The organism is Streptomyces sp. NPDC016640 (assembly GCF_043076215.1).
Lineage (GTDB): Bacteria > Actinomycetota > Actinomycetes > Streptomycetales > Streptomycetaceae > Streptomyces.
Genome location: NZ_JBIBRG010000020.1, coordinates 56,908 through 141,677, shown reverse-complemented (window position 1 = coordinate 141,677; position 84,770 = coordinate 56,908). Strand labels below are relative to the sequence as shown.

Below are 84,770 nucleotides of genomic sequence, written 5' to 3'. Positions count from 1 at the left end.
GGTACTGCAGGGGGGACCCTGTGGGAGAGTAGGACGCCGCCGAACAATCGTTGAGGAGACCCCCGTGCCATTCGGCACGGGGGTTTTCTGCGTTTAGGGTCGAGTCATGCGCTATGACCTCGTCATCTTCGACAACGACGGCGTTCTCGTCGACAGCGAGCCGATCTCCAACCGGCTCCTGGCCGCCTATCTCACCGAGCTCGGTCACCCGACGTCGTACGACGACTCCATCCGTGACTACATGGGGTCCGCCATGCACCGCGTGCACGATCTCGTGGCGGAACGGACCGGGCAGCGGCTGCCGGCGGACTTCGACGACGTGTTCCACGCGCGCGTCTTCGCCGCGTTCGAACGGGAGCTGAAGCCGGTCGTCGGCGCCATGGACGTACTGGAGGAACTGACCGCGGACGGGGTGCCTTACTGCGTGGCCTCGTCGGGGAGCCATGAGCGGATCCGGGTGGGGCATCGGACCACCGGGCTCGACCGGTGGTTCGACGACGAGCGGATCTTCAGCTCGCAGGACGTGGGCCGGGGGAAGCCGGCACCGGACCTTTTCCTGTACGCGGCCGAGCGGATGGGGGTGACGCCCGAGCGGTGCGTGGTCGTCGAGGACAGCCCGCTGGGCGTGCGGGCGGCGGTCGCGGCCGGGATGGACGTGTACGGGTTCACCGCGATGACCCCCGCCGAGAAGCTCGCCGGGGCCACACGACTCTTCGACGACATGCGGGAGTTGGCCACACTGATCGCCGAAGGCTGACACTGGTTCAGCTTCGGCCGGACCTGCCCACCGGTATCCCCGGGACCTGCCCTCCCCGCCATGACGGAGGTGCTGCGGCGTGGCGGAGGAGGCCGCGGGCGGGGCCGTCGCGCGTCTGGAGCCACCGCGGGGCGATGCCGGTGCCGATGGTGCTGATGCCGGTGACCCTGGTCTGCGCCGGGTCGTTCGGGCTCGGGCCGGACCGATACGGTGGCGGTCATGAGTGGCCGCACACAGCTGATGTGGGACGAGGCAGTAACGGGCTATGACTTCGGCCGGGACCATCCGATGGACCCGGTCCGGCTCGCGCTGACCCGGAGTCTGGTCGGTGCCCTGGGACTCGACCGCGAGGTGGAGGTGGTCGCCGCGAAGGCGGCCGGGGAGTCGACGCTGCGGCTCGTCCACCGGATGGACTACATCGAGGCGGTGCGGGCCGCGTCGGCGGACCCGGCGTCGGCGGACCAGGCGTACGGGCTGGGCACGGTGGACGATCCGGCGTTCGCCGGGATGCACGACGTGTCGGCGCTGATCGCGGGGCAGTCGGTGAGCGCGGCGGAGGCCGTGTGGCGCGGGGAGGCGTCGCACGCGGTGAACTTCGCGGGCGGGCTGCACCATGCGATGCCGGGCGCGGCTTCGGGGTTCTGCGTGTACAACGACGCCGCGCTGGCCATCGCGCGGCTGCTGGAGCTGGGCGCGGAACGGATCGCGTACCTCGATGTCGACGTGCATCACGGGGACGGGGTGCAGTCGGCGTTCTGGGAGGACCCGCGGGTGCTGACGGTGTCGCTGCACGAGCATCCGCGGACGCTGTTCCCGCAGACCGGGTGGCCGGAGGAGACGGGAGCGGCCGGTGCTGAGGGCAGCGCGGTCAATGTCGCCCTGCCGGCCGGGACCGGGGACGCCGGGTGGCTGCGGGCGTTCCACTCCGTCGTACCGGAGCTGATCGCGGACTTCCGGCCGCAGGTGCTGGTCACGCAGCACGGGGCCGATACGCACTTCGAGGACCCGCTGGCGCACCTGGCGGTGTCGCTGGACGCGCAGCGGGCGGTGCAGACGGCGTGCCACGAGCTGGCGCACGAGTACGCCGACGGGCGGTGGGTGGCGCTGGGCGGCGGTGGATACGCGGTGGTGGAGGTCGTGCCGCGGTCCTGGACGCATCTGGTGGGCATAGCGGCGGAGCGGCCGGTGGATCCCGCGACGGTGATTCCCGAGAGCTGGCGCCAGGAGGTGTACGCCCGGACCCGGCAGCCGGCGCCGCGGCGGATGACCGACGGGCGGTGGCCGGTCTCCTGGGCCGCGTGGGACGCGGGATACGACCCGGCGGACCGGCTGGACCAGGCGGTCCTCGCGGCACGGCGCGCGGTGTTCCCGCTGCGGGGGCTGCTTCCCTGAACACGACCGGGTCGCCGAGGTGGAACGGCCGGTGTCCCGCGGCACCGGAAGGTGGATGCCGGCAAGCCGCGGATGCACGTCGCCCCCCACCGCCCGGTGGCCGAGCCGGCCGCCGTGCATGAGGACGCCGGCGCCGGCGCCGGGCGGCTGCCCGGCAGGACGGTCGTGCCCGCTGCCTGATCCCACCCTCACCGCCCGCCGTGAGCCAAGGGTCCGTTACGCCGACCGTGCGGTGCCCGCCCCGTTCCGCCGGTACGGCGCCCCCGTATCCCGCAGCATCGCTTGCGTGCCGACCGCCTTCGACCTTCGCGCGCACCTCCTGGCCGCCCGGCTCGCCGGGATCGTGGGCACCACGCGCGAGGAGAGCCTGCGCAGCTACCGGCTGTTCGCCGCCCGGGATCCGCGCGTCCTGATCGGGCTGGATCCCGAACGGGTATGGGGAGAACGGGATCTGATCGCGTTGATGGCGGACCGATGCGGGGTTTCGGCCGACCCGGGGCACATCTCCGGCCATGATGTGATCGACCCCGAACGGACCCTGGCCGCCCTGGACGCCTTCGCGGAGCGGCTGGCGGCCGCCGCCCGGCGCGGGGTGCCGGTCCTTCTGGGCACCGGGCACCCGCACCGGCTGCTCGGCTTCTACGCCGCGCTGGCAGACGGCTTGTCGGCGGCGGGATGTGCTGTCCTCACCCCGGCGCAGGGTCGCTGTGTCGACATAACGACCCGGTTCGGTCTACGCACGTACAACCTCGACTACGTACGGGGAGTCGGGCTCGTCCGCGGCGCCGCCCCGGAACGCCCCGGTTGTGAGCCCGGCGCACACACGCACTCCCCGGTGCCGGTTCGGACCGCGCTCGCCGCGGCGGCCGACGCCGGCGGGCCGCTTCCCGGGCTGGTGATCGGGGACCACGGATGGGTCTGCGGTGCAGGTCAGCTGGGGTTCGAGGCGGTCGGCCCGGCCGATGTGAACGACCCCGCGCCGTTCGTCGGTCAGGCCGAGGGGGCCGTCTCCGCCGTCGTTCCACTTGATGACGGTGCGCGGTCCGATTACTACCTGCCGCTGGCCCGCTACGTACTCAATCGAGCGTGTCTGTCACAGTAGGCCGCCGATGGGTGCACCTCTTCCCCACTCGCATCACCCGCCCCTACATTGGGGAGTGAGCACGCAGCGACGAAGAGTCACCGGAAGGGGAAGCCGGTGGCCGTCGAGTGCGGAAGGTTCAGGTGTGTCATGGCTGTAGCTGGCGAGAGGCCTCTGAACGAGGTTCAGTTCCTTACCGTGGCGGAAGTCGCCTCGGTGATGCGAGTGTCGAAGATGACCGTGTACCGGCTGGTGCACAGTGGTCATCTGCCCGCGATCCGGGTGGGACGGTCGTTCCGCGTCCCGGAGCAAGCGGTTCACGAGTACCTCCGCGAGAGCTACGTGGGGGTGGAAACCGCCTGACGGCGCCCCGGGGAGACCCGTACCGGGCACTCACGGGCCTCCCCGGGCACCTCGATTACGACCTCAGCCCTCGGACGGGTAGGCTAGCCCCTCGTAGGTCGTGTGGGCCCATGGCGCCCAAACACCGAGTGATGAGAAGTGAGCGAGGGTAGTCGTGGGCTCTGTTATCAAGAAGCGGCGCAAGCGGATGGCCAAGAAGAAGCACCGCAAGCTGCTCAAGCGCACGCGCGTCCAGCGTCGCAACAAGAAGTAGGCGACAGCGCGAGAGCGTGTCCAGTGGCCCCCCACCGCACTCCGGTGGGGGGCCACTGCCGTGCGCCGAGCGGGTACCCGGGCCGTGGGGCACGGCGACCGGATGGCCGGGTCCGTTCGTTCGTCCGGGGTGGTTCGTCACGTCACGCATCGGGCGGAGGTCGCAGAGCGACGGCGAACCGATAGGTTGACCGTCGGGACGAGGGCGAGAAGGAAGGCGCTGATCTTGGGACAGGTCGTGCTCGTGACCGGGGTGGCCCGTCAGCTGGGAGGCCGTTTCGTCCGGCGGATCCAGCGTGATCCCGAAGTGGACCGGGTGATCGCCGTCGACGCCGTCCCGCCCGAGCACCACCTGGGCGGTGCCGACTTCGTCCAGGCGGACATCCGTCAGCCGACCATCGCGCGGGTGCTCGCCGAGACGGGCGCGGACACGGTCGTGCACCTCGATGTCACGGGTACGCCGCTCGGCAGCGGCAGCCGGGCCACGCTCAAGGAGACCAACGTCATCGGCACCATGCAACTGCTGGGTGCCTGTCAGAAGTCCCCGAGCGTCAGGCGGCTGGTCGTGAAGTCCAGTACCAACGTCTACGGGTCCGCGCCCCGCGACCCGGCGGTCTTCACCGAGACGACCACGCCGAAGTCCCTGCCCAGCGGTGGCTTCGCGAAGGACACGGTCGAGGTCGAGGGCTATGTGCGCGGCTTCGCGCGCCGCCGGCCGGATGTCGCCGTGTGCGTGCTGAGGTTCGCCAACATCCTGGGCCCGGCCGCGGACAGCCCGCTCGCGTCGTACTTCGCGCTGCCGGTGCTGCCGACCGTGTTCGGCTACGACCCGCGACTGCAGTTCGTGCACGAGGACGACGTGATCGAGGTGCTGCGGATCGGCTCGCACGACCCGAGGCGCTCCACGCTCAACAGCGGCACCTTCAACATCGCCGGTGACGGCGTCCTGCTGCTCTCGCAGTGCTCGCGGCGGCTCGGCCGGCCCACCGTACCGCTGCCGCTTCCCGCGGTCACCTGGGCGGGTTCGCTGGTGCGTACGCTGGGGATGACGGACTTCTCGCCCGAGCAGATCCGGCTGCTCACCCACGGGAGGGTGGTGGCGACGGACCAGATGCGGGAGACGCTGGGCTTCACCCCGAAGTACACGACTGCCGAAACGTTTGCGGAGTTCGTGCGCGGTCGCGGTCCCGGGCTGCTTCCGCCGGAGGCCGTCGAGAGGGCAGTCGACCGGATCGCCGCGCTGCCCCTGCCGGGCGGCGGTCACTCCCCGACGCAGAGCGCCAACTGAGGAGCGCAGCAACGATGGCGGACGCCAAGGTCATTCCGTTCGACGACGACCACCGCTCCCGTGGGGGTGGCGCGCAGCGCCCGTCGCGCCGCCGGGGTGCGGGGAGCCCGCGCCAGGGCAGCGCGCAGCCACCGGCGGCGGTGGGGGAGGTCCAGCCGCTGCCGGGCGTGGCGTCCGCGCGGGATGATGGGTCCGTGACCGGTGGGGACGGACGGACCGAGGAGAGCGCCGGTGGGGTCACCGGCGACGGCTCCGGTGACGGCGCGGGCGCTCTGGAGCGGCGGGTGGCGAGCGGGCTGGCCTTTCTGCGCCGCCGGCTCACCGGGGACTACGAGGTCGACGACTTCGGCTACGACGAGGAACTCACCGACCAGGTGCTGATGTCCCTGCTGCGCCCGGTGTACGAGAAGTACTTCCGGGTCGAGGTGAAGGGCATCGAGAACATCCCGTCGGAGGGCGGCGCGCTGATCGTCGCCAACCACTCCGGAACGGTGCCGGTGGACGGTCTGATGATGCAGGTCGCCGTCCACGACCACCACCCGGGCGGGCGTCATCTGCGGCTGCTCGCGGCGGATCTGGTGTTCGTGCTGCCGGTGGTCAACGAACTCGCCCGCAAGCTCGGTCACACCCTGGCCTGCGCGGAGGACGCCGAACGCCTCCTCGGGCAGGGCGAGCTGGTCGGGGTGATGCCGGAGGGGTTCAAGGGCATCGGGAAGCCCTTCGGCGAGCGCTACAAGCTCCAGCGTTTCGGGCGCGGCGGGTTCGTCTCCACCGCGCTGCGGCAGCGTGCCCCGATCATTCCGTGCTCGATCGTCGGGGCGGAGGAGATCTACCCGATGATCGGCAACGCCAGGACGCTGGCCCGGCTGCTGGGCTTTCCGTACTTCCCGCTGACGCCGACATTCCCGTGGCTGGGGCCGCTGGGGATGATTCCGCTGCCGACGAAGTGGACGATCCAGTTCGGTGAGCCGATTCCGACGGACGGTTATCCGCCGGAGGCGGCGGAGGACCCGATGCTGATGTTCAACCTGACCGACCAGGTCAGGGAACAGATCCAGCACACGCTGTACAAGCTGCTGGTGCAGCGGAGGTCGGTGTTCTTCTAGGACGACCTGTGGGGCGACCTTTGGGACGCCCTCGGAGCGACGTCGAGACGGCTCTGGGGCGACGTCGAGACGGCTCTGGGGCGCCCCCTCTCGTCGAGGGGGCGCCCCAGCGTCCTACTCCCCGTCCTCGCCGTCGATGCCCAGACCGGGGATCAGCCCGGGCAGGAGAGGCGGGAGGGTGACATCGGGGGCGGGCGGCCGGGGGAGGTCGCCGGTGGGCGGCGGCGAGGTGCTGGTGCCGTTCTCCTCGGGCGGGTCGAGCAGGCCGCCGGTGTCGCCGCCGAGCAGGCCGTCGTCCTGGCGGTCGGCGTCGGCGGAAGCGGAGGGGCCGGCACTGCCCGAGCCGCTGCCGCCGGAGGTGCCCGTGCCGGGGGACCGCGAGGTGCCGGTGGCGGAGGGGTCGTCGGGTGTCGAGGCGGGGCCGCGCTCCCGTGCCCCGTCACCGTCGTCCCGGGCCGGGGGCTGGGGGAGCAGGGACTGCAGCGGGGCGACGTCTTCGTCTATGGCGTCGAACACCGACGAGACCTGCTCACTGACGTCCCCCAGCTGCTCGGGCAGCCGGTCGCGCAGGGTGCCCCAGGTCGCCCGGTGCGCCTGGGAGAAGGAGGAGAGCGCCTGCATGGGGCTCAGGGAGTCCGGGTCGCGCTCGTACGCCTGGCGCAGCAGCCGGTGGCCCTCGGCGGCGTCGTGCCGCATGCCGGACAGGGCGCGGCGGATCTCGCCGAGGGACTCGTGGTCGAGCGGGCCGCTGCGTCCGCGCTCCATCAGCCGGCGGGCTTCGCCGAGGCGGGTGGAGGCGTGGTCGAGGTAGACCCGGCCCCGCTCGTCGCTGCCGTCGGCGAAGCCGAGGGTGACGTCCTCGATGCCGCGCTTGAGGCCGTAGAGGGAGTCGCCGGGCAGGGCGTCGGAGCTGGCGGCGGCCACTCCGCCGAGGGCGCCGGCGGCGACCCCGACGGTGAGTCCGCCGGCGGTGAGCCCCCTGGCCAGCCGCGACCGGGGCCGCAGCCTGCCCAGCGGGGTCGCCCGGTGTGTGCCTCGGGTCCGGCGCGAGCGCTGTTCGGGTACGGCCCGGTCCGTCGCCTCGCCCGCCGCGGTGCCCTCCTGGAGCATGGCCTCGAACGCGGCCACCAGTTGGGCCCGCTGAACGACCTTGACCTCGGGGTCCAGTTCCGGCTTGGGCAGCGCGCCGAGGCCGGAGGCCAGCGCGAGCAGCTGTGCCGGCTCGGTCCGCGTGGCGGCCGGTGCCGGGGCCGGTCTTTCGGACTGCTCGGCCGCCGTACCCCGGTCGGGCTGCTCTTCCAGAGCCTGGGCGAAGGCGTTCGCCCGCCGGTGCGCCGATACGTTCGCGATCACTGGCGGCACCTCCTCTCGTCATGACGGTCGACTCCCCAGGGGGTCCTGAGGGTTCCCGCCCTGACCAGGACCACACGATCGGGTGATCGAAGCCGGTCAGGGGGTGACCACAGGGAGCCTGTATCCCGCACAACGAGTGGCGCGGCACTTGGGTTACGGACGCCCCAGGACCGAATGCGGAAGCCAACCAGGTCTCACACAGCGTGAGTTGGAGGTCGCGGACCGGGGCCGGTCAGCGGGCGTCTTCCGGGAGGAGCCGGGCGAGGGTACGGACGGCCCGGTACTGGAGGGTCTTGATGGCGCCCTCGTTCTTGCCCATCACGCGGGCGGTCTCGGCGACGGACAGACCCTGGAGGAACCGAAGCGTGACGCACTCCTGCTGTTGGGGGTTGAGTCGTCGTACGGCATCGAGGAGGGCGGCGTTGGACAGGGACTCGAGAACGGAATCCTCGGGGGAGCGCTCGACCTCGTTGGCGTCGAGCATCTCCCCGGTGGTGACCTCGAGCCGGAAGCGGCTGGACTTGAAGTGGTCGGCGACGAGGTTGCGGGCGATGGTCACCAGCCAGGCGCCGAAGTCGCGCCCCTGCCAGGTGAAGGTGCCGATGCGGCGCAGGGCTCGCAGAAAGGTCTCGCTGGTCAGGTCCTCGGCGGTCGCCTTGCCGCCGACCCGGTAGTAGATGTACCGGTACACGGTGTCGCTGTACTGGTCGTAGAGCCGTCCGAAGGCCTCGGCCTCGCCGGCCTGGGCGCGCTCCACGAGGTCCATCATCCGGGCGCTGTCACTGTCGGCGGCGGGACGGCGGGCGGCGGTGGCGGAGGTACGTCCTCGTCGGCCGACCGCGGCGGTGCCGTCGGCGAGGGCGTAGCAGGGGTTGGCGGGGGCCTGGTACGAGCCGGCGAGGGCGGTGGCGAATGCCGGGACGGTGTGTGCGGCGGGGACGATGCCGCGCAACATGTCTCGGGCTGTCGCGACTGTCGCGCGCAGCGTAGCCAGGCCCGAGGCGTCAACCCCGACGTGTGGGTACACGGGTCTCCCAGAGGCAGAGCTTCCATCACGTGCAGTACGGGACCATTCACCCGACGTAGCGATGGGTGGGCACCGGATTGCGTCTGAGGAGAATAACGCTTCGTGCAGGCGCTGCTACACCCAGTTGCCCAATTCACCGGTTACGTCGCTTCCGTAACCGGTTGACGTGCGATCAAGTGCCAGATGGTGACCGGATGTTGATCGAAATGTTTCACGTTCGGGTCGGTGTGGGGCGAGTCGTGGCCGTGTGCAGCCAAGAGGACTGGACAGACGGGTTGCGGGGTACGGCCGCTGGATTGGCCGTGTTCGCGGGTGGGGCGCGCCGCCCGGTCGGTGTCGATCAGGCGCGGGGCCGTACGGGTGGGGCGGCCGCGGAGGTTGACCGGGTGTCCGGGGGGACGGTCAGCGGCGCCTGCGGTGGAGGGCGATGGCCGCCGCCGTACCGCCGGCCACCGCGCCGACGCCCGCCGCCGCCGGGATGCCGACCTTCGCCGCCTTGCGGCCGGTGCGGTAGTCGCGCAGGCGCCAGTCCATGCGGCGCGCGTGCTTGCGCAGCGCGGAGTCCGGGTTGATCGCGTACGGGTGGCCCACCAGGGACAGCATCGGGATGTCGTTGTGCGAGTCGCTGTAGGCGGCGCAGCGGCTCAGGTCCAGCTCCTCCGCCAGCGCCAGCGCGCGCACCGCCTCCGCCTTCGCCGGGCCGTGCAGCGGCTCGCCCACCAGTTTGCCCGTGTACACGCCGCCGACCGACTCGGCGACCGTCCCGAGCGCCCCGGTCAGCCCCAGCCGGCGGGCGATCACCTGCGCGATCTCCACCGGCGCCGCCGTGACCAGCCACACCCGCTGTCCCGCGTCCAGGTGCGCCTGCGCCAGCGACCTGGTCCCCGGCCAGATCCGCTCGGCCATGTACTCGTCGTAGATCTCCTCGCCGATGGACTGCAGCTCGGAGACGCGGTGACCCCGGACGATGGAGAGCGCCGAGTCGCGGGCCTCCTGCATGTGCTCGGGGTCCTCGACCCCGGCCAGCCGGAACCACGCCTGCTGCCACGCGAACCGGGCGAGGTCGCGGGTGTCGAAGAACTTGCGCTTGTACAGGCCCCGCCCGAAGTGGAACAGGGCCGCGCCCTGCATCACCGTGTTGTCCAGGTCGAAGAACGCGGCGGCCTGGTCGTCGCCGTGTACCGGGAACTCCGGTTCGCGTTCGGAAACGTCCTGGGTGGACTTGCGCGCTGCCTCCGCGGAGGCCTCGCCTGCCAACACACTCCGCGCCGTGGCAGGGCGCCTACGGGGAGTGAGCCATCCTAGAGCGGCCATGGCGTGAGCATAGCCAGTCCGCCCGGCTGTTCCGGGACGGAGAGGTTCGAGCCCCGTGAACTTCGCGGGTCCGCGCCGCCGGGGCGCGCGCGACAATGGCCCGCATGAGCCCTCTCTTCCACCGCAACCGCCCGGCCGCCCCGCGGGACCGGCTCGTCACCCTCGTGCGCAAGCCCGGCTGTCACCTGTGCGACGACGCACAGGTGGTGGTGGAGAAGGTGTGCGCGGAGCTCGGCGTCCCGTGGGAGCGGAAGGACATCACCCAGGACCGGGAGCTGTACGAGCGGTACTGGGAGCAGATCCCCGTGGTCCTCGTCGACGGCAGTCAGCACACCTTCTGGCGCGTGGACGAGGGCCGCCTCCGCAGGGCTCTCGGTGACTGACCGGTCAGTCCAAAGGTGTCCGGAAGTCGCTTAGGATCGATGGCAGGTCGGTCTCGGGGGCGGGATTCACGGAGGAGAGTGTGCGGTTTTGCCCCCAGAAGGCAAGGAACGGTGGTGGACATGCGACGGTTCTCCACCCGCGCGCCGGGGGCGCGTGACCCCGGTCACGTTGGCTGGACAAATCGGACACAATCTTTGTGCACGCGTTCACAAAGGCATAGCCTGCATTCGACGGGGCGGTCCGGGGACGTATGACCGCCTGAAGCCCCGCTCTACCCGCAGGAGCACCGTGGCAACTGGCCGAACTCACCGACCGGCGACCCGTAGCCGAGGAATTCCCGAGGCCACCGTCGCCCGGCTTCCGCTGTACCTCCGTGCCCTCACCGCGCTCTCGGAGCGCTCGGTGCCCACGGTCTCCTCCGAGGAGCTGGCCGCCGCCGCGGGGGTCAACTCCGCGAAGCTGCGCAAGGACTTCTCCTACCTCGGCTCCTACGGGACCAGGGGCGTCGGCTACGACGTCGAGTATCTCGTGTACCAGATCTCCCGCGAACTCGGCCTGACCCAGGACTGGCCGGTTGTGATCGTAGGAATCGGCAATCTCGGCGCCGCCCTCGCCAACTACGGCGGGTTCGCCTCCCGTGGTTTCCGGGTCGCCGCGCTGATCGACGCCGATCCCACGATGGCCGGAAAGCCCGTCGCCGGGATCCCGGTGCAGCACACCGACGAGCTGGAGTCGATCATCCGCGACAACGGCGTCTCGATCGGTGTGATCGCGACCCCCGCCGGTGCCGCCCAGCAGGTCTGCGACCGGCTCGTGGCCGCCGGGGTCACCTCCATCCTGAACTTCGCGCCCACCGTGCTGTCCGTGCCGGACGGCGTCGACGTGCGCAAGGTCGATCTCTCCATCGAGCTGCAGATCCTCGCCTTCCACGAGCAGCGCAAGGCCGGCGAGGAGGGCGCGGCGGGGGCCGCCGCCGTCCCGGCCGCGCCCCGCACCGATTCCGCCACCGACCAGGGGCCCGACGGGGACGTACCCGCCGTGATGCCGGCATGAGCCTCCTCGTCGTCGGACTGAGCCACCGCAGCGCGCCGGTCAGCGTGCTGGAGCGGGCCTCGCTGAGCGTGGACGCGCGGGTCAAGCTGCTGCAGGACGCGGTCGCCGCGGAACCGGCCGATGAGGCGGCGGTCCTCGCCACCTGCAACCGCATCGAGCTGTACGCCGACGTGGACAAGTTCCACGCCGGTGTCGCCGAGCTGTCCACGCTGCTCGCCCAGCACAGCGGGGTCGGCCTGGAGGAGCTCACTCCTTATCTCTACGTGCACTACGAGGACCGGGCCGTCCACCACCTGTTCTCGGTGGCCTGCGGACTGGACTCGATGGTCGTGGGCGAGGGCCAGATCCTCGGCCAGATCAAGGACTCCTTGGCCCGGGCGCAGGAGCTGCACACCGCCGGACGGCTGCTGAACGATCTGTTCCAGCAGGCGCTCAGGGTCGGCAAGCGCGCCCACTCCGAGACCGGCATCGACCGCGCCGGGCAGTCCCTGGTCACCTTCGGACTGGAGCAGCTGGCCCTGGGTACGCCGGTCGGGGCATGGGCCCGCGGCAAGAAGGTCCTGGTCATCGGTGCCGGGTCGATGTCCTCGCTGGCCGCGGCCACGCTCGCGCGGGCCGGTGTCGCCGAGGTCGTGATCGCCAACCGCACGCCCGACCGCGCCGAGCGTCTCGCGCAGATACTCACCGGGGGCGACGACACGCACGTGCCGGCCCGCGCGGTGCCGATGGGCTCGGTGCCCTTCGAACTGACACGTGCAGACGTCGTCGTCTCCTGCACCGGCGCGACGGGACTGGTCCTGACGGCCGACGCGATCGCCGCGGGCGTCGAGGGCCGGGTCGAGCGGCCCGCCGCCCCCGCCACGGAACCCCCCGCCACCACGGAGCCCGCCCGGGCCGCCGGCCCCGCGCCGGCCGTGGAGGCCGCCGCCCCCGCGGGCGGCGACGAGAACTGCCCGCTGGACCTGTCCGCCGTACAGCCCGGTTTCTCCGTGATGGGGGAGGCCGCCGTCGCCGGCATGGACGCGGCGACGCTGGAGCAGCACGCCGCGTGGGTCGCGAGCGCCACCGTCGACCGCCGGGAGACCGCACGCGGCGGTCCCGGGGCCGACGCCGAGCTGATCGGCGCGCTGGCCGCGACGGTGTCCGCCGTCGGCCGGATCCCCGAGCGGCGCCGTCCGCAGCCGGTGGCCGAGCCGCCGCGTCCCGAGCCCGTGCTCTTCCTGCTGGACCTCGCGATGCCGCGCGACGTCGACGCGGCCGCGCACCGCCTCGCCGGGGTGCGCCTGGTCGACATCGAATCGCTCGCGGAGGCGTCCGCGGACGCTCCGATGGCTGCCGATGTGGACCAGGTCAGGCGTATCGTCTCCGACGAGGTCGCCGCGTTCGGGGCGGCGCAGCGGGCGGCGCACATCACGCCGACCGTGGTCGCCCTGCGCACCATGGCGGCCGATGTGGTGGCCGGAGAGATCGCCCGCCTGGAGGGGCGGCTTCCCGGCCTGGACGACAAGCACCGCGCGGAGATCACCCAGACCGTGCGGCGGGTGGTCGACAAGCTGCTGCACGCGCCGACGGTACGGGTCAAGCAGCTCGCGGCCGAGCCCGGCGGCGCCGGGTACGCGGACGCGCTGCGCACCCTGTTCGACCTCGACCCCGAGACGGTGGCCTCCGTCTCCCGCGCCGAGGAAAGCACCGAGAAGAACGCAGAGAACCGAGGGCCGGCATGAGTGAGAAGGCACTGAGGCTGGGGACCAGGCGCAGCAAGCTCGCCATGGCCCAGTCCGGGCAGGTGGCGGATGCCGTGAGCCAGGTGACCGGACGGCCCGTGGAGCTCGTCGAGATCACCACGTACGGCGATGTCTCGCGCGAGCACCTGGCGCAGATCGGCGGCACGGGCGTGTTCGTGGCCGCGCTGCGGGAGGCGCTGGTGCGCGGCGAGGTGGACTTCGCGGTGCACTCGCTGAAGGACCTGCCGACCGCGCAGCCCGACGAACTGGTCCTGGCCGCGATCCCGGTGCGCGAGGACCCGCGGGACGTGATCGTGGCGCGGGACGCGCTGAAGTTCACCGACCTGCCGCGCGGCGCCCGCGTCGGCACCGGTTCGCCGCGCCGCATGGCGCAGCTGAACGCGTACGCGCGCGGCCACGGCCTGGACATCGAGACGGTCCCGATCCGGGGCAACGTCGACACCCGCATCGGGTACGTCGCGAAGGGCGAACTGGACGCGGTGGTGCTGGCCGCCGCCGGACTGAACCGGATCGGACGCAGCGACGAGGTGACCGACTTCCTGTCGGTCGACACGGTTCTGCCCGCCCCCGGCCAGGGGGCACTGGCGATCGAGTGCGCCGCGGACGACGCGGACCTGATCGCGGCGCTCGCCGAGCTCGACGACCCGTTCACCCGGGTCGCCGTGACGGCCGAGCGGTCACTGCTCGCCGCCCTGGAGGCCGGCTGCAGCGCTCCCGTGGGGGCACTGGCCGACCTTCCGCCAGTTCTCGACTTCGCTCGGCTCCGGGGAAATCCCCAGGCCGACGGGCAGATTGTCAAGGAAATGTGCCTGCGCGGCGTCGTCGGCACCATCGACGGCACCACAATGGTGCAGTTGTCCACCACCGGTCCCGTGCCCGAGACGCACGACGCGGCGATGGCACTCGGTCGCGAACTCGCCACCGAGATGCTCGCGCAGGGCGCGGCCGGTCTAATGGGGGAGCGAGCACAGTGAGCCCCACCACCCTTCCCGCCCCTCCGGAACACGGGCACGTCACCTTCCTCGGTGCCGGACCCGGGGATCCGGGACTGCTGACTCTGCGCGCCGTGGAGGCGCTGGCCAACGCGGACGTCCTCGTCGCCGAGCACGAGGTGCTCGACGTCGTACGGACGCACGCGAGGCAGGGCGTCGCCGAGGTGCACACGGACGCCGATCCGTCGGTTCCGGGCACGCCCCAGCTGACGGTCGTCGACGGCGCGTCGACAACCGTTGGTGTCCCCGCGATGAGGGATGCGACACATCTTGTCATGGAGGCCGCGCGGGGCGGCAGGCGGGTCGTGCGTGCGGTGTCCGGTGATCCCGGGCTCGACGCGTACGCCGCCGAGGAGATGCTGGCGTGCGCCTCGGCCGGGGTGCCGTTCGAGGTCGTCCCCGGTATCGCGGCCGCGGTCGGCGTACCCGCGTACGCCGGTGTGCCGTTGCGTGACGCCGAGGGCACGGACGTGCGGTTCGTCGACGCGCGCACGGCGTCCGACCGGTGCTGGACGGAGGTCGGGGCGTCGGACGCCACGGCGGTCGTCTCCACCACGCTGGACTCCGTGGCCGCCGCCGCGGGCGAACTGGTGTCCGCCGGACGCAAGCCCGACACCCCGCTGACGGTGACCGTCGCCGGTACGACGACCCGGCAGCGCACCTGGACGGCGACGCTCGGCACGATCGCGCAGACGCTGAAGCAGGCGAAGGTCCTGCCGTCCCCGGACGGCAGCCGGCCGGTGATAGCCGTGGTCGGTGAGCGTTCCGCCGCCGCCCAGCGCGACCGGCTGGCGTGGTTCGAGTCCAAGCCGCTGTTCGGCTGGAAGGTGCTCGTGCCGCGTACGAAGGAGCAGGCGGCGTCGCTCTCCGACCAGCTGCGGTCCTACGGGGCCGTGCCGCACGAGGTGCCGACGATCGCCGTCGAGCCGCCGCGCACGCCCCAGCAGATGGAGCGGGCGGTCAAGGGCCTGGTGACGGGCCGCTACGAGTGGATCGCGTTCACCTCGGTCAACGCGGTCAAGGCGGTCCGCGAGAAGTTCGAGGAGTACGGGCTCGACGCGCGTGCCTTCGCCGGCATCAAGGTCGCCGCGGTGGGCGAGCAGACGGCCAACGCGCTGATCGCCTTCGGTGTGAAGCCGGACCTGGTGCCGAGCGGCGAGCAGTCGGCCGCCGGTCTGCTGGAGGACTGGCCGCCGTACGACCCGGTCTTCGACCCGATCGACCGGGTGTTCCTGCCCCGCGCCGACATCGCCACGGAGACGCTGGTCGCCGGGCTCGTCGACCTGGGCTGGGAGGTCGACGACGTCACGGCCTACCGGACCGTGCGCGCGTCGCCGCCGCCGGCGGAGACCCGTGAGGCGATCAAGGGCGGTGGTTTCGACGCGGTGCTGTTCACGTCGTCGTCCACGGTGCGGAACCTGGTCGGCATCGCGGGCAAGCCGCACAACGTGACGGTGATCGCCTGTATCGGCCCGGCGACGGCGAAGACGGCCGAGGAGCACGGCCTGCGGGTCGACGTCATGGCTCCGGAGCCGTCGGTCCACAAGCTGGCGGAGGCCCTGGCCGACTTCGGTATGCGCCGCCGTATGGCCGCGCTGGACGCGGGCGATCCGGTGACCCGGCCGAGCGAGCGGCGGCCGGGGGCGCGGAGGCGTCGGTCGACGACCTGAGGTGAGGAGGGGCGCCCTTTCGGGGGCGCCCTTCTTCGTCCGGCCTCCGACGTCACCACCGCGGCGAAGAGAGTTGATCACAGTCGGCGTGGCCGGTGCCCCGGATCAGCGGCGACCTCCTGCCTGCCGGGCAGGGGCCGCGAGCGGCCGGCACACTGCTGCTCACCGCATGGCGCGGTCCGCTGCCGTAAATGCCGCCGGGGACGGTCGCGCCGCTCTGGAGAAGTCGCCGCGATCGCGGAGACCTTGCAGCAGGCCCGGGGAGAGGGCTCGTCGAAGGAGGTAGCGGCCCCGTCCTCCGACTGACAGCACCCGTGGCCCGCACCCGTGTATCCGGGCGCGGACCACGTGTGTTTGCTACGTCACTGCTCGGACGCGTACGGCAGGAAGGCGGTCCAGGTGGTGGGTGTGAGGGCAAGGCGGGGGCCGTCCGGGTTTTTGGAATCACGGACGAGGATGTGGTCAGGGGCGGTGGCCACCTCGATACAGGAGGGAGTGTCAGCGCCGCTGTAGCTGCTCTTCTTCCAGGCCACTTCGACGCAGGACGGGCCGTCATCCGTGCTGTAGCTGCTTTTTATCCACATGAGTGCTGTCCCGTTCTCAAAGGCAGGCTTGAAGCTCATGGCTCTCCCAGCATTTTTTCGATGAAGGCCAGGGACTCCTCGGGGGTGAGAGCCTGAGATCGGATGGTCCCGTAGCGGATCTCAAGGATCTGAACGAGTTTCGGGTCGACGATCGCACGGCTGGTGAGCTGAACTTCGTTGGATCCCACAGTGGTTCTATCCTTGAGTCGAAGGACTCGGAACGGGCCATCGACCCCGGCGTTCCCCTCACGCCCAAGAGGCATGACCTGGAGGTCAACGCTCCGCAACTTGCCCAACTGCAACAGTCGTTCGAGCTGCTCGCGCATCACCATTCTGCCCCCGTAGGGGCGTCGCAACGTCGACTCGCACTGAACGAAGCTGAAGACGGGCAGCGAGGTGTCGCCGCTGATGATCTCTTGGCGAGCTGTACGCGCAGCCATCTGCTGCTCCAGCTCCTCTTCTGTGAAGGGTGGTCGCCGAGAGCTGAACACAGCCCGCGCGTACGCCTCGGTCTGCAGCAAGCCGTCAATGACAGAGTTGCTGTACGAGCAGATCTCGACGGCTTCCGCCTCCAGCCGCTTCACGTCCCGTACCTTCTTCGGGTACCGGACCTCCGCCACGTCCTTCTTCATCGCGGCGATCTTTCCGCCCGCGCCCAGGACCTCGTCCGCCGCGTCCAAGTACTCCGGCCGGGGGATCCGCCGCCCCCGCTCCACGCAGGAGACCGTCTCCTCCCCGTACTTGATCGCCGCCCCGAACTCCGCCTGCGTGAGGCCGGCCGCCTCCCTCCACAGCTTCAACTGCCGTGTGACCGTCCGCATCACGGCCCCGGCCTCTTCGTCGTCCAGCCCTGCTTCCCACTCACCCATGTTCGCCGCCCTCCGTCGCGCGCCCTTCCCCGGACCAACTCCGGCCGCCCGCGCCCGGTCACCCCGGGCAGGGCGGACAGAAACCGGACAACTGGCGTACAGCCACAGGCCGTACGAGCTGCCCTAATTCACAGTGTGCACACGCATGAGCACGCTGGGTGGCGAGAATCTGGAACTCCGCATCGCGGACAGAGAAGGGACACCCCATGACGACACTCGCCCCCGAGACCCCCCGGGCGCTGCGTCTGGTCACCGACCGGCTGCCGGTCGGGCCGCCGCCGTACGCGACCGTGACGCTCGACCCCGTCACGCAGACCGCCCGCTACGCCGACACCGCCGGGCGGCCGGTCGAGATGGGCAAGCACGGGACGTCGAGGACGACCGGTACCGCCTCCGTGTCCGGGGGCGGTGACGGGAACGGTCCGCAGTCCCAGACACAGGACGACAGCACCACCGACTACGAGTCGGACTGACCGGATGGCTTCCACCGTCCTGGTCGTCACCGCGCTGGAGGACGTCACCGCGGACCGGGTCGTCGCCGCGTTGAACGAGCGCGAGGTGTCCGTCGTCCGTGTCGAACCCGCCGACATCGGGCCCGCCCTGACGTTCGGCTTCCGCGCCGACGCGGACCGTCCGGCGTGGAGCGGGCGGCTGCGTACGGCGAGCCGGGAGGTGGAGACGGAGGAGGTGGCGGCGGTGTACTGCCGCCGCCCCACTCCGTACGGCGCCCGGTTCGCGCACCTGCCCCGGCAGCAGCGGGACTTCGCCGCCACCGAGGCGCGGCACGGGCTCGGCGGCGTCCTGAACGCCCTGTCCGGCGCCCGGTACGTCAACCACCCGGCCGCGGTGGCCCGTGCGGAGTCCAAGCCCGCCCAGCTCCGGAGGTTCGCCCGGCTCGGGCTGAGGATTCCTCCGACGCTGATCACCAATGACCGCAAGGCCGCGGAGGAGTTCGCCGCCGCCCACGGCCCCGTCGTCTGCAAGACGTTCCGCGGCCTGCCCGCCGGTGACGACGGGCACGCCGGAGCGATCTGGACCCAGCGGGTCGACCCGGAGACCTTCGACGACACCCTCACCGTGACCGCCCACCTGTTCCAGGCCGAGATCCCCAAGACCGGTGACGTACGCGTCACCGTGGTCGGCCGTCGTGTCTTCGCCCAGCAGATCGCCGCACCCGACGGCGCGCTGGACTGGCGCCGGGGCGACTGGGGCGCCCTGCTCCACGCCCCGATCACCGTGCCGCCGCCCGTCGAGGCGGCGCTGTACGCCTACCTGGCCTCGTTCGGTCTGGTCTTCGGCTGCTTCGACTTCGCGCTCACCGGTGACGGGGACGACCCGGAACACTGGACGGCCATCGAGTGCAACCCGAACGGACAGTGGGGCCGGCTTCCCGACGCCGAGGACATCACCGAGGCGTTCGCCGACCTTCTCACCCTGGAAAGGAAGGGCCGTTCATGACGCTGCCCGTCGACCTCGAAACCGATGCCGCGCGGCTGCGCGCGGTCATGGCGGAGGACCTCGCCGTACGCGGGGCGCTGGACGATCCGGCCTGGCGGGTGGCGGTGGAGAAGGTGCCCCGGCACCGGTTCGTGCCCGGCTTCTACCTGCCCGGGGAGGAGTGCGACGGGCAGGGGCTGACCCGGTGGCAGCCGGTCACCGCCCGCCTCGACCACGGGCGCTGGCTGGCCGCCGCGTACTCCGACACCACGCTCATCACGCAGTTCGACGGTGACGAACCCGACTGGGAGCACCCGGCCGAGCGCCACGGAGGAGCCCCGACCTCGTCCTCCACGCTGCCGTCGCTCGTGGTGCGGATGTGGGCCGACGCCGACGTGCGGGAGGGGCAGACGGTGCTGGAGATCGGTACGGGGACGGGGTACTCCACCGCGCTCGCCTGCGAACGCCTTGGATCGGCCGGCGTCACGAGCGTCGAGGTGGACCCGCACCGGCTGGAGCGGGCCGCGAGCGCGCTGCACGGCTGCGGTCACACACCCGCTCTCGCGGTCGCGGACGGGCTGTACGGGTACTGGCCCGGGGCCCGTTCGACCGGATCGTCGCGGCCTGTTCCTTCCGGGCCGTGCCCCCGGCCCTGGTCGCCCAGACCCGGCCGGGCGGCAAGATCCTGCTGACGCTCTCGGGCTGGCTCTACGGGTACGCCCGCGTCCTGCTCACGGTCGCCGGGGACGGCACCGCCGAGGGGCGCTTGCTGGGCGGCACGGTCTCCTTCATGCCGGCGCGTACGCACGCGGCGCCGGCCTTCGGCAACCCCGGCCACTGGGCGGCCGGGCTGCCGGGAAGGCCGCGGGTCGCTCGGCACGGTCCCGAGCGGATCACCGCCGCGACCGAGGAGGCCTTCCCTCTGCGCTTCCTCGCGCAGAGCGCGGTGCCCGACGCGCAACTGACCACGGTCGGCGACGTCGTGCACCTGATCGACGTGGTCAGCGGGTCGGCCGCCGCGCTGACGCCGGCCGGTGGCGGTTGGCAGGTGCGGGAGGGAGGTCCGGTGCGGCTGTGGGAACGGGTCGAGTGCGTTCTCGACGCCTACGACGCGGCGGGACGGCCGGGGCCGGAGACCTTCACCCTGTGCGTCCACGACGGCGGACAGCACCTGCGGCACCCGCGAGTGCCCTGCCTTCCGCTGCCGTCGCCCTGAGGGTTCCGGGTCGTCACCGGCGCCCGCGCCTTCTCCCCGGGCAGCCCGGACGGAACCGGACACGCCGCGGACAGCCACCGGTCGCACGGGACATCCCGCTTCACAGCGGGCACTCGACCGAACACGCTGAGTGATGTGAATCAGGAAATCGCCGTACCGCGCACCCCGCTCCACCAGTTCACCGTGCCGCTGTCCGCCACCCGCCGGGGTGCCCGTCTGGCCCGGCTGCTCGCCACCGAGCAACTGCGCTCTTGGGAACTGCCGTTGGACCCGGCGCGGCTGATCGTCGCCGAACTCGCCGCGAACGCGGTGCTGCACGGCCGTGTCCCGGGCCGGGACTTCCGGCTGACCCTCGTGGTCACCGCGCACGGCGTGCTGCGTATCGAGGTGACCGATGCCAGGGGAGAGAGCGTTCCCGTGGCCGGGTGTGACGCACCGGAGCCCGGGGAGTCGGGTCACGGGTTGCTGCTCGTCGAGGAGTTGGCCGACCGCTGGGGTGTGGTGCGGGGGCCGGTGCCGTGCAAGACCGTGTGGGCGGAAGTGCGGTGCGAATGGCGTGACCAGGGGGAATGACGGCGCTCCGGGCTGTCGCGGCGGCCCTCCGGACGGCGGTGCACCGGAGCCGGGAAGACCGGGGCGCGGTGGCCCGGGCGCCGGGGCCGCAGGCGGTAAAGACCTAATAACTCCGGGGAAAAACCCAACCAACCAACCAAACCTCGCTTTCGTCACCCGGCCGGGTGAAATCGGCCGGAACGGCTGGCGCGTCGGTGATGGGGGCGGGCACTCTCAGGCTCGGAGCAACGAGACGACTCGGCTCTCCCGCAAGCCCGTACATGCATCGGCCCCCGCCGGGACTGGCATCCCACTGCGAGGGCCTGACCAACGAGGAAGCGAGACCTTCCCCATGGCTGAGAAGAAGACTAGCCCCGCCCCGCGCCCGATTCAGGGTGTTCGGCGATCCGCCACACCCTCCGGTGTCACACACGTACGCACGTACCAGTCCGGTCAGTACGTGGTGATCGGCAACCACCTCGCCCAGCACCGCGAGCTGTCGCTGACGGCGATCGGTCTGGCGGCCCACATCTTGTCGGTGCCCGAGGGAACCCCGGTCGACATCCGCAGCCTCGCGGAGCGCTTCCCCGAGGGGCGGGACCGGATCGCGTTCGCGCTGCGGGAGCTGGAGGCGCACGGCTACCTGGAGCGGGTGCGCGAGCACACGGAGACGGGCCGCCTGGTGACGCGTACGTACGCCCACCACACGCCGGCGTCCGTGCGCTTGGCGGACGCAGTTGTTCCGGTCGGGCCGGTCGGGCCTGCGGGGGCGGCCCGCGCGGGGGCGGACGAGGCGGCGGCAGCTCCGGAGGCAGGGGAACCGTCGCAGGAGGACGACCAACCCGGCCACGAGCCACACACCCCTGACCGGCCCGAACCGGTGTCCGAGCCTCGTGACGGCGCCCCTCGTGACGGGCTGCACGAGAAGGCGGTCACGCTGCTCGCCGGCCTGCGCCGCACGGACCCGCGCCTCACCCTCTCCCTCCGCGACGTGAACAGAATGGCCCCGAGTGTCATCGACTGGCTCACACGAGGCGCCACCCCCGCCGCCGTCCACCACACCCTGACCGCCGACCTGCCGGTGCTCATGAAACACCCGGCCGGCGTGATCGCCTACCGCCTCCGCGAACTGCTGCCCCCGCACCTCCCGCCCGCCCCCGTGCCGGCGGCGGACACCGGCGCGCCCACGGGTGGCACGCACCGCCCGCTCCCTTTCCAGGACTGCGACGGCTGCAACCGGGTGTTCCGCGCCCCGGCCCCCGGCCACTGCCGCGACTGCCGGTCCGGCTTCATGACACCGGGGGAGGGCGCATGCGCGGCCTGATTCCGTGCCCGCCCGCACCGCCCCACAAGGCAGCCGGGCGCTTCGGATGCTGTTCCTATACTTGCCGCATGGACCGGGAACTGGAGCGAGCCGCCCTCGTCGCACTGTTGCGGCGCGGCGATCGTCCCTGGTCAGAGCTCACCGATCAGATCGAAACGGTCGGCAGTGCCCACGAAATCCTGGAGAACGTGCTCGACGGTTCCGGGCAGGGCGCGCTCTTCGACACCGGGCCCTCAGCCGACCTGAACGGTGTCGCCGCCGAGATCGCCGGCTGGGAGCGTGAAGGGCTGCGGCTGGTCACGGTTCTTGATGAGGACTATCCGCTCCTGCTGAGGCTGGTCCACCAGCGCCCTCCGTTTCTTTTCCTGCGCGGGCGGCCCGTCGAGGACGACCTGAGGGTCGCTGTCGTGGGCACTCGTACTCCGACCCCCGAGGGCCTCGCCCATGCCCGCGCAATCTCGGGCGGACTCGCAGAACGCGGTGTCACCGTGGTCAGCGGTCTGGCCGCCGGTATCGACACCGCGGCCCACGCCACCGCCCTTGCCGTCGGCGGCCGTACCGTCGCCGTGGTCGGGACCGGGCTCCGCCGTGCCTACCCGGCCCAGAACGCGCGGCTTCAGGAGGAGATCGCCGAGCGCGGTCTGCTGATCTCGCAGTTCTGGCCGGACGCCCCGCCTTCGAAGACGTCCTTCCCGATGCGCAACGCGGTGATGAGCGGCTACAGCCTGGCCACCGTCGTGATCGAGGCGGCCTATCGCAGTGGTGCGCGGATGCAGGCCCGCCTCGCGCTGGAGCACGGCCGTCCGGTTTTCCTGATGCGCTCTCTCCTCACCCACGAGTGGGCCAGGGAGTACGCGTCCAGGCCGAACACCACCGTCATCGACGGGCCTGAGGACGTCTTCAGCCGACTCGATTCCCTCGTCCCCACCACGGGCGAACTGACCTGGGCGTAATCGGTCGACCCGGATGGCAACCGTCGTCGGGCTGTCCGCCCGCTACACCAACTTCCTCGTCCACCCGTTACCGCCCGGCCCGGAGGTGTGTCAGGTCTGCCGGGGCCCGGCCAAGGGCGGATATCCCACGTGCTGGCCCTGCCGTGAGGCCGGCAGACTTCTGGGAACGGGCGTGGCCGACGCAGTCGTACCGGTCAGCCTGGCCCTCAAGGGCGAGCAGTATGCCAACGAGCTCTGTTGGCAGCATGGTTGAGTACGGCTCAGGCCGAGCGGGTACGGGCGACCGGCGCCGGGGCGGAGTCCGCCACCGGGGACTCCCTGGGGACGCGAGCGGTCTCCCGTTCGGCGACCGTGCGGAAGTCGTGGGGCGGGCGGCCGGTGAGGCGGTGGACGGTGTCGGTGGTGCGGTCCTCGGCGCCGTTCGCGATGGCGTGGTCCATGTCGGCCAGGAGGGTGGCGAACTCCGGGGGAACGCCGGCCTGTCCGGTCAGGCGGTCGCGGACTTCGGCCACGGTCAGGCGCCGGTGGGTGACGGGGCGGCCGGTGACCTCGGTGAGGGCCGTGGCGATGTCGTCGTGGGTGAGGGCCTGGGGGCCGGTCAGGACGAGGTCGCGGTTCGGGGCGTGGTCGTCGGTCAGGGCGCGTACCGCGACGGCGGCGATGTCGTCGGCGTCGACGTAGGCGACGCGGCCCTCGCCGGTGGCGGTCGCGAAGGTGCCGGTCTCGCGGATCGTGGTGGCGTGGAGGTGGGCGCCGGTGAAGTTCTGCATGAACCAGGAGGGGCGCAGGACCGCCCACTCGTCGAAGACCGTGGGGAGCGCCCGGTGTACCGCGCCCACCGCCGGGCCGCCCTCGGGGACGGCAGAGGAGCTGAGCAGGACCGCGCGGCGCAGGCCGAGGGTGCGGGCGCGTTCGAGGAAGGGCAGCATGACCGCCGCCGGGTCCGGGTCACCGACGGGCGGGACGAGGTAGACGCGGTCGGTGCCGGTGAGGGCGTCGTCGTGGGTGGCGGGGTCGTACCAGTCGAAGCGGGCCGGTTCCGCGCCGGGGAGTGCGACGCCCCGGCGGGCGGCCGCGCGGACGCGGTGGCCGGCGGCGAGGAGCCGTGCGGCGGTGCGGCTGCCGGTGGTGCCGGTGGCGCCGATGACGAGGACGGTGCCGGTGGAGGTCATCGGGTGCTCCCGGTGAAGTCGACGCCGGGCTCCTGCACGGCGAGCGGGTTCCAGTAGTCGCGGTAGCCGGTGATGAGGCCGTCCCGGAAGGTCACGACGGCGATGTAGGTCATGTCGTAGGGGCGGCCGGTGCCCACGACACGGCCCACGGCGCGCATTTCGACGACCAGGGTCCCGGGGTCGGTGGTGCGGTGGACGCGCAGGTCGGGGATGTCCTGGAGGTCGATGTGGTCGGGGTAGTCGCGCATGTACGCGGCGACCGCAGCCTTGCCCTCCAGCCGCCGGGGCCAGCCCTCGGGGGCGAAGGGGAACTCCATGACGCCGTCCTCGGCCCACAGGTCGACCCACGCGGGGACGTCCTTGTCGAGCAGCAGGCGCAGGCCCTGGCGGTAGACCGCTTCCGGGGAGGCGTCGGGGGTGAGCGCGGGCATGGGTGTCTCCGTCCCGTAGAATGCGGACCGTTGGTCCGCTTTTCGTCTCCCCGAACAATACGGACCGGCGGTCCGCTTTGCAATCGCGGGAGGACGATCACGGAGGAAGGAGCGGGGATCGCATGACCGAGCGCAAGCCGCGCAAGGACGCGGCCCGCAACCGGGCGGCGCTGCTCGCCGCCGCCGACGAGCTCTTCGCCCGCTGCGAGAGCCCCGACGACATCACGATGTCCGATGTCGCGACGGCGGCCGGTGTCGGCAAGGGAACGCTGTTCCGCGCCTTCGGCGACCGCACGGCGCTGATCCGCGCGCTGTACGCGGCACGGCTGGAGCCCCTGGAGCGGGCCGTGGCGGAGGGACCGCCGCCGCTGGGTCCCGGCACGCCCGCGCCGGAGCGCGTGCCCGCACTGCTCGACGCCGTCCTGTGCTTCAAGCTCGACAACCGCCATCTCGCGCTGGCGCTGGAGGGGGCCGGGGCCGACAGCCCCTACCGGGCGGAGCACTACGGGCGATGGCACGCTCTGCTGCGGTCCGCGCTGGCGGACGTCCCGGATCTCGCCGACGGCGACTTCACCGCACACGCCCTGCTGGCCGCCGTACGGGCGGACCTGGTCGAGTACCTCGCGGGGGTGCGCGGGCTGGGCCGGGACGAACTGCGGTCACGGCTCGGGGAGTTCGTACGGCGGGTGCTGGCCGGCCCGTCGTGAGCCGGCGGCGTCAGCCGAGGCGGCGGAGCGGGGCGCCGGAGAGGTAGGCCTCGATGTCCTCGACCGCCTGGGCGTAGTACGTGCGGTAGTTGGCCTGCGAGACGTAGCCGAGGTGGGGGGTGGCCAGCAGGCGGGGGCCGGGCCGCGCGGGTCCCCTCTCCTCGGCACGGACCCCTCGCCGGGGGCGCGCCCGGGCGCGGGGCCACCGACTCCGCGTCGGCAAAGGCATGGGCGGGGCGGGCGTAGCGTAGGCGGTATGACGACGTACGGATCCTTCCCCGGCACGCGACCGCGGCGTCTGCGGACCACTCCCGCCATGCGTCGGATGGTCGCCGAGACCCGGCTGCACCCCGCCGACCTCATCCTCCCGGCCTTCGTGCGCGAGGGCGTGGGCGAACCGGTGCCGATCACGTCGATGCCGGGCGTCGTGCAGCACACCCGGGACAGCCTGAAGAAGGCGGCGGCCGACGCCGTCGCGGCCGGGATCTCCGGGATCATGCTGTTCGGCGTGCCGGAGGAGTCGAAGAAGGACGCCCTCGGCACGCCGGGGACCGACCCGGACGGCATCCTCCAGGTCGCCCTGCGCGACGTGCGGGCCGAGGTCGGGGACGACCTGCTCGTCATGTCCGACCTGTGCCTCGACGAGACGACGGACCACGGGCACTGCGGTGTACTGGACGAGCGGGGGCGGGTCGACAACGACGCGACGCTCGAGCGGTACGCCGAGATGGCGCAGGTGCAGGCCGACGCCGGGGCCCACGTGGTGGGCCCCAGCGGCATGATGGACGGGCAGATCGGCGTCGTCCGCGACGCCCTCGACCAGATCGGCCGCGAGGACGTGGCCGTCCTCGCCTACACCGTCAAGTACGCCTCCGCCTTCTACGGTCCCTTCCGGGAGGCCGTCGCCTCCTCGCTCCAGGGCGACCGCAGGACGTACCAGCAGGACCCGGCGAACGTCCGCGAGTCGATGCGGGAACTGGCGCTCGACCTCGAGGAGGGCGCCGACATGGTGATGGTGAAGCCGGCGGGCCCGTACCTGGACATCCTGGCGCGGGTCGCGGACGCGGTGGACGTGCCGGTGGCGGCGTACCAGATCTCCGGTGAGTACGCGATGATCGAGGCCGCCGCCGAGAAGGGCTGGATCGACCGGGACCGGGCGATCCTCGAGACGCTGACCGGCATCAAGCGGGCCGGCGCGCGCAACGTCCTCACCTACTGGGCCACCGAGGTGGCCCAGAAGCTCGGACGGTAGGTGCGCCCAGCGGTCCCGTGGGTCAGTAGGTCAGGGCGTCGTCCATCGACTGCTGCCAGTACGTGACCGCCAGGGTGCTGTCGTAGTACACGCCCTTCGCCGGCAGGGAGGGGGTCGCCGACGGGCCGCCGCTGCTGTTCGGGGTGGGGCCCTGGAAGCCGACGGTCAGCTTGTGGCCCGTGGTGCCGCCGTCGCCGCTGCCGTCGGCGGAGGCCAGCAGGACACCGGCGTACGCCGACTCGCCCGGGTCGATGCCGACCACGGACTGCGGCTTCGACGCCTCGACCGGCTGCGGCACCCACTGCATCTCGTCGAAGCGGAGCACCGGGTAGTAGGTGAGGTCACAGGGCTTCGAACCGGTGTTCTTGACCGTGATCAGCATGTGGTTGAGGGGGCGGGGGACCGGCTGGGCGGTGACGGTGGTGTGGGAGCCGTTGCAGGCGACGCGGGCCTCGGGACCGGCGTCGGAGCCGGAGCCCGATCCGGTCGATTCGGCACCGTCCTTGCCGGTGCCGCCGGCGCCCCCGCCGTTCCGGGAGTGCTCGTTCGAGGCGGTGTCGCTCTTCGCGGTGTCCGCGGTCCTGTCCGCGGTCTTGTCGGACGCCGCGTTCGCGGGCGCCGTCGCGGCCGGCTGCGGCGCGCCCTCGTCCTGCGTACCCGTACCGTCCTGACAGGCGGTGAGGGCCATGGCGGCGAGGGCGGCTCCGGTGGCGGCGAACAGGCGGATGCGGGACTTGCGCATGGTGAATTCCTCGTCACGAGAAGGGGTTCGGCGTGGCCGTCCGACCGGGGGCCGGAAGCGGCGTGCTTGGATGACCAGAGCTTGTGGCGTGATCCGTCCCGACCGCCACATCTGGCGGGACATCTGGGACAATGGAATGCTCACGCCGCTCTGACCAGGGGAAATGACCGTCCCCTGGAACGGTGGAATGGGACACGGGGTGGGAGGAACAGTGTCGGAAGACATGGCCGCGGGGGAGTTCGCCGCGCTGTTACGGGAGCTGAAGGAGCGCGCCGGGCTGAGCTACGGGGTGCTCGCCAAGCGGCTCCACATGAGTACGTCGACCCTGCACCGGTACTGCAACGGGGACGCGGTGCCGACGGACTACGCGCCGGTGGAACGGCTGGCCCGGCTGTGCAGGGCGAACTCCGAGGAACTGGTCGAGCTGCACCGGAAATGGGTGCTGGCGGACGCGACCCGGGGGCGGAAGGGCGCGCCCTCGGGGGGAGCGGCACCCGCCGGGGAGACGACGCCCGCGGGCGCACCGGCACCGGCCGGCGCAGCGGCGGAGGACGCGATGGTCCGGGACCGGGAACCGGACGGCCGTCCGGCGGCCGGGCAGCCGATGCCCGGGCAGCCCGAGGTCCCGGACGTCGAGGCGCCGGAGGCCGAGGCGCCGGAGGCCGAGGTCCCCGAGGCGGAGATCCCGGAGGCGGAGGCACCGGGAGCGGAGGTATCGGGAGCGGAGGTCCAGGAGGACGGGATCCGGGCGCTCACCGGCCCCGGCGAGGCCCGCACCCGCCCCCGCCGCCGCACCCGTGCCACCGTCCTCGCGGGGATCGCCGTGGCCGCCGTGCTCGGTGGGGTCACGCTCGCCCAGGGCCTGTCGGACGGCGGCGGTGGCGGCGGAGGCGGGGACGGCCGGAGGAGCCCGGTGGAAGCCGGGACCCTCGACGGCGGGGCGGACGGGAACAAGGACGCCACCGCGTCACCCTCCGTCTCCGCCTCCGCCTCCGCCTCCCCCTCCGCCTTCCCGTCCGCGTCCCCCTCCGCGAAGGACAAGGAGGCACCCCGCGCCTCGGCCCCCGCCACCACCGACCCCGCGGGTGACGGCGACGGGGGCGCCGTGCCGCTGACCGTGCAGACCAACCCGTACGAGTGGGAGGGTCCCTGCTCGCAGCGGTACCTGGTCAACAGGCCGGCGAGCGGGATGAGACCGCCGCCCGAGGAGTCGGACGCGACGGCGTGGGTCAGTTCGTTCGGGGCCGTCTCGTCGGAGAAGCAGTACGTGCGGCTCACCGTGCAGGGGACCGGGGACGAGACGGTGGTCGTGGAAGGGCTCACCGTGCGGGTGGCGGGCAAGCGGTCGCCGCTCGCCTGGAACGACTTCGTCATGGGCTACCCCGGCGTGGGCTGCGGCGGCAGCGTGCCCGCGCGTTCCTTCTCGGTCGCCCTCGACGCCGCGCGCCCGGTCGTGACCCCGGAGGCCGGGCAGCGGAACTTCCCGTTCTCGGTGAGCGAGTCGGACCCCGAGGTCTACTACGTCATGGCCGACGCCTCCGCCTACGACGTGCGCTGGTACCTGGAGCTGGAGTGGTCCAGCGGCTCCCGCAGCGGCACACTCACCGTGGACGACGAGGGCCGCCCCTTCCGCACCAGCGGCAACAACGGGCGCCCCGCCTACGAGTTCCCGCTGGGCGGCGACGGATGGGTCCCGGAGGGCACGACCGAGGCCGGGCAGAACCGGATGCCGGCGGGCGGCGGGGCCGACGGCACGGCACCTTCGGCTCCGGCCGCGGGCTAGGCCGAGGAGCCGTCGACACTCGCCCGGCCCTCGTGAGCTTCTGCGGTCCGGTCGGTTCACAGCCCTGCCCACGGCCTTGGCGGTATTCCGTTGGAAGGTGTCACCAATGCCACTGGGGGACGGACCGGCGGCTGGTTAGCGTCGGGAACGATTCCGGCACGGGCCGGATGCCGACCGTCCACGAAGGAACTCCTCCATGCACGCCCAGATCGTCCTGTTCGACGGCTTCGATCCGCTCGACGTCATCGCCCCCTACGAAGTGCTGTACGCCGGCGGCACCGCCTCCGGCGGCGCGGTGAGCGTGGAACTGGTCTCCGCGGAAGGACCGCGTGAGGTGGTCAGCGGCACCGGGGGCCTGGTACTGCGTGCCACGGCCGCCCTGGATCCCGCACGCGCGGGCCTGGTCCTGGTCCCCGGCGCCTCGGGCCGGGTGGGCGAGCCCGGCGAGGCCCCCGACCACGACGCGGGGGCCGGGCAGTGGCAGCAGGACGAATTCATCCCCGTACTGCTGGGCCGCACCCTGACGACCGGACTGCCCGCACTGCTGAAGGCGGCGAGGGACAACCCCGAGGTGACGCTCGGCGCGGTGTGCGGCGGCTCGCTCGTCCTGGCCATGGCCGGACTGCTGGAGGGCCGCTACGCCACCACCCACCACATGGGCCTGGACGTGCTCGACGCCACCGGCGTCCACGCGGTGAGCGCCCGCGTCGTCGACGACGGTGACCTCGTCACCGCGGCCGGCGTCACCTCCGGCCTCGACCTGGGCCTGTACCTGCTGGAGCGCATGGTGGGCCCCCGGATCGCCCACGCCGTCGAAGAACTCTTCGCCCATGAGCGCCGGGGCACCGTCTGGCGCCACGAAGGCCCCGTGCCCGTCGGCCTCTGACCACATGTGCCGCCCCGCACGTCGACCGCCCCGCACGTCAACCGCACCGCACGTCAACCGCACCGCACTCGTGAGGAAGAACACCACCATGGCCGCAGAAGGCGTCTGGGACCTGTCCATCTCCACCCCGATCGGCAGGATCGAAGCCGTGGTCGAACTCGCGCGGCGGGCCGGTGTCCTGACCGGGACAGCCCACGGGGCAGGAGAGAACGCCCCGCTCGCCGACATCACCCTCGACGGCGACCGGCTCACCTGGAAGCAGGCCATCACCAAGCCCCTGCGCCTGAACCTGGCCTTCGCGGTCACGGTCGACGGCGACACCCTGACCGGCACGTCCAAGGCCGGACGTCTCCCGGCCTCGAAGGTCACCGGACGACGCCGTACCGTCCCGGCGGCCGTGGACCACTGAGCACGACGAGGCTTCTGCCCTCCCTCATGTCCTAGCGGCGGTACTGGCCAAAGGACCGTTCACGGTCGCCCGAAGCCGTCCGGCACGACGGGGCGTACGTCCCCGGCGCCCCGTCCTCCGCCACCGTCCCGGACCGCGCCACCCCGCGCCTGTGCTTCGTGACCCGGACTCCGGACGAGATCAGGGAGGGCCCGCGCGGCCTCGGGGAGGCACTGCCCGGCGGAGGCCGGCCGCAGGGGCGCGAACGCCGGTGCCGCGTCAGTCAGGGCCCGCCCCGCCCACCCGGGCGTCGAAGCACTCCCGCTCGCCGGCCGCCGCCGCGGGCCGGAAGCAGGTCCGGACGGTGTCGCCGGGGCGGGCGGCGACCATCACGGTGTAGACGTAGGTGTCCGCGTCGACCTTGTCCACCGCGCGCGCCTCGTGCACCCGGCCGGCCGCCGTGACGTCCACCCGGTCGCCGATCCGTGCCCCCCACATCCGGGCCCAGCTCGCGCCGCACTCCTCGCTGTGGCGCAGCTCCACATGGGCGCCGGTGGCGGTGCGGTGCGTCGCGAGGGTGTCGGGGGCGACCCCGCAGACCATGCGTATCGGGTCACGGCCCTCGCACCCGGCCCCGTGGCAGCGGGGCAGCAGCACGTAGGGGGAGGAGGACGGGTGCCGCTCGCCCGCCCCGGCGTCGTGGTGCGGCAGCAGCAGGACCGTCAGCGCCGCACCTCCGGCGATCACGGCGTACACCGACGCCAGCACCAGCATGAGCCCGCCCCTGCTCAGCCGGTGTCTCCCCCGGCGTGGCCCGGACCCGGCGGGAACCGGCCCGGGAGCGGACGCGGGGGCCGGCGCGGATACGGGCGCCGGGACCGGTGCCGGTACCGACGTCGGCACCGGTGCCGGTATCGGGGCCGCGCCCCGGGCGGCTGCGGACGCCGGAGCGAGACCGCCCGCGAGGCCCCCCGCGCGTCCGCTCCACTCCGACTCCGCGATCTCCCACAGCGCCACCAGCCGGGCGTCCGGCTCGCCCGCCACCCGGCACAGCTCCCGGACCGCCTGCCGCGGCGGCATGGCCTTGCCGTTGAGATAGCGCTCCCAGGACGACTTGCTGTACGCCGTGCGCGCCGCGAGCGCCGCCAGGCTCAGCCCCGTACGGGCCCTCAGCTCTCGCAGCCCCGCCGTCAACCGCGTCTGCTCACCGTTCACTTCCGTTCCGCACCCCGCAACGCCTCCCAGGTGCGCGGGCCGATGACACCGTCCACGGCCAGCCCGTCCCGCGTCTGCAGACGCTTGACCGCGCGCCGGGTCAGTGGGCCGAAGATGCCGTCCACGTCGCCCGGCGGGACGCCCGCCCGGCGCAACAGGCACTGCGCCTCGATCACCCCCGGCCCCATGTGGCCGTACGACAGGACGGCGTCCCGGGTGCGGCTGTGGCCCGCGTACCAGCGGCCGTCGATCCGCTCCGGCCGGCAGGTGTAGAGCGCCGGCAGCGCGTACGCCGGGTCGGCGACCGTGTCGATCGCCGCCGCGCCGCCGCCACGGCCGCCCGCAGCGGCGCGGGCCTCGGCCAGCCGCACGGCCAGCAGCAGCGCCACGGACACGGACAGCACCAGGGCCACCGTGGTCGCCGCGACCGCGACACGCAGGGCACGCCCGTGCGGCCGCTGTTCCAGGGGCTCGCGGTCCGGTGCGGACCCCGCGGCCCGCGGTGCGCGGGGAACGGCTCCGCGTCCCTCCGCCCACCGGTCGGCGGCGATCTCGTGCAGCACCAGCAGCCGGGCCGGATCGTCACCCCCGATACGGGCCACCGCCTCGACGGCCTCCCGGGGCGGCAGCGATCTGCCGTTCAGGTAGCGTTGCCACGATCTCGCGCTGTACCCGGTCTTCACGGCCAGCTGCCGCGTGCTCAGCTCACCGCGGTCCTTCAGTTTGCGCAGGCGCACGATCAACTGGCGTACATGCGGATGCAGTTCCGTGGGCAACTCGTTCCAACGCGACACGTTCCCCCCACTCGCGTCAAGGACTGCCGGCCCGGTCCGGCCCCCCGTGTCCCGGTCTCATTCTGCATCAGCGCTCACGGCGCGCCGGGAACGGCGCCCTCGCTCCCCCGCGGAACCGGCCACATCCCCGCGCCCGCGTCCCGCCGCACCGACAGGGCGGCCCGCGTCCCAGCAGGTCAGCGTGTGGGACGTCCCGGGAAGGCGTCACTTCCGCGTCAACTGTGGCCGGGCGGCGCGCCGAACCCGCAGTCTCTTCGTGGAGCCGGCCGGTGCGGCCGGCTCCATCCACCGCACGCCAACGGAGGGGTACAGCATGCGAGTTCTCACGAAGACCGTCGTCAGTGTCACCGCCGCGATCGGGATGGCCGCCGGCGGCCTGGCGACCGCGGGCACGGCCATGGCGGCCCCCGCCTCGGCGCATCAGCAGGTGACGAGCGCCGAGTTCGCGCCGCTCGCGACGGAGAACCTGGGACTGACCCGGGCCGAGGCCAGGAACGTCCAGCGCTGGCTGGCCACGCACTGGGACTACAACGGCGAGATCGACGGGTACCTCGGCACCAACAGCTGGAAGGCGTTCCAGCGCTGCCTGGCCAGGTACTGGGGCTACAGCGACGCGATCGACGGCATCGTCGGCCCCAACACGATCAAGGCGCTGCAGCGACTGCTGAAGGCCAACGGCGACTACAACGGCGCGATCGACGGCATCGCGGGCAGCGGGACCAGGTCCGGGTTCAAGGCGTGGGCCAACAGCATCTGACGGCCGGCCCCCACGAAGCCACCGCGGCCCGTCCCCCCCGGACGAGGGGACGGGCCGCGTGCCGTATGCCGGTGAGTGTCAGAGCCGCTCGGGCGTGCGGATGCCCAGCAGGTCCATGCCCCGGTGCAGGGTGGCCGCCGTGACGTCGCACAGGAACAGGCGGTTCTCCACCTGCTCCGGCGACTCCGCCTTCAGCACCGGGCACTTGTCGTAGAACGACGTGTAGAGGGACGCCAGCTGGTACAGGTACGCGGCCAGCTTGTGCGGGGCGTACTCCGCGGCCGCCTCGAAGACCGTGCCCCCGAACGCGTCCAGGTGCAGGCCCAGCGCGCGTTCCGCCTCGTGCAGGTCCAGCTCCGGGTGGGCCGTGGGGCGGACCTCGCCGGCCTTGCGGAGGATGGACTGGATACGGGCGTAGGCGTACTGGAGGTACACGCTGGTGTCGCCGTTGAGCGAGACCATCTGGTCCAGGTCGAACTTGTAGTCGCGGTTCGGCGACGTCGACAGGTCCGCGTACTTCACGGCCCCGATGCCGACCTGCGCGGCCCGCTCCCGGATCTCGTCCTCGGTGAGGTCCTGCGCCTTCTCGCGTACGACCTCCGCGGCCCGCTGCACCGCCTCGTCCAGCAGGTCCTCCAGCCGCACGGTCTCGCCCGCACGCGTCTTGAAGGGCTTGCCGTCCGCGCCGAGCACCGTGCCGTAGCCCATGTTGTGCGCGGTGACGCCGTCGTTCAGCCAGCCGGCCCGGCGGGCCGTCTCGAAGACCATCCGGAAGTGGAGCGACTGGCGTACGTCGACGACGTACAGCAGCGTGGTCGCGTGCAGGTCGAGGACGCGGTTGCGGATCGCGGTCAGGTCGGAGGCCGCGTAGCCGAAGCCGCCGTCGGCCTTCTGCACGATCAGCGGGACCGGCTGGTCGTCCTTGCCGCGGATCTCGTCGAAGAACACCACGAGCGCGCCCTCGGAACGCACCGCGACGCCACTCTCCTCCAGGAGGCGGGCGGTCTCGGGCATGCCCTCGTTGTACGCGGACTCGCCGACGATCTCCTCGTCGCGGATGTCCATGTCGAGCTTCTCGAAGACGGAGTAGAAGTAGACCTTCGACTCGTCCACGAACTGCTGCCACAGTTCGAGCGTCTCCTTGTCACCGGACTGGAGGGCGACGACCCGCCTCCGGGCCCGCTCCTTGAACTCCTCGTCCGAGTCGAAGAGCGCACGCGACGCCTTGTACACGCGGTTCAGGTTGCTCATGGCCTGCTCGCCGTCGACGTCGGCCGCGGGGGCCAGCTCGCCGGGGTGCTCGAACAGGTACTGGATGAGCATGCCGAACTGGGTGCCCCAGTCGCCGATGTGGTGCCGGCCGATCGTCTTCTCGCCGGTGAAGTCGAGCATGCCGCGCAGGGCGTCGCCGATGACCGCCGACCGCAGGTGACCGACGTGCATCTCCTTCGCCACGTTCGGCTGGGCGTAGTCGACGACCGTGACGCCCGCGTCCTCCTTCAGCGGCACGCCGAGGCGCTCGCTGTCCGCGTGCCGCGCGGCGAGGTTCTCGGTGATCGCCCGGTCGGCGACGGTGATGTTGAGGAAGCCGGGGCCGGAGACCTCGACGTCCTTGATCACGGCACCGGTGACGATGTTGCCGACCACCTGCGTGGCCAGCTCCCGCGGGTTCGCCTTCGCCTTCTTGGCCAGCGCGAGGATGCCGTTGGCCTGGAAGTCCGCCCGGTCGCTTCGTCGCAGCAGCGGGTCCGCGCCGGCGGCCTCGGGGCGGGTGGCCGAGAGGGCGGACGCGAGGTGCTGGTTGACGAGATCGGTGAGCGATGTGACCGAGGCCATAGGAGGGGGTGCCCGTTCTCCTCGTGGGTTCAGATAGACACGGCCAGTATCCCATGGGGGGTGGAGCGGTTTTCTCGGCCGCGGGGCGGGCGGGGGCCGGTCGCGCCCGCGCGGCGGAGCCGTGTACCGGCACGGCCCGCGCCCCCGGGCGGGCTGGTGGAAAGGCGTTTTCGCCGTCACCGCCGTTGCTGGGAGAATGGAGCGGCCAGCCGTGCGACCGTACCGGCTGCCCCAGCAGAAAGAAGGACGTGCCGATCGTGGCCCAGAGCACCGAGACCACCGACTGGGTCTCCCGTTTCGCGGATGAGGTCATCGAGGAGTCGGAGCGCCGGGCCCCGGGCAAACCTGTGGTCGTCGCGTCCGGCCTCTCCCCCTCCGGCCCCATCCACCTCGGCAACCTCCGCGAGGTCATGACCCCGCACCTGGTCGCCGACGAGATCCGCCGCCGCGGCCACCAGGTCCGGCACCTGATCTCCTGGGACGACTACGACCGGTACCGCAAGGTCCCGGCCGGTGTCCCCGGCGTCGACGGGACGTGGTCCGAGCACATCGGCAAGCCGCTCACCTCGGTCCCCGCGCCCCAGGGCTCCGCACATCCGAACTGGGCCGAGCACTTCAAGGCCGCGATGATCGAGTCGCTGGCCGAGATGGGCGTCGAGTTCGACGGGATCAGCCAGACCGAGCAGTACACCTCCGGCGTCTACCGCGAGCAGATCCTGCACGCCATGCGGCACCGCGGCGACATCGACGCGATCCTCGCGCAGTACCGCACCAAGAAGGACCCGGCGAAGAAGCAGCAGCAGAAGCCGGTCGACGAGGCCGAGCTGGAGGCCGCCGAGGGCTCCGGCGCCGCCGCCGAGGACGACGGCAGCTCCGGCTCCGCCGGCTACTTCCCGTACAAGCCCTACTGCGGCAACTGCGAGAAGGACTTCACCACCGTCACCTCCTACGACGACGACTCCACCGAACTGACCTACGCCTGCACCGTGTGCGGCTTCTCCGAGACCGTCCGGCTCAGCGAGTTCAACCGCGGCAAGCTGGTCTGGAAGGTCGACTGGCCCATGCGCTGGGCCTACGAGGGCGTGATCTTCGAGCCCAGCGGCGTCGACCACTCCTCCCCGGGGTCGTCGTTCCAGGTCGGCGGCCAGATCGTCGGCATCTTCGGCGGCAGGCAGCCCATCGGGCCGATGTACGCCTTCGTCGGCATCAGCGGCATGGCGAAGATGTCGTCCTCCCGCGGCGGGGTACCGACCCCCGCCGACGCGCTGAAGATCATGGAGCCCCAGCTGCTGCGCTGGCTCTACGCCCGGCGCCGCCCCAACCAGTCCTTCAAGATCGCCTTCGACCAGGAGATCCAGCGCCTCTACGACGAGTGGGACCGGCTCGACGCCAAGGTCACCGACGGCTCCGCGCTGCCCGCCGACGCCGCCGCCCACTCCCGCGCGGTGCGCACCGCGAGCGGTGAACTGCCGAGGACGACCAGGCCGCTGCCCTACCGCACGCTGGCCTCGGTGGCGGACATCACCGCCGGGCACGAGGACCAGGCGCTGCGCATCCTCAGCGACCTCGACCCCGCGAACCCGCTGACGTCACTGCGGGAGGCCCGGCCGCGCTACGACAGGGCCGAGGCGTGGATCAACACCCACGTCCCCGCCGACCAGCGCACCGTCGTCCGCGCCGAACCCGACGCCGAACTGCTGAAGTCCCTCGACGAGCAGGCCCGGCAGTCCCTGCGGCTGCTGCTCGACGGCCTCGCCGGCAACTGGTCGCTCGACGGGCTCACCCACCTCGTCTACGGCGTGCCCAAGGTCCAGGCCGGCTTCTCCGCCGACGCCACGCCCAAGGAACTCCCGCCGGAGATCAAGACCGCCCAGCGGTCGTTCTTCGCCCTGCTCTACCACCTGCTGGTCGGGCGGGACACGGGTCCCCGGCTGCCCACCCTGCTGCTCGCGGTGGGGCAGGAGCGGGTGCGGACCCTGCTCGGGGAGTAACGGCCCCGTACGGGAAGGGGGGCGTCCGGTGACAGCACCGGACGCCCCCCTTCCGTCGTCGCGGTGGCTAGGCGATGTGGTCCTCCTCCAGTTCCGCGTTGAAGCGGTTGGTGAAGCGGCTGACCATGCGCCTGGCCTCCTCCGGCGGGAGGGTGCGGCTGAACTCGGCCTCGACGTTGTCGCCGAACTCCCGGGGCGTCGGATAGCTGCCGTTGATCGACTTCTTGAAGACCTGGTAGTACGCCTCCTCGTCCGGCTCGGCGACCGGGCTGCCGCCGCCCTCACCGAGCTCGCGGGTACGGCCGGGACTCACCGGGATGGGGAAGCTGCCGGTCTCCTCCGGAGACGGCTCCCGGACCGGAGGCTCCTCCTCGTACTGGTCCTGGTACTGCTCGGCCTGCTGCTGTTCCGCGTACCAGCGGGCGTACTCCTCGTCCGGGTCGTACGTGGGGTCGTAACCGCCGTGATACTCCACGGACTGGGGATCCCGGGCGTGCAGCCAGGGGTTCTGCTCCTGGGGGACGGCCTCCCGGTACTCGGGGCGCCGGTCGCCCTCCAGTTCCAGGCGCTGCTCGCCCGGGGGCGTCATCACCGCCCCGGGGGCACGGCCGTCCACGGCGGCGCCGGCGGGACCGCCCGCGACCGCGTCCACCGGGGCCGGAGGTATCAGGGCCGGTTCTATGCCCGCCGCCGCCAGACCCGCCGGGGCCGTCTCGGCGAGGGGAACGCCGTACTTGGCCAGGCGCAGGGGCATCAGGGCCTCCACCGGGGCCTTGCGGCGCCAGGAGCGGCCGAAGCGGGAACGCAGCCGGGCCTGGTAGACCAGACGCTCCTGCTCCAGCTTGATCACCTGCTCGTAGGAGCGCAGCTCCCACAGCTTCATCCGGCGCCACAGCAGGAACGTCGGCACCGGAGACAGCATCCAGCGGGTGAGGCGGACGCCCTCCATGTGCTTGTCGGCGGTGATGTCGGCGATCCGCCCGATCGCGTGCCGGGCCGCCTCCACCGAGACCACGAACAGCACCGGGATCACCCCGTGCATCCCCACACCGAGAGGATCCGGCCAGGCCGCCGCGCCGTTGAAGGCGATCGTCGCCGCCGTCAGCAGCCACGCCGTCTGCCGCAGCAGCGGGAACGGGATGCGGATCCACGTCAGCAGCAGATCCAGGGCCAGCAGGACGCAGATACCGGCGTCGATACCGATCGGGAAGACGTAACTGAATTTCCCGAACCCCTTCTGCAGGGCGAGTTCGCGGACCGCCGCGTACGAACCGGCGAAGCCGATCCCGGCGATGACGACCGCACCGGTGACGACCACGCCGATCAGAACCCGGTGCATTCGTGTCAGCTGCAGTGGCCCGGCCACCCGTACTCCCCTCCCAGTGCGTGTTGTTGCGCACCACAGGGTGGCACATGTGTGCGGGGAACGAGCGGCCGGTTCTGCTTCCGCGGATCCTCCGGACGGTCAGCCCTCGGCCGACACCTTCGAGGGGGACTTCGAGGACGGCTCCGAGGAAGACGCCGAGGACGACGAGGAGGCCGGCTCGGACGGCTCCCCCGACGCGGACGAGGACGGCGAACCGCTCGCCGCGCCCGAGCCGTTGGCCTTCGCCACCGAGGCCACCGCCTCCTGGGCCGCCTTCTGCGCGTCCTTCATCAGGCCGTCGGCGTCCGGCGTCTCGTCACCGGCCAGACCCGCGCCGTTGTAGTCGACGGTGACGACCACGTTCTCGACGCGTGCCACCACCGTCTGCTGCCTGAAGGTGCCCTCCTTCTTCTTCAGGTCGTACCGCACCGCCGTCGCCTCGTCACCGGTGCCGGCCAGCGGCTCCGCCTCGGCACCCTTGGCGCCCTCGGCCGACTGCGCGTCCCGCACCTGCTTGTCGTAGTACTCCTTGGCCAGTTCGTCGCCCGGACCACGCGTGGTGTCCGAGTCGAAGCGCAGCAGGGACACGTTCAGCCAGCGGAACTGGGAGCCCTCCACACCGTTGTTGTCCAGGCTGCTCCACGAGCAGCTGGCGCGGGTGGAGATATCGTCCGAGTTGCCCTCCTTGCCCGACTTCGCCTTCGGTGCCAGGTCGTCCAGGGTCTTCTCGGACAACACCTCGCACGCCTCCGGGAGCTGCTTGTACGCCGCCTCCCGCACGGTCGGGGACGGGCTCGCGGACTGCGACGCGGAGGCGCCGGAGCCCTTGCCCCCCTCCTCGCCCCCCTCGGAGCCGGAGTCCGAGGAGCAGCCGGCGGCGATCAGCATCACGGGGACGGCGGCCGCGCAGACCAGGACGCGGTGGAGGCGCTTCGCCGGCTTGTTACGCGGGTCTCGCTGTGCTCGTCGCTGCATGGTTCCTTCGCTCATGACGCTTGTGTTCCCTGTGGTCAAAACGGGGTCCGACGGGTCACGGTACGCGCTGCGGCACCCGTGTGGACTTCCTTCGCGTGTGGTGCGCAGGAGGGTGAAGGGGCCCTGAACGGCGCTCAGCCGCCCAGCGAACCGGCCAGCTCGGAAGCCAGTCTCCGGGCCCTGTCCTGCATTTCCTCGCTGTCCGGGACGACGCCGACGGTCACCGGCTGCTCCGCGTACTCGATGGTCACGATCACGTTGGACGTGCGGAACGCCACAGTCACCGTGCGCTGTTCGGCGGTCGAACCGGAGCTGTCCAGCTCGTCGTCGAGGAACGCCTCGTCCCCGACGCCCTCCAGGACGCGGGGCCGGAGGACCGGCGCGTCGGTGGAGGACGAGGAGGCCCCGGACGAGGGGGAGGAGCCGTCCGAGGGGGACGCCGAGGAGGAGGCGGCGGCGGAGGCGGACGAGGACGAGGAGGGCGGCGAACTGGGGTCCGCGGACGGGCCGGTGGTGGGGGGGCCGGACTCCGTGACCTCCGGCTCGGGAAGCTCGGCCGCCGCCTGCTTCGTCGCGAAGAGCCGCTCGGCCTGGGCGTCGTCGCTGACGGCGTTGTCGTAGGAGACGACCCGTTCGAAGTCGACCAGCAGGTGGTCGGTCGCCTCGGCCGACTCCACCTTCCAGCGGCAGCCCACCTTGCGGTCGGTGTCGTAGGTGAGGGTCGCCTCGCCCGCCCGGGCCGTCTCGCGCTGCGTCTCGTCGGCCATCTCGCCGAGGCCGGGCAGGAGTTCGGCGAGCGTCCGGCCGTCGACCGCGCCGCAGGGTTCGGGAAGCGTGGCGTACTTGCCCGGCTGGGCCGCCTGGGTCGCCGTACCGGCGCTGCCCGGGTTGGAGTCGTCGGACCGGCCGCCCTCGTCCGCGCTGCCGGTGCAGCCGGCCAGCACGGCCGCCAGGAGCGCGGCGACGCCGGGTACGTACGCCCTCCGCTGCACGGCCGGGCTCCTCTCGACGATGGGTGCGGGCCGGTGCCCACCGGGTCTCCCCGGTGCCCCCGCTGGTTAATCGCTTGCCGCGGGGGGACGCCCCCCGCAGACAATGTGTATCGCACGCACTGCCGTGGACGCCGGTCCGTCATCCCTTTTCACCGGCCTCGGCGCCGGTTTTGCGATTCAGGACTTCTGTTTGCCTTCCGGGGGAATGAGGACGTTATGTCGTACGTGGAACTGCCGGGTGCGAAAGTGCCGATCCGCATGTGGGCGGACCCGGCGACGGTGGAGGAAGGCGCGCTCCAGCAGCTGCGGAACGTCGCCACCCTGCCGTGGATCAAGGGCCTGGCCGTGATGCCGGACGTGCACTACGGCAAGGGCGCGACGGTCGGGTCGGTCATCGCGATGCGCGGTGCGGTGTGTCCCGCGGCGGTGGGGGTCGACATCGGCTGCGGGATGTCGGCGGTGAGGACGTCCCTGACGGCCAACGACCTCCCGGGGGACCTGTCCCGCCTGCGCTCGAAGATCGAGCAGGCGATCCCGGTCGGCCGGGGCATGCACGACGACCCGGTCGACCCGTCCCGCTTCCACGCCTTCGCGACCGGCGGCTGGGACGACTTCTGGGGCCGGTTCGGGGGAGTGGCGGATGCGGTCAAATTCCGTCAGGAACGCGCCACGAAGCAGATGGGAACGCTCGGATCCGGGAATCACTTCGTTGAAGTTTGCACGGATACAGTCGGTTCCGTCTGGCTGATGCTGCACTCCGGTTCCCGGAACATCGGCAAGGAACTGGCCGAGCACCACATCGGCATCGCCCAGAAGCTCCCGCACAACCAGAACCTGGTCGACCGCGACCTGGCCGTCTTCGTCGCGGACACCCCGCAGATGGCGGCGTACCGCAACGACCTGTTCTGGGCGCAGGAGTACGCGAAGTACAACCGCTCGATCATGATGGCTCTCCTGAAGGACGTGGTCCGCAAGGAGTTCAAGAAGGCCAGGCCGGCCTTCGAGCCGGAGATCAGCGCGCACCACAACTACGTGGCCGAGGAGCGCTACGACGGCATGGACCTGCTCGTGACCCGTAAGGGCGCGATCCGGGCGGGTTCCGGCGACTACGGGATCATCCCCGGGTCCATGGGCACGGGCTCGTACATCGTCAAGGGTCTCGGGAACGCCAAGTCCTTCAACTCGGCGTCGCACGGCGCGGGTCGGCGGATGAGCCGCAACGCGGCGAAGCGCCGGTTCTCGACGAAGGATCTGGAGGAGCAGACGCGGGGCGTGGAGTGCCGCAAGGACTCCGGTGTCGTGGACGAGATCCCGGGCGCGTACAAGCCGATCGAGCAGGTCATCGACCAGCAGCGGGACCTCGTGGAGGTCGTGGCGAAGCTGAAGCAGGTCGTCTGCGTGAAGGGTTGAGGCGATGAGGGAGGCGGGCCCCTGCCGGGGGTCCGCCTTCTTCTCGTGCGGGATCCGCTACTTCGCGCGGGTCAACGCGTGGATCATGGCGAAGGCCACGATGCGGATGCCGGAGAGGGAGCAGGCGAGGTGGCACCGGACGTGGCGTCCGCGTCTCCTCTCCTCTCCGGGGCCGGGCGGCGTTGCCCGGGGTCCGTCATCGCGGTTCCCGGTGGACCTTGGTGTTGGAGGCCTGGGCGCGGGGGCGGACGACCAGCAGGTCGATGTTGACGTGGGGCGGGCGGGTCACCGCCCAGGTGATGGTGTCGGCGACGTCGTCGGCGGTCAGGGGTTCGGCGACGCCTTCGTACACCTTGGCCGCCTTCTCCGCGTCGCCGCCGAAGCGGGTGAGGGCGAACCCCTCCGTCCTGACCATGCCGGGCGCGATCTCGATGACGCGCACCGGGCGGCCGACGATCTCCAGGCGGAGGGTCTCGGCGAGGACGTGGGCGCCGTGCTTGGCGGCGACGTAGCCCGCGCCGCCCTCGTAGGTGGCGTGGCCGGCGGTGGAGGAGACGACCACGACCGTTCCGTCGCCGCTCGCGTCGAGCTTGGGGAGCAGGGCCTGGGTGAGGTGGAGGGTGCCGATGACGTTCGTCTCGTACATCGTGCGCCAGTCGTCCGGGTCGCCGGTGGCGACCGGGTCGGCGCCGAGTGCGCCGCCGGCGTTGTTGACGAGGACGCCGACGGTCTTGAAGGCGGTGGCGAACTCGTCGACGGCGGCGCGGTCGGTGACGTCGAGCGGGTAGGCGGCGGCGGAGTGGCCGGCCGCGGTGAGCTCCTCGGCGAGCGCCTCGATGCGGTCCTTGCGGCGGGCGGTGAGGACGACGCGGTATCCGGCCCCGGCGAGCCGGCGGGCCGTGGCGGCACCGATCCCGCTGCTCGCACCCGTGACGACGGCGATACGGGACGCGGCGGACGGTGCGGCGGTGGCCATGGGCTGCTCCTGGGGGACGGCGGGACGGGTGGCGGCGCGGGTGGGCGGTGCGGCAGGGCTCCGTCGCGTCAGCATAGGCCGGACCGGCCGGGAGGCGGCGGGGGCGGGGTCCCGGTGGGAGAATGGGACGGGTGATCCTCCGAGGCGGGAGGCGGGGCATGGGACAGGCGCGTGAGGTCATGGACCGGCTTACCGAGGCGATCACCACGACCGCCGATCCGGCGGTGCTGGCGGAGCTGTTCGCGCAGGACGTCGTCGCCTACACGCCCGAGGCCGGGGAACTGCGCGGGCGGGACGAGATCGTCGAGTACTGGCGCCAGATCACCACGGCCGTGCCCGGCGCACGGTACGAGCAGGTGCACGCGTTCGAGGTCGGCACCACCGCGATCGACGAGGGGTACTACACCGGCAGGAACACCGGGCCGGTGCAGTCGCCGGACGGGCGGACCGTGCCGGCGACGGGGAAGGAGATCAGGATCCGCGGGGTGGATCTCGCCACCGTCGAGGACGGCAGGATCGTCAGTTACCGGCTCTACTTCGACCAGATGGCCTTCCTCGAGCAGCTCGGGCTGCTTCCGGAGGCGGCGGGCTGAGTCCGGGCGTACGCGGGGATCAGCCGTTGCGCGGGGCCCACATGATCACGGCCATGCCGGCGAGGCAGACCAGCGCGCCGGTGATGTCCCAGCGGTCCGGGCGGTAGCCGTCGGCGACCACGCCCCACAGGAGGGAGCCGGCGACGAAGACGCCGCCGTACGCGGCGAGGACGCGGCCGAAGTGGGCGTCGGGCTGGAAGGTGGCGACGAAGCCGTAGGCGCCGAGGGCGAGGACGCCGCCGGCCGCCCACATCCAGCCGCGGTGTTCGCGTACGCCCTGCCAGACCAGCCAGGCGCCGCCGATCTCCAGCAGGGCGGCGAGGACGAACAGGGCGGCGGAGCGGAGGATGAGCATGCGCGCAGCCTCGCACACGCGTCCGCCGGTTCCCCGCGCGTCACCTGGTGGGCGGGTTCGTGCGGTACGGGGGCGGGCGGCGTAGCCGTCGCGGCCGGGCGCCCCGGGGCGGGGGAATAGGAGGGGGCGGGAGGCCGTTCCAGGGGTATAGTTGAACCGTCAACAATCTGGAGGGTGAGCGGCCATGCAGTTCGGGATCTTCAGCGTCGGGGATGTCACGCCCGACCCGACCACGGGGCGTACGCCGACCGAGCGCGAGCGGATCAAGGCCATGGTCGCCATCGCGCTGAAGGCCGAGGAAGTGGGCCTGGACGTGTTCGCGACCGGGGAGCACCACAACCCGCCGTTCGTGCCGTCCTCGCCGACCACCATGCTCGGCTACATCGCGGCGCGCACCGAGCGGCTGGTCCTGTCCACCTCCACCACCCTGATCACCACCAACGACCCGGTGAAGATCGCCGAGGACTTCGCGATGCTCCAGCACCTGGCCGACGGCCGGGTGGACCTGATGATGGGCCGCGGCAACACCGGGCCGGTCTATCCCTGGTTCGGGCAGGACATCCGCCGGGGCATCGACCTCGCGATCGAGAACTACGCCCTGCTGCACCGGCTGTGGCGCGAGGACGTCGTCGACTGGGAGGGGACGTTCCGCACCCCGCTGCAGGGCTTCACCGCCACGCCCCGTCCGCTGGACGGCGTCCCGCCGTTCGTCTGGCACGGCTCCATCCGCTCGCCGGAGATCGCCGAGCAGGCCGCCTACTACGGTGACGGCTTCTTCCACAACAACATCTTCTGGCCCGCCGACCACACCAAGCGCATGGTCGAGCTGTACCGGACCCGCTACGCCCACTACGGGCACGGCACCCCCGAGCAGGCGGTCGTCGGACTCGGCGGGCAGGTGTTCATGCGGCGGAACTCGCAGGACGCGGTGCGCGAGTTCCGCCCGTACTTCGACGTCGCGCCGGTCTACGGGCACGGGCCCTCGCTGGAGGAGTTCACCGAGCAGACCCCGCTGACCGTGGGCTCCCCGCAGCAGGTCATCGAGAAGACGCTGTCCTTCCGCGAGTACGCCGGTGACTACCAGCGCCAGCTGTTCCTGATGGACCACGCCGGGCTGCCGCTGAAGACCGTGCTGGAACAACTGGACCTGCTCGGCGAGGAGGTCGTGCCGGTACTGCGCGAGGAGTTCGCCAGGAACCGCCCGGCGGGCGTGCCGGACGCGCCCGTCCACACCTCGCTGCTGGCCGCCGCCGCCAAGGAAGGAGCGCGGGCGTGAAACTCGTCGTCGTGTCCGCCGGACTGAGCGTGCCGTCGTCCACCCGGCTGCTCGGTGACCGCCTGGCCGCAGCCGCAGCCGCAGCCGCAGCCGCAGCCGCGGCCGCCCCGGCCGCGACCGCACCGGACCCCGCCCCCGCCGAGGTCCCGGTGATCGAACTGCGCGACCTCGCCGTGGAGATCGCGCACACCTTCACCCACGGCTTCCCGGGACGGGCGCTGGCCGGCGCGTTCGACGCGGTGGCGGGGGCCGACGGGCTGATCGTGGTCACACCGGTGTTCTCGGCGTCGTACAGCGGACTGTTCAAGTCGTTCTTCGACGCCCTGAGCGTCACCGACGAGGGCGCCCTCGCGGGCAAGCCGGTGCTGATCGCCGCGACCGGCGGCACCGCCCGGCACTCGCTCGTCCTGGACCACGCGCTGCGGCCGCTCTTCTCCCACCTCAAGGCCGTCGTCGTCCCCACCGGCGTCTACGCCGCCTCCGAGGACTGGGGCGCCGGAGGGCTGGACGGGCGGATCGGGCGCGCGGCCGGGGAACTGGCGGCGCTGACGGCGGGGCCGTCCACCGCCCGTCCGGCGCCCGGGCGGGACTCCTTCCGGGAGGTCGTCCCGTTCGAGGAGCGGCTCGCCGCACTGCGGCCCACCGGGTGAGAGCCCGGTGAGAAGCGGGGCCACCGGGGCCCGGGCCCCGGAGCGCCGCCCGCCGTCTTGGCACACTGGCCCCGTGCCCCACACCGTTCTGCTCGCCGAAGACGACCGAGCCATCCGCAACGCGCTGGAACGCGCCCTGACCCTGGAGGGCTACCGGGTCACGGCCGTCGCCGACGGCGCCGAGGCCCTCGCGCAGGTCCACCGCAGCCGCCCCGACGTGCTGGTGCTGGACGTGATGATGCCCGGCGTCGACGGGCTCCAGGTGTGCCGGGTGCTGCGCGCCGAGGGCGACCGCACCCCCGTGCTGATGCTGACGGCGCTGGTGGAGACCGCCGACCGGATCGCGGGCCTCGACGCGGGCGCCGACGACTACGTCGTCAAGCCGTTCGACGTCGAGGAGGTCTTCGCCCGGCTGCGGGCCCTGCTGCGCCGGGTCGCCCCGCCCGCGCCGGCGGCCCCCGGGCCCGCACCGGAGGCGGCGCCGCAGACGTCCGGACGGTTCGTCGAGGCGGCCGGCCTGCGCCTGGACCCGGGGGCCCGCCGCGCCTGGCGGGGCGGGCGGGAACTGGAGCTCACCCGCACCGAGTTCGAACTCCTGGAGCTGCTGCTCCGCAACGCGGGCGTCGTCCTGGAGCACGCCACCGTCTACGACCGCATCTGGGGCTACGACTTCGGCCCCGGCTCCAAGAACCTCGCCGTCTACGTCGGCTACCTGCGCCGCAAGCTGGACGAGCCCGGCGCACCGCAGCTGATCCACACCGTGCGCGGGGTGGGTTACGTGCTCCGGGAGGGCTGAGTGTCCCAAGGCGCCCACTCCGGCGGCCCGGGCCGCGCGCCCGGACGGCCGGTGCCGCGACGGCGGCTGCGGCTGCTGTCGCTGGGCACCACGTTCGCGGTGGCGTTCGCCGCCGTGACCGCCACCGTCACCGTCCTGGTCGGCATCCTGTCGTACAGCGCGGCGGCCCGGCTGGTGCGGGTGGACCAGCTGTCCGTGTTCCACGAGGTCGTACAGGACCTGCGGGACGAGGTGCGGGAGAACCGGATGGCGCCGGTCGACTTCTCCTCCGCCGCGCCCGGCCACGACCTGGTGCGGCCCGCGCGGACCGACGTGCAGGTGCTCGGGCCGGACGGCAGCGTCTTCGACCCCGGCGACCCCGGGCTGCCGGTGGTCGCCGCCGACCGCCGCGTCGCGGGCGCGGCCACGGCCGGACGCGCGGTGGAGCACGCGGACGTCGACGTCGGCGACGACGTCTACCGGGTGGCGACCGTCGCGCTGGGCGGCGGCCGGGGCGCGGTGCAGATCGCGCAGGAGTTCAGCGACACCGAGGACCTGCTGCGGGCGCTCCAGCGGCGCACGCTGATCCTGATGGCGGCGGTGGTGGTCGGGGCCGGGCTGTTCGGCTGGTGGGTGGCCCGGCGCATCACGCGCCGGCTGGTCGTCCTCACCAACGCCGCCGAGGACGTCGCCCGCACCCGCCGGCTCGGCATCCAGGTGCCCGTCGCCGGCTACGACGAGGTGGGGCGCCTCGGCCGCGCCTTCGACCGGATGCTGGGCCGGCTCGCCCAGTCCGAGGAGGACCAGCGCCGGCTGGTCCAGGACGCCGGGCACGAGCTGCGCACCCCGCTCACCTCGCTGCGCACCAACATCTCGCTGCTGCGCCGCATCGACGAACTCCCGCCCGGCACCCGGGAGGAGCTCGTCGCCGACCTCACCCAGGAGGCCGTCGAGCTGACCGACCTGGTCAACGAGCTGGTCGACCTCGCGGCCGGGCAGTCCGACACCGAGCCGCCGCGGCGGGTCGACCTCGCGGACATCGCCGAGGACGTGGCCGGACTGGCCCGGCGCCGCACCGGACGGCGGATACTGGTCCGCGCGAGCGGCGACACCACGACCCACGGGCGGCCGGGGATGCTCACCCGGGCGCTGTCCAACCTGGTCGAGAACGCCGTGAAGTTCGACCGGGACGGCCGCTCGCCCGTCGAGATCCACGTCGCGGGGCCGGCCCGCCCGGGCACGGTCCGGGTGGAGGTGCGCGACCGGGGGCCCGGGATCGCCGACGACGACCTGGTCCGCGTCTTCGACCGCTTCTACCGCGCCGCCGACGCCCGCTCCCTGCCCGGCTCGGGCCTCGGCCTGTCCATCGTCCGCGAGGTCGCCCTCGCCCACGGCGGGGCCCCGTACGCCCACCGCCGCGCGGAAGGCGGCACCGTCACCGGTTTCACGGTGGGGGGCGGGACGGCGGGCGCGGGAACGGGTGACCCGGCCGAGGCGTAGCCGTGGGCCTCCCTGCGCAGGTATGCGGTGGGGGCGGCGGGTGCCGTTTCCCCGGCTGAGGGGAGGGCTCGTGCTGACGGACCAGGAGAGGGCCGCGCTGGCGGCGGTCGACGAGGAGGCCCTGGGACGGACGCTGCTGGAGCTGATCGCGGTGCCCAGTGTGACGGGGAGCGCCGCGGAGTCGGAGCTCCAGCACCAGCTGGCCGGGCGGCTGGAGTGGCTCGGCATGGACGTCGACCTGTGGCCGCTGGATCTGCCCGCGCTCCGCGCCGACCCGGACTTCCCGGGCACCGAGGCGCCCCGGGACGAGGCGTGGGGGCTGGTCGGGACCACCTCCGACGGCGGCGACGGGCCCACCCTGATCCTGCAGGGCCATGTCGACGTCGTACCGCCGGGCGACCTCGCCGCGTGGGACGGCGACCCGTTCACGCCGCGGGTGAGCGGGGACCTCGTGCACGGGCGCGGCGCCTGTGACATGAAGGCCGGTATCGCCGCGCACCTCGCCGCGCTCGGGGCGATACGGGCGGCCGGCCTGCGGCTGCGCGGCCGGGTCGCCGCGCACTTCGTCGTCGGCGAGGAGGACGGCGGCGTCGGCGCCTTCGGCACGCTGCGGCGCGGCCACCGCGGCGACGCCTGCGTCATCGCCGAGCCCACCGCCGGCACCCTGATCACCGCCAACGCGGGCGCGCTGACGTTCCGGCTCGCCGTGCCCGGCAGGGCGGCGCACGGCAGTGCGCGGGAGCAGGGGGTCAGCGCCGTCGACGCCTATCTGCCGCTGCACCGGGCGCTGGCCGCGCTGGAGACCGAGCGGAACCGGGACCCGGCCCCGCTGCTCGCCGAGTACCCGATCCCGTACGCCCTGTCGGTGGGCACGCTGCGCGCGGGGGACTGGGCCAGCAGCGTGCCCGATCTGCTGGTCGCCGAGGGCCGGCTGGGCGTACGCCTCGGCGAGGACCCGGCCGACGCGCGCGCCGAGTTCGAGCGGTGCGTGGCGCGGGCGTGTGCCGCGGACCCCTGGCTGCGGGACCGTCCGGCCACGGTGAGCTGGCCGGGCGGGCAGTTCGCGAGCGGCCGGCTGCCCGAGGGGCACGCCCTGGCGGACGCGGTCGGGGCGGCGTACGCGGACGCGACGGGCGGCCCCCGGCCGCGGCAGCGCGGGGCCACCTACGGCAGCGACCTGCGGCACTACGCGGGTGCCGGGATCCCGACGCTGCAGTACGGCCCCGGGGACATCGCGGTGGCGCACAGCGAGCGCGAGCACGTGTCGCTGCGGGACGTGGTCCGGGCCGCGCGGACGCTGGTGCTGACGGTGCTGCGGACCGTGGGGACGAAGTGAGGGACGGGCGCGCGGCGGGCTGACGGCGTCCTCCGCCCCGTGGGAGACTCCCCCCGTGATCATCGAACGTGTGTACGTGGCCGGGAACGCGTACGACGAGGGGGGGTGGCCCTGGTCCGTCCCCTGCGTGCGCGAACTCCTCGGCGAGGGGCTGCGGTTCACCGCCCCGGTGACCTTCGTCGTCGGGGAGAACGGCTCGGGCAAGTCGACCCTGGTCGAGGCCCTCGCCGAGGGCTTCGGCCTGGACTCCTGGGGCGGCTCGCACGAATGGCGCTACGCGAGCCACCGCGCCAAGTCCGTCCTGGGCGAACGCGTCCGCTTCGACGCGGCCCCCCGGGGCCGTCGGATGCTCGCCTCCTGGTCCGCCCGCCAGGGCTTCTTCCTGCGCGCCGAGACGGCTCTGGACGCCCTCGACCGGGAAGGGCTCGCCCCCGGCTCGCGCAGCCACGGCGAGGGGTTCCTCGCCGCCTTCCGGGGCAAGTTCCTGCGTCCCGGCCTGTACGTGCTGGACGAGCCGGAGGCGGCCCTGTCCTTCTCCTCCTGCCTCGAACTGCTCGGCCACATCGACCGGTTGTCCGGCGCCGGCGCCCAGGTCGTCTGCGCCACGCACTCCCCGCTGCTGACCGCTCTGCCCGGCGCGGACATCATCGAGGTGGGCGACCACGGCCTCCGCCGCACCTCCTGGAAGGACCTGGCCCTGGTCGACCACTGGCGCCGCTACCTCGCCGATCCGGCCGCCTATCTCCGGCACGTGCTGGACTGACCGAGGGCGGCGGGCCGAGGGCGGTGGGCCGGGAGCGGCGGGCCGAGGGGCGCGGGTCGGTGCGGCGGGTGGGCGCAGTGGACCGGTGCTGCGGGCCGGCGCGGTGGTTCAGTGGTGGGCGTGGACGACGGCGTGGCCCTTGCCGCGTCCGATCATCCACTTGTTGACCGGTGTGGTGACCACGAACGCCACGGCGAAGCCGCCGAGCAGCGCCGACCAGAACAGCCCGTCCGACAGGTGCGCGTCCATCGCGCCCGGCGTCAGCGCGATGACGGCGTTGTCGACCAGTTCCATCACCGCGATGGAGACGGTGTCGGCGGCCAGCGCGACCTTGACCGCGGCCTTCGGGGACACCCCGGCGCGGATCACCGCGAAGAGGGTGAAGGAGTAGCCGAAGACGAAGGCGAGCGTGATCGCGAGGATCATCGTCGGCGCGTTGCCCCACAGCAGGGCGGTGCCGATGACCATGCCGAGGATCTCGCCGACGGCGCACCCGGTGAGGCAGTGCAGCGTGGCCTTCGCCGCCGTCCCCCAGGTGGCGCCGTGCGGGTGGACGGCGTGGTCGTGCGCGGCTTCCGGGTGGTGCGTGCCGTGGTCCATGGCCGTCATCCCCTTTCCGGTGTCTCGTCCTGACTTCCTCGGTCCCACGCTCGTCAACCATATACCCCCTAGGGGTATTCCGGGAGGGGCCCGGCCGTCGCCGGCGGCACGGGGCGGGCGCCTGAGGCGTCCGCCCCGTGCCGGAGCGGGGAACGGGTCAGCCCGCGCCGAGCAGCTTGTCCATCCGCTCGATCTCCGCGCTCTGCGAGGTGATGATCTCGCCGGCCATCCTGATGGCCGGGGAGTACGCGCCGCCGGCCCGCTCGGCCTTCGCCATCTCGACCGCGCCCTCGTGATGCCTGATCATCATCTCCATGAAGGCGGTGTCGAACGCCTTGCCCGAGGCGCTCCCGAGCTCCCTCATCTCCTCGTCGGTCATCATGTCGCCGGTGCCGTGCGCGGAGTGGTCCACGGCACCCTCGGCGGGCACCTCCTCGCCCCACGACGTCAGCCAGCCGGACAGCGTCCCGATCTCCGGGCCCTGGGCCTTCCCGATGTCCGCGGCGAGCTTCCTCACCTCGGCCGACCCGGCCCGGGCGGGGGCCAGGCCGGCCATCTCGACGGCCTGGCGGTGGTGCGGGATCATCCCCTTCGCGAAGGCCACGTCAGCGGCGTTGTGCCGACCGTGCGGGGCCGAGGCGGACGGGGACGCGGGCGAGGAGGCGGAGGTCTCGTGCCCGCCGTGGCCGGACGGGCCGCCGCCGTCGCCGCCGCAGGCGGCCAGGGCGAGGGCCGCCGTACCGGCGGCGACGGCGGAGACGGTGCGGCGGACGAGTACGCGCTTGCGGATCATGGTGAAAGGACTCCTTCCCGCACGCCGTTCGCGGCGCGCGGTTCGGGCGGATGTGAGGGCACGCGGAGGCACGGCACCCGCCACCGGGGAATCACGGGGCGAGGGGTGCCGGGCGGGCCGCTCTATATCCGAAGGAGTTGCAGCTCGGCCAGGTCGGGCGGTGCCCGGCCGGCCCGGGACGCCGCCCCGGCGGACGCCGTGGCCGGCGCGGGGGAGGCGAGCGCGTCGGGGGCGGTGTCCGCCGGAGCCGGCGGTACGTACGACGAACCGGTCCCGGCCGCGGCACACGTCCCGTCGGCGTGATCGAGGTGCCCCGATCCGCCGTCCGGGTGGGCGCATCCCCCGGTGAGGTGCGGCACCCCGTCCGCCGCGGCCGCCACCCTCGCGTGGCCGGCGTCCGCGTGCGCCGCGGGGGCCCCGCCCGGGGCCAGGCCGTGCATGCCGAGCACACCGGCCAGAACCGCCAGCACCAGCAGCACGAACAGCCGCCCGGCCGGGCGGCTGCCGTATCGGGTGCTCCTGGTCACGCGCCCATCGTACGAGCCCGCCGCCCGCGCGGTCCGGTGGCCACGCGGTCCGGTGGCCGGTGAGCCGTGGCCGGCGAGCGGTGGCCGCACGGACGCGTCCGTGCGGGGCGGCCGAGGAGGAAGCCGGCCCCAACTCCCCGGAGTTTCCCGCTCTTTGCCGTGACGTGAATCACCGCGGGAGTGCCGGGTGCCGGGCGGGGGAAGGATCCGTACCCCTGCTCGACGGCAGGGCCGGGAATGCGAGGATGAACCGCCATGACTGCCGGGTGGTGTTTCCGCACGACACGGGCCGCGGTCTTCGCGGCCGTCTGCGTGCTGCTCGCCGCCCTGGGGCACGTCCTGATGTCGGGCACCGGGGTGCCCTGGTGGGCACTGGGCACCGCGACGGCGGCGACGGGCGGTGCCGCGTGGTGCCTGGCCGGCCGGGAGCGCGGGGTCCTCCTCGTCTCCTCCGCCGTGGTGGCCGTCCAGACGGCACTGCACACGTGGTTCTCCTACGCGCAGGAGTCGGCGGCACCGTCCGGTCCGGCCGTGCCCCCGATGTCCGCGGACGCCGGCCCGCACTCCCTGGCGCACCTGGGGCACCTGGGGCACGCCGTGCACTCCGCGGCCCACGGGGGCGCCACCGCGGAGTCGTCGACGGCCGCCACGGGTGTCATGGCGTCCATGGACGCCCTGACGGGGACGGGCCACACCACGGGCGGAACGTCCTCCACGGGCATGCTCGCCGCCCACCTGCTGGCCGCGCTGCTGTGCGGCCTGTGGCTCGCGTACGGCGAACGCGCGGCCTTCCGCACCCTGCGGGCCGTCGCCGGATGGCTGGCCGCCCCGCTGCGGCTGCCCCTCGCCCTTGCCGCGCCCCCGCCCCGGCCGCGCGTCGTCGCCCGCCGCGGTCGCGACAGCCGTACGCCGCGCCGGCTGCTCCTCGTCCACGCGATCACCTCCCGGGGTCCGCCCGCGGGAACCGCTGTCGTCTGAGACAGCCGGTTCCCCGACACCGTCCCGGGCGCCCGCCGCGCCCGGGACGGTGTCGGGCAACGGGTGCACGCCACCGAGCGCGCGCACCCGCCCCTCCCACGCCATCACCGGAACCGCCGCGTGCCGCGCACGCCCCGGTCCGGATGCCGGAAGCCCGTCTGCGCGATCCCCTACGCGGAAGCCCGCACGCCGGATCTCCGGATTCCCGAAGAGGACACCAGGTGATCAGTCCTGCCCCGCCCGCCGCGCGCGACAAGACGTCGTACGCGGCGGGAACGAGTGACGAGAACGCGACCTCCGATGCATCCGTGACGGCCTGGGCGCTGGCCGCCCGCGGCGGTGATCCGGAGGCCGTCGAGCGCTTCGTCCGCGCCCTGCACCGAGACGTCCGCCGCTACGTCACCCATCTCTGCGCCGACCCCCAGGCCGCCGACGACCTGGCCCAGGACACCTTCCTGCGGGCCCTCGGCAGCCTGCACCGCTTCGAGGGCCGTTCCTCCGCGCGTACCTGGCTGCTGTCCATCGCCCGCCGCGCGGTGATCGACAGCTACCGGTACGCCGCGGCCCGTCCCCGCCTGGCCGACACCGACGACTGGCAGACGGCCGCCGAGCGCGCCCAGTCACCCGGACTGCCCGGCTTCGACGACGGCGTCGCCCTCGCCGGACTGCTGGAAGCGCTGCCCGACGAGCGCCGTGAGGCGTTCGTCCTCACGCAACTCGTCGGCCTGCCCTACGCGGAGGCGGCCGCGCTCAGCGACTGCCCGGTCGGCACGGTCCGCTCGCGGGTCGCCCGCGCCCGCTCCGCACTGATCCGCTCGCTGCACGACGCCGAGCGGACCGGGCCGGTGGGTGCCGCGGCCTGAGGGGGTGCCTTCGACGGCCGGGCCGCGTGGCGGGGGAAGCGGCTTCGGCGCCTCCATCCGCTCCTCGAACAGCTCCGTGCGCGGATCGCGGCCATCGCGATGAACAGGCCGGTGGCGTCCAGGTCACGGCCGGCGCCGCCGGGGTCACGCCTCCCGCGTGGCGTCGATCTCGGCGACGAGGGCCTCGATGCGGGTCCTGATCTCGTCGCGGATGGGGCGGACGGCTTCGACACCCTTGCCGGCCGGGTCCTCCAGGGCCCAGTCGAGGTACTTCTTGCCGGGGAAGACCGGGCAGGCGTCGCCGCAGCCCATGGTGATGACGTAGTCGGACGCCTGGACGGCCTCGGCGGTGAGGACCCTCGGCTCGGCGCCGGCGATGTCGACGCCGACCTCCTTCATCGCTTCGACGGCGGCGGGGTTGACCCGGTCGCCGGGGACGGAGCCGGCGGAGCGGACCTCGACGCGGTCGCCCGCGAGGTGCTGGAGGAAGCCGGCGGCCATCTGGGAGCGCCCGGCGTTGTGCACGCAGACGAACAGCACGGAGGCGAGCGGAGCGGAGGACATGCGTTCTTCCTTCACGGAGTGGTGGCAGGCGGTGCGGGGGTTCAGGTGCTCGGCAGGCCGGCGGGCGGTCGCCGCACGGTCTCCACCGCGAAGCGGCCGGCGTGCCGGGTGGCGAGGCGGGCCGCGCCGGCGGCGAGGCGCTCGTCGGGCAGGGCGGGAGCGGGGGCGACGGACACAGGAGGCCCTTTCGGCGGACCCGTGGATCAGCCCCAGCTGATATCAGCTTCGGGTGATGTGAGAGTATCAGTCCATGATGACGTCAGTCGACACTGACCTGATCCGGGTGCTGGCCGACCCGCTCAGGCTCCGGATCGTGACCCTGCTCGCCCGCGAGACGCTGTGCACCACCCACCTCGTCGAGGAGACCGGCGCCCGGCAGACCAACCTCTCCAACCACCTGAGGGTCCTGCGCGAGGCCGGGGTCGTGGAGACCGAGCCGTGCGGGCGCTTCACCTACTACAAGCTCCGCGCGGACGTCATCGCCCAGCTCGCCGGGCAGTTCGCCGACCTGGCCGAACAGGCCCGTACCGCCGCCGACAACAAGAGGGCCTGCCCGTGACCTCCACCGAGCCCACCACCGCCTCCGCTCCGGCCGGGGGCGGGGACGACTCGATCGTCAAGAAGCTCTCCACCCTCGACCGCTACCTCGCGGTGTGGATCCTCATCGCCATGGCCGTCGGCCTCGGGCTCGGGCGGGTGATCCCCGGACTGAACGACGCGCTGGCGAAGGTGGAGGTCGGCGGGATCTCCCTGCCGATCGCCCTCGGCCTACTGGTCATGATGTATCCGGTCCTGGCGAAGGTCCGCTACGACAGGCTGGACGCGGTCACCGGTGACCGCAGGCTGATGATCTCCTCCCTGGTCATCAACTGGATCCTCGGGCCCGCGGTGATGTTCGCCCTGGCGTGGATCTTCCTGCCGGACCTGCCCGAGTACCGCACCGGGCTGATCATCGTGGGCCTTGCCCGCTGCATCGCCATGGTGATCATCTGGAACGACCTCGCCTGCGGCGACCGTGAGGCCGCGGCCGTCCTGGTCGCTCTCAACAGCGTCTTCCAGGTGATCGCGTTCGGCCTGCTGGGCTGGTTCTACCTCGACCTGCTGCCCGGCTGGCTGGGCCTGGGCGACGGCGAGCACCTGGACATCTCCATGTGGGAGATCGCCCTGAACGTGGTCGTCTTCCTCGGTGTCCCGCTGCTGGCCGGTTTCCTGACCCGCCGGATCGGCGAGAAGAGGACGGGCCGCGAGAGCTACGAGTCCCGCTTCCTGCCGAGGATCGCCCCCTGGGCGCTGTACGGGCTGCTGTTCACGATCGTGATCCTCTTCGCCCTGCAGGGGAAGACCATCACCTCCCAGCCGCTGGACGTCGCCCGGATCGCGCTGCCGCTGCTGGTCTACTTCGCGGTCATGTTCTTCGGCAGCTTCCTGCTCGGCAAGGGCCTGGGGCTCGCCTACGACCGGACCACCACACTGGCGTTCACCGCGGCGGGCAACAACTTCGAGCTGGCCATCGCGGTCGCCATCGCCACCTTCGGCGTCACCTCCGGGCAGGCCCTGTCCGGCGTCGTCGGACCGCTCATCGAAGTCCCGGTCCTGATCGGCCTCGTCCACGTCGCGCTCGCCTGGCGCAGGAAGTTCACCGCCGGCGCGGTGACGACGGCTCCGTGACGCGGCACGTGGACGTGGTGGTGGCAGGCGGCGGCCCACCGCCTGGACGCGCTCCGGGGGTACCTGCCGCCCGCCCGGTCGCGGCGGCTGAGCACGGGCCCGGTCCGGGCGGCGGTCAGTCGCGCGGGGCGAGCATGGCGGCCATGGCCGCCACCACGGACGGGGCGACCCGGTAGTAGACCCAGGTGCCGCGCCGCTCGGAGGTCAGCAGGCCGGCCTCGCGCAGCTTCTTGAGGTGGTGGGAGACGGTCGGCTGGGAGACGCCGACGTCGGCGATGTCGCACACGCACGCCTCCCCGCCCGGGTGGGAGGCGACCTTGGAGAACAGCCGCAGCCGCACCGGGTCCGACAGCGCCTTGAACATGGCGGCCGTCTTCTCCGCGTCCGCCCGGGACAGCTCCCCGGCGGTGATCGGCGGACAGCACGGCACGACGTCGCCGTCCCGCGGGACGGGCAGCTCCACGGCCTCTGATTTCGACATGTGTCTATGTTGACACCCGTCGATACGGGTGGCAAGCTCCGATGTATCGACAGGCATCGAAGCAAGGGGTCGTCGTGGCCGCCACCCTCCGTGCCGTGCTCACCGGGGCGCGGGCCCGCCGCGCAGCCCGCCACCCGGCCGGCGCCGGTTTCCGCGACGGCCGCGCCCGGGCCGGCGACAGCGCCGCCCGAGCGGCCGGACGCCGGCGGCACGCCCGGCCGGCCGCGTTCGCCCACGCCCGCTGACCCCGTTTCGCCGACAGAGGAGACCGAGCACCATGAGCACCCAGCAGCTGCCCGTCATCGTCATCGGGGCCGGCCCCACCGGACTCGCCGCCGCCGCCCACCTCGTCGGGCGCGGCATCGAGCCCCTCGTCCTGGAAGCGGGCGACAGCGCCGGCGCGGCCGTTCGCGAGTGGAGCCATGTGCGGCTTTTCTCCACCTGGGGCGAGGTCGTCGACCCGGCCGCCGAGAAGCTCCTCGCCCCCACCGGCTGGACCCGTCCCGACCCCGCGACGTACCCGTCCGGTGGTGACTGGGCGGAGCGGTACCTCCGGCCGCTGGCCGACGCCCTCGGCGACAAGGTCCGTACCGGCGCCACCGTCACCGGTGTCTCCCGGGCCGGCCGCGACCGCGTCGTCGACGCCGACCGGGGGTCCCAGCCCTTCGTCGTCCACGTCACCCACGCCGATGGCCGTGAGGAGCGCCTGTCCGCCCGCGCCGTGATCGACGCCTCCGGCACGTGGACCACCCCGTCCCCCGCCGGCGGCAGCGGCCTGCCCGCCCTCGGCGAGAAGGCGATGGCCGACCGCATCACGTACCGGGTGCCCGACCTGAAGGATCCGGCCGTCCGCGCCCGGTACGCGGGCAGGCGCACCGCCGTGATCGGCTCCGGCGCCTCGGCCTTCACCGCGCTCGCCTGCCTCGCCGACCTGGCCACGTCCGAGGACGGAGCCGGGACGCACGCGGTGTGGATCCTGCGCCGGGGCATCTCCGGGTCCACCTTCGGCGGTGGCACCGCCGACCGGCTGCCCGCCCGCGGCGCCCTCGGCCTCGCCGCGAAGGCCGCCGTCGACAAGGGATACGCGGACGCCGTCACGGGCTTCCGTACCGAGGCGTTCGAACGCGACGGCGACGGACGCCTGGTCCTGGTGGGCGAGGACGGCCGACGACTGGAGCCCGTGGACGAGGTGATCGTGCTGACCGGTCTCCGCCCCGACCTGTCCTTCCTCTCCGAGATCCGCCTGAACCTCGACGAGCGCCTCCAGGCCCCGGTGGAACTCGCCCCGCTGATCGACCCCAACCAGCACTCCTGCGGCACCGTCCATCCCCACGGCCACCGCGAACTCTCCCACCCCGAACAGGGCGTCTACCTGGTCGGCATGAAGTCCTACGGCCGCGCCCCGACCTTCCTCGCCATGACCGGGTACGAGCAGGTCCGCTCCGTGGCCGCGGCGATCGCCGGCGACCTCGACGCCGCCGACCGCGTCGAACTCACCCTCCCGGAGACCGGGGTCTGCGGCGGCGCGGGCCTGTTCGACGCCCCCGAGGCCCCGCAGGCCGACGGCGGCGGCTGCTGCGCGCCCGCGCCGCAGCTCGTCCAGCTCGGTGCGCCCGCGGCGGCGGGCGGGGCCGCCGAGGAGATCCCGGCGGGCGGTTGCTGCGGCTCGTGACCGCCCCCGGCACCCAGGACAGCGGGGCCGCGACCGGGACAGGGGACCGGTCGCGGCCCCGCGCCGCTCCGCGCGGCGCGTACCCCGCCGCCGATGTGCCGGGTGGGGCCCGCGGCGCGGGTGATCAGGTACAGCACCCGTGCCGTCACGCGCGCAGTCCACGACGCCCGGCCGGCACACGCGACCGGCCGTTCGGGCGCGGGAGCGCGCCGACGGCGTCCTCCACCGGGTCCACCGAGTGCTCCGGCCGTTTGACGGCCCCTCTCCGCCCCTGACGGGGACGAGGCCCGAAGCCCCCGCCCGTTACCGGTGAAACCCCGGCTCAGGGCCACACCAGGCAGTACGCCTGATGCCCCGCCTCGTGCAGCCGGTGGCTGAAGTCCTGCCACTCGTGCAGGAGCCGGTACACGTTGAACGCGTCCCGGGGGCCGCCCCGGTCCGGGACGGTCGACCAGATGAAGGCCGCCGCGCCGACCGCTTCCTCGCCTATGCCGCGCAGGGGGTCGACGACCGTCATGGGGAGTCTCACGACCGCGTAGTCGGGGTGCAGGACGATCAGTTCCAGGGGCGGGACCTTGTGCAGGGGGACGCCTTCGATGCCGGTGAGGACCATGGCGGCCATGGTTTCCGGCTTGATCTTGGTGAACATGCCGTTCATGCCGAGCTCGTCGCCGCCGAGTTCCTCGGGGCGCATCGAGATCGGGACACGGGCCGCGGTGGCGCCGTCCGGCGCGCCGAAATACTTGTACGTCACCCCCACCCGACCACCATTCCTGCTCCCCGGCCCTCCCGCAGGGCCGCTCCGCCGGTCGATCCGCTCGGATTCGCCGGGTGCGCCGCGTGGCTGGCGTGTCTCGTCCGTACTTCCCGAGTTCTCCGCTTCGCGTCGGTGCCTTCCCCGCCGGGCACGTCGAGGACCCAGGTCATCAGTCCCCTCGCCCAGTCCGCCACCGCGATGCATATCTCCACCCGACTGCTTTTCTGGGACGCGTGGCCCCCGCCGCGCAACCCGATCATCGTGTCAGTGACCTCCCCCACGGCCGCCCGCCGAAACGTACGGCGAAACATCTGCCCGCGGGATCTTCGCAGCCTCCGGCCGTCCCGGCCGTGTGAGCTGTGTGTATCGAGCCCAGTTTCGCAGATGACGGCGGATCGGGGGCCGGATGCCCCAGGTCGCCCCTGGCCTACCCTGAACAAGTCATACGCAGCCGGAGCCCGGGACGACCCGGGACGTCGGAGAAGGTCGGAGAAGGTCGGAGAAGTCGCAGGTCATGAGCGAACTGCCATATTCGTACGAAGCCCAAGCCTCGCAGGCGCTGTTCGATCGTGCCGCGGCCGTCACTCCCGGTGGTGTGAACTCCCCGGTGCGCGCCTTCCGCGCCGTCGGCGGCACGCCCCGGTTCATGGTGTCCGGCAGCGGTCCGTATCTGACCGACGCGGACGGACGGGAGTACGTCGACCTCGTCTGTTCCTGGGGGCCGATGATCCTCGGGCACGCGCACCCCGAGGTGATCGCCGCCGTCCAGGAGGCCGTGGCGCGCGGCACGTCCTTCGGCACGCCCGGTGAGGGCGAGGTGGCGCTGGCCGAGGAGATGGTCGCCCGGATCGAGCCGCTGGAGCAGGTGCGGCTGGTCTCCAGCGGGACCGAGGCCACCATGTCGGCGATCCGCCTCGCCCGCGGGTTCACCCGGCGCACCAAGGTGATCAAGTTCGCCGGGTGCTACCACGGGCACGTCGACTCGCTGCTCGCCGCGGCGGGCTCCGGGGTCGCCACGTTCGCGCTGCCCGACACCCCCGGCGTCACCGGCGCCCAGGCCGGCGACACCATCGTGCTGCCGTACAACGACCTCGACGCCGTGCACGCCGCGTTCGCCGCGCACCCCGGTGAGATCGCCTGCCTGATCACCGAGGCCTCGCCGGGCAACATGGGCGTCGTACCGCCGCTGCCCGGCTTCAACCAGGGACTGAAGGACGCGTGCGCCGCGAACGGCGCGCTGTACATCTCCGACGAGGTCATGACCGGGTTCCGGACCAGCCGCGCCGGGTGGTACGGCGTCGACGGCGTACGGCCCGACCTGATGACCTTCGGCAAGGTGATGGGCGGCGGCTTCCCGGCCGCGGCCTTCGGCGGACGCGCCGACGTCATGGCGCACCTCGCCCCGGCCGGTCCCGTGTACCAGGCCGGCACCCTCTCCGGCAATCCCGTGGCCACCGCCGCCGGGCTCGCCCAGCTGCGGCTGCTCGACGACGCGGCGTACGAGAAGGTCGACGCCGTCTCGGCGCGGATCCAGTCCCTCGTCACCGAGGCGCTGGCCAAGGAGGGCGTCGCGCACACGCTGCAGAACGCCTCCAACATGTTCTCCGTCTTCTTCACCGACCGCGCGGTGCGGAACTACGAGGACGCCAAGGCGCAGGAGTCGTTCCGCTTCACCGCCTTCTTCCACTCCCTCCTCGCGAACGGCGTCTACCTGCCGCCGTCGTCCTTCGAGTCCTGGTTCGTGTCCACCGCGCACGACGAGCGGGCCCTGCAGCGGATCGCCGACGCCCTTCCGGCGGCGGCCCGGGCGGCGGCGGAGGCGAGCGCGTGAGCACCGGGAAGAAGAACGACGACGTCACCGTCGTCCACCTGATGCGGCACGGCGAGGTCGCCAACCCGGACGGGATCCTGTACGGCCGCCTGGCCGGCTACCACCTGTCCGAGCTGGGCCGGCGCATGGCCGACCGGGTGGGGGAGCACCTCGCCACCCGGGACGTCGTCCACGTCGGCGCCTCCCCGCTGGAGCGGGCACAGGAGACGGCCGAGCCGATCGCCGAGGCGCACGGCCTGGACATCGCCACCGACGAGCGGCTGATCGAGGCCGGGAACGTCTTCCAGGGCAAGACCTTCGGCATCGGCGACGGCGCGCTGCGCCACCCGGCCAACTGGAAGCACGTCGTCAACCCGTTCAAGCCGTCCTGGGGCGAGCCGTACGTCGACCAGGTCATCCGCATGATGGGCGCGCTGCACGCGGCCAGGGACGCGGCGCGCGGGCACGAGGCGGTGCTGGTCAGCCACCAGCTGCCGATCTGGATCGTGCGGTCCTACGTGGAGAAGCGGCGCCTGTGGCACGACCCGCGCAAGCGGCAGTGCACGCTCGCCTCGCTGACCACCTTCACCTACCGGGGCGACCGGATCGTCTCCGTCGGCTACAGCGAGCCGGCCCGGGATCTCGTCCCCGCCCATCTGCTCGCCGGCGCCAAGCCGGTGAAGGGGAAGGGCAAGGCCTTCGGGGCGTGACGCGCGGAGGGGCCGGCCGTCGCGGGACGCCGCCGGGCTTCCTCGCGAAACCTCCGCACGTACGGGGAACCCCCGCCTCCGTCACGTCCTCTGAGTGGGTGACCACCGGAGGACGTGACGAACGGGGATGTCATGCGCGCTCTCACCCGCAGGGCGGTGATCGGGCTCGGCGCGGCTGCCGCCGCCGTCCCGCCGGCCGGCTGCGCCGGCCCCGGCCCGCACGGCGCGACCCGTGCCGAAGGCTCCCGCCCGGGGGGCGGGGACCGGTCCGGGGCGCCCGGGCCCGAGCCGTCGAAGCGGGCCCGTCCGATCGGCGACGGCTCCACCTCCTTCACCGGCAGGCAGCCGCACCAGCCCGCCCGGCCGGTGCCGCTGGAGCCGGGCCGGACCCCGCCGCAGTTCGTCGTCTTCTCCTGGGACGGGGCCGGCGAGGTCGGCAACGGGCTCTTCCCGCGCTTCCTGGACCTCGCCAAGGAGCACGGCGCGCACATGACCTTCTTCCTCTCGGGCGTGTATCTGCTCCCCGAGTCGAAGAAGCGGCTCTACGACCCGCCGAACAACCCGCGCGGCGCCTGCGACATCGGCTACCTCACCGACGACCACATCAAGGACACGCTGAGGAACGTCCGCCGCGCCTGGCTCGAGGGCCACGAGATCGGCACCCACTTCAACGGCCACTTCTGCGCCGGCCCCGGCAGCGTCGGCAACTGGACGCCGCGGCAGTGGCGCAGCGAGACGGAGCAGGCCATGTCGTTCGTGAAGGAGTGGCGGACCAACTCCGGCTGGACCGACCTGGAGTCCCTGCCCTTCGACTACGACAGGGAACTCGTCGGCGGCCGTACGCCCTGTCTGCTCGGCCAGGACAACCTGCTGCCCGCCGCCCGCGAGCTCGGCTGGCGCTACGACGCCTCCTCACCGGGCGGGCGGCAGGTCTGGCCGTCGAAGAAGCAGGGCATGTGGGACCTTCCGCTGCAGCAGATACCTTTTCCCGGGCGCTCCTTCGAGGTCCTGTCGATGGACTACAACATGCTCGCCAACCAGTCGCTCAACTCGACCAACGCACCCGCCCACCACCATCCGCGCTGGCGGGAGCAGTCGACCCGGGCGTACATAGCCGGCTTCCGGCGGGCGTACGAGACGAACAGGGCGCCCTTCTTCGTCGGCAACCACTTCGAGCAGTGGAACGGCGGCATCTACATGGACGCCGTGGAGGCGGCGCTCAAGCACATCGCGCGGGAGAAGGAGAAGGGCGGCGACGTGAGGCTCGTCTCCTTCCGGCAGCTCGTCGACTGGCTCGACGCGCAGAAGCCGCAGGTGCTGGACCGGCTGCGCACCCTGGACGTCGGCCAGGAACCGGCAGGTGGCTGGAAGGACTTCCTGAAGGCCACGGGCACCACCACCGCAACGGGCCCGCGGGAACCTGCCTGATATGCGGTTTTCCGCCCGTCAGGGGGGTGCGCAAGATCCCCGGAACGGGCATGCGAAACTTTTCACATGAGTGCCGCCAGCCGCGCCCCCCAGCGCTCGAACCGAGCCTTCCAGTACTCGGCGGGAGCCCCCCAGCGCTCGACCCGCGCCCCCCGCGTCCGCCGTCGCGCCGCCCTGGCCGCCGGTGCCGCCGCGGCCGCGCTGCTCCTCTCCGCGTGCGGCTCCGGCGCGACGTCCGGCGGGGGCGGCGACACCAACTTCGTCACCGGCAGCGACGGCATCTCCACGGTCGCCGAGGGTGAGCGCGACGCCGCCCCCGACCTGTCCGGGAAGACCCTCGAGGGCGAGCGGCTCGACGTCGCCGACTACCGGGGCAAGGTCGTCGTCCTCAACGTCTGGGGCTCCTGGTGCAACCCGTGCCGCGCGGAGGCCAAGTACTTCGCCAAGGTGTCCGAGGAGTACGCCGACCGGGGCGTGCAGTTCGTCGGCATCAACACCCGGGACACCAGCACCGGCGCCGCGCTCGCCTTCGAGAAGGACTTCGGCATCACCTACCCGAGCCTGTACGACCCCACGGGCAAGCTGATGCTCCGCTTCGAGAAGGGCACCCTCAACCCGCAGGCGATCCCCTCCACCCTGATCCTGGACCGGGACGGGAAGATCGCCGCCCGCACGCTGTCCCCGCTCAGCGAGGAACGCCTGCTGAAGATGCTCGAGCCGGTCGTCGCGGAGAAGTGACGTGACGGCCCTGCACACGCTCGCCGCCGCGACCGACCCCAACGCGACGGTGCTCGACGGCGCCCTGCTGGTCGCCCTGCCCATCGCCCTGCTCGGCGGGCTCGTCTCCTTCTTCTCGCCGTGCGTGCTGCCACTGGTCCCCGGCTACCTCTCCTACGTCACCGGCGTCTCCGGCACCGACCTGGCCGAGGCCCGGCGCGGCCGGATGGCCGCCGGCGCCTCGCTGTTCGTGCTCGGCTTCACCGCCGTGTTCGTCTCCGGCGGCGCCTTCTTCGGCTACTTCGGGCAGACCCTGCAGGAGCAGTCGGGCGTGCTGTCCAAGGTGCTCGGCGTCCTCATGATCCTCATGGGCGTCTTCTTCATGGGCCTGATGCCCTGGCTCACCCAGCGCGAGTTCCGCTTCCACCGGCGCCCGGCGACCGGGCTGGTCGGCGCCCCCGTCCTCGGCGCCCTGTTCGGCATCGGCTGGACCCCCTGCATCGGCCCCACCCTCGCCTCCGTACTGACCCTCTCCGCCCAGCAGGAGAGCGCCGGCCGCGGCGCCGTACTGACCGTCGCGTACTGTCTGGGACTGGGCCTGCCCTTCGTGCTCGCCGCCGTGGCCTTCCGCAAGGCGCTCGGTGCCTTCGGCTGGGTCAAGCGGCACTACGTCTGGGTCCTGCGCGCGGGCGGCACGATGATGATCGTGACCGGTGTGCTGCTGCTGACCGGCGCGTGGGACGGCATCGTGGCGCAGATGCAGACCTGGTCCAACGGCTTCACTGTGGGGATCTGACCGATGAGCGACACCACGACGGACACCACCCCGAGGACCGGCGACGACCAGGACCTCGGCGCCGCCGGGGCCCAGCTGTCCACCGCCCCCGGGGAGGAGCCGCCCCACCTGCCCGCCCTGGGCGTCATCGGCTGGGCCCGCTGGTTCTGGCGGCAGCTCACCTCGATGCGGGTCGCGCTGCTGCTGCTCCTGCTGCTCTCGCTGGCCGCGATCCCCGGCTCGCTCATCCCGCAGACCGGGATCGACGAGACCGAGGTGGCCGCCTTCCGCGAGCGGCACGAGACCCTCGCGCCGGTCTACGACACGCTCGGCCTGTTCAACGTCTACAGCTCGGTGTGGTTCTCGGCGATCTACATCCTGCTGTTCGTCTCCCTCATCGGCTGCATCATCCCGAGGACCTGGCAGTTCGTGGGCCAGCTGCGCGGCCGCCCGCCGGGCGCGCCCCGCCGGCTGACCCGGCTGCCCGCCCACACCGCCTGGCGCACCGGCGCGGAGCCCGAGGAGGTCCGCGAGGCCGCTCTCGCCCTGCTGCGGAAGCGCCGCTTCCGCGCCCACCTCGCCGGTGACGCCGTCGCCGCCGAGAAGGGCTATCTGCGCGAGGTCGGCAATCTGCTCTTCCACGTCGCGCTGATCGTGATGCTGATCGCCTTCGGCTGGGGCCAGCTGTTCAAGTCCGAGGGCAACAAGCTGATCGTCGAGGGCAACGGCTTCTCCAACACGCTCACCCAGTACGACGACTTCAAGTCCGGCAACCTCTTCACCAACGACGACCTGGTGCCGTTCAGCTTCGACGTGAAGGAATTCACCGGCACCTACGAGCGCACCGGCCCCAACAAGGGCACCCCGCGCACGTACCAGTCCGAGGTCACCTACACCGAGGGTGCCGGGGGCGCGGAGAAGACGGCCGTCATCAAGGTGAACAAGCCGCTGGAGATCGGCGACGCCAAGGTCTACCTGGTCAGCCACGGCTACGCGCCGGTCGTCACCGTCCGCGACGGCAAGGGGAACATCGTCTTCCAGGACGCCGTGCCGCTGCTGCCGCTGGACGCCAACGTCACCTCCTCCGGCGTGGTCAAGGTCCTCGACGGCTACCGCAACCCCGAGGGCGACAAGGAGCAGCTCGGCTTCAACGCCTTCTTCGTGCCCACCTTCGGCGGCTCGGCCAGCGGCACGATGCTCTCCCAGTTCCCGGCGCCGGACTATCCGGTGCTCGCCCTGTCCGCCTACCACGGCGACCTGAAGGCCGACTCCGGCATTCCGCAGAGCGTGTACCAGATGGACAAGACCAAGATGAAGGAGTTCAAGGACGCCGAGGGCGAGCTGTTCAAGAAGCTGCTCACGCCCGGCGAGACCATGACGCTCCCCGACGGCGCCGGCTCGGTCACCTTCGAGAAGGACATCAAGGAGTGGGCCGGCTTCCAGGTCGTCCAGGAGCCGGGCGGCGGCTGGGCGCTGGGCGGCGCCGTCGCCGCGATCGGCGGTCTCGCGGCCTCCCTGTTCATCCAGCGCCGCCGCGTCTGGGTGCGGGCGGTCCGGGGTGCCGACGGCGTCACGGTCGTCGAGATGGCCGGGCTCGGCCGCAGCGAGTCCGCGAAGGTGCCCGAGGAGCTCGGCGAACTGGCCGGAATCCTGTACGACCGGGCACCGGGCACGCCCGGGCCCGACCACGCCTCCCCGAAGACATCCGAAACCGCCGACACCGATCCTGAAGCCGTGCCTGCCGAAGGGGCTGAGCAGCAGTGACGACTCTCGCCGCCGCGACCAACGAGAACCTCGCGGAGATCAGCAACGTGCTGATCTACTCCGCGATGGCGGTCTACACCCTGGCCTTCTTCGCCTACATCGCGGAGTGGATCCTCGGTAGCCGCAGCAAGGTCGCCCGCACCGCGGCCGCCCTCACCCCGAAGGGTGCGGTGAAGAAGGCGGCACCGCCCGTCACCGTCCACCAGGCCGGCGGCACCGCCGTACTGGAGCGGCCGAAGGTGGTCGTACGGGCCGCGTCCGGATCCCGGGACGTGCCCGACGGTCCCGGTGCGCACGGCGGGGACGAGCAGGGCGACCTCTACGGGCGCATCGCCGTCTCCCTCACCGTGCTCGGGTTCCTGCTCGCGCTCGCCGGGGTGCTCGCCCGCGCGCTGTCCGTGGAGCGGGCGCCGTGGGGCAACATGTACGAGTTCAACATCACCTTCTCCACCACCGCGGTCGGCGTGTACCTCCTGCTGCTGGCGCTGAGGAAGAACGTGCGCTGGCTCGGCCTGTTCCTGACCACCTCGGTCCTCCTCGACCTCGGTCTGGCCGTCACCGTCCTCTACACCGAGAGCGACCAGCTCGTCCCCGCGCTCCACTCGTACTGGCTGTACATCCACGTCTCCACGGCGATCCTGTGCGGCGCGGTGTTCTACGTCGGCGCGGTCGGCGCGATCCTGTACCTGTTCAAGGACTCCTACGAGAACAAGCTCGCGGGCGGCGGCAAGCCCGGCAGCTTCGCCACGTCCGTCCTGGAGCGGCTGCCGGCCTCCGCCTCGCTGGACAAGTTCGCCTACCGCGTCAACGCGGCCGTCTTCCCGCTGTGGACGTTCACGATCATCGCGGGCGCCATCTGGGCCGGCGACGCCTGGGGCCGCTACTGGGGCTGGGACCCCAAGGAGACCTGGTCCTTCATCACCTGGGTCGCCTACGCCGGCTACCTGCACGCCCGCGCCACCGCCGGCTGGAAGGGCCGCAAGGCCGCCTACCTGGCCCTGGTCGCCTTCGGCTGCTGGCTGTTCAACTACTACGGCGTGAACATCTTCGTCTCCGGCAAGCACTCGTACGCGGACGTCGGCCTGGGCGTGCTGCGGTCCGCGGGATTCTGACCCGCCCGCGCGCCCGGTCCCTCCCGCCGGTGGCCCGCGTCGGGCCCGCCCGGCCGGCTCTGTACCCTGGCCCGATCACCGCCGCAGGGGCGGCAGTCGGGCCCGGGTGGGAGGAACGGTCATGGGTGCTCCGGCACTTGAGGAGCTGCGGGAGGTCTGCCAGCCGCAGGCCAAGCTGGCGAGCCGCAACGGCGAGCACTGGGCCGGCCGGCTGTACATGCGCAGGATCTCCCTGCGCGCCACCCGTCACCTGGTGCGCACACCGGTCACCCCGGACCAGCTGACCTGGACCATGGTCGTCTGCGGTGTCGCCGCCGGTGCCGCGCTGATGATCCCGGGCCTGACCGGCGCGGTCCTCGCCGTGATCCTCATGCAGCTGTTCCTGCTCTTCGACTGCGTGGACGGCGAGGTCGCCCGCTGGAAGGGCCAGAACAGCGCGGCCGGCATCTACGTCGACCGGCTCGGCGCGTACCTCGCGGACGCGGCGCTGCTGGCGGGCGCCGGTTACCGCGCCGCCGAGTCGGGCGCCGGCGGCTGGCTGTCGGTCGGCATCGCCGCCGCCCTCGGCGTCGTCCTGCTCAAGGCGTCCACCGACCTGGTGGACGTCGCCCGCGCCCGGCGCGGACTGGCCGTGGCCGACGACGAGTCGACCCGCCCGCGCTCCCAGGGCGTGGCCACCGTGCGCCGCATCGCCGCCGCGTTCAGGATCCACCGGGTGACCAACGGCATCGAGGCCTCCCTCGTCCTCCTCGTCGCGGCGGTCGCCGACGAGGTGACCGGCGGCATCGAACCGACCCGCTGGGCCCTGGGCGCGCTCGCCGTCATCACGTGGGTGATGGTCCCGGCCCACCTGCTGTCGATCCTGTCCTCGTCCCGCCTGCGCTGACGCCCTCGCGGCGCAGCCCCCGCGGGGCGGGACACGGCGGCGCCGCTCACGAGGGCAGCTGCCGGACCGTCACCGCGACCATCAGGTGACCGGGGTCCGGAACGGCGGTCACCTCGAGGACACCGACCCGGCCCGCCTGCGTACCGAAACACACCCCGGTGCCGACCGGCGCCCGGCCCGGCGGGACCGGGTCCAGGAACCACCCCCGTACGCCCGCGCTGCCGTCCAGCACGAGCGGGCCGGCGCTCCCCGACCTGCGGGGCGGACGGAACCGACGTCGGGGCGGGCGTCGGGGTGGCGGGCGACTTCTTCCCCGGCGCCGTCCGCGACGCACGGGCCTTCGACCGGGCCCTCACCGGCGCCCGGGTCAAGCAACTCGGCTGACCCGCCACGGGGTCCCGCCCGCCTTCACACCGGATCCGGTCGGGCAGGTTCACTCGCCCCGGTCGCGCCCGTCCTTGTCCCCGTCCCGGTTCTCGTCCCGGTTCTCGTCCCGGTCCCTGTCCACGTCCTTGCCGCCCCCGGGCCTGTCGTCGCCCAGTGACTTGAGGAAGTCGGGGTTGTCGTCGGGGGCCACCCACTGCCGCCGGCCGCCGCCCCGGCCCCACGTGGTGCCGGCGGAGCCGCCCGCGGGATGCCGCTTCTTCCCGGCGATGAGCCACGAGATCGAACCGACCAGCGGGAACACCAGTACCAGGATCGCCCACAGTGGCTTGGGCATGTGACGGATGTCGTCGTCCTTCGTACTGATGCAGTCGATGAACGCGTACACGCTCAGGGCCAGTGGCACGAGGAACATCAGCACGCGAAGCATGGGTCCTCTCCAGCGAAAGCGGTGGGCGGTACAGGGCCAGGGTAACCGCTCGGGGATACTTGGCCCCATGGCTTACGACGATCTTCGCTCCCTGCTCAGGGCGCTGGAGCGCGAGGGCGACCTCCAGCGCATCAAGGCCGAGGTCGACCCGTACCTCGAGGTCGGTGAGATCGTCGACCGGGTGCAGAAGGCCGGCGGTCCCGCCCTGCTCTTCGAGAACGTACGCGGCTCGCGCATGCCCCTCGCGATGAACGTGTACGGCACCGACCGCCGCCTGCTGAAGGCGCTCGGCCTGAAGTCCTACGCGGAGATCGGCGAGAAGATCGGCGGACTGCTCAAGCCCGAGCTGCCGCAGGGCTTCGTCGGTGTGCGCGAGGCCTTCGGGAAGCTCGGCGCGATGACCCACGTACCGCCGAAGAAGGTCAAGGACGCCCCGGTGCACGACATCGTGCTCACCGGCGACGACGTGGACCTCGAACAGCTCCCCGCCCTGTTCACCTGGCCCAAGGACGGCGGCTCCTTCTTCAACCTGGGCCTGACCCACACCAAGGACCCGGAGACGGGCGTCCGCAACCTGGGCCTGTACCGCCTCCAGCGCCACGACAAGCGCACCATCGGCATGCACTGGCAGATCCACAAGGACAGCCGCAACCACTACCAGGTGGCCGCCCGGCGCGGTGAGCGGCTCCCGGTCGCCATCGCCTTCGGCTGCCCGCCGGCCGTGACCTACGCCTCCACCGCCCCGCTCCCCGGCGACATCGACGAGTACCTGTTCGCCGGGTTCGTGCAGGGCAGGCGGATCGAGATGGTCGACTGCAAGACGGTCCCGCTCCAGGTCCCGGCGCAGGCGGAGGTCGTGCTCGAGGGCTGGCTGGAGCCGGGCGAGACGCTGCCCGAGGGGCCGTTCGGCGACCACACCGGCTTCTACACCCCGCAGGAACCCTTCCCCGCCCTGACGATCGACTGCGTGACGATGCGGAAGCGGCCGCTGCTCCAGTCGATCGTGGTCGGCCGCCCGCCGACGGAGGACGGTCCGCTGGGCCGGGCGACGGAGCGCTTCTTCCTGCCCCTGCTCAAGATCATCGTCCCGGACATCGTGGACTACCACCTCCCCGAGTCCGGCGGCTTCCACAACTGCGCCATCGTCTCGATCGACAAGAAGTACCCCAAGCACGCGCAGAAGGTCATGCACGCCGTCTGGGGCGCCCACATGATGTCGCTGACCAAGCTGATCGTGGTCGTCGACGCCGACTGCGACGTGCACGACCTGCACGAGGTCTCCTGGCGGGCGCTCGGCAACACCGACTACGCCCGTGACCTCACCGTCGTCGAGGGCCCCGTCGACCATCTCGACCACGCCTCCTACCAGCAGTTCTGGGGCGGCAAGGCGGGCATCGACGCGACGCGGAAGTGGCCCGAGGAGGGGTACACGCGCGACGGCGGCTGGCCCGACATGGTCGAGTCCGACCCGGACACGGCCGCGCTGGTCGACCGCCGCTGGAAGGAGTACGGACTGTGACCCCGGCCTCCGCCGCGCTTCCCCGGCAGCCGGGACGCACCAGGGCCTTCCTGCGCCTGGTGATGATCGAGCACTCGGTCTTCGCCCTCCCCTTCGCCTACATCGCCGCGCTGACCGCGATGCACGAGTGGGACGGGAACATCCACTGGGGCCGGCTGCTGCTGGTCACCCTCGCCATGGTCGGCCTGCGCACCTTCGCGATGGCCGCCAACCGGATCATCGACCGCGAGATCGACGCCCGCAACCCGCGCACCGCGCACCGCGAGCTGGTCACCGGCGCGATGTCGGTGAAGCACGCGTGGACCGGCGCGCTCATCGCCCTCGTCGTCTTCCTGGGCGCGGCGGCACTGCTCAACCCGCTCTGCCTCGTCCTCGCGCCGGTCGCCGTGATCCCGATGGTGGTGTATCCGTACGGCAAGCGGTTCACCGACTTCCCGCAGGCCATCCTGGGCCTCGCGCAGGCGATGGGCCCGATCGGCGGCTGGCTCGCCGTCACCGGCTCCTGGTCCTGGGACGCGGTGGTCCTCGGCCTGGCGGTCGGTGTCTGGATCGGCGGCTTCGACCTGATCTACGCCTGCCAGGACGTCGAGGCGGACCGCGAGACCGGCGTGAGGTCGGTCCCGGCCCGCTTCGGCGTCCCCGCCGCGATCCGGGGCGCCCGCGCCTGCCACACCGTCACGACGGCCCTGCTCGTCTGGTACGCCGTCCTCACCGGTGCCGGCGCCTTCTTCTGGCTCGGCCTGCTGATCGTCGCCGGCGCCTTCGTCTACGAGCACACCCTCGTCCGCCCGACCGACCTGTCCCGCCTGAACAGGGCCTTCTTCAGCGTCAACGGCTTCATCGGCATTGCCCTGTTCGGGTGCGCGCTGCTGGATCTGCTGGTTCGCGGTCTGACCGTCTGAGTACGTTGCGGCCCACCGGCGGCCCGTGGACCCACGGGCCCCGACCGGTCCTGAGCACGGTCACCCCCCGCTCCACCGGTAGGCTCGAGATGTGAACGCAGGAGAAATGCGGCGCAAGCCTTGGATCGTGGGGGTGTCGGGGGCATCCGGGACGCCCTACGCAGCCGCTGTGCTGCGCGGGCTGCTCGCCGCCGGCGAGAACGTCGACCTGGTCGTCAGCCGGGCCTCGCGGCTCACCCTGCTGGACGAGACCGGCATCTCCTTCCGTGACGCCCACTGGCGTGACGACCTGCGGCAGTGGCTCTCCCGGGGCGCGGACGGCAAGCCGGACACCTTCTCGGCCGACCTCGACGGGGTACGGCACTGGGCCGCCGGTGACCTGGCGGCCGGGCCGTCCTCGGGGTCGTACCCGAGCAAGGGCATGCTGATCGTGCCCGCCTCCACGGCCTGCGTGGCCGGGGTGGCGATCGGGCTGTCCAAGGACCTGTTGCAGCGGGCGGCGAGCGTGACCCTCAAGGAGGGGCGCACGCTGGTGGTGGCCGTGCGGGAGACCCCGTTGAACGGCCAGACCCTGCGGCACCTGGTCGCCCTCGACGACGCGGGCGCGACCGTGGTGCCCGCCTCACCGGCCTTCTACGCGGGCGCGACGCACATCCAGGACCTGGTCGACTTCGTCGCCGGGCGCGTACTCGACGCGGCGGGCGTCGAGCACCGCCTCTACCGCCGCTGGGAGGGCGGACTCGGCGGCGGGTCCCGCACCGGGTGAGCCCTCCGGCGGCCGCACAGCACCACCTCTTCAGGAACGTTCGTACCTCTTCAGCGGAAGGCTCCGATTCGATGGACGCGGTGGACAGGCAGCTCATCCAGGCCCTGAGAGAGAACGGCCGGGCCTCCTACGCGGAGCTGGGACGCCTCGTCGGCCTGTCGGGACCCAGCGTCACCGACCGCATCAACCGGCTGGAGGCGGCCGGTGTCATCACCGGTTACCGCGCCACCGTGGACGCCGCCTCGCTCGGCCTCGGCGTCATCGCCCTGATCGGCATCTCGCTCTCCGACGCCGCCGACCACGAGGACGTGGCGCAGCGGCTGCGGGACCTGAAGGAGATCGAGGACTGCTGGTTCATCGCCGGCGACGACTCCTTCATGCTCAAGGTGCGGGCGACCGACGTGGACGGGCTGGAGAAGATCATCCGCCGGCTGTCCGGGACCAAGGGGGTCTCCCGGACCCGTACGACGATCGTGCTCTCCACGAAGTGGGAGAACCGGGTCGGTGAGCTGCCCGAAGAGGTGCAGTGACCGGGGCGTACGGTTGACGGGGTCTGCCTGAAGCGGTCGAGGAAAAGAGGGATCGGCATGGACGTCGGGCTCAAGCGCGAGCTGGAGGAGAAGGTCGGGGCGGGTGTCCGCCTGACCCGTGAGGACGGCATCGCGCTGTACGAGTCGGACGACCTGGCCTGGCTCGGCGGGCTGGCCCACGAGGTGCGGACGCGGCTGAACGGCGACGTCGTGCACTTCAACGTCAACCGCCACCTCAACATGACGAACGTGTGCACCGCCTCCTGCGCCTACTGCTCCTTCCAGCGCAAGCCGGGGGAGAAGGACGCGTACACCATGCGCATCGAGGAGGCGGTGAAGCTCGCCAGGGCGATGGAGCCGGAGAACCTGACCGAACTGCACATCGTCAACGGGCTGCACCCCAACCTGCCCTGGCGGTACTACCCGCGCTCGCTCAGGGAACTGAAGGCCGCGCTGCCGGGCGTCTCCCTGAAGGCGTTCACCGCCACCGAGATCCACCACTTCGAGACCATCTCCGGGCTGTCCGCCTCCGAGATCCTCGACGAGCTGATCGACGCCGGCCTGGAGTCCCTCACCGGCGGCGGCGCGGAGATCTTCGACTGGGAGGTGCGGCAGCACATCGTCGACCACCGCACCCACTGGGAGGACTGGTCGCGCATCCACCGCCTGGCGCACGAGAAGGGACTGAAGACCCCGTGCACCATGCTCTACGGCCACATCGAGGAGCCCCGCCACCGCGTGGACCACGTGCTGCGGCTGCGTGAACTGCAGGACGAGACCGGCGGCTTCCAGGTCTTCATCCCGCTGCGCTACCAGCACGACTTCGTCGACATGAAGGACGGCAAGGTACGCAACCGGCTCCAGGCCCGCACCCAGATGGCGACCGGCGCGGAGGCGCTGAAGACCTTCGCCGTGTCACGGCTGCTCTTCGACAACGTGCCCCACGTCAAGGTGTTCTGGGTGATGCACGGCGTGGGGACCGCACAGCTCGCGCTCCAGCACGGCGCCGACGACATGGACGGCTCGGTCGTCGAGTACAAGATCACGCACGACGCGGACAACTACGGCACGCCGAACAAGCTGACCCGTGAGGACCTGCTCGACCTCATCAGGGACGCCGGGTTCCGGCCGGTGGAGCGGAACACGCGGTACGAGATCATCCGGGAGTACGACGGCCCCGACCCGGCGCGCCGCGAATCGCCGCAGCCGATGCGGATGTGAAGTGGCGCTCCGCCCCCGGGGAAAATGCGCGGCACGAGCGCTTGAGTAACAGGTAACGTGCTCACATGCCCCTTACCTTTGCACTCGATCCCGATGTCACCCCGGAACTCCGGGACGGCATCCTGGACCTGTGGGCCGATGTCAGCAACGCGGGCGGAGCGGTCGGTTTCGTGCCGCCCGTGACGCGTGAGGACATCCGCCCCGAGCTGGTGCGGCAGTTCGTGGCGATGGAGGAGAAGCGCTCCCGCCTGCTCGTCGGGCGCGACGAGGACGGGCGGGTGGCCGCGACGGCGTTCCTCACCTTCAACGGCCACCGGCTCATGACCCACTGGATCTGGCTCTACACGGTCATGGTCCACCCCCGGCACCAGGGCAAGGGCTACGGCCGCGACCTGCTGGCCGCCGCCGAGGACGCCGCCCGCGGCCTCGACGGCATCGAGGCGATACGCCTCAACTGCCGCGGCGGTCTCGGGCTCGAGCGCTTCTACGCCTCCTGCGGCTACAAGGAGGTCGGCCGCGTCCCCGGGGCGATCCGGGTGGCGCCGGGCGACGAGCGGGACGACGTCATCCTGCTGCTGCCGCTGACCTGAGCCCCGCACCCCCCTGCCGGGACGGCGCTCCGGCCGTGCTTCACTGGAAGCCGTCCCTTTGGGATATTCTGGCCGTACGTAGGAAGAGTGGATGAGATGCTCCGCTACACGCTGATGCGCCTCGGGATCTTCGTGGGCTGCCTCGTGGTCGTCTGGGGCCTCGTCCACTCCGGCCTCGCCCCGCGCGGCCTCGGCGACTCCAACGGTCTGTGGATCGTGCTGCTCGCGCTGCTGGTCTCCGCCCCGATCAGCCTCGTGGCGCTGCGCGAGGAGCGGGACCGGGCCTCCGAGCGCATCGTCCGGCGGGTGGACCGGGCGAAGGCCAACCTGGAGGCCAACCGCAACCAGGAGGACGCGGCCGACGACACCGCCCGCGCGCAGGGGCGGACCCAGGGCCAGGCCTCGTAACCTCCGTCACACCCGCACACCGCGCGTCGGCGCCCCGGTTCCCAACCGCCTTGGAACCGGGGCGCTTTGCGTGATGCGGACGCCTTCGGCCCCCCATCCCCCAAAGCAAGCCTTTGAGGATCCCAAAGCTTCGGTGTTACGGTCTCCGGGTGAAGTCAGCAGCCGTGTTCCCCACGCCCCGGAGTGTTCCGCTCGTGGCGCGCCTGCACGTGGACCTCTGCCGGGTCACTTCCGCGAACTGTCGTCCCTGACGTCCCGAACGCCGTACCGACGTCACGCCCTGCCGACGTCACGACGTTCCGCCACCCGGGTCCCACGTCACATCCCTCACGCGTCCCCCTCACCGGAGCATGTCCGTGTCCACGAACACGCAGTCCTTCAAGCTGCCCGTACGCGCGCCCTTCTGGGCCCAGATACTCGCCGGCCTCGTCCTGGGCGTCCTGCTCGGCTGGCTCGCCCGCAGCCAGGACCTCTCCTGGCTCGTCACCACCCTGGAGAAGGTCGGCGGCACCTTCATCGGCCTGCTGAAGCTCGCCGTCGCCCCGCTGGTCTTCTTCGCGATCCTGGTGTCCGTCACCAACCTGCGGAAGGTCGACAACGCGGCCCGGCTGGCCTCGCGCACCCTCCTCTGGTTCATGATCACCTCGCTGATCGCGGTGGCGATCGGCCTGGTCATCGGCCTGGTCACCAACCCGGGCGCGGGCACCGGCCTCACGCCCGCCGACGGCTCCCTGCCCGAGCGGACCGGGTCCTGGATCGACTTCCTGACCGGCATCGTGCCGACCGACGTGATCACGCCGTTCACCGAGCTGAACGTGCTCCAGATCGTCTTCATGGCCGTCGTCGCCGGTGTCGCCGCCCTCCGGCTCGGCGAGAAGGCCCAGCCGGTCCTCGCCCTGAGCGAGTCCGTCCTCGCGCTCCTGCAGAGGGCCCTGTGGTGGGTCATCCGCCTGGCCCCGCTCGGCACGGCCGGCCTCATCGGCAACGCGATCGCCACCTACGGCTGGGACCTGATCGGCCAGTACGCCACCTTCACCGCCGACGTCTACATCGGCTGCGCGATCGTCCTCTTCGGCGTCTACCCGGCGCTGCTCGCGACCGTCGCCAAGGTCAACCCCGTGCAGTTCTTCAAGGGCGCCTGGCCCGCGATCCAGCTCGCCTTCGTCTCCCGCTCCTCGGTCGGCACCATGCCGCTGACCCAGAAGGTGACCGAACGCCTGGGCGTGCCCAAGGAGTACGCGTCCTTCGCCGTCCCGTTCGGGGCGACCACGAAGATGGACGGCTGCGCCGCGATCTACCCCGCCATCGCCGCGATCTTCGTCGCCCAGATCTTCGACGTCCGGCTCGGCGTCGGCGACTACCTGCTGATCGCGTTCGTCTCGGTGGTGGGCTCCGCCGCCACGGCCGGCCTCACCGGCGCGACGGTCATGCTCACCCTGACCCTCTCCACGCTCGGCCTGCCCATGGAGGGCGTCGGCCTGCTGCTGGCGATCGACCCCGTCCTGGACATGATCCGCACGGCGGTGAACGTCGCCGGACAGGCCCTGGTCCCGGTGATCGTCTCCGCCCGCGAGGGCCTGCTCGACCGTGCCGCCTACGACTCGGTCCACGCCTCGCCGGTCGACGAGGGCCCGGCCGAGGAGTCCCCGGCCGACGAGGCCGCGGACGACGGGCCCCGGCGGGTCCCCGCAGCGGTCTGACGTCCCGGGTCCCCGGCACGAGGGGCGCGTCACGGCCGGCACCGGGAGGTGACCGTGCCGGGGCGCGCCCCTCGCGCGGACGACGACGGCCACGGCCCGCGGGGGAGGCGGACCGTACGCTGTGTTCCATGGGTGCCGTGAAGACCAAGCGGATGCCGCGTGCGGTCCGTGAGCAGCAGATGCTGGACGCCGCAGTGCGGACCTTCGGCCAACGGGGGTACAGGGCCGCGTCGATGGACGAGATCGCCGAACTGGCGGGCGTGTCCAAGCCGTTGGTGTACCTGTACCTGAACTCCAAGGAGGACCTGTTCACCGCGTGCATCCGGCGTGAGGCGAAGGCCCTCACCGAGGCGGTGCGCGCGGGCGCCCGCCCGGGGCTGCCCGCCGACCGGCAGCTCTGGGCGGGGCTCACGGCGTTCTTCACGCACACCGCGCGCCACCCCGACGGCTGGGCCGTGCTGCACCTGCAGGCCCGTACGCACGGGGAGGTGTTCGCCGCCGAGGTCGCCGAGGCGCGCGCCGGGATCGTGGCGTTCGTGACCCAGCTCATCCTCGCCGCGGCCCGCGAGGCCCTCCCCCCGGCTCCCGGCCGCGCTCGGGCAGGGGACGCCCCCGCCGACCGCGACTTCCCCGAACGCGAGGTCTCCGGGCTCGCGGAGGCGCTGGTCGGGGCCGCCGAGTCGCTCGCCGACTGGGCCAACGCCACCCCCGGCGTCACGGCCCGGCAGTCGGCGGCCACGCTGATGAACTTCGCCTGGGCGGGACTGGGCAACCTGATGGCCGGCCGTCACTGGACGCCGCCCGGGAACGACACCGACGGTTCCGGCGACATGGCGGGCCCCGACGGCACCGCGAGCCCTGACGGCCCTGACGGCCCTGACGGCCCCGACGGGGCCCGCCGTGGCGGCCCGGTGGCGGCTCAGGCCGGGCGGATCTCCCCGGTCAGGTGAACCCGGTCGCCGGCGCCGCGCAGCTCGAAGCGTCCGTCCTTCGCCGCGTACGTCACCGTGCCCGGCAGCGGCACCGGCGCCCTGAAGCCGGCCCGCACCCGCGTCGCGTCCGGGGTGCCGTGCGCGGCGAGGCAGCGGGCCACGGTCCACATGCCGTGCGCGACGGCGCGGGGGAAGCCGAAGGGCCGCGCGGTGAGGGGGTGCAGATGGATCGGGTTGCGGTCGCCGGAGGCGGCACCGTAGCGCCGTCCGACGTCCCCGGCCAGCCGCCACTCCTCGACGGCGGGCAGGGGACCGGGCTCCGGCGCCTCCTGCCGCGCGGGCGGTCCGGCGGTCCGGTGCCGGGCCAGGTACGTACTGCGTGACTCCCACACCACGTCCCCGGCCTCCCGCAGTTCGGTGACCACGGCGGCCTCCGTGCCGCGCCGGTGCGGGGCCAGGGCGTCGACGTACACAGTCAGCTCGTACGCGCCGGTGGTCGCCAGCGCCCGGTGCCTGGTGATCCGCAGCGACGTGTGCACCAGCCCCAGCAGCGGCAGCGGGAAGTCCCACGCGCTCATCAGCCGCATCGCCGCCGGAAAGCCCAGCACGTGCGGGTACGTCACCGGCAGCGTCTCCTCCCCGGCCGGGAAGCCGCACACCCGCTCGTAGCGCGCGAGCCGGGCGGGGTCGATCCGCAGGCCGGGCAGCACCAGCCGGGTGCGGGGGAAAGCGGCGTCGGGACGGGGCCGCTTGAACGGCGACAGCACGGCGCCGCGCGCGAGGAGCGGGGCGAGGGCGGGCATCCCGGTGAGCCGGACCCCGGCCGGGGGCGTCGGCACGGACGTCATGGCGCTCACGCCCCCAGCAGGCTCTGGCCGCAGACCCGTACGACCTGCCCGTTCACCGCGCCCGAGGCCGGGTGGGCGAGCCAGGCGGTGGTCTCGGCGACATCGTCCGGCAGCCCGCCCTGCGCCAGGGAGTTCATACGGCGTCCCGCCTCGCGGATGAACAGGGGAACGGCGGCCGTCATCCTGGTCTCGATGAACCCGGGTGCCACGGCGTTCACCGTCACCCCGTGCTCGGCGAGCGCGCGCGGCGCCAGGGAGCGGACCAGGCCGGTCACACCGGCCTTGCTCGCCCCGTAGTTGGTCTGCCCGGCGTTCCCGGCGATGCCCGCGATGGAGGCCGTCGCCACGATCCGCCCGCCCCGCTTCAGAGCCCGGGCACCGAGCAGCGCGTCGGTCGTGCGCACCACGCTCGCCAGGTTCACCTCCAGCACCTGGATCCAGCGCTCGGCGGACATGTTGACCAGGCGCCGGTCACGGGTGATGCCCGCGTTGTGGACGAGTATGTCGAGGCCGTCGGGGAGGGCGTCGGCGATCCGGGCGCCCGCGTCGGGGGCGGTGATGTCGAGGGGGAGCGCCACGCCGCCGAGCCGTTCGGCGACCCGCCGCGCGTCCTGCTCCGCCTGCGGCACGTCGAGGACGACCACCTTCGCGCCGTCCCGGGCCAGCGTCCCGGCGACCGCCTCGCCGATGCCGCGCGCGGCGCCGGTCACCAGGGCGGTGCGGCCGGCCAGGGGGCGCTCGACGTCGTGCGGGGCGACGGACTCGTGCTCCCCCACCTCGATCACCTGGCCGCTGACGTAGGCCGACCTGGGGGAGAGCAGGAAGCTCAGGGTGGACCCGGCGGCGGCCGCGTCGGTGAGGCGGACCAGGTTCACGGTCCTGCCCCCGCCGATCTCCTTGCCGAGGGAGCGGGTGAAGCCCTCCAGCGCCTGCTGGGCCGCGGCCTGATGGTGGTCGGCGGGGTCGAGCGGGGCGCCGAGCACCACGATCCGGCCGCTCTCGGCGACCGACCGGACGACCGGGTGCAGGGCCGCGTGCACCTCGGCGAGCCCCTCGACGTCCCGGATCCCGCTCGCGTCCAGGACGACGGCGGCGGGCCGGCCCGTGACGTCCTCGCCCAGTCCCGCGCGGGCCAGGACGGGCGGCAGGTCGAGATCGGACTTCCCCGCGGTGAGCTGCAGCAGGCCGCCGTCCAGACCGGGCCGGCCGGGCGACCAGCGTCGCAGCGCCGCGGGCTGGGGGAGGCCCGTCCGGCGCGTCAGGAAGCGGCCGGGGGCGGTGCCGGTGAAGCTGAGATAGCGGTCGGCCATGGGGGACTCCCAGCGGGGGTGCGAAGGGCTCACGGGGTACGCGCACGGCACACCCACCCCAGTGCTGACTCTGGAGTAAGGTAACCGCGGGTAAGACTATGTCACGGTGAGGAGCAGGTCGAGATGAGCACTCCGAAGCCGGCAGCCGTCCGGCGCGTCGCGGTCATCGGCGGCAGCCGCCTCCCCTTCGCCCGCTCCGACGGCCCCTACGCCACCGCCTCCAACCAGGAGATGCTCACCGCCGCCCTGGACGGCCTCGTCGAGCGGTACGGCCTGCGGGAGCCGGGCGCGGTGGGCGAGTTCGTCGCCGGGGCGGTGCTCAAGCACAGCCGGGACTTCAACCTCGCCCGCGAGACGGTCCTCGGCTCGCACCTGGACGCCCGCACCCCCGCGTACGACATCCAGCAGGCCTGTGGCACCGGTCTCCAGGCCGTCGTCGCCGCCGCCAACAAGATCGCCCTCGGCCAGACGGAGGCCGCGGTCGCGGGCGGCGCCGACACCGCGAGCGACGCACCCCTCGGCGTCAACGACGACCTGCGCAAGGTGCTGCTGGAGGCGCGGCGCGCCACGTCGCCCGGCGCCCGCCTCAAGGCCCTGGCGAAGGTGCGCCCGGGCCATCTCGTCCCCGACATCCCGCGCAACGCCGAACCGCGCACCCGCCTCTCCATGGGCGAGCACGCCGCGGTCACCGCCCGCGCCTGGGGCATCACCCGCGAGGCGCAGGACGAACTGGCCGCCGCCAGCCACCAGCGGCTGGCGGCGGCGTACGAACGCGGCCTGTTCCAGGACCTGGTGGTGCCCTTCCGGGGCCTGGCCCGCGACCAGAACCTGCGCCCGGGCTCGACGGTGGGCAAACTCGCCTCGCTCAAGCCGGTGTTCGGCCTCGACGGCCCCGAACCCACCATGACGGCGGGCAACTCGACCCCGCTCACGGACGGCGCGGCGGTGGTGCTGCTGGCGAGCGAGGAGTGGGCGGCGCGGCGGGGACTGGAGCCGCTCGCCCACCTGACGGCGTACGAGACGGCCGCCGTGGACTTCGTCGGCGGGGACGTCGCCGGCGGCGAGGACGGCCTGCTGATGGCACCGGCGTACGCCGTGCCGCGCATGCTGGAGCGGGCCGGGCTGGGCATCGAGGACTTCGACCTGATCGAGATCCACGAGGCGTTCGCCTCCCAGGTGCTGGCCACGCTGGCCGCCTGGGAGAAGCGGGGACTGGCACCGGTGGACCGCGCCCGGCTCAACGTGGCGGGCTCGTCCCTCGCCACCGGCCACCCCTTCGCCGCCACCGGCGCCCGCATCGTGGCGACCCTGGCGAAGCTGCTGGCCGAACGGGACGCCCCCGCACGGGGGTTGATCTCCATCTGCGCGGCGGGCGGACAGGGCGTGACGGCGATCCTGGAACGTACCTGAGTGACCCTCAGGTAACCTCCGGCACTGCACACACCCGGCTCCGGACCATCCCCATACCCGCACGGACCCCCCACGCGGGGGCCGTACGATCCCGGCACCGACCGGTGGCGATCTCCTTTCCCGGAGCCGCCGGTGAGCGCCTCGGCGTGCGAGGCACGTACGTCGTGGCACCAAGCAGTCGCACTGCCCGCCTCAGGAGCCGCCCGTGTCCACCGCGTATTCCTCCGCTCCCGACGACGACGTCCACGGAGCACCCGTCCCGGTCGAGCCCGAGACCAGACGGCTGGACGGAGTCGTCAGGGAAGCGTCCGTACCGCCGCTGGCGAAGCCGGTGCGGCACGGGTCGCTCGCCGACCTGCCGTTCGAGAACGCGAGCACGGCGCCGGACGCGGTGGTGCTCAGCCGGAAGACGGCGGACGGCAGGTGGCGCGACGTCACGGCGGGGCGGTTCGCCGCCGAGGTGAGGGCCGTGGCGAAGGGGCTGATCGCCGAGGGGCTGACGCCGGGCGACCGGGTGGCCGTCATGGCCCGCACCATCTACGAGTGGACGCTCCTCGACTTCGCCGCCTGGGCGGCCGGACTGGTCACGGTCCCCATCTACCCCACCTCCTCCGTCTTCCAGGCCCGCTGGATCCTGCACGACTCGGGCGCGGTCGCCCTGGTCACGGAGACCGCCGCGCAGGCCGCCTCCCTCGGCCCCGAACGGCCCCACCTGCCCGACCTGCGGCACGTGTGGACCGTGGAGAAGGGCCACGTCGAGGCACTCGCGCAGGCCGGCACCCACCTCCCGGACCAGGAGGTGGAGATCCGCCGGGGCATGGCGGCCCCCGACACCCTCGCCACGCTCGTCTACACCTCGGGCACGACGGGCCGGCCCAAGGGCTGCGCCCTCACCCACGGCAACTTCTTCGCCGAGGTCGACAACGCGATCGAGCTGCTCTACCCGGTCTTCAAGGCACGGACCAGCGAAGAGGCCTCCGTCCTGCTCTTCCTGCCCATGTCCCACGTCTTCGGCTGCATGGTCGCCGTCGCCTGCGTACGCGCCCGGGTACGCCTCGGTCACGCGCCCAGCCTGCAGTCCGAGGAGTTGCTGCCGGACCTGGCGAGCTTCCGGCCCACCTGCCTGCTGGCCATCCCGTACATGCTGGAAAAGGTCTTCAACACCGCCCGTGCCAGGGCGGAGGCGGGCGGACGGCTGACGGCCTTCGACCGCGCGGTGTCGGTGGCACGCCGCTTCGGCGAGGCCGTCGAGGCCCGGCAGACCGGCACGGGCCCCGGCCCGTCCCGCGCCCTGCGGACCGCCCGCGCCTTCTACGACCCGCTGGTCTACCGCCGGATCCGCAACGCCATGGGCGGCAGGGTCCGTTACGCCATCTGCGGCGGTTCCCCGCTCGGCCGCCGCCTCGCCTCGTTCTACGCCGGTGCCGGCATCGAGATCTTCGAGGGCTACGGCCTGACCGAGACCACCGGCGCCTCGACGGTGACGCCGCCGCTGAAACCCCGTCTGGGCACGGTGGGCTGGCCGCTGCCCGGCACCCGGATCCGCATCGCGGCGGACGGCGAGGTCCTGGTCGCCGGCGAGCACGTGCTGCGCGGCTACTGGGACACCCGGGCGGGCGGGATCGTCCCCGCCGCCGCGGACGGCTGGCTGCCCACGGGCGACCTCGGCGAACTGGACGACGAGGGCTACCTGACCATCACGGGCCGCAAGAAGGAGCTGATCATCACCGCGGGCGGCAAGAGCGTCGCCCCCGCCCCGCTGGAGAACTGGCTCCGCGCCCACCCGCTGATCTCCCAGGTCATGGTGGTCGGTGACAACCGCCCCTACGTCTCCGCCCTGATCACCCTCGACCCCGCCGGCATCACCCACTGGCGCCGGATGAACGGCAGGCACCCGGCGCCCCCGGAACTCGTCGCCGACGACGAGGAACTGCGCGCCGTCCTCCAGCGCGCGGTCGACGAGGCCAACCGGATGCTCTCCCGCCCGGAGTCGATCCGCCGCTTCACCGTCCTGCCCACGGACTTCACCGAGGAGGCGGGCCACGTGACCCCCTCGATGAAGCTGCGGCGCGAGCGGATCCTGCGGGACTTCGCCGAGGAGGTCGAGGGGCTGTACGGGGGATAGCGGGCCGGTCAGGGGGTGGTCGGCGGGGTGCGGGCGATGAGGAACGCCTGCGGCGTCGACTCGTTCCACTTCGTCTCCGCCGCGCGCACCGTGCGCAGGACGAGGGCGAAGCCGGCCGCCTCCAGGAGTCCGGCGATCCGTTCCGGCCGGCGGCGCTGGAAGTCGAGGGTGACCGGGTGGCCGAAGGGCTCCTCGAGACGGCGGGGTTCGTCCCCGGCCTGGAACGCCAGCAGCAGATGGCCGCCGGGCGCCAGCACCCGGCGGAACTCGGCGAAGAGCGCGGGCAGTTCGTCCAGCGGGGTGTGGATCGACGAGTACCAGGAGACGACTCCGGCGAGTGCGCCGTCGGGGACGTCCAGGCTCAGCATCGAGCCCTGCTCGAAGCGCAGACCTGGGTTCTCCCGGCGGGCGATCCCGAGCATCGACGCGGACAGATCGAGGCCGAAGACGGAGAGACCGAGGGAGGCCAGGTGCGCGGTCACCCGGCCGGGGCCGCAGCCCAGGTCGGCCACCTCGCCCCCCTCCCCGACCAGTTCGGCGAAACCGGCCATCAGCGTCCGGTCCAGCGGCGAGGTGACGAGGACGTCGCGGAACAGGGTGGCGTAGTCCTCGGCGATGGCGTCGTAGAAGGTGCGGGTGGCGACGATGTGATCGTCGTGCTCGGTGTGCTCGGTGTGCTCGGTGTCCGTGCCGGGAGCGTGTCCGGTGTCCGCGTCGGGGCCGCTGGTGCGGGCGGTGTCGGCGGCGGTCATGGCGGGCACGCTACCGGCACCCGCTGACACTCCGGGGCCCGTTCGACCCCGGCCGCCCGCAGCACCGCCGCCGTCCCCGCCGTCCCGAGGACCACACGGCGGACGGCGCCCGCCACCACGCCGGCACCCCCTCCGTACGACGCAGGGGAGGCCGGCACGGGATTCGTGCCGATCATGCAGCACGTATGAGGGGAATTCGCCGGAAATCCAAACAGGCCCGGCGCGCGCCCGGTGGGGCCGGTCGCCGAAAGGCAGGAGCCCCGTCGCCTGACGGCGCGGGGCTCCTTGGGTACTGCTAGTCGTTCCCGGATCGGAGAGGGATCAGACCGGGGTGACGTTCTCCGCCTGCGGGCCCTTCGGACCCTGCGTGACGTCGAAAGACACCTGCTGGTTCTCCTCAAGAGAGCGGAAACCGCTCGAGTTGATCGCGGAGTAGTGGACGAAGACGTCGGGGCCGCCGCCTTCCTGGGCGATGAAACCAAAGCCCTTTTCGGCGTTGAACCACTTCACGGTTCCGGTAGCCATAAGCCCTCCTTGGGCCCAAAGGGTTGCCCTGCTCCAGAACCAGCAAGTGTGAAGATTGAATTCTGCACAACTGCATCCGTCTGAGAACGACGAGAGCCCGCGGTCACATGCTCCGCAGGCTCTGTACTGCAAGGGAAACCAAACTGCAACTTGCGATGAGCCTAGCACGCAGACGCCGGAATGCAAGAGAGGCCAAGATCACTTCACCCGAATGTTTGAACGCCTCGTTCGCCACAGGCGTCCGGGCGTCCGAGAGGGCGGCCCGGAGGTGGGCCGGGGACGGCCCGGGCGTCCGAGAGGGCTGGGCCGGGGACGGTCCGGAGCGGAGGCGGGGGCGGAGGTCCTGCCGCTCCGGCCGAGGGCTAGCCTCACGATGTGGACAATCCTCGCACCCGGCCGCGTGTCGGCCACATCCAGTTCCTGAACTGTCTGCCCCTTTACTGGGGGCTCGCGAGAACGGGCACGCTCCTCGACTTCGAGCTGACGAAGGACACCCCCGAGAAGCTCAGTGAGCAGCTGGTGCGAGGCGACCTCGACATCGGGCCCATCACCCTCGTCGAGTTCCTCAAGCACGCCGACCGGCTGGTCGCCTTCCCCGACATCGCCGTCGGCTGCGACGGCCCGGTGATGTCCTGCGTGATCGTCTCGCAGGTCCCGCTGGACCGGCTGGACGGGGCCAG

The 84,770-nt window shown here is 72.4% G+C and carries 88 protein-coding genes and 3 pseudogenes (1 of these 91 running past the window's edge); 61 read left to right on the top strand and 30 right to left on the bottom strand.

Annotated elements, in window-relative coordinates:
* Positions 1-106 precede the first annotated feature (106 nt).
* The 8 genes and pseudogenes from ACF07S_RS31410 to ACF07S_RS31375 all read left to right on the top strand — a co-directional run bounded on the left by ACF07S_RS31410 (position 107) and on the right by ACF07S_RS31375 (position 6,239).
* Positions 107-757 (top strand): HAD family hydrolase, encoded by a 651-nt coding sequence (locus ACF07S_RS31410; RefSeq protein ID WP_391965957.1) that lies wholly within the window; start codon positions 107-109, stop codon positions 755-757.
* 116 nt (positions 758-873) lie between these two features.
* Positions 874-1,026 (top strand): annotated as a pseudogene (locus tag ACF07S_RS31405) (MFS transporter); the annotation flags it as partial.
* The gene (locus tag ACF07S_RS31400) at positions 977-2,149 is read left to right on the top strand and encodes an acetoin utilization protein AcuC (protein WP_391965958.1); all 1,173 of its coding nucleotides are present in this window, start codon (positions 977-979) and stop codon (positions 2,147-2,149) included. The pseudogene ACF07S_RS31405 and the gene ACF07S_RS31400, both read left to right, overlap by 50 nt.
* Before the next feature lie 286 nt (positions 2,150-2,435).
* Positions 2,436-3,251: a phosphatase gene (locus ACF07S_RS31395; protein ID WP_391965959.1), complete on the top strand. Its 816-nt coding sequence runs from the start codon at positions 2,436-2,438 to the stop codon at positions 3,249-3,251.
* Positions 3,252-3,380: 129 nt separating this feature from the next.
* On the top strand, positions 3,381-3,593 hold the full coding sequence (locus tag ACF07S_RS31390) for a helix-turn-helix domain-containing protein (protein WP_389780930.1): 213 nt from the start codon (positions 3,381-3,383) through the stop codon (positions 3,591-3,593).
* A gap of 154 nt (positions 3,594-3,747) precedes the next feature.
* On the top strand, positions 3,748-3,846 hold the full coding sequence (locus ACF07S_RS31385) for a 30S ribosomal protein bS22 (RefSeq protein ID WP_003948845.1): 99 nt from the start codon (positions 3,748-3,750) through the stop codon (positions 3,844-3,846).
* A gap of 225 nt (positions 3,847-4,071) precedes the next feature.
* Positions 4,072-5,133, top strand: a complete 1,062-nt coding sequence (locus tag ACF07S_RS31380) for an NAD-dependent epimerase/dehydratase family protein (RefSeq protein ID WP_391965960.1) — start codon at positions 4,072-4,074, stop codon at positions 5,131-5,133.
* Between the two features lie 14 nt (positions 5,134-5,147).
* The gene (locus ACF07S_RS31375) at positions 5,148-6,239 is read left to right on the top strand and encodes a lysophospholipid acyltransferase family protein (RefSeq protein ID WP_391975720.1); all 1,092 of its coding nucleotides are present in this window, start codon (positions 5,148-5,150) and stop codon (positions 6,237-6,239) included.
* Between the two features lie 114 nt (positions 6,240-6,353).
* Here the strand turns inward: ACF07S_RS31375 and ACF07S_RS31370 are convergent, their stop codons facing one another.
* From ACF07S_RS31370 to ACF07S_RS31360, 3 genes are all read right to left on the bottom strand, one after another.
* Complete coding sequence (locus ACF07S_RS31370; protein WP_391965962.1) at positions 6,354-7,592, bottom strand: DUF5667 domain-containing protein; 1,239 nt, start codon at positions 7,590-7,592, stop codon at positions 6,354-6,356.
* Positions 7,593-7,824: 232 nt separating this feature from the next.
* Positions 7,825-8,619 (bottom strand): ECF subfamily RNA polymerase sigma factor, BldN family, encoded by a 795-nt coding sequence (locus tag ACF07S_RS31365; RefSeq protein WP_391965963.1) that lies wholly within the window; start codon positions 8,617-8,619, stop codon positions 7,825-7,827.
* 402 nt (positions 8,620-9,021) lie between these two features.
* Complete coding sequence (locus ACF07S_RS31360) at positions 9,022-9,933, bottom strand: HAD family hydrolase (RefSeq protein ID WP_391965964.1); 912 nt, start codon at positions 9,931-9,933, stop codon at positions 9,022-9,024.
* A gap of 104 nt (positions 9,934-10,037) precedes the next feature.
* Here ACF07S_RS31360 and ACF07S_RS31355 point away from each other — a divergent pair, with 104 nt between their 5' ends.
* The 5 genes from ACF07S_RS31355 to ACF07S_RS31335 all read left to right on the top strand — a co-directional run bounded on the left by ACF07S_RS31355 (position 10,038) and on the right by ACF07S_RS31335 (position 15,777).
* Complete coding sequence (locus tag ACF07S_RS31355; protein ID WP_391965965.1) at positions 10,038-10,316, top strand: glutaredoxin family protein; 279 nt, start codon at positions 10,038-10,040, stop codon at positions 10,314-10,316.
* A gap of 289 nt (positions 10,317-10,605) precedes the next feature.
* A complete protein-coding gene (locus ACF07S_RS31350) occupies positions 10,606-11,370 on the top strand; it encodes a redox-sensing transcriptional repressor Rex (protein WP_391965966.1) in 765 nt (254 codons plus the stop codon).
* Positions 11,367-13,094: a glutamyl-tRNA reductase gene (locus tag ACF07S_RS31345; protein ID WP_391965967.1), complete on the top strand. Its 1,728-nt coding sequence runs from the start codon at positions 11,367-11,369 to the stop codon at positions 13,092-13,094. The genes ACF07S_RS31350 and ACF07S_RS31345 overlap by 4 nt, the downstream gene beginning before the upstream one ends.
* Positions 13,091-14,089, top strand: a complete 999-nt coding sequence (gene hemC / locus ACF07S_RS31340; protein ID WP_391965968.1) for a hydroxymethylbilane synthase — start codon at positions 13,091-13,093, stop codon at positions 14,087-14,089. Before ACF07S_RS31345 ends, hemC begins: the two co-directional genes overlap by 4 nt.
* Positions 14,086-15,777: a uroporphyrinogen-III synthase gene (locus ACF07S_RS31335; RefSeq protein WP_391965969.1), complete on the top strand. Its 1,692-nt coding sequence runs from the start codon at positions 14,086-14,088 to the stop codon at positions 15,775-15,777. The genes hemC and ACF07S_RS31335 overlap by 4 nt, the downstream gene beginning before the upstream one ends.
* A 362-nt stretch (positions 15,778-16,139) precedes the next feature.
* Here the strand turns inward: ACF07S_RS31335 and ACF07S_RS31330 are convergent, their stop codons facing one another.
* Together ACF07S_RS31330 and ACF07S_RS31325 are read right to left on the bottom strand one after the other, a co-directional pair.
* Positions 16,140-16,400 carry a DUF397 domain-containing protein gene (locus ACF07S_RS31330; protein WP_391975719.1) on the bottom strand — a complete coding sequence of 87 codons (261 nt, stop codon included), beginning with the start codon at positions 16,398-16,400 and terminating at the stop codon, positions 16,140-16,142.
* A complete protein-coding gene (locus tag ACF07S_RS31325) occupies positions 16,397-17,230 on the bottom strand; it encodes a helix-turn-helix domain-containing protein (RefSeq protein ID WP_391975718.1) in 834 nt (277 codons plus the stop codon). Before ACF07S_RS31325 ends, ACF07S_RS31330 begins: the two co-directional genes overlap by 4 nt.
* A gap of 206 nt (positions 17,231-17,436) precedes the next feature.
* Between ACF07S_RS31325 and ACF07S_RS31320 the strand changes: the two genes are divergently transcribed.
* The 6 genes and pseudogenes from ACF07S_RS31320 to ACF07S_RS31295 all read left to right on the top strand — a co-directional run bounded on the left by ACF07S_RS31320 (position 17,437) and on the right by ACF07S_RS31295 (position 22,712).
* Positions 17,437-17,703 carry a putative ATP-grasp-modified RiPP gene (locus ACF07S_RS31320; protein WP_391975717.1) on the top strand — a complete coding sequence of 89 codons (267 nt, stop codon included), beginning with the start codon at positions 17,437-17,439 and terminating at the stop codon, positions 17,701-17,703.
* Positions 17,704-17,707: 4 nt separating this feature from the next.
* A complete protein-coding gene (tgmB, locus tag ACF07S_RS31315; protein ID WP_391975716.1) occupies positions 17,708-18,688 on the top strand; it encodes an ATP-grasp ribosomal peptide maturase in 981 nt (326 codons plus the stop codon).
* Positions 18,685-19,883 (top strand): annotated as a pseudogene (tgmC, locus tag ACF07S_RS31310) (ATP-grasp peptide maturase system methyltransferase). Before tgmB ends, tgmC begins: the two are co-directional and overlap by 4 nt.
* 135 nt (positions 19,884-20,018) lie before the next feature.
* Positions 20,019-20,456: an ATP-binding protein gene (locus tag ACF07S_RS31305; RefSeq protein ID WP_391975715.1), complete on the top strand. Its 438-nt coding sequence runs from the start codon at positions 20,019-20,021 to the stop codon at positions 20,454-20,456.
* Between the two features lie 439 nt (positions 20,457-20,895).
* Positions 20,896-21,759 carry a helix-turn-helix domain-containing protein gene (locus tag ACF07S_RS31300; protein ID WP_391975714.1) on the top strand — a complete coding sequence of 288 codons (864 nt, stop codon included), beginning with the start codon at positions 20,896-20,898 and terminating at the stop codon, positions 21,757-21,759.
* Between the two features lie 68 nt (positions 21,760-21,827).
* Positions 21,828-22,712 carry a DNA-processing protein DprA gene (locus ACF07S_RS31295; RefSeq protein WP_391965982.1) on the top strand — a complete coding sequence of 295 codons (885 nt, stop codon included), beginning with the start codon at positions 21,828-21,830 and terminating at the stop codon, positions 22,710-22,712.
* Positions 22,713-22,972: 260 nt separating this feature from the next.
* Here ACF07S_RS31295 and ACF07S_RS31290 read toward each other — a convergent pair whose 3' ends face one another.
* Both ACF07S_RS31290 and ACF07S_RS31285 read right to left on the bottom strand, forming a co-directional pair.
* Positions 22,973-23,884 (bottom strand): NAD(P)H-binding protein, encoded by a 912-nt coding sequence (locus tag ACF07S_RS31290; protein WP_391975713.1) that lies wholly within the window; start codon positions 23,882-23,884, stop codon positions 22,973-22,975.
* Positions 23,881-24,315, bottom strand: coding sequence for a nuclear transport factor 2 family protein (locus tag ACF07S_RS31285; RefSeq protein WP_391975712.1), 435 nt, complete (start codon positions 24,313-24,315; stop codon positions 23,881-23,883). The genes ACF07S_RS31290 and ACF07S_RS31285 overlap by 4 nt, the downstream gene beginning before the upstream one ends.
* Positions 24,316-24,437: 122 nt before the next feature.
* Between ACF07S_RS31285 and ACF07S_RS31280 the strand changes: the two genes are divergently transcribed.
* Positions 24,438-25,022, top strand: coding sequence for a TetR/AcrR family transcriptional regulator (locus tag ACF07S_RS31280; RefSeq protein WP_391975711.1), 585 nt, complete (start codon positions 24,438-24,440; stop codon positions 25,020-25,022).
* Between the two features lie 10 nt (positions 25,023-25,032).
* Here ACF07S_RS31280 and ACF07S_RS31275 read toward each other — a convergent pair.
* Positions 25,033-25,173, bottom strand: a pseudogene (locus ACF07S_RS31275) (D-2-hydroxyacid dehydrogenase family protein); the annotation flags it as partial.
* Positions 25,174-25,278: 105 nt separating this feature from the next.
* Here ACF07S_RS31275 and hemB point away from each other — a divergent pair.
* A complete protein-coding gene (gene hemB, locus ACF07S_RS31270; RefSeq protein ID WP_391975710.1) occupies positions 25,279-26,274 on the top strand; it encodes a porphobilinogen synthase in 996 nt (331 codons plus the stop codon).
* 22 nt (positions 26,275-26,296) lie between these two features.
* Here hemB and ACF07S_RS31265 read toward each other — a convergent pair whose 3' ends face one another.
* Complete coding sequence (locus tag ACF07S_RS31265) at positions 26,297-27,016, bottom strand: DUF4232 domain-containing protein (protein ID WP_391965988.1); 720 nt, start codon at positions 27,014-27,016, stop codon at positions 26,297-26,299.
* Between the two features lie 211 nt (positions 27,017-27,227).
* Between ACF07S_RS31265 and ACF07S_RS31260 the strand changes: the two genes are divergently transcribed.
* From ACF07S_RS31260 to ACF07S_RS31250, 3 genes are all read left to right on the top strand, one after another.
* Positions 27,228-28,799 carry a helix-turn-helix domain-containing protein gene (locus ACF07S_RS31260; RefSeq protein WP_391975709.1) on the top strand — a complete coding sequence of 524 codons (1,572 nt, stop codon included), beginning with the start codon at positions 27,228-27,230 and terminating at the stop codon, positions 28,797-28,799.
* A 196-nt stretch (positions 28,800-28,995) separates the two neighbouring features.
* Positions 28,996-29,685 carry a DJ-1/PfpI family protein gene (locus ACF07S_RS31255; protein WP_391965989.1) on the top strand — a complete coding sequence of 230 codons (690 nt, stop codon included), beginning with the start codon at positions 28,996-28,998 and terminating at the stop codon, positions 29,683-29,685.
* 88 nt (positions 29,686-29,773) lie between these two features.
* Entirely contained in the window at positions 29,774-30,094 is a 321-nt protein-coding gene (locus ACF07S_RS31250) for a hypothetical protein (RefSeq protein WP_391965990.1), read from the top strand.
* 258 nt (positions 30,095-30,352) lie between these two features.
* Here the strand turns inward: ACF07S_RS31250 and ACF07S_RS31245 are convergent, their stop codons facing one another.
* Positions 30,353-31,288 carry a DUF2690 domain-containing protein gene (locus ACF07S_RS31245; protein WP_391965991.1) on the bottom strand — a complete coding sequence of 312 codons (936 nt, stop codon included), beginning with the start codon at positions 31,286-31,288 and terminating at the stop codon, positions 30,353-30,355.
* On the bottom strand, positions 31,285-32,082 hold the full coding sequence (locus tag ACF07S_RS31240) for a peptidoglycan-binding protein (RefSeq protein ID WP_391965992.1): 798 nt from the start codon (positions 32,080-32,082) through the stop codon (positions 31,285-31,287). Before ACF07S_RS31240 ends, ACF07S_RS31245 begins: the two co-directional genes overlap by 4 nt.
* 313 nt (positions 32,083-32,395) lie before the next feature.
* Between ACF07S_RS31240 and ACF07S_RS31235 the strand changes: the two genes are divergently transcribed.
* Positions 32,396-32,839 (top strand): peptidoglycan-binding protein, encoded by a 444-nt coding sequence (locus ACF07S_RS31235; RefSeq protein WP_391965993.1) that lies wholly within the window; start codon positions 32,396-32,398, stop codon positions 32,837-32,839.
* A 78-nt stretch (positions 32,840-32,917) separates the two neighbouring features.
* Here ACF07S_RS31235 and argS read toward each other — a convergent pair whose 3' ends face one another.
* Positions 32,918-34,675 carry an arginine--tRNA ligase gene (argS, locus tag ACF07S_RS31230; protein ID WP_391975708.1) on the bottom strand — a complete coding sequence of 586 codons (1,758 nt, stop codon included), beginning with the start codon at positions 34,673-34,675 and terminating at the stop codon, positions 32,918-32,920.
* A gap of 248 nt (positions 34,676-34,923) precedes the next feature.
* On the opposite strand from argS, the gene lysS reads away from it, so the two are divergent.
* The gene (lysS, locus tag ACF07S_RS31225) at positions 34,924-36,666 is read left to right on the top strand and encodes a lysine--tRNA ligase (protein WP_391965995.1); all 1,743 of its coding nucleotides are present in this window, start codon (positions 34,924-34,926) and stop codon (positions 36,664-36,666) included.
* A gap of 67 nt (positions 36,667-36,733) precedes the next feature.
* Here lysS and ACF07S_RS31220 read toward each other — a convergent pair whose 3' ends face one another.
* The 3 genes from ACF07S_RS31220 to ACF07S_RS31210 form a co-directional block, all read right to left on the bottom strand.
* Positions 36,734-38,005: a DUF2637 domain-containing protein gene (locus tag ACF07S_RS31220; protein ID WP_391965996.1), complete on the bottom strand. Its 1,272-nt coding sequence runs from the start codon at positions 38,003-38,005 to the stop codon at positions 36,734-36,736.
* A 126-nt stretch (positions 38,006-38,131) separates the two neighbouring features.
* Positions 38,132-39,022, bottom strand: a complete 891-nt coding sequence (locus tag ACF07S_RS31215) for a DUF3558 family protein (RefSeq protein ID WP_391975707.1) — start codon at positions 39,020-39,022, stop codon at positions 38,132-38,134.
* A gap of 119 nt (positions 39,023-39,141) precedes the next feature.
* The gene (locus tag ACF07S_RS31210; protein ID WP_391965998.1) at positions 39,142-39,999 is read right to left on the bottom strand and encodes a DUF3558 domain-containing protein; all 858 of its coding nucleotides are present in this window, start codon (positions 39,997-39,999) and stop codon (positions 39,142-39,144) included.
* Positions 40,000-40,215: 216 nt separating this feature from the next.
* Between ACF07S_RS31210 and ACF07S_RS31205 the strand changes: the two genes are divergently transcribed.
* The gene (locus ACF07S_RS31205; RefSeq protein WP_391965999.1) at positions 40,216-41,409 is read left to right on the top strand and encodes an RtcB family protein; all 1,194 of its coding nucleotides are present in this window, start codon (positions 40,216-40,218) and stop codon (positions 41,407-41,409) included.
* A 196-nt stretch (positions 41,410-41,605) separates the two neighbouring features.
* Here ACF07S_RS31205 and ACF07S_RS31200 read toward each other — a convergent pair whose 3' ends face one another.
* The gene (locus tag ACF07S_RS31200) at positions 41,606-42,385 is read right to left on the bottom strand and encodes an SDR family NAD(P)-dependent oxidoreductase (RefSeq protein ID WP_391975706.1); all 780 of its coding nucleotides are present in this window, start codon (positions 42,383-42,385) and stop codon (positions 41,606-41,608) included.
* A 158-nt stretch (positions 42,386-42,543) separates the two neighbouring features.
* Between ACF07S_RS31200 and ACF07S_RS31195 the strand changes: the two genes are divergently transcribed.
* Entirely contained in the window at positions 42,544-42,978 is a 435-nt protein-coding gene (locus ACF07S_RS31195; protein WP_391966001.1) for an ester cyclase, read from the top strand.
* Between the two features lie 19 nt (positions 42,979-42,997).
* Here the strand turns inward: ACF07S_RS31195 and ACF07S_RS31190 are convergent, their stop codons facing one another.
* Positions 42,998-43,333 (bottom strand): YnfA family protein, encoded by a 336-nt coding sequence (locus ACF07S_RS31190; protein WP_391966002.1) that lies wholly within the window; start codon positions 43,331-43,333, stop codon positions 42,998-43,000.
* Positions 43,334-43,517: 184 nt separating this feature from the next.
* Here ACF07S_RS31190 and ACF07S_RS31185 point away from each other — a divergent pair, with 184 nt between their 5' ends.
* The 6 genes from ACF07S_RS31185 (at position 43,518) to ACF07S_RS31160 (ending at position 49,633) form a co-directional block, all read left to right on the top strand.
* A complete protein-coding gene (locus ACF07S_RS31185; protein ID WP_391966003.1) occupies positions 43,518-44,609 on the top strand; it encodes an LLM class flavin-dependent oxidoreductase in 1,092 nt (363 codons plus the stop codon).
* Positions 44,606-45,259 carry an FMN reductase gene (locus ACF07S_RS31180; protein ID WP_391975705.1) on the top strand — a complete coding sequence of 218 codons (654 nt, stop codon included), beginning with the start codon at positions 44,606-44,608 and terminating at the stop codon, positions 45,257-45,259. The genes ACF07S_RS31185 and ACF07S_RS31180 overlap by 4 nt, the downstream gene beginning before the upstream one ends.
* A gap of 73 nt (positions 45,260-45,332) precedes the next feature.
* On the top strand, positions 45,333-46,055 hold the full coding sequence (locus ACF07S_RS31175; RefSeq protein ID WP_391966005.1) for a response regulator transcription factor: 723 nt from the start codon (positions 45,333-45,335) through the stop codon (positions 46,053-46,055).
* Positions 46,056-47,534 carry an ATP-binding protein gene (locus ACF07S_RS31170; protein ID WP_391966006.1) on the top strand — a complete coding sequence of 493 codons (1,479 nt, stop codon included), beginning with the start codon at positions 46,056-46,058 and terminating at the stop codon, positions 47,532-47,534.
* Between the two features lie 70 nt (positions 47,535-47,604).
* The gene (locus ACF07S_RS31165) at positions 47,605-48,870 is read left to right on the top strand and encodes an ArgE/DapE family deacylase (RefSeq protein ID WP_391966007.1); all 1,266 of its coding nucleotides are present in this window, start codon (positions 47,605-47,607) and stop codon (positions 48,868-48,870) included.
* Positions 48,871-48,925: 55 nt separating this feature from the next.
* Complete coding sequence (locus ACF07S_RS31160; protein ID WP_391975704.1) at positions 48,926-49,633, top strand: AAA family ATPase; 708 nt, start codon at positions 48,926-48,928, stop codon at positions 49,631-49,633.
* Between the two features lie 108 nt (positions 49,634-49,741).
* Here ACF07S_RS31160 and ACF07S_RS31155 read toward each other — a convergent pair whose 3' ends face one another.
* The 3 genes from ACF07S_RS31155 to ACF07S_RS31145 form a co-directional block, all read right to left on the bottom strand.
* Complete coding sequence (locus tag ACF07S_RS31155) at positions 49,742-50,233, bottom strand: DUF4396 domain-containing protein (RefSeq protein ID WP_391975703.1); 492 nt, start codon at positions 50,231-50,233, stop codon at positions 49,742-49,744.
* Positions 50,234-50,390: 157 nt separating this feature from the next.
* Positions 50,391-51,026, bottom strand: a complete 636-nt coding sequence (locus tag ACF07S_RS31150; RefSeq protein ID WP_391975702.1) for a DUF305 domain-containing protein — start codon at positions 51,024-51,026, stop codon at positions 50,391-50,393.
* A gap of 122 nt (positions 51,027-51,148) precedes the next feature.
* On the bottom strand, positions 51,149-51,553 hold the full coding sequence (locus tag ACF07S_RS31145; RefSeq protein WP_391966011.1) for a DUF6153 family protein: 405 nt from the start codon (positions 51,551-51,553) through the stop codon (positions 51,149-51,151).
* 255 nt (positions 51,554-51,808) lie between these two features.
* On the opposite strand from ACF07S_RS31145, the gene ACF07S_RS31140 reads away from it, so the two are divergent.
* Both ACF07S_RS31140 and ACF07S_RS31135 read left to right on the top strand, forming a co-directional pair.
* Complete coding sequence (locus ACF07S_RS31140; RefSeq protein WP_391966012.1) at positions 51,809-52,531, top strand: hypothetical protein; 723 nt, start codon at positions 51,809-51,811, stop codon at positions 52,529-52,531.
* 221 nt (positions 52,532-52,752) lie between these two features.
* The gene (locus ACF07S_RS31135) at positions 52,753-53,394 is read left to right on the top strand and encodes a sigma-70 family RNA polymerase sigma factor (RefSeq protein ID WP_391975701.1); all 642 of its coding nucleotides are present in this window, start codon (positions 52,753-52,755) and stop codon (positions 53,392-53,394) included.
* Between the two features lie 144 nt (positions 53,395-53,538).
* Here the strand turns inward: ACF07S_RS31135 and ACF07S_RS31130 are convergent, their stop codons facing one another.
* Together ACF07S_RS31130 and ACF07S_RS31125 are read right to left on the bottom strand one after the other, a co-directional pair.
* On the bottom strand, positions 53,539-53,958 hold the full coding sequence (locus tag ACF07S_RS31130) for an arsenate reductase ArsC (RefSeq protein ID WP_391975700.1): 420 nt from the start codon (positions 53,956-53,958) through the stop codon (positions 53,539-53,541).
* 41 nt (positions 53,959-53,999) lie between these two features.
* Complete coding sequence (locus ACF07S_RS31125) at positions 54,000-54,134, bottom strand: hypothetical protein (RefSeq protein WP_391966015.1); 135 nt, start codon at positions 54,132-54,134, stop codon at positions 54,000-54,002.
* A 74-nt stretch (positions 54,135-54,208) separates the two neighbouring features.
* On the opposite strand from ACF07S_RS31125, the gene ACF07S_RS31120 reads away from it, so the two are divergent.
* Together ACF07S_RS31120 and arsB are read left to right on the top strand one after the other, a co-directional pair.
* On the top strand, positions 54,209-54,517 hold the full coding sequence (locus tag ACF07S_RS31120) for a helix-turn-helix transcriptional regulator (RefSeq protein ID WP_142193847.1): 309 nt from the start codon (positions 54,209-54,211) through the stop codon (positions 54,515-54,517).
* Positions 54,514-55,626 (top strand): ACR3 family arsenite efflux transporter, encoded by a 1,113-nt coding sequence (gene arsB, locus ACF07S_RS31115; protein WP_391966016.1) that lies wholly within the window; start codon positions 54,514-54,516, stop codon positions 55,624-55,626. Before ACF07S_RS31120 ends, arsB begins: the two co-directional genes overlap by 4 nt.
* A gap of 115 nt (positions 55,627-55,741) precedes the next feature.
* On the opposite strand, the gene ACF07S_RS31110 is transcribed toward arsB, so the two are convergent.
* Complete coding sequence (locus ACF07S_RS31110; protein ID WP_391966017.1) at positions 55,742-56,107, bottom strand: ArsR/SmtB family transcription factor; 366 nt, start codon at positions 56,105-56,107, stop codon at positions 55,742-55,744.
* A 74-nt stretch (positions 56,108-56,181) separates the two neighbouring features.
* Between ACF07S_RS31110 and ACF07S_RS31105 the strand changes: the two genes are divergently transcribed.
* Entirely contained in the window at positions 56,182-56,352 is a 171-nt protein-coding gene (locus tag ACF07S_RS31105; RefSeq protein WP_391966018.1) for a hypothetical protein, read from the top strand.
* Between the two features lie 32 nt (positions 56,353-56,384).
* Positions 56,385-57,779: an NAD(P)-binding domain-containing protein gene (locus ACF07S_RS31100; RefSeq protein ID WP_391966019.1), complete on the top strand. Its 1,395-nt coding sequence runs from the start codon at positions 56,385-56,387 to the stop codon at positions 57,777-57,779.
* 322 nt (positions 57,780-58,101) lie between these two features.
* Here ACF07S_RS31100 and ACF07S_RS31095 read toward each other — a convergent pair whose 3' ends face one another.
* Positions 58,102-58,740 (bottom strand): hypothetical protein, encoded by a 639-nt coding sequence (locus ACF07S_RS31095; RefSeq protein ID WP_391966020.1) that lies wholly within the window; start codon positions 58,738-58,740, stop codon positions 58,102-58,104.
* 310 nt (positions 58,741-59,050) lie between these two features.
* Between ACF07S_RS31095 and hemL the strand changes: the two genes are divergently transcribed.
* From hemL to ACF07S_RS31055, 8 genes are all read left to right on the top strand, one after another.
* Positions 59,051-60,367: a glutamate-1-semialdehyde 2,1-aminomutase gene (gene hemL / locus ACF07S_RS31090; RefSeq protein ID WP_391966021.1), complete on the top strand. Its 1,317-nt coding sequence runs from the start codon at positions 59,051-59,053 to the stop codon at positions 60,365-60,367.
* 41 nt (positions 60,368-60,408) lie between these two features.
* A complete protein-coding gene (locus ACF07S_RS31085) occupies positions 60,409-61,056 on the top strand; it encodes a histidine phosphatase family protein (RefSeq protein ID WP_391966145.1) in 648 nt (215 codons plus the stop codon).
* A gap of 132 nt (positions 61,057-61,188) precedes the next feature.
* On the top strand, positions 61,189-62,484 hold the full coding sequence (locus ACF07S_RS31080; protein ID WP_391966022.1) for a hypothetical protein: 1,296 nt from the start codon (positions 61,189-61,191) through the stop codon (positions 62,482-62,484).
* A 66-nt stretch (positions 62,485-62,550) separates the two neighbouring features.
* Positions 62,551-63,222: a TlpA family protein disulfide reductase gene (locus ACF07S_RS31075; RefSeq protein ID WP_391975699.1), complete on the top strand. Its 672-nt coding sequence runs from the start codon at positions 62,551-62,553 to the stop codon at positions 63,220-63,222.
* Position 63,223: 1 nt separating this feature from the next.
* Entirely contained in the window at positions 63,224-63,997 is a 774-nt protein-coding gene (locus ACF07S_RS31070; protein ID WP_391966024.1) for a cytochrome c biogenesis CcdA family protein, read from the top strand.
* 3 nt (positions 63,998-64,000) lie between these two features.
* Positions 64,001-65,740, top strand: coding sequence for a cytochrome c biogenesis protein ResB (locus ACF07S_RS31065; protein ID WP_391975698.1), 1,740 nt, complete (start codon positions 64,001-64,003; stop codon positions 65,738-65,740).
* On the top strand, positions 65,737-66,852 hold the full coding sequence (ccsB, locus tag ACF07S_RS31060) for a c-type cytochrome biogenesis protein CcsB (protein ID WP_391966026.1): 1,116 nt from the start codon (positions 65,737-65,739) through the stop codon (positions 66,850-66,852). Before ACF07S_RS31065 ends, ccsB begins: the two co-directional genes overlap by 4 nt.
* Before the next feature lie 121 nt (positions 66,853-66,973).
* On the top strand, positions 66,974-67,738 hold the full coding sequence (locus tag ACF07S_RS31055; protein WP_391975697.1) for a CDP-alcohol phosphatidyltransferase family protein: 765 nt from the start codon (positions 66,974-66,976) through the stop codon (positions 67,736-67,738).
* Positions 67,739-67,784: 46 nt separating this feature from the next.
* On the opposite strand, the gene ACF07S_RS31050 is transcribed toward ACF07S_RS31055, so the two are convergent.
* A complete protein-coding gene (locus ACF07S_RS31050; RefSeq protein WP_391975696.1) occupies positions 67,785-67,970 on the bottom strand; it encodes a hypothetical protein in 186 nt (61 codons plus the stop codon).
* Between the two features lie 201 nt (positions 67,971-68,171).
* Positions 68,172-68,552: a PLD nuclease N-terminal domain-containing protein gene (locus ACF07S_RS31045; protein ID WP_391975695.1), complete on the bottom strand. Its 381-nt coding sequence runs from the start codon at positions 68,550-68,552 to the stop codon at positions 68,172-68,174.
* A gap of 67 nt (positions 68,553-68,619) precedes the next feature.
* On the opposite strand from ACF07S_RS31045, the gene ACF07S_RS31040 reads away from it, so the two are divergent.
* From ACF07S_RS31040 to ACF07S_RS30995, 10 genes are all read left to right on the top strand, one after another.
* Positions 68,620-70,071, top strand: coding sequence for a menaquinone biosynthesis decarboxylase (locus ACF07S_RS31040; protein WP_391966029.1), 1,452 nt, complete (start codon positions 68,620-68,622; stop codon positions 70,069-70,071).
* Positions 70,068-70,973: a menaquinone biosynthesis prenyltransferase MqnP gene (gene mqnP, locus ACF07S_RS31035; RefSeq protein WP_391966030.1), complete on the top strand. Its 906-nt coding sequence runs from the start codon at positions 70,068-70,070 to the stop codon at positions 70,971-70,973. Before ACF07S_RS31040 ends, mqnP begins: the two co-directional genes overlap by 4 nt.
* A gap of 106 nt (positions 70,974-71,079) precedes the next feature.
* Entirely contained in the window at positions 71,080-71,739 is a 660-nt protein-coding gene (locus ACF07S_RS31030; RefSeq protein ID WP_391966146.1) for a UbiX family flavin prenyltransferase, read from the top strand.
* 71 nt (positions 71,740-71,810) lie between these two features.
* On the top strand, positions 71,811-72,269 hold the full coding sequence (locus tag ACF07S_RS31025; protein ID WP_145867908.1) for an Lrp/AsnC family transcriptional regulator: 459 nt from the start codon (positions 71,811-71,813) through the stop codon (positions 72,267-72,269).
* Positions 72,270-72,326: 57 nt separating this feature from the next.
* Entirely contained in the window at positions 72,327-73,490 is a 1,164-nt protein-coding gene (gene mqnE, locus ACF07S_RS31020) for an aminofutalosine synthase MqnE (RefSeq protein WP_391966031.1), read from the top strand.
* A 65-nt stretch (positions 73,491-73,555) separates the two neighbouring features.
* Complete coding sequence (locus tag ACF07S_RS31015) at positions 73,556-74,080, top strand: GNAT family N-acetyltransferase (protein ID WP_391966032.1); 525 nt, start codon at positions 73,556-73,558, stop codon at positions 74,078-74,080.
* Positions 74,081-74,176: 96 nt separating this feature from the next.
* Positions 74,177-74,488 (top strand): DUF4229 domain-containing protein, encoded by a 312-nt coding sequence (locus tag ACF07S_RS31010; protein ID WP_391975694.1) that lies wholly within the window; start codon positions 74,177-74,179, stop codon positions 74,486-74,488.
* 149 nt (positions 74,489-74,637) lie between these two features.
* Complete coding sequence (locus ACF07S_RS31005) at positions 74,638-74,739, top strand: putative leader peptide (RefSeq protein ID WP_341874749.1); 102 nt, start codon at positions 74,638-74,640, stop codon at positions 74,737-74,739.
* Between the two features lie 99 nt (positions 74,740-74,838).
* Positions 74,839-76,188 (top strand): dicarboxylate/amino acid:cation symporter, encoded by a 1,350-nt coding sequence (locus tag ACF07S_RS31000; RefSeq protein ID WP_391966033.1) that lies wholly within the window; start codon positions 74,839-74,841, stop codon positions 76,186-76,188.
* A gap of 128 nt (positions 76,189-76,316) precedes the next feature.
* Positions 76,317-77,138 carry a TetR/AcrR family transcriptional regulator gene (locus tag ACF07S_RS30995; protein WP_391975693.1) on the top strand — a complete coding sequence of 274 codons (822 nt, stop codon included), beginning with the start codon at positions 76,317-76,319 and terminating at the stop codon, positions 77,136-77,138.
* Here ACF07S_RS30995 and ACF07S_RS30990 read toward each other — a convergent pair.
* Complete coding sequence (locus ACF07S_RS30990) at positions 77,108-77,968, bottom strand: MaoC family dehydratase (RefSeq protein WP_391975724.1); 861 nt, start codon at positions 77,966-77,968, stop codon at positions 77,108-77,110. The two genes, ACF07S_RS30995 and ACF07S_RS30990, sit on opposite strands and share 31 nt — an antisense overlap.
* Before the next feature lie 5 nt (positions 77,969-77,973).
* Positions 77,974-79,278: a 3-oxoacyl-ACP reductase gene (locus tag ACF07S_RS30985; protein WP_391975692.1), complete on the bottom strand. Its 1,305-nt coding sequence runs from the start codon at positions 79,276-79,278 to the stop codon at positions 77,974-77,976.
* Positions 79,279-79,401: 123 nt separating this feature from the next.
* On the opposite strand from ACF07S_RS30985, the gene ACF07S_RS30980 reads away from it, so the two are divergent.
* Together ACF07S_RS30980 and ACF07S_RS30975 are read left to right on the top strand one after the other, a co-directional pair.
* Positions 79,402-80,688, top strand: coding sequence for an acetyl-CoA C-acetyltransferase (locus tag ACF07S_RS30980; RefSeq protein ID WP_391975691.1), 1,287 nt, complete (start codon positions 79,402-79,404; stop codon positions 80,686-80,688).
* 205 nt (positions 80,689-80,893) lie between these two features.
* Positions 80,894-82,813 (top strand): AMP-dependent synthetase/ligase, encoded by a 1,920-nt coding sequence (locus ACF07S_RS30975; RefSeq protein WP_391975690.1) that lies wholly within the window; start codon positions 80,894-80,896, stop codon positions 82,811-82,813.
* 8 nt (positions 82,814-82,821) lie between these two features.
* On the opposite strand, the gene ACF07S_RS30970 is transcribed toward ACF07S_RS30975, so the two are convergent.
* Positions 82,822-83,565 (bottom strand): class I SAM-dependent methyltransferase, encoded by a 744-nt coding sequence (locus tag ACF07S_RS30970; RefSeq protein ID WP_391975689.1) that lies wholly within the window; start codon positions 83,563-83,565, stop codon positions 82,822-82,824.
* A gap of 321 nt (positions 83,566-83,886) precedes the next feature.
* On the bottom strand, positions 83,887-84,090 hold the full coding sequence (locus tag ACF07S_RS30965; protein WP_286063946.1) for a cold-shock protein: 204 nt from the start codon (positions 84,088-84,090) through the stop codon (positions 83,887-83,889).
* Between the two features lie 375 nt (positions 84,091-84,465).
* On the opposite strand from ACF07S_RS30965, the gene ACF07S_RS30960 reads away from it, so the two are divergent.
* Positions 84,466-84,770: the 5' portion of a menaquinone biosynthetic enzyme MqnA/MqnD family protein gene (locus tag ACF07S_RS30960; RefSeq protein WP_391966101.1), read on the top strand. The gene runs 544 nt beyond the window's last position; only the first 305 of its 849 coding nucleotides appear in the window; the start codon lies at positions 84,466-84,468; its stop codon lies off the right edge, out of view.

Excerpts from the sequence above, each read along its gene's own strand:
- ACF07S_RS31010 (WP_391975694.1), top strand. The coding sequence starts at position 74,177 with ATGCTCCGCTACACGCTGATGCGCCTCGGGATCTTCGTGGGCTGCCTC.
- ACF07S_RS31235 (WP_391965993.1), top strand. The coding sequence starts at position 32,396 with ATGCGAGTTCTCACGAAGACCGTCGTCAGTGTCACCGCCGCGATCGGG.
- ACF07S_RS31120 (WP_142193847.1), top strand. The coding sequence starts at position 54,209 with ATGATGACGTCAGTCGACACTGACCTGATCCGGGTGCTGGCCGACCCG.
- ACF07S_RS31295 (WP_391965982.1), top strand. The coding sequence starts at position 21,828 with ATGGACCGGGAACTGGAGCGAGCCGCCCTCGTCGCACTGTTGCGGCGC.
- ACF07S_RS31040 (WP_391966029.1), top strand. The coding sequence starts at position 68,620 with ATGGCTTACGACGATCTTCGCTCCCTGCTCAGGGCGCTGGAGCGCGAG.
- ACF07S_RS31055 (WP_391975697.1), top strand. The coding sequence starts at position 66,974 with ATGGGTGCTCCGGCACTTGAGGAGCTGCGGGAGGTCTGCCAGCCGCAG.
- ACF07S_RS31320 (WP_391975717.1), top strand. The coding sequence starts at position 17,437 with ATGACGACACTCGCCCCCGAGACCCCCCGGGCGCTGCGTCTGGTCACC.
- ACF07S_RS31285 (WP_391975712.1), bottom strand. The coding sequence starts at position 24,315 with ATGCCCGCGCTCACCCCCGACGCCTCCCCGGAAGCGGTCTACCGCCAG.
- ACF07S_RS31400 (WP_391965958.1), top strand. The coding sequence starts at position 977 with ATGAGTGGCCGCACACAGCTGATGTGGGACGAGGCAGTAACGGGCTAT.
- ACF07S_RS31390 (WP_389780930.1), top strand. The coding sequence starts at position 3,381 with ATGGCTGTAGCTGGCGAGAGGCCTCTGAACGAGGTTCAGTTCCTTACC.
- ACF07S_RS30980 (WP_391975691.1), top strand. The coding sequence starts at position 79,402 with ATGAGCACTCCGAAGCCGGCAGCCGTCCGGCGCGTCGCGGTCATCGGC.
- ACF07S_RS31280 (WP_391975711.1), top strand. The coding sequence starts at position 24,438 with ATGACCGAGCGCAAGCCGCGCAAGGACGCGGCCCGCAACCGGGCGGCG.
- ACF07S_RS31355 (WP_391965965.1), top strand. The coding sequence starts at position 10,038 with ATGAGCCCTCTCTTCCACCGCAACCGCCCGGCCGCCCCGCGGGACCGG.
- ACF07S_RS31250 (WP_391965990.1), top strand. The coding sequence starts at position 29,774 with ATGGCCGCAGAAGGCGTCTGGGACCTGTCCATCTCCACCCCGATCGGC.
- ACF07S_RS31110 (WP_391966017.1), bottom strand. The coding sequence starts at position 56,107 with ATGTCGAAATCAGAGGCCGTGGAGCTGCCCGTCCCGCGGGACGGCGAC.
- ACF07S_RS31215 (WP_391975707.1), bottom strand. The coding sequence starts at position 39,022 with ATGAGCGAAGGAACCATGCAGCGACGAGCACAGCGAGACCCGCGTAAC.
- ACF07S_RS31255 (WP_391965989.1), top strand. The coding sequence starts at position 28,996 with ATGCACGCCCAGATCGTCCTGTTCGACGGCTTCGATCCGCTCGACGTC.
- ACF07S_RS30985 (WP_391975692.1), bottom strand. The coding sequence starts at position 79,278 with ATGGCCGACCGCTATCTCAGCTTCACCGGCACCGCCCCCGGCCGCTTC.
- ACF07S_RS31410 (WP_391965957.1), top strand. The coding sequence starts at position 107 with ATGCGCTATGACCTCGTCATCTTCGACAACGACGGCGTTCTCGTCGAC.
- ACF07S_RS31075 (WP_391975699.1), top strand. The coding sequence starts at position 62,551 with ATGAGTGCCGCCAGCCGCGCCCCCCAGCGCTCGAACCGAGCCTTCCAG.
- ACF07S_RS31185 (WP_391966003.1), top strand. The coding sequence starts at position 43,518 with ATGCAGTTCGGGATCTTCAGCGTCGGGGATGTCACGCCCGACCCGACC.
- ACF07S_RS31200 (WP_391975706.1), bottom strand. The coding sequence starts at position 42,385 with ATGGCCACCGCCGCACCGTCCGCCGCGTCCCGTATCGCCGTCGTCACG.
- ACF07S_RS31195 (WP_391966001.1), top strand. The coding sequence starts at position 42,544 with ATGGGACAGGCGCGTGAGGTCATGGACCGGCTTACCGAGGCGATCACC.
- ACF07S_RS30970 (WP_391975689.1), bottom strand. The coding sequence starts at position 83,565 with ATGACCGCCGCCGACACCGCCCGCACCAGCGGCCCCGACGCGGACACC.
- ACF07S_RS31325 (WP_391975718.1), bottom strand. The coding sequence starts at position 17,230 with ATGGGTGAGTGGGAAGCAGGGCTGGACGACGAAGAGGCCGGGGCCGTG.
- ACF07S_RS31155 (WP_391975703.1), bottom strand. The coding sequence starts at position 50,233 with ATGGACCACGGCACGCACCACCCGGAAGCCGCGCACGACCACGCCGTC.
- hemC (WP_391965968.1), top strand. The coding sequence starts at position 13,091 with ATGAGTGAGAAGGCACTGAGGCTGGGGACCAGGCGCAGCAAGCTCGCC.
- ACF07S_RS31025 (WP_145867908.1), top strand. The coding sequence starts at position 71,811 with ATGGACGCGGTGGACAGGCAGCTCATCCAGGCCCTGAGAGAGAACGGC.
- hemL (WP_391966021.1), top strand. The coding sequence starts at position 59,051 with ATGAGCGAACTGCCATATTCGTACGAAGCCCAAGCCTCGCAGGCGCTG.
- mqnE (WP_391966031.1), top strand. The coding sequence starts at position 72,327 with ATGGACGTCGGGCTCAAGCGCGAGCTGGAGGAGAAGGTCGGGGCGGGT.
- hemB (WP_391975710.1), top strand. The coding sequence starts at position 25,279 with ATGACGACGTACGGATCCTTCCCCGGCACGCGACCGCGGCGTCTGCGG.
- ACF07S_RS31150 (WP_391975702.1), bottom strand. The coding sequence starts at position 51,026 with ATGATCCGCAAGCGCGTACTCGTCCGCCGCACCGTCTCCGCCGTCGCC.
- ACF07S_RS31330 (WP_391975719.1), bottom strand. The coding sequence starts at position 16,400 with ATGAGCTTCAAGCCTGCCTTTGAGAACGGGACAGCACTCATGTGGATA.
- tgmB (WP_391975716.1), top strand. The coding sequence starts at position 17,708 with ATGGCTTCCACCGTCCTGGTCGTCACCGCGCTGGAGGACGTCACCGCG.
- ACF07S_RS31130 (WP_391975700.1), bottom strand. The coding sequence starts at position 53,958 with ATGTCCTCCGCTCCGCTCGCCTCCGTGCTGTTCGTCTGCGTGCACAAC.
- ACF07S_RS31220 (WP_391965996.1), bottom strand. The coding sequence starts at position 38,005 with ATGCACCGGGTTCTGATCGGCGTGGTCGTCACCGGTGCGGTCGTCATC.
- ACF07S_RS31000 (WP_391966033.1), top strand. The coding sequence starts at position 74,839 with ATGTCCGTGTCCACGAACACGCAGTCCTTCAAGCTGCCCGTACGCGCG.
- ACF07S_RS30995 (WP_391975693.1), top strand. The coding sequence starts at position 76,317 with ATGGGTGCCGTGAAGACCAAGCGGATGCCGCGTGCGGTCCGTGAGCAG.
- ACF07S_RS31065 (WP_391975698.1), top strand. The coding sequence starts at position 64,001 with ATGAGCGACACCACGACGGACACCACCCCGAGGACCGGCGACGACCAG.
- ACF07S_RS31080 (WP_391966022.1), top strand. The coding sequence starts at position 61,189 with ATGCGCGCTCTCACCCGCAGGGCGGTGATCGGGCTCGGCGCGGCTGCC.
- ACF07S_RS30990 (WP_391975724.1), bottom strand. The coding sequence starts at position 77,968 with ATGACGTCCGTGCCGACGCCCCCGGCCGGGGTCCGGCTCACCGGGATG.
- ACF07S_RS31205 (WP_391965999.1), top strand. The coding sequence starts at position 40,216 with ATGTCGTACGTGGAACTGCCGGGTGCGAAAGTGCCGATCCGCATGTGG.
- ACF07S_RS31045 (WP_391975695.1), bottom strand. The coding sequence starts at position 68,552 with ATGCTTCGCGTGCTGATGTTCCTCGTGCCACTGGCCCTGAGCGTGTAC.
- ACF07S_RS31190 (WP_391966002.1), bottom strand. The coding sequence starts at position 43,333 with ATGCTCATCCTCCGCTCCGCCGCCCTGTTCGTCCTCGCCGCCCTGCTG.
- ACF07S_RS31345 (WP_391965967.1), top strand. The coding sequence starts at position 11,367 with ATGAGCCTCCTCGTCGTCGGACTGAGCCACCGCAGCGCGCCGGTCAGC.
- ACF07S_RS31030 (WP_391966146.1), top strand. The coding sequence starts at position 71,080 with ATGCGGCGCAAGCCTTGGATCGTGGGGGTGTCGGGGGCATCCGGGACG.
- ACF07S_RS31100 (WP_391966019.1), top strand. The coding sequence starts at position 56,385 with ATGAGCACCCAGCAGCTGCCCGTCATCGTCATCGGGGCCGGCCCCACC.
- ACF07S_RS31360 (WP_391965964.1), bottom strand. The coding sequence starts at position 9,933 with ATGGCCGCTCTAGGATGGCTCACTCCCCGTAGGCGCCCTGCCACGGCG.
- ACF07S_RS31375 (WP_391975720.1), top strand. The coding sequence starts at position 5,148 with ATGGCGGACGCCAAGGTCATTCCGTTCGACGACGACCACCGCTCCCGT.
- ACF07S_RS31140 (WP_391966012.1), top strand. The coding sequence starts at position 51,809 with ATGACTGCCGGGTGGTGTTTCCGCACGACACGGGCCGCGGTCTTCGCG.
- argS (WP_391975708.1), bottom strand. The coding sequence starts at position 34,675 with ATGGCCTCGGTCACATCGCTCACCGATCTCGTCAACCAGCACCTCGCG.
- ACF07S_RS31095 (WP_391966020.1), bottom strand. The coding sequence starts at position 58,740 with ATGCATCGCGGTGGCGGACTGGGCGAGGGGACTGATGACCTGGGTCCT.
- ACF07S_RS31265 (WP_391965988.1), bottom strand. The coding sequence starts at position 27,016 with ATGCGCAAGTCCCGCATCCGCCTGTTCGCCGCCACCGGAGCCGCCCTC.
- ACF07S_RS30965 (WP_286063946.1), bottom strand. The coding sequence starts at position 84,090 with ATGGCTACCGGAACCGTGAAGTGGTTCAACGCCGAAAAGGGCTTTGGT.
- ACF07S_RS31085 (WP_391966145.1), top strand. The coding sequence starts at position 60,409 with ATGCGGCACGGCGAGGTCGCCAACCCGGACGGGATCCTGTACGGCCGC.
- ACF07S_RS31015 (WP_391966032.1), top strand. The coding sequence starts at position 73,556 with ATGCCCCTTACCTTTGCACTCGATCCCGATGTCACCCCGGAACTCCGG.
- ACF07S_RS31290 (WP_391975713.1), bottom strand. The coding sequence starts at position 23,884 with ATGACCTCCACCGGCACCGTCCTCGTCATCGGCGCCACCGGCACCACC.